This is a genomic window from Kitasatospora mediocidica KCTC 9733 (assembly GCF_000744225.1).
GTDB lineage: Bacteria > Actinomycetota > Actinomycetes > Streptomycetales > Streptomycetaceae > Kitasatospora > Kitasatospora mediocidica.
This window is the reverse complement of record NZ_JQLN01000007.1, coordinates 112,093-227,435: the sequence shown is the minus strand read 5'-3', so window position 1 is coordinate 227,435 and position 115,343 is coordinate 112,093. Positions and strand designations below refer to the sequence as shown.

87 protein-coding genes and 2 pseudogenes (2 of these 89 only partly in view) are annotated in these 115,343 nt (G+C 72.4%); 56 read left to right on the top strand and 33 right to left on the bottom strand.

Translation table 11 applies throughout. The annotated features are described in order from the left end of the window. Positions 1 to 691, bottom strand: the 5' portion of a protein-coding gene (locus BS80_RS31425) for a methionyl-tRNA formyltransferase (RefSeq protein ID WP_232246789.1). The gene continues 149 nt to the left of window position 1, outside the view; 691 of the gene's 840 nt are visible here — the first part of the coding sequence; the start codon lies at positions 689 to 691; the stop codon falls past the left edge of the window. Positions 692 to 1,127: 436 nt separating this feature from the next. Between BS80_RS31425 and BS80_RS31420 the strand changes: the two genes are divergently transcribed. From BS80_RS31420 to BS80_RS31385, 8 genes are read left to right on the top strand one after another with little or no spacing between them, the layout of a single operon-like run. Continuing rightward, positions 1,128 to 2,093 carry a cytochrome P450 gene (locus BS80_RS31420; protein ID WP_051967464.1) on the top strand — a complete coding sequence of 322 codons (966 nt, stop codon included), beginning with the start codon at positions 1,128 to 1,130 and terminating at the stop codon, positions 2,091 to 2,093. Between the two features lie 56 nt (positions 2,094 to 2,149). Then, positions 2,150 to 3,280, top strand: a complete 1,131-nt coding sequence (locus BS80_RS31415; RefSeq protein ID WP_035804609.1) for an acyl-CoA dehydrogenase family protein — start codon at positions 2,150 to 2,152, stop codon at positions 3,278 to 3,280. A gap of 40 nt (positions 3,281 to 3,320) precedes the next feature. Next, positions 3,321 to 4,580, top strand: a complete 1,260-nt coding sequence (locus BS80_RS31410; protein ID WP_063772127.1) for a GNAT family N-acetyltransferase — start codon at positions 3,321 to 3,323, stop codon at positions 4,578 to 4,580. Further along, complete coding sequence (locus BS80_RS31405; protein WP_035804607.1) at positions 4,567 to 5,028, top strand: type II toxin-antitoxin system RatA family toxin; 462 nt, start codon at positions 4,567 to 4,569, stop codon at positions 5,026 to 5,028. The genes BS80_RS31410 and BS80_RS31405 overlap by 14 nt, the downstream gene beginning before the upstream one ends. Beyond that, entirely contained in the window at positions 5,025 to 6,284 is a 1,260-nt protein-coding gene (locus tag BS80_RS31400; protein WP_035804606.1) for an aspartate aminotransferase family protein, read from the top strand. The genes BS80_RS31405 and BS80_RS31400 overlap by 4 nt, the downstream gene beginning before the upstream one ends. Before the next feature lie 56 nt (positions 6,285 to 6,340). Beyond that, positions 6,341 to 6,595, top strand: a complete 255-nt coding sequence (locus BS80_RS31395) for an acyl carrier protein (RefSeq protein WP_083975601.1) — start codon at positions 6,341 to 6,343, stop codon at positions 6,593 to 6,595. 29 nt (positions 6,596 to 6,624) lie between these two features. Next, on the top strand, positions 6,625 to 7,854 hold the full coding sequence (locus tag BS80_RS31390; protein WP_035804605.1) for a beta-ketoacyl-[acyl-carrier-protein] synthase family protein: 1,230 nt from the start codon (positions 6,625 to 6,627) through the stop codon (positions 7,852 to 7,854). 48 nt (positions 7,855 to 7,902) lie between these two features. Further along, a complete protein-coding gene (locus BS80_RS31385) occupies positions 7,903 to 8,940 on the top strand; it encodes an SDR family oxidoreductase (RefSeq protein WP_035806408.1) in 1,038 nt (345 codons plus the stop codon). 7 nt (positions 8,941 to 8,947) lie between these two features. Here the strand turns inward: BS80_RS31385 and BS80_RS31380 are convergent, their stop codons facing one another. The 3 genes from BS80_RS31380 to BS80_RS31370 form a co-directional block, all read right to left on the bottom strand. After that, positions 8,948 to 10,297: a DUF2254 domain-containing protein gene (locus tag BS80_RS31380; protein ID WP_035804604.1), complete on the bottom strand. Its 1,350-nt coding sequence runs from the start codon at positions 10,295 to 10,297 to the stop codon at positions 8,948 to 8,950. Between the two features lie 163 nt (positions 10,298 to 10,460). Next, complete coding sequence (locus tag BS80_RS31375; protein WP_035806407.1) at positions 10,461 to 11,207, bottom strand: AfsR/SARP family transcriptional regulator; 747 nt, start codon at positions 11,205 to 11,207, stop codon at positions 10,461 to 10,463. A gap of 294 nt (positions 11,208 to 11,501) precedes the next feature. Next, positions 11,502 to 13,034: an MDR family MFS transporter gene (locus BS80_RS31370; RefSeq protein ID WP_035804602.1), complete on the bottom strand. Its 1,533-nt coding sequence runs from the start codon at positions 13,032 to 13,034 to the stop codon at positions 11,502 to 11,504. 241 nt (positions 13,035 to 13,275) lie between these two features. On the opposite strand from BS80_RS31370, the gene BS80_RS31365 reads away from it, so the two are divergent. From BS80_RS31365 to BS80_RS31340, 6 genes are all read left to right on the top strand, one after another. After that, positions 13,276 to 14,094: a 2-amino-3,7-dideoxy-D-threo-hept-6-ulosonate synthase gene (locus tag BS80_RS31365; protein WP_051967462.1), complete on the top strand. Its 819-nt coding sequence runs from the start codon at positions 13,276 to 13,278 to the stop codon at positions 14,092 to 14,094. Positions 14,095 to 14,162: 68 nt separating this feature from the next. Continuing rightward, entirely contained in the window at positions 14,163 to 14,441 is a 279-nt protein-coding gene (locus BS80_RS31360; protein ID WP_035804600.1) for an acyl carrier protein, read from the top strand. A 17-nt stretch (positions 14,442 to 14,458) separates the two neighbouring features. Next, complete coding sequence (locus BS80_RS31355) at positions 14,459 to 14,701, top strand: hypothetical protein (protein WP_157536717.1); 243 nt, start codon at positions 14,459 to 14,461, stop codon at positions 14,699 to 14,701. Next, a complete protein-coding gene (locus BS80_RS31350) occupies positions 14,691 to 15,884 on the top strand; it encodes a beta-ketoacyl-[acyl-carrier-protein] synthase family protein (RefSeq protein ID WP_035804596.1) in 1,194 nt (397 codons plus the stop codon). The genes BS80_RS31355 and BS80_RS31350 overlap by 11 nt, the downstream gene beginning before the upstream one ends. Positions 15,885 to 15,913: 29 nt before the next feature. Beyond that, entirely contained in the window at positions 15,914 to 16,624 is a 711-nt protein-coding gene (locus tag BS80_RS31345; RefSeq protein ID WP_035804594.1) for a beta-ketoacyl-[acyl-carrier-protein] synthase family protein, read from the top strand. 10 nt (positions 16,625 to 16,634) lie between these two features. After that, complete coding sequence (locus BS80_RS31340; RefSeq protein WP_035804592.1) at positions 16,635 to 17,744, top strand: LLM class flavin-dependent oxidoreductase; 1,110 nt, start codon at positions 16,635 to 16,637, stop codon at positions 17,742 to 17,744. A 59-nt stretch (positions 17,745 to 17,803) separates the two neighbouring features. Here the strand turns inward: BS80_RS31340 and BS80_RS31335 are convergent, their stop codons facing one another. The 3 genes from BS80_RS31335 to BS80_RS31325 form a co-directional block, all read right to left on the bottom strand. Further along, the gene (locus BS80_RS31335) at positions 17,804 to 19,339 is read right to left on the bottom strand and encodes a long-chain-fatty-acid--CoA ligase (protein WP_035804590.1); all 1,536 of its coding nucleotides are present in this window, start codon (positions 19,337 to 19,339) and stop codon (positions 17,804 to 17,806) included. 115 nt (positions 19,340 to 19,454) lie between these two features. Continuing rightward, entirely contained in the window at positions 19,455 to 20,684 is a 1,230-nt protein-coding gene (gene hemA, locus BS80_RS31330) for a 5-aminolevulinate synthase (RefSeq protein ID WP_035804588.1), read from the bottom strand. Beyond that, the gene (locus tag BS80_RS31325; protein ID WP_051967697.1) at positions 20,681 to 22,282 is read right to left on the bottom strand and encodes a class I adenylate-forming enzyme family protein; all 1,602 of its coding nucleotides are present in this window, start codon (positions 22,280 to 22,282) and stop codon (positions 20,681 to 20,683) included. The genes hemA and BS80_RS31325 overlap by 4 nt, the downstream gene beginning before the upstream one ends. A 223-nt stretch (positions 22,283 to 22,505) precedes the next feature. Between BS80_RS31325 and BS80_RS31320 the strand changes: the two genes are divergently transcribed. From BS80_RS31320 to BS80_RS31300, 5 genes are all read left to right on the top strand, one after another. After that, positions 22,506 to 23,624, top strand: a complete 1,119-nt coding sequence (locus BS80_RS31320) for a 3-dehydroquinate synthase II family protein (protein WP_035804586.1) — start codon at positions 22,506 to 22,508, stop codon at positions 23,622 to 23,624. A gap of 95 nt (positions 23,625 to 23,719) precedes the next feature. After that, on the top strand, positions 23,720 to 25,141 hold the full coding sequence (locus tag BS80_RS31315) for a class I adenylate-forming enzyme family protein (RefSeq protein WP_035804584.1): 1,422 nt from the start codon (positions 23,720 to 23,722) through the stop codon (positions 25,139 to 25,141). Continuing rightward, entirely contained in the window at positions 25,138 to 25,596 is a 459-nt protein-coding gene (locus tag BS80_RS31310; RefSeq protein ID WP_035804582.1) for a MaoC family dehydratase N-terminal domain-containing protein, read from the top strand. Before BS80_RS31315 ends, BS80_RS31310 begins: the two co-directional genes overlap by 4 nt. Further along, complete coding sequence (locus BS80_RS31305) at positions 25,593 to 26,057, top strand: MaoC/PaaZ C-terminal domain-containing protein (protein ID WP_035804581.1); 465 nt, start codon at positions 25,593 to 25,595, stop codon at positions 26,055 to 26,057. The genes BS80_RS31310 and BS80_RS31305 overlap by 4 nt, the downstream gene beginning before the upstream one ends. Further along, positions 26,054 to 26,344, top strand: a complete 291-nt coding sequence (locus tag BS80_RS31300) for a chorismate mutase family protein (RefSeq protein WP_051967461.1) — start codon at positions 26,054 to 26,056, stop codon at positions 26,342 to 26,344. Before BS80_RS31305 ends, BS80_RS31300 begins: the two co-directional genes overlap by 4 nt. 68 nt (positions 26,345 to 26,412) lie before the next feature. Here the strand turns inward: BS80_RS31300 and fabG are convergent, their stop codons facing one another. The 3 genes from fabG to BS80_RS31285 all read right to left on the bottom strand — a co-directional run bounded on the left by fabG (position 26,413) and on the right by BS80_RS31285 (position 28,161). Next, positions 26,413 to 27,117 (bottom strand): 3-oxoacyl-ACP reductase FabG, encoded by a 705-nt coding sequence (fabG, locus tag BS80_RS31295; RefSeq protein ID WP_035804578.1) that lies wholly within the window; start codon positions 27,115 to 27,117, stop codon positions 26,413 to 26,415. A 67-nt stretch (positions 27,118 to 27,184) separates the two neighbouring features. After that, complete coding sequence (locus BS80_RS31290; RefSeq protein ID WP_035804576.1) at positions 27,185 to 27,688, bottom strand: flavin reductase family protein; 504 nt, start codon at positions 27,686 to 27,688, stop codon at positions 27,185 to 27,187. Positions 27,689 to 27,705: 17 nt separating this feature from the next. Then, entirely contained in the window at positions 27,706 to 28,161 is a 456-nt protein-coding gene (locus tag BS80_RS31285; protein ID WP_035804574.1) for a PaaI family thioesterase, read from the bottom strand. Between the two features lie 303 nt (positions 28,162 to 28,464). Between BS80_RS31285 and BS80_RS42135 the strand changes: the two genes are divergently transcribed. From BS80_RS42135 to BS80_RS38290, 11 genes and pseudogenes are all read left to right on the top strand, one after another. Beyond that, positions 28,465 to 29,313 (top strand): arylamine N-acetyltransferase family protein, encoded by an 849-nt coding sequence (locus tag BS80_RS42135; protein ID WP_198045673.1) that lies wholly within the window; start codon positions 28,465 to 28,467, stop codon positions 29,311 to 29,313. Between the two features lie 31 nt (positions 29,314 to 29,344). Continuing rightward, positions 29,345 to 30,400, top strand: coding sequence for a 3-oxoacyl-ACP synthase III family protein (locus BS80_RS31275; RefSeq protein ID WP_051967459.1), 1,056 nt, complete (start codon positions 29,345 to 29,347; stop codon positions 30,398 to 30,400). Beyond that, positions 30,397 to 31,407, top strand: a pseudogene (locus tag BS80_RS31270) (beta-ketoacyl-ACP synthase III); the annotation flags it as partial. The gene BS80_RS31275 and the pseudogene BS80_RS31270, both read left to right, overlap by 4 nt. A gap of 71 nt (positions 31,408 to 31,478) precedes the next feature. Then, positions 31,479 to 31,733: an acyl carrier protein gene (locus BS80_RS31265; protein WP_035804572.1), complete on the top strand. Its 255-nt coding sequence runs from the start codon at positions 31,479 to 31,481 to the stop codon at positions 31,731 to 31,733. 43 nt (positions 31,734 to 31,776) lie between these two features. After that, the gene (gene aroA / locus BS80_RS31260) at positions 31,777 to 34,761 is read left to right on the top strand and encodes a 3-phosphoshikimate 1-carboxyvinyltransferase (RefSeq protein ID WP_035804570.1); all 2,985 of its coding nucleotides are present in this window, start codon (positions 31,777 to 31,779) and stop codon (positions 34,759 to 34,761) included. Then, positions 34,758 to 35,942, top strand: coding sequence for an acyl-CoA dehydrogenase family protein (locus BS80_RS31255; protein WP_051967458.1), 1,185 nt, complete (start codon positions 34,758 to 34,760; stop codon positions 35,940 to 35,942). Before aroA ends, BS80_RS31255 begins: the two co-directional genes overlap by 4 nt. Further along, complete coding sequence (chcA, locus tag BS80_RS31250) at positions 35,939 to 36,772, top strand: 1-cyclohexenylcarbonyl-CoA reductase (protein WP_035804567.1); 834 nt, start codon at positions 35,939 to 35,941, stop codon at positions 36,770 to 36,772. Before BS80_RS31255 ends, chcA begins: the two co-directional genes overlap by 4 nt. A gap of 52 nt (positions 36,773 to 36,824) precedes the next feature. Then, positions 36,825 to 37,817, top strand: coding sequence for a patatin-like phospholipase family protein (locus BS80_RS31245; protein ID WP_051967457.1), 993 nt, complete (start codon positions 36,825 to 36,827; stop codon positions 37,815 to 37,817). A gap of 178 nt (positions 37,818 to 37,995) precedes the next feature. Beyond that, the gene (locus BS80_RS31240; RefSeq protein WP_035804566.1) at positions 37,996 to 40,026 is read left to right on the top strand and encodes a hypothetical protein; all 2,031 of its coding nucleotides are present in this window, start codon (positions 37,996 to 37,998) and stop codon (positions 40,024 to 40,026) included. A 4-nt stretch (positions 40,027 to 40,030) separates the two neighbouring features. Further along, positions 40,031 to 42,139 carry a hypothetical protein gene (locus tag BS80_RS31235; RefSeq protein ID WP_035804564.1) on the top strand — a complete coding sequence of 703 codons (2,109 nt, stop codon included), beginning with the start codon at positions 40,031 to 40,033 and terminating at the stop codon, positions 42,137 to 42,139. Further along, on the top strand, positions 42,136 to 43,038 hold the full coding sequence (locus tag BS80_RS38290) for a caspase family protein (RefSeq protein ID WP_051967456.1): 903 nt from the start codon (positions 42,136 to 42,138) through the stop codon (positions 43,036 to 43,038). The genes BS80_RS31235 and BS80_RS38290 overlap by 4 nt, the downstream gene beginning before the upstream one ends. Before the next feature lie 61 nt (positions 43,039 to 43,099). Here BS80_RS38290 and BS80_RS31225 read toward each other — a convergent pair whose 3' ends face one another. Beyond that, complete coding sequence (locus BS80_RS31225) at positions 43,100 to 44,323, bottom strand: FAD-dependent oxidoreductase (protein WP_035804562.1); 1,224 nt, start codon at positions 44,321 to 44,323, stop codon at positions 43,100 to 43,102. Between the two features lie 390 nt (positions 44,324 to 44,713). Here BS80_RS31225 and BS80_RS38285 point away from each other — a divergent pair, with 390 nt between their 5' ends. The 4 genes from BS80_RS38285 to BS80_RS31205 all read left to right on the top strand — a co-directional run bounded on the left by BS80_RS38285 (position 44,714) and on the right by BS80_RS31205 (position 47,970). After that, positions 44,714 to 45,391: a 4'-phosphopantetheinyl transferase family protein gene (locus tag BS80_RS38285; protein WP_198045672.1), complete on the top strand. Its 678-nt coding sequence runs from the start codon at positions 44,714 to 44,716 to the stop codon at positions 45,389 to 45,391. Between the two features lie 71 nt (positions 45,392 to 45,462). Continuing rightward, positions 45,463 to 46,209, top strand: coding sequence for a helix-turn-helix transcriptional regulator (locus BS80_RS38280; RefSeq protein WP_083975599.1), 747 nt, complete (start codon positions 45,463 to 45,465; stop codon positions 46,207 to 46,209). 18 nt (positions 46,210 to 46,227) lie between these two features. Then, positions 46,228 to 46,848 carry a TetR/AcrR family transcriptional regulator gene (locus BS80_RS31210; RefSeq protein ID WP_083975598.1) on the top strand — a complete coding sequence of 207 codons (621 nt, stop codon included), beginning with the start codon at positions 46,228 to 46,230 and terminating at the stop codon, positions 46,846 to 46,848. Between the two features lie 387 nt (positions 46,849 to 47,235). Continuing rightward, on the top strand, positions 47,236 to 47,970 hold the full coding sequence (locus BS80_RS31205; protein ID WP_051967453.1) for a G1 family glutamic endopeptidase: 735 nt from the start codon (positions 47,236 to 47,238) through the stop codon (positions 47,968 to 47,970). A gap of 62 nt (positions 47,971 to 48,032) precedes the next feature. On the opposite strand, the gene BS80_RS31200 is transcribed toward BS80_RS31205, so the two are convergent. Continuing rightward, positions 48,033 to 48,242 carry a hypothetical protein gene (locus tag BS80_RS31200; RefSeq protein WP_035804558.1) on the bottom strand — a complete coding sequence of 70 codons (210 nt, stop codon included), beginning with the start codon at positions 48,240 to 48,242 and terminating at the stop codon, positions 48,033 to 48,035. 427 nt (positions 48,243 to 48,669) lie between these two features. On the opposite strand from BS80_RS31200, the gene BS80_RS31195 reads away from it, so the two are divergent. Further along, positions 48,670 to 50,187: a hypothetical protein gene (locus tag BS80_RS31195; protein ID WP_157536715.1), complete on the top strand. Its 1,518-nt coding sequence runs from the start codon at positions 48,670 to 48,672 to the stop codon at positions 50,185 to 50,187. Positions 50,188 to 50,449: 262 nt separating this feature from the next. Here BS80_RS31195 and BS80_RS31190 read toward each other — a convergent pair whose 3' ends face one another. Next, entirely contained in the window at positions 50,450 to 51,601 is a 1,152-nt protein-coding gene (locus BS80_RS31190) for an NHL repeat-containing protein (protein WP_232246725.1), read from the bottom strand. 485 nt (positions 51,602 to 52,086) lie between these two features. Between BS80_RS31190 and fusA the strand changes: the two genes are divergently transcribed. From fusA to BS80_RS31140, 10 genes and pseudogenes are all read left to right on the top strand, one after another. After that, positions 52,087 to 54,180 carry an elongation factor G gene (fusA, locus tag BS80_RS31185; protein ID WP_035804553.1) on the top strand — a complete coding sequence of 698 codons (2,094 nt, stop codon included), beginning with the start codon at positions 52,087 to 52,089 and terminating at the stop codon, positions 54,178 to 54,180. 379 nt (positions 54,181 to 54,559) lie between these two features. After that, positions 54,560 to 61,479, top strand: a pseudogene (locus BS80_RS31180) (SDR family NAD(P)-dependent oxidoreductase). Positions 61,480 to 61,487: 8 nt separating this feature from the next. Further along, complete coding sequence (locus BS80_RS31175; protein ID WP_083975596.1) at positions 61,488 to 66,095, top strand: type I polyketide synthase; 4,608 nt, start codon at positions 61,488 to 61,490, stop codon at positions 66,093 to 66,095. An 83-nt stretch (positions 66,096 to 66,178) separates the two neighbouring features. Then, a complete protein-coding gene (locus BS80_RS31170; protein ID WP_051967693.1) occupies positions 66,179 to 66,433 on the top strand; it encodes a phosphopantetheine-binding protein in 255 nt (84 codons plus the stop codon). A gap of 2 nt (positions 66,434 to 66,435) precedes the next feature. Beyond that, on the top strand, positions 66,436 to 67,302 hold the full coding sequence (locus tag BS80_RS31165) for an alpha/beta fold hydrolase (protein WP_063772125.1): 867 nt from the start codon (positions 66,436 to 66,438) through the stop codon (positions 67,300 to 67,302). Continuing rightward, entirely contained in the window at positions 67,299 to 68,495 is a 1,197-nt protein-coding gene (locus tag BS80_RS31160; protein WP_035804552.1) for a glycosyltransferase, read from the top strand. Before BS80_RS31165 ends, BS80_RS31160 begins: the two co-directional genes overlap by 4 nt. After that, positions 68,492 to 69,631: a class I SAM-dependent methyltransferase gene (locus BS80_RS31155; protein WP_083975595.1), complete on the top strand. Its 1,140-nt coding sequence runs from the start codon at positions 68,492 to 68,494 to the stop codon at positions 69,629 to 69,631. The genes BS80_RS31160 and BS80_RS31155 overlap by 4 nt, the downstream gene beginning before the upstream one ends. A 169-nt stretch (positions 69,632 to 69,800) precedes the next feature. Then, complete coding sequence (locus BS80_RS31150; protein WP_035804551.1) at positions 69,801 to 70,667, top strand: LLM class F420-dependent oxidoreductase; 867 nt, start codon at positions 69,801 to 69,803, stop codon at positions 70,665 to 70,667. Positions 70,668 to 70,760: 93 nt separating this feature from the next. After that, complete coding sequence (locus BS80_RS31145) at positions 70,761 to 74,336, top strand: P-loop NTPase family protein (RefSeq protein WP_035804550.1); 3,576 nt, start codon at positions 70,761 to 70,763, stop codon at positions 74,334 to 74,336. A gap of 122 nt (positions 74,337 to 74,458) precedes the next feature. Further along, positions 74,459 to 74,932, top strand: coding sequence for an alpha/beta hydrolase (locus tag BS80_RS31140; RefSeq protein WP_232246724.1), 474 nt, complete (start codon positions 74,459 to 74,461; stop codon positions 74,930 to 74,932). A gap of 41 nt (positions 74,933 to 74,973) precedes the next feature. Here the strand turns inward: BS80_RS31140 and BS80_RS31135 are convergent, their stop codons facing one another. The 11 genes from BS80_RS31135 to BS80_RS31090 all read right to left on the bottom strand — a co-directional run bounded on the left by BS80_RS31135 (position 74,974) and on the right by BS80_RS31090 (position 87,591). Next, positions 74,974 to 75,717: an amino acid ABC transporter ATP-binding protein gene (locus BS80_RS31135; protein WP_035804549.1), complete on the bottom strand. Its 744-nt coding sequence runs from the start codon at positions 75,715 to 75,717 to the stop codon at positions 74,974 to 74,976. Beyond that, the gene (locus BS80_RS31130; protein ID WP_083975594.1) at positions 75,714 to 76,613 is read right to left on the bottom strand and encodes an amino acid ABC transporter permease; all 900 of its coding nucleotides are present in this window, start codon (positions 76,611 to 76,613) and stop codon (positions 75,714 to 75,716) included. Before BS80_RS31130 ends, BS80_RS31135 begins: the two co-directional genes overlap by 4 nt. A 10-nt stretch (positions 76,614 to 76,623) precedes the next feature. Then, positions 76,624 to 77,496: an ABC transporter substrate-binding protein gene (locus BS80_RS31125; RefSeq protein ID WP_051967452.1), complete on the bottom strand. Its 873-nt coding sequence runs from the start codon at positions 77,494 to 77,496 to the stop codon at positions 76,624 to 76,626. A gap of 231 nt (positions 77,497 to 77,727) precedes the next feature. Then, on the bottom strand, positions 77,728 to 78,564 hold the full coding sequence (locus BS80_RS31120) for an SAM hydroxide adenosyltransferase (protein ID WP_035804548.1): 837 nt from the start codon (positions 78,562 to 78,564) through the stop codon (positions 77,728 to 77,730). 343 nt (positions 78,565 to 78,907) lie between these two features. Further along, a complete protein-coding gene (locus BS80_RS31115; RefSeq protein ID WP_035804547.1) occupies positions 78,908 to 80,275 on the bottom strand; it encodes an NtaA/DmoA family FMN-dependent monooxygenase in 1,368 nt (455 codons plus the stop codon). Beyond that, the gene (locus BS80_RS31110; RefSeq protein WP_051967451.1) at positions 80,272 to 81,537 is read right to left on the bottom strand and encodes an LLM class flavin-dependent oxidoreductase; all 1,266 of its coding nucleotides are present in this window, start codon (positions 81,535 to 81,537) and stop codon (positions 80,272 to 80,274) included. Before BS80_RS31110 ends, BS80_RS31115 begins: the two co-directional genes overlap by 4 nt. Positions 81,538 to 81,678: 141 nt before the next feature. Then, the gene (locus tag BS80_RS44195; protein ID WP_408607470.1) at positions 81,679 to 81,759 is read right to left on the bottom strand and encodes a putative leader peptide; all 81 of its coding nucleotides are present in this window, start codon (positions 81,757 to 81,759) and stop codon (positions 81,679 to 81,681) included. 112 nt (positions 81,760 to 81,871) lie between these two features. Next, positions 81,872 to 82,657, bottom strand: coding sequence for a neprosin family prolyl endopeptidase (locus BS80_RS31105; protein WP_051967450.1), 786 nt, complete (start codon positions 82,655 to 82,657; stop codon positions 81,872 to 81,874). A gap of 147 nt (positions 82,658 to 82,804) precedes the next feature. Further along, complete coding sequence (locus BS80_RS31100) at positions 82,805 to 83,518, bottom strand: alpha/beta hydrolase (RefSeq protein WP_051967449.1); 714 nt, start codon at positions 83,516 to 83,518, stop codon at positions 82,805 to 82,807. A 170-nt stretch (positions 83,519 to 83,688) separates the two neighbouring features. After that, on the bottom strand, positions 83,689 to 85,437 hold the full coding sequence (locus tag BS80_RS31095) for a TIGR03767 family metallophosphoesterase (RefSeq protein WP_035804546.1): 1,749 nt from the start codon (positions 85,435 to 85,437) through the stop codon (positions 83,689 to 83,691). 210 nt (positions 85,438 to 85,647) lie between these two features. Beyond that, positions 85,648 to 87,591 (bottom strand): potassium transporter Kup, encoded by a 1,944-nt coding sequence (locus BS80_RS31090; protein WP_035804544.1) that lies wholly within the window; start codon positions 87,589 to 87,591, stop codon positions 85,648 to 85,650. Between the two features lie 175 nt (positions 87,592 to 87,766). Here BS80_RS31090 and BS80_RS31085 point away from each other — a divergent pair, with 175 nt between their 5' ends. Continuing rightward, positions 87,767 to 89,251 (top strand): M1 family metallopeptidase, encoded by a 1,485-nt coding sequence (locus tag BS80_RS31085; protein ID WP_035804542.1) that lies wholly within the window; start codon positions 87,767 to 87,769, stop codon positions 89,249 to 89,251. 199 nt (positions 89,252 to 89,450) lie between these two features. Here the strand turns inward: BS80_RS31085 and BS80_RS31080 are convergent, their stop codons facing one another. Further along, positions 89,451 to 90,764: a cation:proton antiporter gene (locus BS80_RS31080; protein WP_051967448.1), complete on the bottom strand. Its 1,314-nt coding sequence runs from the start codon at positions 90,762 to 90,764 to the stop codon at positions 89,451 to 89,453. Positions 90,765 to 90,773: 9 nt separating this feature from the next. Continuing rightward, the gene (locus BS80_RS31075; RefSeq protein WP_035804540.1) at positions 90,774 to 91,025 is read right to left on the bottom strand and encodes a LapA family protein; all 252 of its coding nucleotides are present in this window, start codon (positions 91,023 to 91,025) and stop codon (positions 90,774 to 90,776) included. Positions 91,026 to 91,343: 318 nt separating this feature from the next. On the opposite strand from BS80_RS31075, the gene BS80_RS31070 reads away from it, so the two are divergent. The 3 genes from BS80_RS31070 to BS80_RS31060 are packed head-to-tail and all read left to right on the top strand — an operon-like array spanning position 91,344 to position 94,445. Continuing rightward, a complete protein-coding gene (locus BS80_RS31070) occupies positions 91,344 to 91,703 on the top strand; it encodes a hypothetical protein (RefSeq protein ID WP_157536714.1) in 360 nt (119 codons plus the stop codon). 1 nt (position 91,704) lies between these two features. Then, positions 91,705 to 92,730, top strand: coding sequence for a hypothetical protein (locus tag BS80_RS31065; RefSeq protein WP_035804536.1), 1,026 nt, complete (start codon positions 91,705 to 91,707; stop codon positions 92,728 to 92,730). Next, positions 92,727 to 94,445, top strand: a complete 1,719-nt coding sequence (locus BS80_RS31060; RefSeq protein WP_035804534.1) for a hypothetical protein — start codon at positions 92,727 to 92,729, stop codon at positions 94,443 to 94,445. The genes BS80_RS31065 and BS80_RS31060 overlap by 4 nt, the downstream gene beginning before the upstream one ends. On the opposite strand, the gene BS80_RS31055 is transcribed toward BS80_RS31060, so the two are convergent. The 4 genes from BS80_RS31055 to BS80_RS31040 all read right to left on the bottom strand — a co-directional run bounded on the left by BS80_RS31055 (position 94,426) and on the right by BS80_RS31040 (position 99,282). Next, complete coding sequence (locus BS80_RS31055) at positions 94,426 to 96,150, bottom strand: APC family permease (RefSeq protein WP_035804532.1); 1,725 nt, start codon at positions 96,148 to 96,150, stop codon at positions 94,426 to 94,428. The genes BS80_RS31060 and BS80_RS31055 overlap by 20 nt on opposite strands. A 170-nt stretch (positions 96,151 to 96,320) precedes the next feature. Then, a complete protein-coding gene (locus tag BS80_RS31050) occupies positions 96,321 to 97,409 on the bottom strand; it encodes an ABC transporter substrate-binding protein (protein WP_035804531.1) in 1,089 nt (362 codons plus the stop codon). Positions 97,410 to 97,471: 62 nt separating this feature from the next. Continuing rightward, complete coding sequence (locus BS80_RS31045) at positions 97,472 to 98,362, bottom strand: ABC transporter permease (protein WP_035804525.1); 891 nt, start codon at positions 98,360 to 98,362, stop codon at positions 97,472 to 97,474. Beyond that, positions 98,359 to 99,282 carry an ABC transporter ATP-binding protein gene (locus BS80_RS31040; protein ID WP_083975592.1) on the bottom strand — a complete coding sequence of 308 codons (924 nt, stop codon included), beginning with the start codon at positions 99,280 to 99,282 and terminating at the stop codon, positions 98,359 to 98,361. The genes BS80_RS31045 and BS80_RS31040 overlap by 4 nt, the downstream gene beginning before the upstream one ends. A 226-nt stretch (positions 99,283 to 99,508) precedes the next feature. Between BS80_RS31040 and BS80_RS31035 the strand changes: the two genes are divergently transcribed. Further along, positions 99,509 to 101,185, top strand: coding sequence for an ATP-binding protein (locus BS80_RS31035; protein ID WP_063772124.1), 1,677 nt, complete (start codon positions 99,509 to 99,511; stop codon positions 101,183 to 101,185). Next, a complete protein-coding gene (locus BS80_RS31030; RefSeq protein WP_035804523.1) occupies positions 101,182 to 101,868 on the top strand; it encodes a response regulator transcription factor in 687 nt (228 codons plus the stop codon). Before BS80_RS31035 ends, BS80_RS31030 begins: the two co-directional genes overlap by 4 nt. 62 nt (positions 101,869 to 101,930) lie before the next feature. Here the strand turns inward: BS80_RS31030 and BS80_RS31025 are convergent, their stop codons facing one another. Further along, complete coding sequence (locus BS80_RS31025) at positions 101,931 to 103,118, bottom strand: sulfotransferase family protein (RefSeq protein ID WP_035804521.1); 1,188 nt, start codon at positions 103,116 to 103,118, stop codon at positions 101,931 to 101,933. A 644-nt stretch (positions 103,119 to 103,762) separates the two neighbouring features. Here BS80_RS31025 and cysC point away from each other — a divergent pair. Genes cysC through BS80_RS31010 form a run of 3 tightly spaced genes read left to right on the top strand, consistent with a single transcriptional unit; the run spans position 103,763 to position 106,595 of the window. Continuing rightward, the gene (gene cysC / locus BS80_RS31020; protein WP_051967691.1) at positions 103,763 to 104,347 is read left to right on the top strand and encodes an adenylyl-sulfate kinase; all 585 of its coding nucleotides are present in this window, start codon (positions 103,763 to 103,765) and stop codon (positions 104,345 to 104,347) included. Beyond that, positions 104,344 to 105,285: a sulfate adenylyltransferase subunit CysD gene (gene cysD, locus BS80_RS31015; RefSeq protein WP_035804519.1), complete on the top strand. Its 942-nt coding sequence runs from the start codon at positions 104,344 to 104,346 to the stop codon at positions 105,283 to 105,285. The genes cysC and cysD overlap by 4 nt, the downstream gene beginning before the upstream one ends. Positions 105,286 to 105,287: 2 nt before the next feature. Beyond that, positions 105,288 to 106,595 (top strand): sulfate adenylyltransferase subunit 1, encoded by a 1,308-nt coding sequence (locus BS80_RS31010; protein ID WP_035804516.1) that lies wholly within the window; start codon positions 105,288 to 105,290, stop codon positions 106,593 to 106,595. A 36-nt stretch (positions 106,596 to 106,631) separates the two neighbouring features. On the opposite strand, the gene BS80_RS31005 is transcribed toward BS80_RS31010, so the two are convergent. Both BS80_RS31005 and BS80_RS31000 read right to left on the bottom strand, forming a co-directional pair. After that, positions 106,632 to 107,216: a GNAT family N-acetyltransferase gene (locus BS80_RS31005; RefSeq protein WP_035804515.1), complete on the bottom strand. Its 585-nt coding sequence runs from the start codon at positions 107,214 to 107,216 to the stop codon at positions 106,632 to 106,634. Between the two features lie 374 nt (positions 107,217 to 107,590). Further along, positions 107,591 to 108,388, bottom strand: coding sequence for a DUF427 domain-containing protein (locus BS80_RS31000; RefSeq protein ID WP_232246723.1), 798 nt, complete (start codon positions 108,386 to 108,388; stop codon positions 107,591 to 107,593). 547 nt (positions 108,389 to 108,935) lie between these two features. On the opposite strand from BS80_RS31000, the gene BS80_RS30995 reads away from it, so the two are divergent. Continuing rightward, the gene (locus tag BS80_RS30995; protein WP_035806347.1) at positions 108,936 to 115,241 is read left to right on the top strand and encodes a type I polyketide synthase; all 6,306 of its coding nucleotides are present in this window, start codon (positions 108,936 to 108,938) and stop codon (positions 115,239 to 115,241) included. 49 nt (positions 115,242 to 115,290) lie between these two features. Beyond that, positions 115,291 to 115,343, top strand: the beginning of a protein-coding gene (locus tag BS80_RS30990) for a LysR family transcriptional regulator (protein WP_035804513.1). 871 nt of this gene lie beyond the right edge of the window; only the first 53 of its 924 coding nucleotides appear in the window; the start codon lies at positions 115,291 to 115,293; its stop codon lies off the right edge, out of view.

The window sequence follows — 115,343 nt, the reverse complement described above, 5'->3', positions numbered from 1 at the left end:
AAGCGGAAGGTGCGGACCTGGTTGTGCACCTCCGCGACGGTCCTGGTGGTGTCGACGGTGAAGAACTCCGGTTCCAGCAGGCCGGCGTGGCTGGCCGAGGCTCGTCCTGCGGCTCGCCGGGGTCTCCGTCGGCGACGCGCTGCAGGGCGTCGGCCAGCAGGCCGCGGATGACCGGTCCGAGGTGTGGCCAGAGCCGGTCCGGGGTGACGTCGTCCTCGATCGGGATGCCGCCCCGGCGGGCGATGACCGGGCCGGTGTCGAAGGTCTCGTCCATCCGGTGGACCGTCACGCCGAGGTGACTGTCGCCGTTGCGGATCGCCCACAGCACCGGCGCCGGGCCGCGGTATTGCGGCAGCAGGGAGCTGTGGATGTTGAGGACGCCGAGCCGGGGGATCCGCAGGACCGAGGGCGGCAGCCGCCAGGAGAATCCGTAGACCACCAGGAGGTCCAGGCGGTATCCGGGGAGGGCGTCCGCCAGTCCTTCGGAGCTGCCGGGGAGCAGTAGGTCGATTCCGGCGGGAATGGCCCGCAGGAGCTGTCCGGCGACGGTCGCGGAATAGGCGTCGGTGGGTGTTCTCGGGCGCATCGAACGGCAGTAGACGTGGACGACGGGATCGTGCCCCTGCTCCGAACAGGTCGTATGGAGGGCCTCGAACTCGCGAGGGCCGAAAGACACCAAGCCGATGCGCATCGCGTTTGCCACGGACGGAACCGTAGCAGCCGCACGGGGGCGGGTGTGGGGCGATGGTGGTACTGGGGGCGGGGGGTCGGTGGCACTGCGCGCAGGGAGATCATGGTCGTATGGAATGAATTTGGGCCCCCAGGAAACGGTGTCGTGTGTATAAGGAATTTCGGGTACGCTGCCTGGCATGGTGGATAGCGAGTCGATTCTCTTTTCGATTTTCACCGCGGAGGGCAGGGAGAATCCTTATCCGTCGTTGGCCGAGCTCCGGCGGGCTGATCCGATTTACTACAATGCGACTGTCGGGACGTATTTTCTGACGAGATATGCCGACTGTCAGGCAGTTCTCACCAGCGCCGACTTCCTGGCGCCCGATCTCGAGTGGTGTGCGCGGGAGGTCGTCGACTGGCGGGAGCATCCGGCGGCGGCGTTCTTCTACGCGTCGATGCTCGGCAGCAACGGGGAGCGGCACGAGCGGTTGCGGCGGTTGGTGGCCGCCGGGTTCAGTGCGCGGCGGGTGGCCGGGCTGCGGGGGGCGGTGGAGAAGGTCAGCGGGGAGTTGCTGGACGGGTTCGCCGATGAGCTCTCGGGTGGGGGGACGGCCGATTTCCAGGAGCTGGTGGGGTCTCCGCTGCCGGTGGCGGTGGTGGGTGAGCTGATCGGGGTGCCGCGCGAGGAGCAGGGACAGTTCCGGGAGCTGGGGAAGGAGGCCAGCCGGTTGCTGGAGCCGGTGCGTTCGGCCGAGGACTGGGCGCGGGCGGACCGGGCGGTGGTGGCGCTGCGGGAGTACTTCGGCGCGCTGCTGCGCGAGCGGCGGGCGCGTCCGGCCGACGACCTCGCCTCGACGCTGCTCCAGATGCGTGACGCCGACGACAGCCGGCTGACCGAGCGGGAGTTGGTCGACACCCTGCTGCTGGTGTTCGTCGCCGGGTTCGAGACCGTGACGGGCATGCTCGGGCTGACGGTCTTCGCGCTGCTGACCCACCCCGGACAGGCGGCGCTGGTACGGGCCGAACCGGCGCTGGTGCCGGCAGCCGTCGAGGAGTCACTGCGCTGGGACGCTCCCGCGCTGATGACGGAGCGGATCACGGCGCGGCCGGTGCGGGTCGGGGGCCTGGCGATCCCGGAGGGGGCGAGCGTGACCACCGTGCTGGGCGCGGCGAACCGCGACCCTGAGCGGCACCCCGAGCCGGACGTGTTCAGCGTGCGGCGGGCGGACGTCAAGCCGCTGAGCTTCAGCGCCGGGGCGCACCACTGCCTCGGCGCCGCGCTGGCCCGGATGGAGGGCGCCGTGCTGATCGGGCAGCTGCTGGAGCGGTTCCCGGATCTCGGGCAGGCCGGGCGGCCGGTGCGGCGCGCCAGCATCACGCTGCGCTCGTTCGACGAACTGCCGCTGGCGCGCACCGGCTAGGGCACGCGGCGAGGTGAGCCGGCGCCACTGTTCTGCTGTTCTTCGAAGGGACTGCCGTGAACTTCCTGCATTGCGAACGGGCCACGCTGGAGGCCCTCATGCCCGGGCTGGACGACGCGCTCGCCCGGTACCCGCTGGAGGAGTTGGAGCGGGCGCCGAGCCCGGCGATCCGCGAGTTCCGCGAGGCCGGCGGCCCCGCGCTGCTGGTGCCCGCGCAGAACGCCGGAGCAGGGGCGACCCCGTTGCAGGCGGTCCGGGTGCAGCGGGCCGTCGGGGCGCGCTGCCCGTCGCTGGCGGTGGCCACCACCATGCACCACTTCTCGATCGCGGGCCTGGTGCAGGCCGCGACGTACGGAAGCGGCCTGGAGGGGATGCTGCTGGAGGCGATCGCGAAGGACGGGATGCTGCTGGCCTCCGGGTTCGCCGAGGGCAACACCGGTCAGAACATCCTGCGCCCGCACATCACCGCCCAGCGGCGCGGCGACCGGATCGTGCTCAACGGCAGCAAGATGCCCTGCAGCCTGGCGCGTTCGATGGACCTGCTGACGGCGTCCGTGGCGCTGACCGACGAGCAGGGCGTGGACCGGCTGGCCGTCGCGCTGGTCCCGGCCAAGGCGCCGGGCGTCGAGGTGCGGCCGTTCTGGCGGACGCCGATCCTGGCCGGCGCGGAGAGCGACGAGGTGGTCCTCACCGACGTCGAGATCGACCCGCAGATGCTGGTGCTCACCGACGTCACCGCCGACGCGGTGCCCGACGCCCTGAACGTGGCCGGGTTCCTCTGGTTCGAACTGCTGCTGACGGCGGGCTACCTGGGGGTGGCCAGCGCGCTCGTCGAGCGGGTGCTGAGCCGGCCGGGCGGCGGTGGTGACGATCCGACGCCGTACACGGTGGACGTCGAGGCCGCGATGCTCGCCGTGGAGGCGGTCGCCCGCGCGATGGAGGGCGAGGAGTGGAGCGACACCCTGCTCGTCGCCGCCCTGACGGCGCGGTACGCGGCGCAGGACGCGATCGCCCGCACCAGCCGGCGCTGTCTGGCCGCGCTCGGCGGCATGGCGTTCATCAGCTCGCCGGAGGGCAGTTACCTGGCCGCGGCGGCCGCCGGCCTCACCTTCCACCCGCCGTCCCGCAACCGGATGGCCGGTCCGCTGCGGGACTTCCTGGACGGCCGTCCGCTGCGGATCGGCTGAGCCCGGTGACCCCGACGACGATGGTGAGGAGGTGGCACCCGTGACGCCCGTGGCCCCCGTGAGCTCCGGGTACCGCGTCGAGGTGCTGCCCGGCGTCGAGTCGCTGCCCGCCGCGCTGTGGGAGCGCCTGGTGCCCCGCGACGACCCGATGTGGTCGCGCGCGCTCTTCCGCGCGATGGAGCGCGGCCGGATCGGGCCGGACGGCTTCGCCTACCTGCTGCTGTGGCACGGCGCCGAGGCGGTGGCGGTGCTGCCGCTCTGCCTGTTCCGGCGGCTGCGGCTGGACGAGATCGTCGGCCCGCGTGAGCGGCGGCTGCTGGCGCCGGTGCGCCGGCTGTTCCCGCGCCTGCTGCGGGTGCCGATGCTGTTCTGCGGGAACCTGCTGGGCCAGGGCCATCTGGCGGCCGCCGGGCCGCTCCCGGCGCAGGCCGCCCGCCTGCTGGTCGCGGAGGTCGTCGCCTTCGCGCGCCGGGAACGGCTGGGCACGGTGGTGTTCAAGGACTTCGCCCCCGCCGAGCTGGACCCGCTGCGCGCGGCCCTGGAGGGCGCCGGTTTCTTCCTCCTGCGGAGCCTGCCCGACACCGAACTGCGGCTCGGGCAGGCCTCGTTCGAGGAGTACCTGGCCGCGCTCCCGGCCAAGGCGCGGCGCAACGCGCGGAGCAAGATCCGCACGTTCGAGGCGTGGCCCGGGCTGCGGACCGAGGTGCTCGACGACTTCGGGCACCTGCTGCCGCAGGTCCTGGACCTCTACCGGCAGGTGATGGACCGCGCCGACCAGCGGCTGGACGTGCTCGACGCCTCGTTCCTGGACGCCGTGCACGGCGAGGCCGGCGCGCACCGGCGCCTCGTCGGCTGCTTCGAGGGCGACCGGCTGGTCGCGTTCCTGCTCTGCTTCTTCGCCGGGCAGGGCGCCACCGGAGCCCGGATCGGCCTGGACTACCGGATCGCCCACGAGGCCCGGCTCTACCACAACGTGCACTACGCGGCGATCCGGCTGGCCATCGCCTCCGGCTGCCGCCACATCCGCTTCGCCCAGACCGCCTACCAACCGAAGCTGGAACTCGGCTGCGAACTGGTCGAGCAGTGGCACGCGATGACGCACCTGCGTCCGCTGCCCCGCGCGCTGCTGCGGCGACTGCTCCCGCCGGCCCTGGCGACGGCGCTGGCCGCCGCCCTGGGCCCGCACGCTCCGGCGTCCGCCGCCGCGGCGCCGTCGTCCGTACCCTCCGCCGACGCGGCGCCCCCGCCCGGACCGTCCGTCGGACCCGATGACGAAAGGCTCACCCGTGCCACGCGTTGAAGTGGATCTGCCCATCGCCGTCCCGCCCGACGTCGCCTGGGCGGCGGTGGTGGACGTGGAGAGCTACCAGCGGTGCATGGAGAGCGTCGACTCGGTCGTGATCACCGACCGGGCCGACGACCGGCACCGCACCACCGCGTGGTCGGTGCGGCTCAAGGGCTCGGTCCTGTGCTGGACCGAGGACGAGGTGATCGACCCGGCGGCCCGGCGGTTCGACTTCTGCCAGACCAGCGGCGACCTCGGCGAGTTCCTCGGCCACTGGGCGGTCGTCCCGACGGCGGACGGCGGTTGCGTCGTCTCGCTGCACGTCGACTTCGACATCGGCATCCCGCTGCTCGCGGAGATGCTCAACTCGGTGGCCGCGGACGCCCTGCGGGAGAACGCCGAGCAGATGCTCCAGGCGCTCCAGGCGCGGCTGACGGCCGTGCCGCAGGGAGTCGCCCGGTGACCGCCGGGCCCGTGACGGCGGTGGACGACGCCGCCGAGGCCTTCGAGCGGCTGCGGCGCCACCTCTCGCCGAAGCTCGCGCTGACCGGCAGCTTCGCCGGACGCGGAGCCGTCGAGGCGTCCGGCGAGGGCTGCCGGGTGATGCTGTCCGACGGTCGTTCGGTGCTGGACTTCGGCTCGTACGCCGTCACGCTGCTCGGCCACCGCCACCCGGAGGTAGTGGCGGCGGTCCGCCACCAGCTCGACACCATGCCCACCTCCACCCGCAGCCTGGCCAACCCGGTGGCCGCCCGGGCCGCCGCCCGCCTCGCCGGGTACCTGGGCGACGTGCTGCCGAAGGTCTACTTCGGGCTCAACGGCGCCGACGTGGTGGAGGTGGCGGTCAAGCTGGCCCGGCTCGCCAGTGGGCGCCCCCGGGTGATCGCCGTGCGCGGCGGCTTCCACGGCAAGTCCCTGGGCGCCCTCGCGCTGACCCACAGTCCGCTCTACCGGGTGGGGCTGCGGGGCTGCGCCGTGGACGTCGTCCACGTGGACCCGGCGGACCCTGCGGCGGTGCTGCGCGAGCTGGCCGGCGGGGACGTGGCCGCGCTCGTCTTCGAACCGGTGCAGGGCGAGAACGGTGCCGCCGCGCTGCCCCTGGACGTGCTGCGGCGCTGGAGCGAGGACGCCGCCCGGCAGGGCGCGTTCGTGATCGCCGACGAGATCCAGTGCGGGCTGCGCCGGTGCGGGGAGCGGTCGGTCGCGCTGGCCGAGGGACTGCCGGTCGACGCGGTGCTGCTCGGCAAGCCGCTGGGCGGCGGGGTGGTGCCACTGTCGGCACTGGTCTGCTCCGAGCGGTTGTACGCCCCGCTGGCCGCCGACCCGTTCCTGCACTCCGCCACCTTCGGCGGCCATCCGCTGAGTTGCGCGGCGCTGCCCGCCGCGCTCGACGCGATCGAGCACCTGGCCGGGCACGGGCGGATGCTGAGCGATCAGCTGGCCGCCGAACTGGAGCTGCTCCGGCGGCGGCACCCCGGCGTGGTGGCCGAGCTGCGCGGCCGGGGGCTGCTGCGCGGGATCGACTTCACCAGCCCGCGGGCCGCCGGCGCGGTGGTGGTCGAACTGGCCGCCGCGGGCCTGCTGGTGTCGCCCTGCCTGGGCCGGCCGACCACCGTGCGCCTGCTGCCCCCGCTGGTGAGCACCGAGGCGGACGTCGCCGAGGCGGTCGAGATCCTCGACTCGGCCGTGGCGGTGGCCGAGCGGACCGCCGGCGGTTGACCGCCGCTCCCCGAACCTGCGCAGGCCCCCAGCCACATTCGGAAGGAATGACGGACATGCCCACTCGTGAGGAACTGGCCCTGGTGGTCAGGACGGCCATCTCGGACGTGCTCGGCACCGAGGTCGAGGAGGTCCGGGAGCAGACCAGCCTGCTGGTCGACTACGGCATCGACAGTCTGGAACTGATGGAGATCGGCGCCCGGTTGGAACGGGCCCTGGCGCTGCGGATCGCGGTGGAGGACCTGACCGGCGCGCAGAGCGTCGGCCACGCCATCGACCTGCTCGAAGCCCGTACGGCCGGGCAGCCGTGAGCGGGCCGCACACCCAGGGTGCACACCCCTTGGGCGGCCGGCGGGTCGCGGTCACCGGGATCGGGGTGAAGTCGCCCGCGGGCAACGGGATCGAGGAGGCGTTCACCTCGGTGCTGAAGGCCAGGTCCACCGCCGCCGTGGTAGGACGGCTGGTCGACCAGGACCTGCCGGTGCACATCGCCTGCCTGGTGCCGCCGTTCGACCTCGACGCGTACGTCACCCGCCGCGAGGCGCGCCAGATCGACCGGACCACCGCCCTGTTGCTCTGCGCCGCCGCGGACGCCGTCACCGAGGCGGCGCTGCCGCCCGGCCTGGCGCCGGACCGGGTGGGCGTGCAGATCGGCACGGGCATCGGCGGGCTGCCGAGCATGGAGGCGGTCACCCTGAGCCATGGCGAGCGGCCGAGGGAGATGCCGGTGCACACCGTGCCCCGGACCATGGCCAACTCGGCGGCCTGTCGGCTGGCGATGCGCTACGGGTTCCAGGGCTCCTGCACGACGTACTCCGCGGCCTGCGCCAGCGGGACCACGGCGGTCGGCGAGGCGGCTCGCCGGATCAGGTACGGGCAGCTCGACGCGGCGGTGGCCGGCGGCACCGACTCGGCCGTGAGCACCGTCGTGATGGGCGCGTTCGCCCGGATGCGGGCGATGTCCGCCAGGAACGCCGACCCCGAGCTGGCCAGCCGCCCGTTCGACGCCGACCGGGACGGCTTCGTGATGGGCGAGGGGGCGGCCGTCCTGGTCCTGGAGCGCTGGGACCTGGCGCAGGCCCGCGGCGCGAGGATCTACGGCGAGGTCGCCGGCTACGCCGACACCTGCGACGCCTTCCACATCGTGGCCCCGCAGGAGGAGGGTGAGGTGGCGGCCCGTTGCATGCGCGCCGCCGTCGCCGACGCCGGGCTGACTCCCGCCGACATCGGCCATGTCAACGCGCACGGGACGTCGACGGTGCTCAACGACCGCGCCGAGGCCCGGGCGATCGACCGCTGCTTCGGCGGCCAGCCGCCGCCGGTCACCGCCGTCAAGGGCGTGACCGGCCATCTGATCGGCGGCTCGGGCGCCCTGGAGGCCGCGCTCGCCCTGCTCTGCGGCGCGCGCGGTGTGGTGCCGCCGATCGCCAACCTGGTCTCCAGCCCGGAGGCCGACCTGGTGGACCTGGTGATCGGCACGCCGCGCACCGTTGCTCCCGCCGCCGTGCTGTCCAACTCCTTCGGGTTCGGCGGCCAGAACGCCTGTCTGGTGCTCACCCCGGAGCAGTGACCGGGGACCCGAGGGCCCCTTCGAGTTCGAGTGGAAACGAGGATGGTCATGCGAATCCTTCTGACCGGCGCGACCGGCGTGGTCGGGACCGAGGTCGTGCGCCGGCTGCGGGCCGTCCGGCGGGAGCACGAGCACACCCTCACCCGCGTCGCCCGGCGGCCCGGCGACGATCCGGCGCTCTGCTGGCGGATCGGCTCCGAGGCCGCGCCGGCCGAACTGGCCGGCCACTGGGACGTGATCGTGCACGCCGCGGCCACCACGCGCTGGACCCTCAGCCGCGCGGAGGCGACGAACGCCAACGTCGGCCCGCTGCGGGCGGTCCTGGCGCTGGCGGACCGGGACACCCATCTCGTCCAGGTCTCCACCGCCTACGTCGGCGGGCTGCGCAACCCGCAGGACCTGCGCGGCGCCGAGTTCGAGGGCTACCGCAACGGCTACGAGTGGTCCAAGGCCGTCTGCGAGGAGATCGCCCGCGCGGAGCACCCGGGGCCGCTGACCGTGGTCCGGCCGCCGTTGATCGTCGGCCGCCGGGACAGTGGTGAGATCGGCCGGTTCTCCGGCCCGTACACGCTGTTGCAGGCGCTCGTCTCGGGGCTGGCCGCGGTGGTGGTCGGCGACCCGGGCGGCTTCGCCGAGATCGGACCCGTCGACGAGGTCGCCGCGCTGATCGTCGACGCCGCGCTGGCGCCGCCACCCGCCGCGGTACGCACCGAGGTGCTGGCGGGAGGCCGGGGGAGCCTGACCCTGGGCGGCCTGCTCGACGTGGTCTGCGAGACCCTCAACGAGTGCCGCGCGGCGCACGGCGTGGCGCCGATCGAGCGGCCGCCGATCGTCGCGGGGGAGAGCTGGGACCGGTTCTTCCTGCCGCTGGCCGACCAGTACCTCTCGCCCTTCCAGAGCCAGGCCGTGAAGCTGCTGGCGATGTTCCAGAGCTACACCAGCATGAGCGAACCCTTCGAGCCCACTCGGACGGTCGAGGACCCCGCGGCGGTGATGGCGGCGTCCGTCCGGTACTGGGCCGCGCGCAAGCCGCGGCTGGCGCTGGCGCGTCCCGAGCCGTGGACACTGCTGGCCAAGGCTGCCTGACGGACCGTCACTGCTCCGGGGTCGTGGCGTTGTGGAGTGCGAGCAGGGCCTCGTAGCGGTGCCGCACGTCCTGGCGGTCGGTCTCCTCGGGGACGGAGGCGTCGCAGGAGCGCTGGATCATCGCCGCCTGGTCCAGCAGGACCTGGCGGCGGCCGGGGATCGAGGTCTGCTCCATGATCTTGTAGAGGCCTTCGAGTTGACGGATCATCACGGCCGGCACACCGAGGGCCGATTGGCGGATCTTCTCGAAGGAGCGCTGGACCAGCCGGTCGTAGTCGGGCTGGTAGGCGATGACCCGGATGTGGCCGTGCGGGTCGCGGTGGACGCGCTGCGGGTGCCAGCCGGTGGTGATCCGGCAGAGGCAGTCGGTCAGCCAGTCGATGCAGGTCAGCGCGGTGAAGGTGTCGTTGATCGCGGTGGACAGCGCGCGCAGCGCGATCTCCACCAGTTGGTCGACGCCGAAGGAGATGTCCTGCGCCAGCGTCCGGTACGGACCGGTGACCTGGCCGTGGGCCAGCTGCTGCGCCACCCGGGCGGCCGCCGAGGGCGGCCAGACGACCGCCAGTGGCTGCCCCTGGACCAGGAAGTGGCCCGGACGGTACGGCAGATGGAGTACCGCGTCGGACTCGGCGGCGATCCTGACCAGCCGCTCGTGGCGGATGTACTGCAGGTAGCCGCTGGCCGGGGTGGCGACCGCCGCGCCGGACTCGCCGATCAGCAGGAGCAGTTCGTCGCGGCTGGGGCCGCTGTCGAGGCCGGGCGGCGCGGCGGGGTCCGGGCCGCCCTGCTCCTCGATGGCCCGGGAGAGGTCACCGGCGATGCTCGCGACCACCTGGGGGAGCTGGATCATGGTGGCGATGTGGTTGATGAAGTAGATGAGCATGGCGAGGTCGACCACGGTCAGGGCCAGCGTCACGGTGATCGACAGGTGCGGGACGAAGTCGCCGTGCGGGCCCGGGCTGATCGAGACCAGGGCCAGCACGGTGTAGAAGAAGGTGGCCACGAACGTGCCCAGGGTCAGCTGGGTCCCGCGGTCCCGGATGAAGTTGCGCAGCATCCGGGGGCCGAACTGCGTGGAGGCCAGGGTCAGGGCCACGATGGTGATCGAGAAGACCAGGCCGACGACCGTGATGATCGCCGCGGCCATCGTCGTCAGGATCTGCCGGGCCCCGTCGGCGGTGCCGCTCAGCACCCAGGTCGCCAGGGTGAACCGGCCGTCGTAGGCGGCCCGGTCCAGCGCCAGGGTCAGCGCGAACAGCCCGGCGGCGGCCATCGCCTCCACCGCGGGCACCAGCCAGAGGTTGGTGTGCAGCGTCTCGCGCCGCCAGTCGGCCTCCAGGAACGCCCCGCCGCGCATCACCGAGTACCTCCTGGACGACGTGGGGATCCCGGGTGCCCCCGGCGCCGGCGTCCGTGTCGACCAGACCTCCCGGCTCACCTGATCAGGAGGGTAACCCACCGCGCGCGAAGCATGGCTGACCTGCCGTCAGGCCGTGTCCGAGAGTTCCCGCCGGTCGGTCCTAGTCGTCGGTGAGGATGAGCTGCTGGAGGTCGCGCAGGGCGCTGCCGGGTTCGAGGCCCAGCTCCTCCTGGAGGGTCCGGCGGGCGCGCTGGTAGACCTCCAGGGCGTCGGCCCGGCGGCCGCATTCGAGGAGCGCGATCATCTCCTTCTCCCAGAGGCCCTCCCTGAGCGGGTTGGTGTCGCGCAGCGTGCGCAGCTCGGCCAGCGTCACGGCGTGCCCGCCGGTCCGGTGGCTGGCGTCGATCCGCATCTCGGCGGCGGCAAGCCTGGCCTCCTCCAGACGCTCCGACTCGGCGCGCACGATCGGCGAGGCCGGCACGTCGTCCAGGGCCGCGCCGCGCCACAGGCTCAGCGCGTCGCCGAGCACGGTGAACGCCTGCCGGTAGGAGCCCGCGCCGAACAGCGCCTGCCCCTCGGCGTGCAGGGTGTCGAAGCGCCGCGCGTCCAACCGGGCCGGCTCGAAGAGCAGGCGGTAGCCGGGCGCCTTGGTGACCAGCATGCTGTGGTCGTGGTCGCCGAGTTGGCGCCGCAGCTTCATCACGTACTGCTGCACCAGGTTGCGCTGGTCGCGTTTGCGCTGCGGGCCGTCGTACCAGAGCTCCTCGACCAGCCGTTCCATCGAGATCACTCGGCCCGAAGCGGCCAGCAGCACCGCGAGCACGCTGCGGATCTTCGGCGTTTCGACCGATTTCCAGTGCAGTCCGTCGAAGATCTCCAGTGTTCCCAGCAGCCTGAATTCGATCATCCCTCGACCCCGCTCGCCGCTCGTGGTGTCCGCGGTGGGCGGGCGCCTCGGGGCGGAACGGCTCTCGGAGCCTGTTCGGCAGGGTGGTGTTCGCCGTGTCGTATGTGCAGGATCGTGTCACCGGTCATGCTGTCACTTCCCCCGTTGCGCTCTGCTCACGATCCTCGCAAACAGTTCGCCGCAACGCGAGGCCTGGTGGAAAGTGGCGGGAAGTCGACACCTCGCCTGCACGAGTGGAACGGAAGAGTGCCCGCACGGGTGGACGTGCGGGCACAAACGGGAATTGACGTTCCGTCAGTCGGCCAGTAGGGCCGACGTGTTGTCGTGGGCGGGGGTGGCATCCGGGGCCGGGTCCGGGGTCTGCCGGGGCAGGCGTCCGGGCAGGAAGAACGCGGGCAGCAGGGCGAGCGCGGTGAAGGCCAGCGCCCACCAGAACGGGGCTCCGAAGGAACTCGCCAGGCCGTGGGCGATGTCGCTGTTGGGCTTGACCTCGGCCAGGCTCCGGACGCTCGCGGGCAGGTGGTCCTTCACATGCTGCTGCAGGACCACCGCGAGCACCGCGGTGCCGACCGAGGCGCCGACCCGCTGGAAGACGTTGAAGGCGCTGGTGGCCCTGGGCGCCGCCTCCTTCGGCACGCTGGCGAAGGCGATCGTCATGGTCGGCATCATCGAGGAGCCGAGACCGAAGCCGCGCACCACCAGGGCGGCGCTGAGCAGGAGTTGGTTCGGGTGGGCGGTGATCAGGGCGTAGGGGACGGTGCCGGCCACGGTGAGCACGATGCCCAGGATGGTCAGGTTCCGGATGCCCAGGGTGGTGGTCAGCCGGTTCATCAGCACGACGGCGACCAGATAGCCGAGGCTCTGCGGCAGAAGCAGCAGGGCTGAGGTCAACACGCTGGTACCGCGCACCAGTTGGAAGTAGAAGGGCAGCGGGATCAGCACGCCGTACATCGCCATGCTGAGCAGGAAGCCCGCCGTGGTGCCGGTCCTGAAGTTGTGGACGCCGAAGAGCCGCAGATCGAGCAGCGACTCCATCCGGCTGCGCAGCGCGCGCACGGCGAAGGCCGCCAGCAGGACGACGCCCACCACGAGGCCGGTGATGGTCCGGCCGCCGTCGAACCCGCCGGCCGAGCCGGCCTCGGACAGGCCGTAGATCAGCGCGGTCAGGGCGGGGACCAGCAGGATCAGGCCCACGACGTCCAGCCTGGTGTCGCGCGAGGGGGCCACGACGTTCCTGACCTTGGCCAGAACGAGGGCGATGGTCGCCACGCAGAACGGCACGTTGATGAAGAAGATCCAGCGCCAGCTGAGGTGGTCGACCAGGACACCGCCCAGCGACGGCCCGATCAGCGGGGCGAACAGAGCCGGGATGGTGACGATCGACATCAGGCGGCCGAGCCGCTTGGGTCCGGCCGCCTGGGCCAGCAGGGCCTGTCCGACCGGCACGGCCAGGCCGCCGCCGATGCCCTGGATCACCCGGAAGACGATCAGGCTGGTCGCCGACCAGGCCAGCCCCGAGAGCAGCGAGCCGATCAGGAAGACGGCCTGCGAGAAGATGATCGCCTGCTTCGCGCCGAACCGCGAGGTCGCCCAGCCGCTGAGCGGGATGGTCGCCGAGATCGCCAGCAGATACCCCGTCACCACCCACTGCACGGTGGAGAGTTGTGAGTTGAACACCTTGGCGAGCGGGCCGATCGCGACGTTGATGATGGTGCTGTCGAGCAGGCTGGCGAAGCCGCCCAGCGCCATGATCGCGCTCAGCCACCACAGCTCGGGGGTGACGCGAGCGGATTCGTCCGTCGGGGCCGGCGACTGGTCGGTTTTCACAACTGGTTCCCTCTCGCTACCTCAACACAACAGCCTCATGCTTTCACGACAAGTGTCAAGTGTGCAACAGATGTCGGAAAGATTGACTGGGTCGGGGGCGGGCTGGCCGGTCGGGTACCTCGAACGGCGCGGCCGCGGGCATTCGCAGGGGCAGTCCGTTCGAGGGGGGTGGCACCCCGTCCACGGGGCGAGACTCGACCGGCGAACCCTGCTTCGGGGGACGGCTGACGAGGGGTGGAACATGACTGCAAGGTCCGGAGGTATGGCGGTTCGCCTGGCGAGGCTCTCCCGACACCGTGACGACCGATTTCTCTTCGTCCCCCTGGACCATTCGGTGGCCGACGGTCCCATCGTCGCCGCGGGACGCTTCGACGGGCTGGTCCGCACCGCGGTGCAGGGCGGCGCCGACGCGATCGTGGTGCACAAGGGACGGGCCGCGACCATCGACGCGAGCCTGCTGCGTGACTGCTCGTTGATCGTCCACCTGAGCGCCAGTACGGCGCACGCCCGGGACGTCGACGCCAAGGTGCTGGTCGGGGACGTCGAGGAGGCGATCCGGCTGGGTGCGGACGCGGTCAGCGTCCAGGTCAACATCGGCTCCGACACCGAGTCCCGGCAGCTGGCGGACCTCGGCTCGGTGGCCGACGCATGTCGGCGCTGGAACATGCCCTTGCTGGCCATGGTGTACCCGCGCGGCCCGCGGATCAGCGACCCGCACGACCCCGTGCTGCTCTCGCACGTCGTCAACGTGGCCGCGGACCTGGGGGCTTCGCTGGTGAAGACCACCTGGGCGATGCCGCTGGAGCGGATGGCGGAGGTGGTGGAGAGCTGCCCGATCCCGGTGCTGGCGGCCGGCGGCCCCAGCGATCGCGGGGTGGACCCGGCTGTCTTCGCCGCAGGGGTGATGGCAGCGGGCTGCGCCGGGCTGGCGGTGGGGCGCGGCTTCTTCGAGAGCAGCGCACCGGCCGTCGTCATCCGCGCGCTCTCGGCCGTGGTGCACGAGGCCCCGGCCTACCAAGCCCAGGTGCAACCGTCGGCGCGTCCGGTCCCGGTGCGCTGAGCCGGAGCCCGGGACGCCCCCCACCCTGCCCGGCCCGCGAGCCGGACGACCACTTACGGAGAAACCCCATGCGTGAAGAGACCCGAGAGTTCGTGCTGACCGTGATCAGGGACGTGATCAACCTCCCGCTGCCCGACCGGATCGGCGACGACCTGCCGCTCGGCGAGGAGGGTCTTGGGCTGGAGTCGCTCGCCATGATCGAGCTGGTGCTCCAGCTGGAGGGGCAGTACGGCATCCAACTGCCGGAGGAGGAGCTGGATCCGCTGCTGGTCCGCGACCTCGGCGCGTTCGTGGACGTCGTGGTCGGCCGGCGGTCGGCGGCGGCGGTGGGCGGCGTGGCCCAGTGATCACGGAGCACGAGGTCGTGCGGCTCCTCGTCGACGGCGGGCTGCCGCTCGGCGAATGGGACAGCGACACCGAACTCGTCCTGGACTCCCTGACGTTCGTCTGGCTGGTCCACCTGCTGGAGGAGCGGCACGGGATCGTCGTCCACCCGGAGGCGGAGGAGGAGATCGCCGCCAGCGACTCCGTCGGCTCGCTGCACCGCAACCTCGTCCGGCTGCTGCCGGGCGGCCCCGACCGTGAGGAGTGCCGGCATGCCTCCTGAGGTGGCGATCACCGGATACGGCGTCCTGACCGCCTTCGGGTTCGGCGCGGACGCCCTGCGGGAGGGCGTCTTCGCGGGCCGGCCCGGATTCGTGCCGGTCACCCGCTTCGACCCCGCCCCCTTCCACGCCAAGCGCGCCGCCACCTACGAGGGGGTGGGCCCGGAGATCCCCGGTGTCCCGGTCAAGCCGGGGTACACGCCGAGCCAGGCCGAGGTGCTGTACGCCTGCACCGCCGAGGCGCTGCGGATGGCCGGCACCGACGCGGCCGGCGCGCCGGTGCTGCTGGGCACCAACGGCGACTACGCGGCGGCCCGTTCGTTCTGGAGCGACCTGGCGCAGGACCGCGACCCGGCGGACCGGCGGAGCCTGGACAGCCTGCCGGCCGCACTGCCGCACCGCCTCGGTGCGGCCTTCGGGCTGGGCGAGCTGCGGCTCGCCTTCGTCAACGCCTGCGTCGCCTCCACCAACGCCATCGGGTACGGCGCCGAGCTGATCCGGCGCGGGGTGGCCGACACGGTGGTGTGCGGCGGCGCGTACCTGGTCACCGAGGACGTGTTCGCGAAGTTCGACTCCGGTAAGGCGCTGAGCCGGGAGGGGGTGGTCCGGCCGTTCGCGGCGGGCCGGGCCGGTCTGTTGCAGGGGGACGGCGCGGCGGTGCTCGTGCTGGAGTCGGCCGACCGCGCGCGGGCGCGCGGGGCCGAGGTGCTCGCCGAGCTGGCCGGCTGGGGCATGGCCGCCGACTCCTACCACGTGATCAAGCCGCATCCGCAGGGCGCGGGGCTGGCCCGGGCCGCCGGAACAGCGCTGCGCCGAGCGGGACTTGAACCCGAGCAGATCGGCTATGTGAACGCCCACGGCACCGGCACCCCGCTGAACGACGTCGCGGAGACGGCGGCGCTCCACCGGATCTTCGGCGCGCACGCGCCGGCCGTCCCGGTGAGCTCGACCAAGAGCAGCACCGGCCACATGCTGGAGGCCACCGGTGCGGTCGAGGCGGTGATCACCCTGATCGCGCTGCGCGACGGCGTCCTGCCGCCCACCATCGGCTACCAACAGCCCGATCCGGCCTGCGATCTGGACTACCTGCCGAACCGGGCCCGGCGAGCCGCGGTCACCCATGCGCTCTCGCTGAACGCCGCCTTCGGCGGGGCCAACGCCGCACTCGTGCTGAAGCGGGTGTGAGAGCGATGACGGAACCGGAGGGGAACCGTATGCCGACCCTGCTCGAACCGTCGTACGCCGTCGTGGCGGCAGCCTGCCGGGCGCCCTGGGGGGCCGCCGCCGAGGGTCTGCCGGGCGCCGCACCGGTCGAACTGCCCAACGTGGCAGGGTTCGTGACCTCGCGGTTCAGCCCGCTGGTCGTCGCGGTCGCCGAAGCCTGCCTCGGTGAGCCGGGGTCCGGGCGGGATCTCGTGGCCGGCCGTGGTGAGCGGACCGCGATGGTGCTCGCCACCGCGGGCGGCGACCACACCACGACCGACGTCGCGACCCAGCGGATGGTGGCGGGCCAGGTGCACAGCCCGCTGCTCTTCTTCCAGTCGGTGACCACCTCGGTCCTCGGCCATCTCGCCAAGCGCTACGGCATCACCGGGCCGATCAGCTGCGTGTCGGCCGGTGCCGGGCTGGCCCCCGAGGCACTGCGGGTGGCCGACATCCTGCTCGACGACGAGGAGTTGGACCAGGTCCTGCTGGTCGGCGTCGAGCTCGCGGCCAACGAACGCGTCGACTGGGTCCAGGGCCGCCTGGACGGGGCGTACCCGCTCGGGCCGCTGCCGCGCGGCGACGCCGCGGTGGCGCTGCTGCTGCGCCGTGCGGAGGCCGGTGACACCACGCCGTCCAGCGTGGGCGACTGGCCCGAGTACGGCTGGCTGGCCCCGCTGGTCGGTCTCTGTGCGCTGTCGACGAACCCAACCACCCCCTGAGGAGCCTTTCGTGGAAAGAATCGGATTCGGCGCGTTCCTCTCGCCGTTGCACCCGCTCGGTGAGGATCCGGCCCTGCTGCTCTGGCGGGACCTCGAACTGGCCCAGTGGCTCGACCAGTTGGGCTACGACGAACTCTGGGTCGGCGAGCACCACTCGGCCGGATGGGGCACAGTCGCCTCACCGGAACTGTTCATCGCCACCGCGGCCGAGCGGACCCGGCACATCCGGCTCGGCACCGGCGTCGTCAGCCTCCCGTACCACCACCCGTTCATGGTCGCCTCGCGGGCCGTGCAGCTCGACCAGCTGACCCGGGGGCGGTTCACCCTGGGCGTGGGCGCCGGCTCGATCCCCTCCGACATGCACATCCTCGGGATCGACCCGGCGGACACCCGGCGCCGCACCGCGGAGTCGCTGGAGGTGATCCGTCAGCTGCTGACCAGTGAGGAGCCGGTCAGCGCGCGTACCGACTGGTTCGAACTGCGGGACGCCAGGCTCCAGTTGCGGCCGCACGCGGCGACCGGTCTGCCGATGGCGGTCTCCAGCGCCACCTCCCCGTTCGGCATGCGACTGGCCGGGCAGTACGGGATCAGCCCGCTCTCCTTCGGCATCCCGCCCCGGCCGGGCAGCCAGATCGGCGACCTGGTGGCGCAGTGGCGCCATGCCGAGGAGTCGGCCGCCGAGCACGGGCGCGTGATCGACCGCGCCGACTGGCGGGTGGCGCTCTCCGTGCACGTCTCGGAGAGCCGTGACCGGGCGCTCGACGAGATCGTCGACGGCTGGATGCGCTACCGCAACCAGTACTGGTCGCTGGTCGGTTCACCGCCGGTCGACTCCCGCAGGCAGGCGCGCAAGGTGCTGGAGGAGCTGATTGAGCGGCGCAGCGTGATCGTCGGCTCGGTGGACGAGTGCGTGCAGGCCGTCCGGGACATCCAGGAGGCGACCGGCGGCTTCGGCCGCCTGCTGGTCACCGTCCAGGACTGGGCCGAGCGCGAGCCGATGAAGCGCAGCTTCGAGCTGCTGGCGCGGTTCGTGGCACCCCGGTTCAACGGGTCGGTCAAGGGGCTCACCGCGTCCTACGAGTGGACGGCCGCGGCGGCCAGGGCGTACGCCAACCGGTGACCGGCAGGCTCCAAGTGGTATGCCCCGCCCGCGTGTTCCTGCGGGCGGGGCATCTCGTCTCAGTGCGCGAAGCGGGCCACCAGCTCGCGCTTGAGGACCTTGCCTCCGGGGCCGAGCGGGAGGCTCTCGACGAACTCCACCCGGCGCGGGTACTTGTACGCGGCCAGCCGCTCGCGGCTCCAGGCCACGATCTCCTCGCCGAGCGCCGTCCCGGGCCGCAGGCCGGGCCGTGCGAGCACGACCGCGCAGACCTCCTCGCCGAGCCGGTCGTCCGGGAGCCCGATGACGGCGACCTGGGCGACCGCCGGGTGGTGTACCAACACCTCCTCGATCTCCCGGGGGTACACGTTGTAACCGCCGCGCAGCACCATGTCCTTCTTGCGGTCCACCACGGACAGATAGCCGTCCGCGTCCTTCACCCCGAGGTCGCCCGAGCGGAACCAGCCGTCGACCATCACCTCGGCGGTCGCCTCCGGCCGGTCGAGATACCCGGCCATCACGTTGTGGCCGCGGACGACGATCTCGCCGACCTCGCCGGCCGGCAGCAGCTCGATCCGGCCCTCCAGCTCGGCCCGGGCGATCTCCACGTCCACCCCCCAGACCGGCCGCCCCACGGTGCCCGGACGGCGTGGCCAGGCCCGCTGGTTGTAGGCGACCACGGGGGAGGTCTCGGTCAGGCCGTAGCCCTCGTAGATCGGGCAGCCGAAGGTCCGCTCGAAGTCCTGGAGGATCTTCACCGGCAGCGCGGAGCCGCCGGAGAACGCGCGGTCCAGGACCGGCCGGCGCGGGTCGCGCGCGGCGGCGTCCAGCAGCGCGATGTACATCGTCGGCACGCCCATGAACACCGTGCACCGGTGGGCCACCATCAGGTCGAGCGCGCGTGGGGCGTCGAAGGACGGCATCAGCACCAGGGTGGCGCCGGCCCGGAAGCAGACGCCCATCCCGCAGATCTGGCCGAAGGTGTGGAACAGCGGCAGCACCCCGAGCAGGACGTCGTCGGCCCGGAAGTCGAAGGGGGAGAGCATCGAAACGCCGATGTTCATGGTCAGGTTGAGCTGGGTGAGCATCGCGCCCTTGGGCTGCCCGGTGGTGCCGGAGGTGTAGAGGATCACCGCGATGTCGTCGGGCTCGCGCGGCACGTACCGCTCCAGCGGGAGGCCCTGTGCGTCGGGTGCGTCCAGGCGCGGCCCGGCCTCCTCGCCGCCCGCCATCACGGTCAGCAGCGCGACGCCGGCCGCCTCGGCGCCCTTGCGGCCCTCGCCGAGCAGCGGCGCGGCGCAGATCAGCACCTTGGCGCCGGAGTCACGCAGCAGGTAGGCGATCTCGTCCGCCTTGAGCAGCGTGTTCACCGGCACCACGACCGCGCCGATCGCCAGCGCGCCGTAGTAGGCCCGCGGGAACTCCAGCGCGTTCGGCACCAGGAGCGCGATCCGGTCGCCGGGCCCGAGCCCGTGGCCGGCCAGCGCTGCCGCGTACTGGCGGGCCTGGAACCACAGTTGGGCGTACGTCAGCTGCTGGTCGCCGAGCACGACGGCCGGATGGTCCGGGCGCCGGGCGGCGGATTCTGCGAGTACGGCCGCCACCGAGAGAGACATGGGGACTCCGTTCATCGTTCTGCGTCGACGGTCGTCGACGACGGTGAACCGCCGGCGCCGGCCGGACGGGAGCAAACCCCTCCGGCCGGCGCCGCCTACCATGGGCCGGCCGGTCCTAGTTGGCGACCCGGTCACGGGTCCGCGGGATGTCGAGCTCCTGCCAGACGCCCTCCAGCGCCTCGGCGAACTTCTCGACGTCGCTCGACGTGTGGGTGGCCGACGGCGCGACCCGCAGGATCTCCTCACCGGCCCGCACGCTGGGTGCGTTGATCGGCTGGACGTAGATCCCGTGCCGCTGCAGGAGCAGCTCGGAGGCCCGGCGGCAGAGCTCGTCGTCGCCGACGAAGACCGAGACGATGTGCGAGTCGGTGGAGATGAACGGGATGCCGTGCGCGGTGAGCAGCCGGTGCAGCAGCTGGGCGTTGCCCGCGAGCCGGGTGCGCTCCTCGTCGGAGGACCGCAGGTGCACGACCGCGGCCAGGGCTCCCGCGGCGGTGGCGGGCGGGAGGGAGGTGGTGAAGATGAAGGAGCGGGAGAAGCTGCGGATCGCGTCGATCAGCGGGGCGGGCCCGGCGACGTAGCCGCCGGCGGTGCCGAAGCCCTTGGCCAGCGTGCCCATGATCACGGTGAACTCGTCGGCGAGCCCTTCGCGGGCGGCGATGCCGGCGCCCTGCGGGCCGTACATGCCGACCGCGTGCACCTCGTCGACGAAGGTGGTGGCGTGGTACCGCTTGGCGAGGGCGGCGACCTCGGCCAGCGGCGCGACGTCGCCGGACATCGAGTACACCGACTCCAGGACGATCATCTTGGGCCGCTCGGGGTCCGCGGCGGCGAGCAGTTCCGCCAGGTGGGCGGTGTCGTTGTGGCGGAAGATGTGCTTCCGGGCGCCGCTGTGCCGCAGTCCGTCGATGATCGAGGCGTGGTTCAACTCGTCGGAGAACACCAGGGTGTCGGGCATCCGTCCGGCCAGGACGGAGAGCGATCCGTCGTTCGCGGTGTAGCCGGAGGCGAAGATCAGCGCGTCCTCCTTGCCGTGCAGCTCGGCGAGTTCGCGCTCCAGCCGGACGTGGTAGTGGTTGGTCCCGCCGATGTTGCGGGAGCCGCCCGAGCCCGCGCCGAAGGCGTCGACGGCGCACTTGATCGCCTGGAGGACGAAGGGGTTCTGCCCCATGCCGAGGTAGTCGTTGCTGCACCAGACGCTGATCTCCACGTCGGCGCCGTCCTGTCCCTGCCGGGCGACGGCGCTGGGGAAGCGGCCTGCACGCCGGCCGATCTCCAGGAACTCCCGCTTCTGGGAGGCGAATTCCTGCATCTCGCGGGAGAAGAACTCCAAGTGCTGGTTCATTGCGTCAACTCACTCTCTGGGTGCGGTCGTTCGTCCTGCCGCTCGCGGCGCAGCCGGTGCTTGTCCGGCTTGCCCGAGTCGTTCAACGGCAACTCGTCGAGCAGCACGACCTCCTCGGGGACGTGCAGGGGGGACAGTGCGGTGCGGATGCGGGAGCGGACCTCGCCGACGCGGATCCGTGCTCCCGGCCGCGGCACCAGCGCGGCATGCAGGTGTTCGATGTTGTCCGCGTCGCGCACGCCGTAGACCGCGGCCTGCGCGACCCCGTCCACGGCCAGCAACTCGCGTTCCAGCACGGCCGGATAGACCTTGACGCCGCGGGTCTTGACGACGTCGGCGACCCGGTCCAGCAGGTGCAGGTACCCGCGTTCGTCGAGCCGTCCGATGTCGCCGGTGCGGTACCAGCCCGCGCGCAGCACCCGTGCGGTCAGCTCGGGGTCCGCCCAGTAGCCCTCCATCAGGTGCGGCGAGCGCACCCATACCTCGCCGGTCGCGCCGGCTGCCAACTCCCGTTCGGAGTCCGGGTCGCAGACCCTGATCTCGACCTCGGGGAACGGCCGCCCGACGGTGCCGAGCAGTTCCGGACGCTGGTGGTCGCCGGGGTCGAGGAAGCTGATCCGGCCGCCCTCGCTGGTCCCGTAGCCCTGGACCAGAACCGGCCCGAGGAGGCGCGAGGCCTCCGCGATCCGGGCGGGCGCCGCGGCGCAGCCGCTGTAGATCAGCTGCCGCAGCGAGGAGAGGTCGGTAGTCGCGGCCCGGCCGTGGTCGAGGACCTTGTACAACTGCGGGGTGGCCAGGAACGTCCGGGTGATCCGGTGCTCCTGCACCGCCCGCAGGATCTCGCCCGCGTCCGCCTCCCCGTGCAGGAAGACGGCTCCGCCGGCGGCGAGCACCGCGTCGGCCATCGGCCCGACCGTGTGGCTCAGCGGGGTGGTGACAAGGATCCTTGCCTGCCGGGACTCGGTGATCGACGCCCCGGTGGCGGACACCACGCTCTCCCAGGCCCGGGCCGGCAGGCGGATTCCCTTGGGCCGTCCGGTACTTCCGCTGGTGAACGCGATCACCGCGAGGGCCGGCGGATCCCAGCGGGCGGACCCACCGGGCCCGGGGTCGTCGGCCGGGGTGACGGGCATGGCCTCGGCGATCGGCAGGTCGAAGCCGGTCAGCGCGAGGCGGCCGGGCGTTCCCTTCACCAACGCCTGCGCGCGCCGCGCGTTGTCGGCGTCGGTGAACAGGACGTCGGCGCGGGTGTCGCACAGGATGCGCAGCTGCTCGTCGAGCGACAGCACCGGGACGGTCGAGCCCGGATTGGTCGAGCGCAGGTGGCAGACGGCGGCGCCGAGCAGGTGCGCGGCGTAGCGGGCGCGGAGCATGTCGGGGCTGTTGGGGGCCACCAGGATGCCCAGCACGCTGCCCGGCCCGACCCCCAGACCCCGCAGGGCGCGCACCGTCCCGGTCACGGACCGGGCGAACTCACCTGCGGGAATGGGCTGTTCCCGCCAGTGCACGGCGATCCGGTCCGGGTCGGCTACCAGCGCCGACATGATCCTGGCGGCGTAGCCGCCGTGTCCTGTCCACCAGGTGTCGGGGACAGCCATGGTCACCTCGATTCAACGCGCAACGGCGTCCGGGAGATGCGCCGCCGGACTGCGGCGACGCAGGGTCAGCCTCGTGGCGGACGGCGGGGGCCGGAAGGCGCGGACGGTGTACCTGATCGAGCGGCTGACCAGCCGCACCAACGAGCCTGTTGGCGCCCGGGGCGCACTGGGAGAGTGCTGGCTGGGAAAGCAAGCCACACTCAGCGCAGTAGGGATGATCTCTTTGAAATTCGCCTGGGTTGACCTCCGTTCCATCGCCGCAGAACAGCGTGAGGCCGTCGTGGACGCCGCGATCCACGCCCGGCTGGCCGGCGTGCTCGACGACCGTCTCGACACGCTCGCCACCCTGCCGCCCACCGTGCAGAAGATCCTCCTCACCGAGCCCGGCGCGATGCTGCCCCCGGAGGCCGCCGACGTCGCCGACGTGCTGCTCAGCCGGGTCGCGACGACCGCGGAGCTGGACAAGCTGCGGCTGACCGCGGCGGAACGCGCCGACCGCACGGGGGCGTTCGTCGAGGTGATCGACGACGCCACCCTGCAGGTGGCCTGCGCCGCGGCCCAGGCCCTGGAGTACACCGTGGTCAGGTTCCGCGACCCCACCAAGATCCCGCTGGAGATCGTGATCGCGGCGGCGGACAAGAGCCCCGGGCGGCTCGTCTGCGAGGCGGCCGACCTCCAGGAGGCGGGCATCATCGTGGACGTCCTGGAGAAGGGTTCGGACGGTCTGCTGCTGGCGCCGAGGGACGCCAACGACGTCTTCGGCCTCACCGCCAAGCTCGGCTCCACCACCCCGGACCTCGCGCTGACCACCCTCACGGTTCAGTCGATCGAGCACAACGGCCTGGGCGACCGGGTCTGCGTCGACACCTGCACGCACTTCGAGAAGGACGAGGGCATCCTGGTGGGCTCCTACGCGCACGGGTTCGTGCTGTGCGTGAGCGAGACCCATCCGCTGCCCTACATGCCGACCCGCCCGTTCCGGGTCAACGCCGGTGCGCTGCACTCCTACGTACTCGGCGCCGACAACCGCACCAACTACCTGAGCGAGCTCAAGGCCGGCAGCACCGTGCTCGGGGTGGCCGCCGACGGGCGCACCCGCCGGATCGTGGTCGGCCGCGTGAAGCTCGAGTCGCGTCCGCTGCTGACCGTCCGGGCCACCTCCGAGGACGGCGTCGACGTCAGCCTCACCCTCCAGGACGACTGGCACGTGCGGGTGCTCGGCCCCGGGGCCGCCGTGCTCAACTGCACCGAGCTGAAGCCCGGTGACAAGCTGCTCGGCTACGTCGCCACCGACAAGCGCCATGTCGGCTGGCCCGTCGGCGAGTTCTGCATCGAGAAGTAGACCGGACCGAGAAGAAGGCAGGCCGGGCCGGACCCCGGCCTCCCCGGGCCGCTCAGAGGAGCACCGGGTCCGGCCCGCCAGAGGAAGGGAAGGCCATGGCCGACGACACGGACTTCGACACGTGGCTCGGCGCTCTGCTCTCCACCGCGGACCGTAGGGACGAGGACGACGGGGTGTGGGCGACCCACGCCGGGACCACGGTGACGCGGGCGACGATGCGGGCGGAGGTGGCGCGGGCCCGGGAGACCCTGGCCGCGCACGGGATCACCAGAGGCAGCACGGTGGCGGTGCAGATCCTGCCGAGCTTCACCCTGCTCTGGTCGGTCTTCGCCCTGTGGTGCGGCGGCGCGCAGGTGATGCTGTTCGACCCCCGGCTGACGCCGGCCGAGACCACCCGGCTGCTGGAGCTGTGCGACCCGCAGTTCCACCTCACCTCCGGCGCCGCCGCCCAGGTCTTCACCCCGTTCCGCGAGGAGTGCGAGGTGGTGGTGGTACGGCGCAAGGCGGGCCTGCCCGCCCAGGGCGACCACCGGCTGATCCAGTTCAGCTCCGGCTCCACCGGCCTGCCCAAGGTGATCGGCCGCACCGGCTCCTCGCTGCTGGCCGAGGTGGAGCGCTTCGGCAACCTCGCCGACATGCCCGGGCGCGGCGAACAGGTGCTGCTGCTCAGCTCGTTGGCGCACTCCTTCGGCCTGATCGGTGGTGTGCTGCACGCCCTGGCCGTGGGCGCCACGCTGCACTTCTCCGCCCGCCTGCGGCCGCACGACCTGCTGCGGGTGATGGCCGAGCGCCAGGTGGACGCGGTGTTCGGGGTGCCGGTGCACTACGACCTGCTGAGCCGGGTCGCCGCGCCGCCCCCGCTGCCGCGCCTTCGACTCGCGGTCTGTGGTGGGGAGATGCTCGCCCCGGAGATCTTCGAGCGCTTCGAGGAGCGCTACCGGCTCCGGATCGGGCAGGCGTACGGCATGACCGAGGTCGGCATCATCGCCACCGACCTGACCGGCCGGGACGCACCGCCCGCCGTCGGCCTGCCCGCCCCCGGCATCCTGACCGCGGTGGTCGACGGCACCCTGAGGGTGCGGCTGGCGGATGACCCGTACCTGCACGCCGACCTCGACGGGCGGTATGTGGACCGCTGGTTGAACACCCGGGACCGCTGCGTGGTGCGGCCCGGCTCGGGCGTCCTGGAGATCACCGGCCGGGCCGACTCGATGGTGGCGATCGGCGGTCTCAAGGTGGACCTGACGGAGGTGGAGACGGCGCTCGCCGAGCACCCGGCCGTCACCGAGGTCGTGGTGGTCTACGGCGAGGCCATCGAGGCCCACCTCGTGGTCGAACGCCAGGTGCCGAGGGCGGAGTTGCTGAACTGGTGCCGGGAGCGGCTGAGCCCGTACAAGATCCCCAAGGTCTTCCACTTCCGGGCGGCGCTGCCGCGCACCGCCAACGGCAAGCTGGTCCGCAACCGCGAACTGCTGCACACGGCAAGGGAACGGAGTACTCCGGTGGTGGTCCGGTGATCGATCCGAGCTGGGTGGGAGCCGGACCGAAGCCGTTCACGGTGGAGGTGGAGGCCGGCCGGCTGCGCCTGTTCAACCAGGTCCTTGGGGTGCGCGAGGCGGTGTTCACCGACCCGGCCGCCGCGCGGGCGGCCGGGCACCCGGACCTGCCGGTACCGCCCACCTTCCTGTTCGGTCTCGAACTGGAGCACCCCTCGGGACAGTTGGCCGAGCTGGGCATCGACCTCGGTCAGGTCCTGCACGTGGAACAGGGATTCGTCTACCACCGGACGGCGCACGCGGGTGAGCGGCTGACCTTCGCGCCGGTCGTCACCGACATCTACACCCGCCAGGGCGGGGCACTGGAGTTCGTCGTCCGCGACACCGCCGTCACCGGCGCCGGCGGCGAGCCGGTGGCCGACCTGCACCAGGTGATCGCGGTCCGCCACGGCGTCCGCGACGAGGAGGGGGCATGACCGTCCTGCCGGCCGACCTGGACGTCGGCTTCGAGCTGCCGGAGCTGTCCGAGCAGCACATCACCCGGACGCTGCTGGTCCGGTTCGCCGGTGCCTCCGGCGACCACAACCCGATCCACCTCGACCCCGGCGCGGCCCGTTCCGTGGGGCTCGACGACGTGATCGCGCACGGGATGCTCTCGATGGGCCTGCTCGGACGGCTGCTCACCGCCTGGGTGCCGGTCGGGGACCTGCTCTCCTTCCGGGTGCGCTTCTCGGCCCCCACCCCGGTGCACGCACGGCTGCGCTGCACCGCCCGGGTGCGGGCGATCGAGCCGCACGGCGCCGGGCGCCGGGCGCGCCTGTCGCTGGCCGTACGGATCGTGGACGGGCCGCTGACCGTGCGCGGCGAGGCGCTGATCCGCCTCCCCGAGCCGCCCCCGGCGCCCGTCCGGGCCGACCGCGAGGGGGCCCGGGCATGAACGGGACCCAGGGACTCGACGCCCGCATCGCGCAGCAGCACGAACGCCTCGGGGAGCTCGACCGGTCCATCATCAGCCTGATCGAGCGCCGGTCCAGGGTGGCGCAGGACCTGGACGGCCTGTGCCGGGGCGCCCACGTGCCCGGCGTCGACCTCTCCAAGGAGAACGAGATGCTGCGGCGCTACCACGCGGTGCTCGGCCGGCCCGGCACCTCGATCGCCCTGCTGATGCTCGAACTGGGCCGGCCGGACGTCCGGTTGACACCGGCACCGACGCAGGCCGAGTAGCCCCACGCGGAACGCGGTTGACCGGCCGACGAGTTGCGTCGGCCGGTCAACCGCGTTCCGCGCGAGGGTCAGTGGCCCATGCCGAGCCCGCCGTCCACCGGCAGCACGGCGCCGGTGACATAGCCGGCCTGCGCCGAGGCCAGCCAGAAGACGGCCTCGGCGACCTCCTGCGGGTCGGCGCTGCGCCCGAGCGGCACCTCGCCGACGATCCGGGCCCGGCGCTGCTCGCTGAGCTGCTCGGTCATGTCGGTGTCCACCAGCCCGGGGGCCACCACGTTCACGGTGATGCCGCGCGGGCCGAACTCGCGGGCGAGCGAGCGGGCCATGCCGACCAGACCGGCCTTGCTGGCCGCGTAGTTGGCCTGGCCCGCCGATCCGTGCAGCCCCGCCACCGAGGAGAGGAAGACCATCCGCCCGCGCCGCAGCCGCACCATGTCGGCGGCCGCCTGCCGGGCGGTCCGGAAGGCACCGCCGAGGTTGGTGTCCAGGACACCGAGGAACTGTTCGTCGCTCATCCGCATCAGCAGTCCGTCCTGGGTGATGCCGGCGTTGGCCACCAGGACCTCGACCGGCCCGTGCGCGGTCTCGGCCTCGGCGAAGGCCCTGGCCACCGCGGCGCTGTCCGTCACGTCGCAGGTGACGCCGAGCAGGCCGTCGGGGGCGCCGGAACCCCGATGGGTGATGGCCACCGAGTCCCCGTTCGCGGCGAACCGGCGGGCCACGGCCAGGCCGATGCCCCGGTTGCCTCCGGTGACCAGTACGGAACGTCCCATGAGTGCTCCTTCGTCGAGCTTCGTCGAGGTTCGTCGAGACCGCGCGTTCGTCGCGTTCGTCGCGGGGTCAGTGCGGGAGCGCGGTGTACGCGCCCCGGTGGTGGACCAGGGGCGAGCGGGCCGGCTCGGCGGTGTGCAGCGCGCCGACCCGGCCGAGGAACAGCACGTGGTCGCCGCCCGGGTAGCGGTGCTCGGTGCGGCACTCCAGGGAGAACACGGCGCCGGGGACCAGCAGATGCCCGCTCGGGGCGACCACGCCGCCCAGCTGCTGCTGCGCGAGGAGGCCGCGCGGGCGCTCGTGCGCCGCGAAGAGGTCGGACAGCGCCCGCTGTTCGGCGGACAGCACATTCACTGCGAAGCCCGCGGCGCTGTCGATCGCCTCGCAGAGCCGGCCGGTGGCCTTGATGCTCACCAGGACGAGCAGCGGGTCCAGCGAGACCGAGGTCAGCGAGCTCGCGGTCACCGCCTCGGTCCGTTCGCCGCTCCCGGCCGAGACCACCGCGACACCGGTCGGGAACAGGCCCATCGCCCGGCGGAAGTCCTCGGTGAACGAGGCTAGTTGGGTGGACATGGCATCCGCCTCTCTCGTCAGCGCCTGCTCACCAGGCAGGTCAGCCGGGCGGTGCAGGTGAGCCGCCCGTGGCCGTCGCGGATGGTGACCTCGTAGCTGGCCACCTGGTCGCCGCGGTGCAGCGGGGTGCAGATCCCGGTCACGACGCCGCTGCGCGCCGGCCGGTGGTGGGTGCAGGACAGTTCGAGCCCGGCCACGGCGCCCCGGGGGGCCACGTGCATCCCGGCCGCCAGGGAGCCGAGGGTCTCGGCGAGCACGGCGTTGGCGCCGCCGTGCAGCCAGCCGAACGGCTGCTGGTTGCCCTGGACGGGCATCGTGGCGACCATCCGGTCCGGGTCCCACGAGGTGATCTCGATGCCCATCCGGGTGATCAGCTGCTGGTCGGCCAGTTCGGCCGGGACGGACAGGATGCTGCGGTTCGGCGCACCCGGGGCCGGCCCGCTCTCGTCGGCCGTCACGGCGTTGCTGTTCATCGGTCACATCTCCTGGGTCGTTGGGTGTCTGCGGGCGATGTCTGCGGGCGATCGCGCGCACCGGTCGGCCTGCCTCCGTACTGTCACCCGTCCGGCCGCAGCCGCCTAGACCTGATCAGGTACCCGAACCTCGGCGCGGGCGCGGGCATCGGGCTAGACCTTCGAGCAGGGCGGTCGGGCCTTACAGCCGCGAATCCGCTCCCGGAGGATTCATCACATCACCGCCGAGCGGGCCGATTCGGGCAGCCGCCGTATCCACAGCCATCGGAGAGTTCCTTGGAATCCGTCGCCCCCCGTTCCGCCGTGCCTGCGGGTTCGCGGTCGCTTCCGTGGGAGGACTATCTGCGCCGACTGGGGTACACCGGTCCGCTGGAGCCGACCGTCGCGTGCCTGCACGCCCTGGTCTCGGCCCATCTGCTCGCGGTCCCCTACGAGATGCTCGAATCCCTGGACGGGGTGCTGCCTGCGCTGGAGCATCCGGAGATCTTCGACAAGGTGGTGCGGCGCGGGCGCGGCGGGACCTGTATGGAGACGACCCCGCTGTTCGGCCGGTTCCTGCGCGAACTCGGCTTCGAAGTACGGCTGGTGGCCGGCCAGATGTGGCGGGTCAGCGGTGAGTGGTGGCCGCACTGGGACCACCTGGTCCTGGTGGTGGAGGCCGAGGGTGAGAGCTGGCTGGTGGACGTCGGGTTCCTGATGCTCTCCCCGCTGGCGCCGCTGCGGATCTCCGGGACGACCCTGGAGCAGGGCGGCTGGCGGTTCCGGGTGGTCGTCGAGGACGGCCTGCGGACGGTGCTGTGCGCGGGCGCCGACGGGGTCTGGGCGCCGGTCTACCGCTTCGCCGACCAGCCGTTGGAGATCGCCGACTACGCCTGGATCATCGACTACCACCTGACCGCCGAGGACTCCCCGCTGGCCGGGGCCGTTCTCTGCTCGCGCACCCTGGCCGACGGAAAACTCGTCCTGCTGGGGGAGAACTTCGTCCGGGCCCGCGGCGGCCGGCGGGAGGTCGAGTTCCTCGCCGATTCCGCGGCGGCCGGGAAGGCCCTCGGTGAGGTGCTGCACGGCCATCCGCAGCTGCTGGCGGGCGCGGTCGGCGCGTGGGAGAAGGCCCGGGCGAACCGCCGCGCCGGCCAGCGCAAAATCATCTGACCGCCTCACGGAAGCCAACGGTGGAACCATCATGGCGAAAATCGGCGCCGTACCGACAACGTCCCAGGGCGTGGGAATCCGGGCGATCGGCCGGTATCTCCCCGAGAAGGTCGTCAGCAATGCCGACCTGGAGGAGATCCTGCTCACCCGGGACGACTGGATCAGAGCGAACATCGGCGTCGAGACCCGCCATATGGCCGCCGAGGGGGAGTGGACCTCGGACCTGGGGACCGCCGCGCTGCTGGACGCCTGCGAGCGGGCCGGAATCAGCCCCGCCGAGCTGGATTTGGTGATCTGCGGCACCTACACGCCCGACAACATGACGCCGCCCACCGCGATGCTGGTGATCCGCAAGTCCGGCGCGCTGGGCGCGACCGGGTTCGACGTCAACAGCGGCGCCTGCCCCGGCGGAGTCTTCGCGCTCGACATCGGCGCCAAGTACGTGGCCACCGGCCAGTACCGCCGGGTCGCCGTGGTGATGGCGGACGTCAGCACCCGGACGATGGACTGGAAGGACCCGGCCCCGGCGGTCATCTTCGGTGACGGTGCGGCCTGTTACCTGCTGGAGGCCTGCACGCCGGGCCGGGGCATCGGCCGCACCCTGCTGCGCAGTGACCCGTCGGGCTACGAGTCGGTCTGGGTGCGCCGCGAGAAGCGCACCCGGCGGGACGGCAGCGCGCTGAGCAGCGGCTTCGGCGACAACTTCGGCGCGCTGGACGGCAAGGCGGTGCATGCCTTCGCGGTCGGTGAAGTCCCCTCCTTCATCCGCGAGTTGCTGGACGTCGCCGACCAGGCGACGGCGGACGTCGACCTGTTCGCGCTGCACCAGGCGAACCTCTACATCATCCAGGGCATCCTGCGCGAGCTCGGCGTGCCGCTGGAGCGCACCGTCACCAACATCCAGAAGTACGGCAACACTTCGGGGGCCAGCGTGCCCCTGGTCCTGCGGGAGGCCGAGGACCTCGGCCGGCTGCTGCCCGGCGACCAGGTGCTGCTTGCCGCGTTCGGCTCGGGCTTCAGCATGGGCGCGGCCCTGGTTCGCTGGTGCGGCCCGGAGGACTTCGAGCCGGCCCCGGTGGCCTCGTGAACCGGCCTGCGGCAGAGGAGGGTTCGGCCTTCCGGGGAGCGTCGACCGGCCTGCTGGGGCTCGGCAGCTACCTGCCCTCGCGCCCGGTCACCAACGAGATGATCTGCGAGCGGATCGACAGCTCCGACGAGTGGATCCGCAGCCGGTCCGGCATCCGGCTGCGTTACTGGGCCGATCCGGCGGAGACCGTCGAATTCATGGCCGCCACCGCCGCCGAACGCGCGCTGGAGAACGCCGGGATCAGCGCCGACCAGGTCGACTGCGTGATCGTCGCCACGGTCTCGCACCTGCACCAGTTCCCCTCGCTCGCGGCCGGCGTCGCCCATCGGATCGGTGCCCGGGCCCCCGGGGCCTTCGACATCTCGGCGGGCTGCGCGGGCTTCTGCTACGGCCTGGCACTCGCCTCGGACCTGGTCACCGCCGGGAGTTCGCGTCACGTCCTGGTCATCGCGGTCGAACGGCTCTCGGAACTCACCGACCAGCACGACAAGGGCACCGCCTTCCTCTTCGGCGACGGCGCCGGCGCGGTCGTGGTCGGCCCCAGCGCGCAACCGGGGATCGGCCCGGTGGTCTGGGGGTCCGACGGCTCGCAGAAGGAGACCATCCGGCAGAGCGCCTCCTGGGCCGCACTGCGTGACGCGCCGGGCAGCGCCTGGCCGTCGATCACCATGGACGGCCGCGAGGTGTTCCGCTGGGCTGCCTACCAACTGGGCCCGATCGCCCAACAGGCGCTGGACCGCGCCGGGGTGAGCGTCGAGGACCTCGACTCCTTCTTCCCGCACCAGGCCAACGACCGGATCACCGACCAGCTCGTCAACGAACTGAAGCTGCCCGCCCACGTCGCCGTGGCCCGCAGCATCGAGCACCACGGGAACACCTCGGCGGTGTCGATCCCGCTCGCCATGCAGGAGCTGCTCGCCGCCGGCCGTGCCCGGCCGGGCGGGCTCGCCCTGCTGCTGTCCTTCGGCACCGGCCTGGTCTGGGCCGGCCAGGTGATCCGACTGCCGTCGGCGCCCGTCGAAGCCCCCGTCCCGGCCACCGCGCCGCCCACCGCTCTCACCTCAGGAGAAGACCGATCATGAGCACCGTCCAGAGTGACACCCTGCAGACCCTCAAGGAGATCCTCGACGAGGTCGCGGAGATCCCGGCCGAGCGGATCTCCCTGGAGAGCAGCTACATCGAGGACCTCGAACTCGACTCGCTGGCCATCGTGTCGGTGTTCGTGCTGGTTCAGCGCCGGTTCGGCGTCGAGGTCCCGAACGCCGACTTCGACCGGCTGACCTCGGTGGGCAGCACCGTCGCCTACCTGGAGGACCGCGAGATCCCGGCCTGAGTCGTTCCGTCCAGGCCGACTCCCGGAGCCGGAGAGGAAGTTCATGCATCTCACGCTCAGGCCCAACCGGCAGCCGCTCCGCGGTGAGCTGCTGGTCCCGCCGTCCAAGTACCACGCGCACCGGGCGCTGATCCTCGCCTCGCTGGCCGAGGGCACCAGCCGGATCACCGGTGTCAGCGACGCGCGCCATGTGCGCTACACCGTCCGGCTGTTACGCGACCTCGGCACCCGGATCAGCGTCGAGGGCGACACCTACGTGGTGCGCGGCGGCCCCTACCGGCGGCGCCGCGAGAGCGTCACGGCCGGCAGTTCCGGGACCACGCTGTACTTCATGCTCGGCCTCGCCGCCCTGGCCGACTCCCCGCTGACCGTCACCGGCCAGAAGTACTTCCAACGCCGCCCGGTGGGACCGCTGTTGGACGCGCTGCGCGAGCTGGGCGTCGATCTGGACTCCGCCGACGGCTGTCCGCCGGTGCGGGTGCGGCCCGGGCGTCCGGCCGGTGGCCGGGTGGTGATCCCGGGCACGCTGTCGCAGTGGGTCTCCGGGCTGATCCTGCTCGCGCCCTTCGCGACCGGTCCCACCGTCGTGGAGGTGGCCGGCGAGCTCAACGAACGGCCGTACGTGGAACTCACGGTGGCGATGATGCGCCGGTTCGGCCTGCGGGTGGAGGTCTCGGACGACTGGCGGCGGTTCGACATCGAGCCCGGGCAGCACGCCGTGCCCGCCGAGCTGACGCTCCCGCCCGACCTGGGCTCGGCCGCGTTCGGCATCGCCGCCGCCGCGCTGCACCCTGCCGACGTGCTGCTGCGCGGCGTCACCCGGCTGGACGGCGGCGAACTCGACCATCCCGAGGCCGCGTTCCTGGACGTGGTGCGGCGGATGGGGGTGCCGATGGAGCTCGACGAGCAGGCCGGCGGCCTGCGGATCCGCCACGACGGTGTCCGGCTGCGCGCCACCACGGTGGACTGCCGGGAGATCCCGGACATGCTCCCGGTCCTCAGCGTGCTGGCCGCGGTGGCGCAGGGCGAGACGGTCTTCGAGAACATCCGCCACGTCCGACTGAAGGAGTCCGACCGGGTCGCGGCGATGCTCCAACTCAACGCCATGGGCGGCGATCTGACGGTCGAGGGCGACCGGCTGCGGGTGCGCGGGGTGGCCGCGCTGACGGGAGCCCGGCTCTCCTCCTACAACGACCACCGGGTGCTGATGTCGCTCGCGCTGGCGGGCACCAGGGCCGCCCGCACCGGGACGCTCAGCTACCCGCGCGCCTACCGGATCTCCTACCCGGGGTTCCTCGACGACATGACGGGCCTCGGCCTGCGGATGTCCGTCGACCCCGGCCGCCGCGCGGCCGCCCCCGCCACCGCCGCCCTCACCACCTCCGCCGCGCCGACCGCGCCGTCCGACCTGCTGCGTCACTGGGCCGCCCGGCGACCCGACGACACCGCCCTGGTGGACGTCCGCCCGGCCGGCGACCGCACGGTCAGCTGGCGCGAACTGGACGAGCGGGTGGACCGCGCCGCCACCGCCCTGCTGGCCTTCGGGGTGCGTCCGGGCGAACCGGTGGCCTACCAACTCCCCAACTGGGGCGAGTTCGTGGAGGTCTCGTTGGCCGCGCTGCGGATCGGCGCGATCTGCTGCCCGCTGATGCCGATCTTCCGGCAGCGGGAGCTGGCCTTCGCCCTGCGCCGCTCCGGCGCGCGGGTCCTGCTGGTGGCGGACCGGTTCCGCCACCGCGAGCACGCCAGGGAGACCGCCGCCTGGCTGGCCGAGGACATCGCCGGCCGCAGCCTGCTACGCCGGGTCGCGGTGGTCTCCACCGACCGGCAGCCCGTCGAACTGCCCACCAACGACGACGGATTGGCCTGGTCGGACTGGACCGCCACGGTCGCCGCCGCCGTCCCGGACCCCGCCGCGCTGGCAGCGCTCGCCCCGGCGCCGGACGCGCCTGCGCAGTTGCTCTTCACCTCCGGCACCACCGGCGAGCCCAAGGGAGTGCTGCACCGCGGGGACACCCTCGCCCACGCCGTCCGGCTGCAGATCGACCGGCTCGGCCTCGACGACGGCGACGTGATCCACATCCCGTCCCCGCTGGCCCACCAGACCGGGTTCCTCTACGGGATGTGGCTGGCCGTGACCCTGGGCGTCCCCCAGGTGTTGCAAGCGCGGTGGGACCCCGGCACGGCGCTGCGGGCGCTGCGCGAGCACCGGGCCACCTTCGTCCAGGCGGCCACGCCGTTCCTGGCCGACCTGGTGCAAGAGGTCGAGAGCGGCGGCGGCGCACCGCCGGCGCTGCGCACCTTCGTGGTCGCGGGCGCCGCCGTGCCGCGCAGCCTGGCCGAACGGGCCACCACCGTGCTGGGCGCGGCGGTCTGCGGCGCGTTCGGCACCACCGAGACCTGCCTCGGCTCGCTCTCGGCACCGGACGACCCGCCCGAGAAGGTCTGGGGCACCGACGGCCGGGCGATGGACGGCGTCCGGCTGCGGGTGACCGACGACGCCGGGCAGGTGCTCCCGGCCGGCCGGGAGGGCAACCTGGAGGTCGACTCGCCCACCGGCTTCGTCGGCTACCTGGACCGCCCCGACCTGACCGCCGAGGTGTGGACCGCCGACGGCTGGTACCGCACCGGCGACCTGGCGGTGCTCAACGAGGACGGCTATCTGCGCGTCACCGGCCGGATCAAGGACGTCATCAACCGCGGCGGTGAGAAGGTCCCGGTCGCCGAGATCGAGGAACTCCTGCATCGGCACCCGGCGGTGAGCGAGGTCGCGGTGGTCGGGATGCCGGACGAACGGCTCGGCGAGCGCGCCTGCGCCTTCGTGGTGCCCGTCGAGGGCGCGCACGTCGAACTCGACGCCCTGTGCAAGTACCTGGACCAGTACCAGGTCTCCAAGCACTACTGGCCCGAGCGGTTGCGGCTGGTGCCGCGGCTGCCGCGCAACCCGGCCGGCAAGGTCCAGAAGTTCGTCCTGCGCCGCCAGGCCACGGCCCCCGACCCGACCCCCTTCGAGGAGCACACCGTATGAGCACCGTCGAGGCCGCCGCGCCGGCGACCGCCCCGAGCGCGGCGGAGTTCCACCGCCTGCGGGCCGAGATCGCCGCCTACGTCGCCGGGCCCGCCGAGGAGTGGGCGCGCCGGATCGAAGCCTCGGGCACCGTGCCGCAGGCGCTCTGGACCGAGCTGCGCGAGCACGGCTACCTGTCGCTGGCCGCGCCGCGCGAGTACGGCGGACGCGGTCTCTCCTTCCCGCAGTGGATGGAGCTGATCGAGCTGTTCTCCCGCTCGCACGCCTCGCTGCGGATGATCGTGCACGTGGTCAACGGGACCTGGCGGGCGATCGACCGGTTCGCCACCGCTGAGCAGCGCGAGCGCTTCGTCCTGCCGTCGGTCGCCGGTCGGATCAAGGTCGCCTTCACGCTCACCGAGCCGCAGGCCGGCTCCGGCGCCGACATCCGCTGCACGGTGGTCCGCGAGGGGGACACCTACTACCTGACCGGGGTGAAGCACCTGATCACCTTCGGAGTGCGCTGCGACTACTGGCTGCTGGCGGCGCGGCTGGCGGGCAGCAGCGGCCACCAGGGCACGGTGGCCCTGATGGTGCCGCGCGCCGCCGCCGGGGTGACGGTCGAGGACACCTCGCAGACCATGGGCGTGACCGGGACCGACCACGCGCGGCTGACTTTCGACCGCACGCCCGTCCCCGTCGCGAACCGGCTCGGCGCGGAGGGGGACGGCCTGGCGGTCGCCCTGGGCGGGTTCCTGACGCCGTCCCGGATCTCGGTGGCGATGAGCTGCGTGGGCCTGGCCTCGCGCGCCCAGCAGCTGGCCCTGGAGTACGCCCGAGGTCGGGTGACCTTCGGCAAGCCGCTGACCTCCCGGCAGGCGCTGCAGTTCATGCTCGCCGAGAACGAGAGCGACATCGAGGCGGCCCGGCAGCTGGCCCTGCACGCCGCGCGCCGCTGGGAGGCCGGTGACCCGGACACCGCGATGCTCTCCTCGATGGCCAAGCTGACAGCGGTCGACATGCTCACCCGGGTCACCGACAAGGCCCTTCAGATCCACGGGGGTTCGGGCTACTGGAAGAGCAGCCCGATCGAGCGGGTGTACCGGGACGCCAGGGCGCAGCGCTTCGAGGAGGGCACCAACGAGATCCAGAAGGCCGTGGTCTTCCGGGAGCTCCTGCAGCGGGCGGAGGCGGCCCGATGACCGGGGGCGGCGGGCCGTTCCAGGACCGGATCGCGCTGATCACCGGCGCCTCCCGGGGCATCGGCCGGGCGCTGGCCCTCACCCTGGGCCGGGGCGGCGCCACCGTGGTGGTGAACTACAAGAAGAACGCCGACCTGGCCGAGAAGACCGTGGCCGACCTGGAGGAGGCCGGCGGGCGCGGGCTCGCGGTCCAGGCGGACGTCGAGTCGGTCGACGGGGTGGAGGCCCTCTTCACCACCGTGCAGGAGCAGTTCGGGCGGCTGGACCACTTCGTCTCGAACGCGGCGGCCGGCGCCTTCAAGAACATCATGGACATGAAGCCGCACCACCTGGACCGCTCCTACGCGATGAACCTGCGGCCCTTCGTGCTCGGCTCGCAGCACGCCGTGCGGCTGATGGACGACGGCGGGCGGATCGTGGCGCTGTCGAGCTACGGCAGCATCCGCGCCTATCCGACCTATGCCGCGCTCGGTTCGATGAAGGCCGCGATCGAGTCCTGGGTGCGGTACATGGCCCTGGAGTTCGCCCCGTACGGCATCAACGTCAACGCCGTGAACGGCGGTCTGATCGACTCCGACTCGCTGGAGTTCTTCTACGGGGTGCCGGGCATGGCCGACCAGGCCACGGTGCTCGACCGCATCCCGAAGGGCCGCGCCGCCGACGTCCAGGAGGTGGCGGACACCATCGCCTTCCTGCTCTCGGCCGGTTCCGAGTACATCACCGGGCAGACCCTGGTGGTGGACGGCGGGCTGAGCGTCGTCGCGCCGCCGTTCTTCGCCGACGCCCGCGCGCCGCTGAGCCTGCCCCCGCGCCCGACCTGGGACTCCTAGGCCGTGCGGGCTCGGGCTCAAGGAGCAGCAGCGGCACGCCGATGAAGGCGGTATGTCTGATGACGCATCCGGCACGGCCGGTCAGGAGCTGAAGGTCGACCTCGTCCTGGAGGGCGGCGGAGTCAAGGGCATCGGCCTGTTGGGCGCCGTCCTCACCCTGTCGGAAGCCGGCTACAGCTTCCCGCGGGTGGCCGGAACCAGCGCCGGCGCCATCGTCGCCTCGCTCGTGGCCGCCTATCAGAAGGCCGGCCGGGACCTGCACGAACTGCGCGAGGTGATGGACACCGTCGACTACTCCCAGTTCGCCCGGTCCCCGACGCTCGAGCGGATGACCGGACGGCTGGGCCAGAGCGTCGAGCTGCTGCTGCACGAGGGGGCGCACTCCGGCGACTACCTGGCCGGATGGCTCGGGCCCGTGCTGGCGCAGGTGGGTGTGGTGACCTTCGGTGATCTCGCCATCGCCCCGGAGGCCGACCCCGGCAGCTCGCTCGCCCCCTATCAGCGCTACTCGCTCGTGGTGCACACGAGCGACGTGTCCCGGCACGCGCTGGTGCGGCTGCCGTGGGACTACCCGCAGTACAGCAGGAAGCCGGACGAGCAGCGGGTGGCGGACGCGGTCCGGGCTTCGATGTCCATCCCCTTCTACTTCCAACCGGTGCATATGGAGACCGGTGCCGGCAAGGTCACCTGGGTGGACGGCGGACTGCTGTCCAACTTCCCGATCACCGTCTTCGACCGCACCGACGGCCTCGATCCGCGCTGGCCGACCTGGGGGGTGAAACTCTCCGCTCTCCCGCAGCCGAAACCCGACGTCCCGGTGAAGTCGGCCCTCGGCATCGCCGTCAACTCCCTGGAGACCCTCACCGGTGACTGGAACCGCTACCACCTACAGGAGGAGGGGGTGAGTCAGCGCACGATCTACGTCGACACCGCCGGAATGTCGGCCACCGACTTCCACCTCGGTCCGCAGGATCGCAGTCGGCTGTTCAGCAGTGGACAGGAGGCCGCCCGGCAGTTCCTCGCGCGCGTTCACCACACGCCGTAGCCGGCCGTGCAGTCGGGCCCCCGGACGTTCGCAGCCGGTCGTTGCTCCCTGTAGGTGGTCCGGTGGCCGTTCGGGCGTGGCAGACGGGCAGGCAAGGATCGGGCACGAAACGATGGCGAGCGACCCAGACCCGCCGTCCCCCGCGGGCCTGCTGCGACTCCCCCTTCCTGGAGGGAACATGTCCAACTTCCTGTCCGCGGCCGGCCCGTTGTTCGGTCCCGACTTCGTGGTGGTCACCGTCAACGACGAGACCGGGACCGCCTACAGCGTGGAGGTGTACCCGGACGCGAGCAACGAGGACCTGCGCGCGGCCGGGCTGCCTCCCCAGTACTACTGGCAGCCGTCGCGGGTGTACCTGGCCAAGAAGCAGGACAGCCCGCAGGACTTCGCCTTCGGCATGACGGTCTTCAAGGGGCTCATGACCGAGGAGACCTCCGTCGGCGTGAGCGCCGCGCAGACGTCCGGCGGCGATGTCGAGACGGGCGGCGGTTTCGCCACCTTCACCACCACCTTCGCGGTCCCCGACAGCGTGATCGCCAACGCCGTCAAGGTGCTCAGAGCGGGATCGCACCCCGCACCGGCGCCGCGTCTGGCCAAGCTGTTCTTCAACTACGGTGCCCAGGAGCCTGATCCGCTGCTCGGCATCGTGCCGATCATCGAGAACAACGTCACCATCGAGGTGCCCGACCTGGTGGCGGCGTCCGCCGGGACCAAGTCTCCGATGTTCATCAGCGCCCAGGGATCCGGTAAGGGCAGCATCGAGGCACACGGCGACAGCAGCTTCCTCGTCACCTGCAACGAGCTGGCCGCCGGGGCCATCGCGGGCAGCCTCAAGGCCGGCGTGTCCCCGTTCACCGTGCACTGCAACCTCAAGGAGCAGATGTACATCCACGCCTGTCAGATCACCGTCCACGCCGACGCCGACAAGTCGTACGAGCAGTTCTCGGCGGCCCTGTCCGTCGGCGGCTTCCTGGGAATCGACAGCGCGACCCTCGACTACGCGTACTCCAACATGCTCACGAGCGGTGCGATCACCACCGAGATGCAGATGGACGAGGCCGACATCTCGCCCGAGCTGAAGCAGTGGATCGAGAAGAACGTCGACGACATGCGCAAGGCGGCCTTCGACGCGATCAAGAGCGAGATCTTCGACTGGAAACCGGCCGACCAGGCCCCGGCCACCGCCGACCGGAGCCTCTTCAGCAGCATCTTCGGCGGCGCGGCCGTCACCCTCAAGCAGAACTACCAGCACCGCGGCCTGAGTTTCCCCCAGACGCTGAAGCTGGACACCAGCATCGCGGTCAACAGCACGGTCTCCGGGACGCTCGACGACCTGCTCCCCGCGGTCAAGGCGAACCCGGACCGCTACCTGGCGATCGTGGACGTCGGCGAGTTCTTCAAGAAGATCCAGGTCGTCGGGTCGAGTGCGGTCAACTTCGACGAGAAGCTGGCCGACGGCACCGCGCTGCACGATCCGATCCAGTCCATCCAACTGGAGGTCAGCTACCCGGACTTCGACAACCCGGAGGCGAACGGCCAGGTCAACCTGGTCACCGACGCCCAGGGCTTCCACTACACCGTGGCCAAGACCGACCCGAACGCGGGCGCCGAGCTCGCCATGTGGACCAAGGACAACCCGGCGGACCTCGTCAACATCGCCTTCCTGCGGCTCGCGGCGGACTCCAAGGAGTGGCCGGCCGACCAGGTCAAGCTCACCAAGACCCTGGTCTACGACGGAGACGATCCACGCGTCGAGTTGTCCAACGGCGGCACCACGATGGTGATCGAGCAGACCGGCCCGTTCCACGCGCCCAGAATGACGGTGGACGAGGTCGGCTACGTCTTCGTGCGGTTCATGCTCGACATCAATCCGCCCAAGGACAACGTCACCATGACGCTGACCACGACCCTCGGCTCACGGACCGACACGCTCACCATCACCAGGGAGAACCAGAAGAACATCCTCTGGGAGATCTTCTCGGACAAGTACATCAACGAGACCTCCTTCACCTACACCCTGCAGGTCGAGGTGACCGGACCGAACTTCACCGATCCGCCGGTGACCTGGCAGACCGATGCCCCCGTCACGGTCGCGCTGCCCACCGGGCGGGTGAAGTACGTGAACCCCCTGAAGATCACCCTGCCACCGGCCCCCGCGGACAAGGTCGACACGATCAACAACTACATCAAGGCCTTCCAGGCGAGCTGACGCGATGTCCTCACCGATCCCTCCCGCGCCCGCCGTCACCACGGACTCCGAGCGGGTGTCGCTCTCCCCGGGACTGCTGGCCATGCTCGTACCCGCCGACGCGCCCGTCCCGGGGAGCGGCGAGCCCGGCGGCCCCAACGACGGCTCCCGCCAGGGCAGCATCTTCAGCGACAACGCCGATTCCACGCTGTTCTGGTACCTGCCCGACTTCGGGCCGGCCCCCGATCCCGACCTGCTCTTCGCCTTCCGGGCCGTGCAGAACGGGCTCGACGCGTTCGGCCACCCGTCCGACAGCGCCACGCTCACCTTCGGGCTGCACACGGCGGAGCCCGCCGACGTGACGGCCGCGCGCCAGGCCAACCCGGCCGGCCGGTACGAGCAGCTCACGCCGACCGGCCTGGCCGGCACGCTGCACATCCCCTTCAAGGGGTCCGACGGTTCGGACCAGCAGCGCTCGGTCCCCGCCCAGGTCACGGCGGACGACGACGGCGCCTACCTGGTGAGGGTGACCGGCCTGGTCGGCAGCGACGTGCCGTTGGCGTACTCCGAGCTGACCGGGCCGGGCGGCTGCACCCTGGAGCTGACGTACTCGTACAGCGTCGTCCGCCATCTCGTCACGCGGCACCTCCTGCAGCCCGACCCGACGCCGGCCGACGCCGGTTCCCAGGACGAGCTCTTCCCGGGCGAGATCCCGCACCGCAGCACCACCGGCCGCCCGGTCACGCACCCCGTCCACCCGCCGCTCCTCGGGCCGGCGGTGACGGTGACGGTGGTCTGCTCCGACTTCGGCTCGGCAGCGGTTGCCCTCGGCACCCGGTACGCCGTGTCCCCCTACCGCCCGCTCTACACCCTCACGGCCGCCGGCACGACCACGGCGATCATCGACTCCTCCGCCTTCGAGGGCTTCGACACCACCCGCTCCGAGTACACCGAACTGACCGCGCTGGGGAGCGTGGCCGACCGCTACCCCTCCTTCCGCTCGCTGTACCTCGGGCAGGTGAGCGGGACGGTCGTCGCGGTGCCCGCGACCTACGGCATCGTCAGGTCCCCCGACGGCTGCGCCGCCGACTGCGACGCGCTGATCGACAGTACGCCGACCACGTCCAGCGGCTGCCGCTTCCACCTGGCGTTCGGGCTGGCTCCCGCCATCGACCCGGCGGACCTCGCGCAGCTCGCGCTCGACCTCGCCGCCGAACCGACGCTGCGCAGCCTGACGCTGCGGGTGACCCTACCGTCCGACCTGGACCCGCGGACCCCGTCCTCCCTGCCCACTCCCTTCGCGAGCAGCGTCGCGTACGGGGTCGGCGGGCGGCCGCACGAGTTCACCCTCACCGTCGAGGTGGTCGACGACACCAGTCCGGCGCTGGTCAAGGGCAATCTCCTGCTGCGCGAACTCGCCTCCGACGGGCTGGCGCCGTTGCAGGGGCGGATCGCCTTCCGGCTGGACGACGCGTTCGCCGATCCCGTCGAGTCGCAGGTGATCCTCAACCTGCACACCACCAGCGGCCGGGACGACCTGGCGGTCGCGCTGGCGGACCCCACGGCCCCGACCGTCACCAACCTCTCGCCGTTCCCGCTGGAGCTCACCGGCTACGCCCTGCACGCGAGCGGGGGGCTCACCAGGAAGGCCCTCACCCAGCAGCTCCCCGTCCAGGGCTCGGTCACGCTCGCCGGCACGGCCGGCGCCGACCAGGCGCTGGTCGACGCGGCCCTGGCCCTGGCCGATCCCTTCCCGCTCGGCACGCTGGGGACGTACGTGACGATGAGGACCGCCGACGTGCAGCGCGTCCAGCATCTGATCGCCGTCGACGCGACCGGCCTCGACTTCACCGCACGGGCCATCACGCAGGTCCAGGTGGCCGCCGTCGTCGAGCAGGCGGCCGACCTCGCGGTGCCCCTCCTGACGCTCAGCCCCTCCCAGCCGGTGGCCCGGGCCACCCTGCTCGTCCCGGTCGGCTTCGCGCTGACCGGCCTGGCCACGACCCTGACCATCACCGCGACCGGCGGCGACCCGGCCAAAGCGCCCGCCCCGGTCACCGCCCACCACGACTTCCTGGTGGACCCGGTGTTCCACCTGACCGACGCCCTGCTTACCGGAGGTTCCCCGTCATGACCAAACGAGCCGTCATCGTCGGCATCAACGACTACAGCGGACAGAACAACCCCAACTTCACCGTCGGCAACCTGAGCGGCTGCGTCGCCGACGCCAACTCGATGAAGGACATGCTCACCAGCACCTTCGGCTTCGACCAGATCAGCTCCTTCCTCACCGACGGCGCGGCCACCAGCGCCGCGATCAAGAGCGCGGTGGGGGACATGCTGAGCGCCTCCAGCGCGGGTGACGTGGCTGTCCTGTGCTACGCGGGCCACGGCGGGCGGCTGCCCCAGGACATGACCAACCCCGGCGGCCGCTTCTACGAGTGCATCATCCCCGCCAGCGGGGACCTGATCACCGACCGGGACTTCTACTCGATGGCCGACAACCTCGACCAGTCGACCGTCAACTTCACTCTCATCATGGATAGTTGTAACTCCGGTGGGCTGCACGAGGGAACCCCGGACTCCCTCGTCCGCTCGGGTGACTACTCGTCCGCGCTGGTCCAGGCCTGCGTCGGCAGCATGACCACCGTCATCCCGTGCGGTGTGACGCTGCCGCCGGACAGCACCGCGATGGACGGCAACGTCAGCAACGTCACCGGCCAGGGCAACGGCGTCGTCTGCAGCGTCGACGACAACAAGAGCTTCGTCCCGCTCTCCAAGTCCACCGTTCTCGCCGCCTGCCGCTACGACGAGAGCGACGCCGACAACGCCGGGGGCAACGGCCACGGCGGCCTGACCCAGGGCCTGCTGGACGTCTTCAACCAGTCCGACCCGCAGGTCACCTACCGCCAAGTGGTCGACCGCCTGCGCACCGACATGCAGGGGATCGGCCTGACCCAGACGGCCACCCTGCTCGGCCAGCAGAACCGGATGGACGAGAACTTCCTCGCCCCCTGGACCACCTCCGCGTGACGTCCGCGGGATCCGCCCGGGCGGGGTCGGTGCCGACCCACGCCCGGGCACCGCGCGGGGCTCAGGACCCCGACGGGGCTGCGCCGCCCGCGAGTTGGGCGACCAGCTCGGGGTGCAGCCGGGTCATCACGTCGATGAAGTCCTCGTGCGCGCCGCGTTCGGCCGGGGCCGTGCTGTAGCCGAGCGCCTGAAGGTTCCACTGGAGATCCTGCAGCCGCTCCACATGCGGCCGCCGAACGCTCTCGTAGGCACCGATCCGGGCGGCATCGCCCGAGGCGAGCGCCTCGTGGACCGCCCGGCTCAGCGAAGCCGCGCTCTGCAGCGACTGGTTGAGCCCCTGCCCGCCGAGCGTGTGCAGGCCGTGCGCGCTCTCGCCGAGCAGCAGCACCCGGCCGGCCCGCCAGGCCGAGGCCCGCCAGAGCGTGAAGCCGAGCCGCATCAGCGGGGAGGTCCGGCCGTCGACCTCGCCCAACCAGGCGGACAACTCCGGGTCGACCGACTTCAGTTGCCCGGCCAGGGCGGCCGGCCCGCCCTCCTCCAGCGCCTGTTCCTCGCCGCGGTCGGGCGACCAGACCAGGGCGATCGACGGTCCCGGGGTGGGGATGGTGAAGAGCGCGCGCGGCGCCTGGTGGTGCACCAGGAGCACCGGTTCGCGGCCCGGGACGGCCGGGGCGACCAGCAGCCAGGCGGGCCGGTCGAAGACCGACTCCTCGACGGTGATCCCGACCAACTCCCTTAGCCCGGAATGTCGTCCGTCGGCGGCGACGGCGTACCGGGCCCGGATCCGGCCGGGCGCTGAGCCGTCGGCCTCGCCGCTGCGGGCCGTCGTGAGCAGGACCCCCTCGTCGTCCTGCTCGACGGCGACGACGCTCTCGCCGGTCCGCACCCGCGCGCCCGGCTCGGCGCGCAGCCGGGTCAGCAGCGCCTGGACGAGGGTGCCGGTCGGCACGGTCAGGCCGTGCGGGCGGGCGATGCCGGGGTGGTCGGCGTAGCGCCAGCTGGAGAGCAGGCCGGCGCTCCCGTGGTCGTCCACCCCCAGGACCCGCTGTCCGGCCCGCGTCAGCTCGTCGTCGATGCCCTCGGCGGCCAGCAGACCCAGCGTCGGCGGGGCCAGCAGTGGGGAGATCCCCGCCCCCGCCTGCTCGAACTCGGCCTTGGGGGAGAGCAGGACTACTGACTGGCCAGAGCGCGCGCTGAGCAGCGCCGCGAAGAGCGCGCCGGCGCCGCCGCCGACCACGCACACGTCCGCCTCGATGTCGGGCCCGGCCGGGTCGTCTGTGGTCATCGTTGTTCCTCCGTGCTAGCGGGGACAGAGTCCTCAGCAGTCTGGTGACGCCCGCGGATCGGCAGAAGGCCCGCTCGACCGGCCCTTAGGGAGGCGGCCCCGGATCCGTTCGAGCACGCCGATCGGGTAGGGCGGCGGTAGCGCGGCCGGTAACAGGGCGGTTACCGCCGATGGATCACGGAACGTAGTCGAACGATCGTCATCTGTGGCGGTCGTTCTTACAGGGAAAGTACAGCGCGGACGTGTTGCATTGAGGCAGCAGCCGACGGGTCCGGGGAACCCGCGGTGCGGATCCGATGCAGGGATTCGCCGCGAACAACGGGGAAGGAAGTCAGTTCATTGACTGTTCAACACGTCATCGAGGGGGAAACCGGAAGGCCCGTGCGGCACTTGGCGCACGGCAGGGTAATCGTCCGGTTCGGACGGTCCACGGCGCAGCTGGTCTCCGGTGATCTCGACATCCTTTCGGCCGAGGAGCGGGAGCGGTTCTCGGCCTTTCGCAACCTGGTCCGCGCTGTCCACTTCGCCGGCGCGCACGCCGGGGTCCGACGTTTCCTGGCCCGGGAGCTGGGCTGCCGGCCGGCCGAGATCCGGTTCGACCGGCACCCCTGCGCGGGCTGCGGCCGGGTCGGCCACGGCCGTCCGTACATCCGGTACCCGCGCACCGGCTGGGAGTTGAGCCTGTCGAGGTCGGGCCCGTACTGGCTCTGCGCGGCCGCCGACGGGGTGCGGGTGGGCGTCGATCTCGAACCCGCACGGCGGACGGGCTTCGCCCCGCTCGCCCCCGCCGTGCTGAGCGCGAGCGAGCGTGGCTACCTCGCCGCCCTCCCGGAGCACCGCCGGGCCGCCGGCTTCGTCCGCTGCTGGACCAGGAAGGAAGCGGTGCTGAAGGCCGGCGGGATCGGGGTCGAAGCCGCGCTGGCGGGGGTGGACGTGGCGCCCGGGGAGCGCCGGGCGAGGGTCCGCCTCGCGGTTCCCGGGTGCGAGGTCGACAGCTGGCTGGTCGAGGACCTCCGGGTCGGGCCGGACCATGTCGCGGCGCTCGCGGTCGCGGAGCCGGGCGTCTGACGGTTCCGGCCTGCCCTGCCGCGTCCGGCCGTCCATTGCAAGATCGCACGCATACGTCAAGGGGGATTCACATGTCCATTCGATCGAATGAGGCCGACCTGAAAGTCGCGCTGATTCTGGGGAACGAGGTCCGCAGGTACGGCGTGGAGGGAATGCTCCGTCACCTCGGACGCGTTGGCAGCGTCCAGTGCTTCCGCACCGGCGAGGAGGCGATCCGGTCGGGGGCCACCGCCTGCGACCTGGTCGTGATGTCGGCGGCCGAGCTCGCGGCGGCGGAGAACCTCGCCACCGCGGACGGCCTGGGCGCGCACGCGGTACGGCTGTTGCTGCTGGTCGACGGCGCCGACGGGGTGGGGGTGCCGCACGCGACGCACTCCTGCGTCCATGCGCTGGTCGACTGGTCCGGGCTGACGCCCAAGATCTTCGACGACGCCATCTGCGACATCGTGGCGGGCAAGTTCTACGTGTCCGCCACCCTCGCCCGGCGGGTGCTGCGGCAGGCGGGCCGGCCGGCGCCGCAGGCCCAGCCCTGGGGGCCGCCGGGGACCGGGCTCACCCCGCGCGAGCTCCAGGTGCTGCGCCTGGTGGCCGAGGGGCTCAGCAACAAGCAGGCGGCCCGGCGGCTGCAGATCTCGGAGCACGGCGTGAAGCGGCTGGTGGGCAACGTGCTGGCCAAGCTCAACTGCCCGAACCGGACGCTGGCGGTGGTCCGGGCCATCGAGCACGGCCTGCTGACCGACCCGAACCGGGAGCCGGTCCCGGTCCTCGCGGGGTCCGGTGCTTTCGCCCCCTGGCACTCCACGACATCTGTCGATTAACCGGTGTACAGTGGCCAGATGTCCACATCGACGACAGACGACGCGACCACAGGCGCCGGGGCGGCAGAGGCGGGCGCCAAGCGCGTCGACCCCCGCGTGCGCCGGACCCGCGCGTTGTTGCGGGCTGCCGTCCTGGAACTCGCCACCGAGCGGGACCCCGACACCATCACCATCGCGCACGTCGCCGAACGGGCCACGGTCAACCGTGCGACGGTCTACCAGCACTACCGCGACCGCGACGAACTGCTGCTGGACGCGATGGAGGACGAGCTGACCAGCCTGGTCGCGCTGGTCGCCCGCTGCCCGCTGGTGGTGCTGCCGGAGGCGATGCCGCAGGCGTTCGCCGACGCGTTCCGCCACGTCGAGTCGAACGTCGTGCTCTACCGGCGGATGCTCGGGCCGTGCGGGTCGGCCCGCTTCAACGACCGGCTGCACCAGCTGGTCGCTGAGCAGGTCGCGCTGCACCTGGTCGACGCCGGCCTCGGCCCGCGCGAGGCGCCGGGCGTCCAGTTGCGGGCCCAGTGCGCAGCCGGCTCCTTCATCGCCCTGCTGAGCTACTGGCTGCGCGGCGCGGACCCGCTGCCCGCCGACGAGGCCGCCGCCGAGGCCTGGCGGGCGCTCCAGCCGGTCGCCGGCTGAACCTGCCGCCGGGAGCGCGGACAATCTGATCTGATTCTCCGAACTGTTCCGGATATCCGGGCACTTCGTGCACGACCGCGCGCCGCCGTAACCCGGCGGCGCGCGGTCGTATCCGCCTTCGCCGGGTCCGCCTTCGCGCCCCCGGCCGCCCGATGCCCCGAAGATCTCCGCGGCGCGCTCTTGTAGCGTCGCGGCCGGGTCCCTAGCCTTCGATGCGTGCATGACAGCACATTGTCAGCACGCCACTCCCGTACGGGAATTGGTACCTCGTCATGCCCCGGAACGCCCGGCTCCGGCCGGGCCGGGTCCGGGACGGCACCGCACTGTCACCGGCGCGGGCACCCCCGCATGGTCAGCGCCGGCACTTCGACCAGACAGAGGACCCCCATGACTCTCCACCGGCACCGCGTGACGACCTTCCTGGCCACCGCCGTCCCGGCGCTGCTCACCGCAGCGCTGGTCGCCGCAGCCCCGGCCTCCGCCGCGACCTCCGCCCCGGCCTTCCCGCACTACGACCATGGCGCCCGGCACGCCGACAACATCTGGGCCGGCTACGCCGCCACCGGCGAGACCTACACCTCGGTGACCGGCTCCTGGACCGTTCCGTCGCTCAACTGCTCGGCGACCCCGAACAGTTCGGTCTCACCGTGGATCGGTCTCGACGGCTGGAGCTCGCAGACCGTCGAACAGATCGGCTTCGACCAGGACTGCACCAACGGCGTCGCCGGCTACTACCCGTGGGTCGAGATGTACCCGGCCGACTCGATCTACTTCACCGAGCCCGTCGCGGCCGGTGACCGGGTCACCGCCTCGGTCTCGGTGAGCGGTACCTCCTTCACGCTCACCGAGACCGACACCACCCAGGGCTGGACCAAGACCTACCACGAGACCGGTAGTTACCAGCTCTCCTCCGCCGAGGCGATACTCGAGGACCTCGGCAACCGGATGCCCGCCGTCGCCAACTTCGGGACGGTGACCTTCAGCAACGTGACCGCCAACGGCGTCCCGCTCTCGGGTGCGGGCACCATGAACTCCACCAGCCTGGAGCGCAGGACCACCATGCTGACGAAGAACTCCGCCCTCAGCGGCGGAAACTTCAGCATCTCCTGGTTGCACGCCTGATCCTCGGGCACGCCGATCCCCCCACGCGCAGCCGCGTGGGGGGATCGGCGCGCCTGCCGCCGTCAGCGCCGCGTCGGCTCGGCCGCCCCGTGGGCGGCGCGCGGGGGCCGGATCCACGCGGCGTACAGGGCGCCCTGGGCGACCGCGACGGCGGTCAGGGCCTCGGGGGAGAGGTGGCCCACGCAGATCAGCACCACTCCGGTGACCAGGACGGCGAGGAAGGCGAGCAGGTCGGCGGAGGGCGTGCGGCGGGTGGGCATGTCGTGCGTCATGGTGATCAGGTCCCTCGGGGGCAGAAGGTCAGAGGCCCGGCAGGCGCGCTGGGCGACTCGCGAGGCCGACCGCCCCAACTGGTCGAAAGGGCAGCGGAACAGACGATGTCTCTGATCTGATGACCTGGTCCAGGCGGTCTCGCCGTCCGGTGGACGTCGGTGGACAACCCGGACGGCGGACCCGGCGCGGAGCAGAGGGGGTTCGGGGTTGCGCGCAGCACAGCCGGGAGGCGTGGGCGGCCGGCCCTGGGGGCCGTTGCACGGCACGAACGAGGGGATCAACGCGCTCGCCGCGCATCTGCGCCGGTGCGTCGAGGAGGCCGGGCTGACGCTCGACGAACTGATGAGCGGATTCACCGAGGAGCACTTCAGCGGGGCGTCCGTGCCCAGCCGGGCCACCGTGAGTGCCCGGCTCAGCGGCAGGCGGTTGGATCTGGTCTTCGCGGAGGCGGTGGTCGACGTCTGCTCCAGTGACCACCGGACGGCCGCGCCGCGCCTCGCCAGGGCTCGCGAACTCTGGTCCGCGGTCGAGGCGGCCCAACTGCTCGGGGGCGGCACGGCGTCCGCCGACGGACGCGCCGAGCAGGCGCAGTTGGTGCGCCGTCAGCAGCACACCATCGCCGTCCAGGACCAGCTGGTCCGCACCCTCGAAGCCAAGGCGCGCAGTGACCAGGCGCTCGCCACCAGCAGTCAGTTGGTGGTGCTGCTGCTGAACATGATCAACCAGCTGCAGGTGAAGATCTCCGATCTGCAGCGCCACCTGGACACGCATCCCGTCGGCGTGCGTCCCACGCCGGATCACGAGCGGGTACGCAACCGGTTGCGGTCGGCTCTCGGCCATCTGCGGCGGGCCGAGGAGGAGAAGTCCCGGGCCGAGGCCGAGCGGCAGGAGGCCCTTACCCTGCGCGATCTGGCCCAACGCCGGGCGGACGTGCTGCAACGGGAACTCGACGACCTGCGCAGGACGGTGGCCGTCGAGGAGGAGGCGGCGGACGCGGCGCTTCCCGTCCCGTTCGGTGCCGCCGATGCCGACGACGTCTTCCTCGACGACATCGCCGAGGCGCTGGACAAGGTGCACGCCGCGAACGACGCGAGCGAGCAGCTGACCCGTGAGGCCCGCGAGGACCTGGACGAAAGCCCGGTGCCTGTAGCCGAGTTCTCCATCCCGACGGTGGAGAACTCGGACAACGCAGACAACTCGCCGAAGCCCGGTCGGTTCCGGGCGGCACCGGGGAGGGTCGGTGCCACGGTGGTCCGCCTGCGGGAGACGGATGCCGCCACGGCGGATCTGCTGTTGCGGGGGATCGGCAGGAACTGGCCGCCCGCCGATGTGGCGAAGGCCGTGGAATCGCTGGCGGAGGAAGGCCTGGTTCTGGACGCTGCGCAGGTGGCCAGAAGTGTCGGGCGCACACGTCCACTGGGCGGGGCCATCGCGGTGGCCGCCGCCCTGGAGGGGATCCAGCAGCGGAATCGTGCGATGGACACCCTGGAGGCGTTCTTCAGTTCCTGTACCGTGCCGGACGTTGCAGCGGGCATGGTCATGCTGCGTGACGTCACGCGGAGCGTGTTGATCGGGCGGGTCGCGCTGGTCCTCTTCAATCACCGATCGTCTCCGGAAGCAGCGGAGCTGCTGACCGCGGTCCGTGTGGCAGGCTTCTCCGACGAGATTCAGAGCGGTCTGAGGTATCTGGCTCATATGGGCGCAGCACACCGGGTGGTGGTGGTCCTGGCAGGGTTGCGCGGGGCCGGCAACCACGAGGATGCCGACTACCTCCTGAGCACCGTGACGAGTCTGCGCCGGCCGGTCGGTGTCGCGAAGGTGGTGGTCGCGCTGCATGACGCCGACGCCATCGACGACGCGACGAAGCTGCTGGCCGGCCTCACCGACGTTCGGCCGGCGGGTGAGGTGGCAGAGATCCTCGCCGCGCTGCGCGCGGCAGGTTGACCGGCGCCGCCGACGGTCCGCAGCGGCGCCGGGCGGTGGTTATGATCATGCCCTCGCGCCACTGTGACCAGGGGGAATGGCCATGATCGATCTGTCGGACGAGCCGATGACCTGGGTGATGACGGGTGACAGCATCACCCAGGCCGTCCTGCACACCCTGGGCCTGGGCGAGCTGACCGAGCTTTAGCGTGCCGCCGCCGCACGAGGGCAGCCGCCTCGGGGGTGAGGCGGCTGCCCTGGTGGGACGGCGGGTGCTGCTACCTCACGGTGCCGTGAGGAGGTTGAGGCTGTTCGTCGCGTCGTCCACGAAGTAGACGGCGCGGTCCTCGGGCCTGGTGTCGCGGTCCTGGGGGCGGACGGCGAGGCCGAAGAGCGCGCCGGCGCCGGGCGGGTTGCCGGAGGAGTCGAGCCGGCGCACCTCGACCTGGTCGCCGTGCGGGGTGCTCTCCACGAGGTTGCCGTCGCCGGCGTTGACCGTGAGGATGTCGCCGCCGGGGGCCACCACCAGGCCGAGCGGGCCGTTCAGGCTCCCGCCGCAGCTGACGGTCCGCCCGGTGCCGGCGGAGTCGCGGCGGCCCAGCGCGTCGGGGATCGCCGTGATCTGGTTACCGACCGTGTCCGCGACGTAGAGCGTCCCCTCGGGCGAGAGGCCGACTCCGGTCGGTCCGACCACCAGGGCGGCCGGGTCGGTGCGCTCGCCGAAGCCCGAGCCGATCTCGGTGGTGGACACCAGACGCGGCGGCTGGTCGTCCCGCTCCTGCTGCAGGGTGAGCCGCAGGACGGTGCCCTCGTTCACGGTCGCACCACCGGCGGCGACCGTCCCGTTGAGCACGTTGGTGACGAAGAGGTCGCTGCGCCGCCCGTTGCTCACCGAGGTCATGTCCCAGGGCCCGTTGATGCCGTTGCCGGACAGCGTCTCGCGCACGGTGCCGTGGCTGTCGAGCACCAGCAGGCAGCCCGCCTGCGCGGTGTCGGACATCCCGTCGGTGGTCGGCAGGCTGCCGACCACCACCCAGCCGCCGGGCAGGACGGTGAGCGCGGTGGTCAGCCCGACGCCGCCGGGGCAGGGGCCGGGCAGGTTGGCCGGGTCGATCTGGGCGAACTGCCGCACGTCACCGCGGGGGCTGATCTGCACCAGCGTGGTGCCGGTCCCCTGCAGGTTCCCGCCGTTGTTGAAGTTGCTGACCAGGACGTGACCCCGGTGCAGTTCCCCGACGCTCTGCGGGACCACCACGGTGCCGTAGGGGTTCACGTCCCCGTTGGCGGGGACGGTCGACGCGAGCGTCGACACCGTGTGCAGGGGCCCCGTGAACGAGTCACGGGCATCGGCGGTGGGGGCCGCGACGGCTGTCGCCGCGGACCCGAGCAACAGGGACGCGGCGGCCGCCAGCCCTGTTCTCACACGTGCTCTCACGTACTTGTCTCCTCGTCTGGATCACCGGCCGGGACCCGGACGGGCCCCGGCACCGCCCGTCGGGCACCGGGCCGCCGGCCGCGGCCTGCTTCGTCACGGGCAGTACTCATTCGAACCGCGCGCACCCGGCGCCGCCACTCCTCGTAGGCTGAACGCTGCGTAGTCGGCGCCCGGCGATAAATCCGGTGTCCTTGGCCGCCCCTTCCCCTACGCTCACCGAGTACCGAGCGCCGCCGCCATTGGGCCGAGCGGCGTGGACCGTTGACGAGTGAGGGGAGACCGGCCGTGCGTGACCGCATCGCTGTCGTCGTTCCCCGTTCGCGGTATGAGGTGATCCTGGTGTCTCCGTCCGCCCGGTTCCGGCTGCGCGGCCGGTACCGGATGCCCGTGACGAGCATCTAGATCTCTGACGAATCGTCAGAGAGTCATCCCGTCAGGGGAATCGCGCACGTCCAGCTTCGGATCAGCCGGAAGGGCCACGGGCCGTGCACGCCAACCTCCACCATCACCTCGCCGTCCGCAATCTGGGCATCCTTGCCCACGTGGACGCCGGCAAGACCACCGTCACCGAGCGGATCCTCTACCTCACCGGCGCCAGCCACAAGCGCGGCGAGGTCCACGACGGCACGACCGTCACCGACTTCGACTCCCAGGAGCGCGACCGTGGGATCACCATCTTTGCCGCCGCCGTCAGTTGTGCGTGGGACGGCTGCCGGATCAACCTGATCGACACGCCGGGGCATGTGGACTTCGCCGACGAGGTGGAGCGCTCGCTGCGGGTGCTCGACGGCGCGGTCGCGGTGTTCGACGCCGTCGCGGGGGTCGAGCCGCAGAGCGAGTCGGTGTGGCGGCAGGCCGATCGGCACGGGGTGCCGCGCATCGCGTTCGTCAACAAGCTGGACCGGGCCGGGGCGGACCTCGACGGTGCGGTGGCCTCGATCCGGGAGCGGCTGCATCCGGTGCCGCTGGCGGTGCAGCTGCCGATCGGCCGGGAGGACGGGTTCACCGGTGTGGTGGACCTGCTGCGGATGCGGTCGCTGGTGTGGGCCGACGGGCGGGACGCGTTCGACGAGGGCCCGGTGCCCGAGGACCTGCGGGAGGAGGCGCAGGCGCGCCGGCGACTGCTGGAGGAGACGGTGGCCGAACTCCACCCGGCGGCGCTGGAGGAGTTCTGCGCACAGTCGACGCTCTCCGCGGCGACCCTGGCCGCCGCGCTGCGCGACCTCACCCGCACCGGCGAGGCCGTGGTGGTGCTCTGCGGTTCGGCCTACCGCAACCGCGGGATCGAACCGCTGCTGGACGCCGTCGTGGCCTATCTGCCCTCGCCGCTGGACGTGCCCGCCGTGCGCGGCACATTGGACGGCGCGGTGCAGGAGCGGGCCGCCGACCCGGCGGCGCCGTTCGCGGCGCTGGTGTTCAAGGTCAACTCGACCGCCACCGGGCGGCTGACCTACCTGCGGGTGTACGCGGGAACGATCCGGAAGGGGGACGTGGTGCTGGACGCGGGTGCGGGACGCAGCGAGCGGATCGGCCGGATCCTGCGGGTGCAGGCCGACCGGCACGCCGAGGTGGACCAGGCGGCGGCCGGGGACATCGTCGCCGTGGTCGGGCTGAAGGCGGCCCGCGCCGGCGCCACCCTCTGCGCGCCCGCCGCACCGCTGGTGCTGGAACCGCCGACGGTGGCGGACCCGGTGGTCTCGGTGGCCGTGGAGGCGCGCAGGCGCGTCGACGCCGAGCGGTTGACGTCGGCGCTGGTACGGCTGGTCGAGGAGGACCCCTCGCTGGCGGTCCGGACCGATCCGGAGACCGGTCAGGTGCTGCTCTCGGGCATGGGGGAGTTGCACCTGGAGGTCGCGGTGGAGAACATCCGCCGGGCCCAGGGCCTGGAGGTCACCGTCGGCCGACCGCAGGTGGCCTATCGGGAGGCGCTCACCCGCGGGGTCCGCGGGCTGGTTTACCGGCACGTCAAACAGGACGGCGGCGCCGGCCAGTTCGCGCACCTCGTGCTCGACGTGGAGCCACTTGAGCCCCTGGAGGCGGACGGCGGTGCGGACGGCGCCGCCGTGGAGGGCTTCGCGTTCCGCTCGACGGTCGTCGGCGGGCGGGTGCCGAAGGAGTACGTCCAGGCGGTCGAGGCCGGCTGCCGGGACGCGCTCGCCGAGGGCCCGCTCGGTGGCCACCCGGTCACCGGACTGCGGGTCACCCTGACCGACGGGTCCACCCATGCCGTCGACTCCTCGGAGTTGGCGTTCCGTACGGCCGCCCGGCTCGCCCTGCGCGAGGCCTTGCGCGAGGCGTCGCGCACCGGCGCGATGGTGCTGCTGGAGCCGGTGGCCGAGGTCACCGCCACGGTGCCCGACGACAACGTCGGCGGCGTGCTCGGTGACCTGGCCGCCCGCCGTGGCCGCGTCACGGGCTCGACCGCCGCCCGGGGCGCCACGGCGGTGGTCACCGCCACCGTGCCGCTGGCCGAACTGTTCGGCTACGCGACCCGGTTGCGCAGCCGGACCCAGGGCCGCGGCACCTTCACCACCCGGGCCGCCGGGTACGCGTCGGCGCCGGCCGCCCTGGTCCGGTAGCGCCCGACCGTCAGGACCCCGCCCGCATCCGGGCGGGGTCCTGCACGCCGTGGAGGCCCGGCGGGGCCGCCTGCGCCGGTCCGGGCCTGCGGAGGTTCCCGGGGGGTTCTGTGCGGATGCGCAGGCCCCTTTCAGGGAACGCGACTTCGGCCCGCCGTGCTCTCGTGCCCGACGACAACCCGGGGTCGCCGAGAGGTTGACATGTACGCGCAACGTGGGTTTAACCTGACGGGCCCTACTACTCGGTAGCCTCGATGGTGAACCGGATCGCGGGGTGGCGCAATGGCGCCCTCGTGCCCCACGAGGGGGTTGCCTGTCGCGTCCTGCTTCGGAAGTCGCTCATGCCCCCGCCTGCGCCATGATGCATACCGGAGAGTCCATGGGACCCACATTGTCGCTGACCGACGTCGTCATCGGGATTACCCCGTTCCACGATCCGGACGCCGCGCTGGCCGAGGCCGTGTGCCGCGCGGGCGTCCTGGGCGTGCTGGACCTCGGGGCCGGTGATCGCCGGTCACGGGAGGAACTCGCCCGGCTCCGGGAGAGATGTCCGGGCGTCTTCGGCGTCCGGGTGGCCCCCGGCTGCCGGATGGATCCCGCGGACCTGCGCCCGGGCGAGGGCGGCGGCCCGGCGGTCCTCGTGCTGGCCGTCGACACCCCCGGCTGGGAGATCGCGGCGCTGCGCGAGGAGTACCGCCTGCTGGTGGACGTGACGGACCTGGACCAGGCCCTGGCCGCCGTCCGCGCGGGGGCGCACGGCCTGATCGCGCGCGGCTGCGAGAGCGGCGGCCGGGTCGGGGAGTTGAGCACGTTCGTGCTGCTCCAGCAACTGCTGGCCGCCCCCGAGGTCGAGGTGCCGGTCTGGGCCTGGGGCGGGATCGGCCCGCGCACGGCGGCGGCGGCGGTGGCCGGCGGGGCGGCGGGGGTGGTGCTGGACAGCCAACTCGCGCTGCTGGCCGAGTCCTCGGTGCCGGAGGAGGTTGCGGCGGCCGTGCGCGGCCTGGACGGATCCGAGACCGTCCTCGTCGACGGGCGCCGCGTGCTGCGGCGCGGCCGGCCGGGTGGAGTCGTCCAGGCTGAGCTGACGATCGGTCAGGATGGTTTCCTGGCCGCGCGGTTCGCGGACCGCTGGGGGACGGCGCAGCAGGCCGTGCGCGCCGTCCGGGAGGCCGTGTTGGACGGCCTGCGGGCGTCGGCGGCGCCGGGAGCGGCGACGGAGCTGCTCGGGTCGGGGGCGCCGCTGAGCCGGGCGCTGGGCACCCGACTGCCCGTGGTCCAGGGGCCGATGACCAGGGTCAGCGACCAGCCGGGCTTCGCCGCCGCGGTGGCCGCGGCCGGCGCGCTGCCCTGCGTGGCACTGGCGCTGGCGGGAGCGGAGCAGACCCGCGACCTGCTCGCCCGGACCGCCGCCGTGGCCGGCGGACTCCCCTGGGCGGTCGGCGTGTTGGGATTCGCCGCGGAGGAGCTCCGCAGCGCGCAGCTGGCGGAGGTGCTCGCGGCGCGACCCAGCCACGCGGTGATCGCCGGCGGCCGTCCCTCGCAGGCGCGGGTGCTGGAGGAGGCGGGGATCCGGACCTTCCTGCACGTGCCCTCGCCGGGGCTGCTGAGGCAGTTCCTGGAGGACGGGGCCCGCAGGTTCGTCTTCGAGGGCGCGGAGTGCGGCGGGCACGTCGGGCCGCGGCACAGCTTCCCGCTCTGGGAGGCGCAGTTGGCGGTGCTGGAGGACTTCCTGGACGCCCGCGAGGGCACCCCGAATGCCCCGGACGCCCCGCAGCTGGAGGTGCTGTTCGCGGGCGGCGTGCACGACGCGCGCTCCGCGGCGATGGTGGCGGCGATGACCGCGCCCCTGGCGGCACGCGGGGTCGCGGCGGGGGTGCTGATGGGCACGGCTTACCTGTTCACCGAGGAGGCGGTGGCCTGCGGGGCCGTGCAGGAGCCCTTCCAGCGCCAGGTGTTGGCCGCACGGGGGACGGAGCTGTTGCAGACCGCGCCCGGACACGCCACCCGGTGTGTGCCGAGCCCCTTCACGGCGGAGTTCGGCGAGACGCGCGAGCGGCTGCGGGCCCAGGGGGTGCCCGACCGGGAGGCCTGGGAGCAGCTGGAGCGGTTGAACGTCGGGCGGTTGCGGATCGCGGCCAAGGGCGTCGACCGGGTCGCGGGGGAGTTGACCGCGGTCGACGCCCAAGGGCAGCTGGAGCGCGGGATGTTCATGGCCGGCCAGGTCGCGGTGCTGCGCTCGGCCACCACGACGCTGGCCGAGCTGCACGCCGCGGTCAGCACCCGGGCGGCCGGCCTGCTGGCCGCCCGGGCGGCGGAGTTGGCCGAGTATCTCGGCCTGCCGCCCACGGTGGCGGCCGAACCGGAGCCCGCGCCGCTGGAGATCGCGGTGATCGGCATGGCGGGGATGTTCCCCCAGGCCCCCGACCTGCCGGCGTTCTGGGCGAATGTGCTGGGCGGCGTGGACGCGGTGACCGAGGTGCCGGCCGAGCGGTGGGACCCGGCGCGGTATCACGCGGCGGACGGCGGACCCGGCACGACGCCGTCCAAGTGGGGCGGTTTCCTGCCGCGGATCCCCTTCGACCCGCTGAGCTACGGCATCCCGCCGTCCGCGCTCGGCAGCATCGAGCCGGTGCAGCTGCTGGCGCTGGAGGCGGCCCGCCGCGCGTTGCGGGACGCCGGGTACGACGGCGGCGGCGCGCAGGGCGGCCGGGCCTTCGACCGCTCGCGCACCAGCGTGGTGTTCGGCGCGGAGGCGGGCAGCGACCTGTCGAACGCGGGCGTGCTGGCGGCCGTGCTGCCCGCCTATCTGGGCACGGTGCCGGAGGCGATCGCCGAGCAGCTGCCCAAGCTCACCGAGGACTCGTTCCCCGGCATGCTGGCCAATGTCATCTCCGGGCGGATCGCCAACCGGCTGGATCTGGGCGGCGCCAACTTCACGGTCGACGCCGCCTGCGCGTCCTCGCTGGCGGCGCTGGACGTGGCGTGCAAGGAACTGGTCGCGGGCACCAGCGACCTGGCGCTCTGCGGCGGCGCGGACCTGCACAACGGGATCAACGACTTCCTGCTGTTCGCCTCGGTCCACGCGCTCTCGCCGACCGGCCGCTCCCGCCCCTTCGACGCGTCGGCGGACGGCATCGCGCTCGGCGAGGGGGTGGGCTGCCTGGTGCTGAAGCGGCTCGCGGACGCTCAGCGCGACGGTGACCGGGTGTACGCGGTGGTCCAGGGCGTCGGCAGTGCGAGCGACGGCCGTTCGCTGGGGCTGACGGCCCCCGGCCCGAGGGGCAGCGGGCGGCACTGGAACGCGCCTACCGCAGTGCCGGGATCGGGCCCGCCGAGGTGGGCCTGCTGGAGGCGCACGGCACCGGCACGGTGGTCGGCGACCGGACCGAACTGGCCACGCTGACCGCGGTGTTCGCCGAAGCCGGTGCGGCGCCGCAGAGTTGTGCGCTGGGATCGGTGAAGTCGCAGATCGGGCACACCAAGTGCGCGGCCGGCCTGGCCGGGCTGATCAAGGCGTCGCTGGCGCTGCACACCGGCGTCAAGCCGCCGACCCTGCACCTGGAGCAGCCGAACTCGGCCTGGCAGGGCGACAGCAGCCCGTTCGCCTTCCACGCCGAGGCCCGGCCGTGGGTCGAGCCGCCGGCCGAACGGGTGGCCGGCGTCAGCGCGTTCGGGTTCGGTGGGACCAACTTCCATGTCGTGCTCCGGGGTTACGACGGTCCGCCGCCGGTGCACGGGCTGCAGGAGTGGCCGGCCGAGCTCTTCACCTTCCGTGGCGTCGACCGGGCGCGGGCGCTGCGCGAGGTGGCGGAGCTGCTGCGGCAGGCGGAGGCGGACGGGTCGCCGTGGCGGCTGCGCGACCTGGCGCTGGCCGCCTGTGGGCGGGCGGAGTCGGTGTCCGCGCCGGTGCGGGTGGCGGTGGTGGCCTCGGACGTCGCCGAGCTGGTCGGACTGCTGCGCCGGGCGCTGGCGGGGGAGTGCGATCCGGCGGCCGGGCTGCACCTGGCCGAGGAGGAGGACCTCGGGGGAGAGCTGGCGTTCCTCTTCCCCGGGCAGGGCAGCCAGCGGCCGGGGATGTTCGCGGAGCTGTTCTCGGCCTTCCCCGCCGTGCAGCGGCATCTGCGGCTCGGGCGGGCCTACGCTGACGCGCTCTACCCGCCGCAGGCGTTCACCCCGCAGGAGCGCGAGCGGCAGCGCGCCGCGCTCACCGACACCCGGGTGGCCCAGCCCGTCCTGGGCATGACCGGTCTCGCGGCGTACGAGCTGCTCGGGCTGGCCGGGGTGCGGCCGCAGCTGGCGGCCGGGCACAGCTACGGCGAACTGGTCGCGCTCTGCGCGGCGGGCGCGCTGGCGGCCGAGGAGCTGCCCGCGATCGGCGCCGACCGGGCCCGCGCGATCCTGGACGCGGTGGGAGAGGGCACCGACCCCGGGGCGATGGCCGCGGTGGCCGCCGGAGCCGAGCAGGTCGAACAGGTGCTGGCGGCGGCCGGGCTCGCGGGGCGCGTGGTGACCGCGAACCGCAACGCGCCGAACCAGACGGTCGTCTCCGGCGGGACGGCGGAGCTGGCGGACGCGATGCGGCTGCTGGCGGAGGCCGGGTACGGGGTGAAACGCCTGCCGGTCGCCGTCGCCTTCCACAGCCCGCTGGTCGCGGGCGCGGGCGAGCGGTTCGCCGCGACACTGGCCGAACGGAGCGTGCGCAGCCCGGAGTTCCCCGTCTGGTCGAACCGGACGGCCGCGCGCTATCCGGTGGACCCGGTGGCGGTGCGCGGCGAGCTGGCCGCGCAGATCGGCGCGCCGGTGCGCTTCACGGAGCAGATCGAGGCGATGTACGCGGCCGGTGCCCGGGTCTTCGTCGAGGCCGGTCCCGGATCGGTGCTGACCCGGCTGGTGGCGTCGGTGCTGGGGGACCGGCCGCACCGGGCGGTCTCCGTCGAGGGCCGGCGCGGCGGTCTGCCCGGGTTCCTCGACGCGCTGGCCGCGCTGGCCGTCGCGGGGGTGCCGGTGCGGACCGGCCGACTGCTGCGCGGCCGTGACGCGGTGGACGCGGGCCGGGCGCGGGCGTCGCGCCGGCCCGGCTGGACGGTGGACGGCCAGCTGGTCCGTACCGCCGCCGGAGAACTGCTGCCCGGTGCGCTGGCACCGGCCCGACCCGTACCGGAGGCGCTCATGACGACGCAGGAACCGCACGCGAACGGCCGGCAGGCTGCCGGGGACGCCCTGGTGTCGGAGTTCCTGAGAAGCAGCCGGGAGCTGATCGCGGCCCAACGGGACGTGCTGCTCAGCTACTTCGGCGGCACGGCGGATGTGGCGGCGCGCATCGCGCCGCCGGTCGCGGCGACGCCGCTGCCCGTGCCCGAACCCCGGGTCACCGCGCCGGAGCAGCCGCAGTACCACCAGCAGCAACCGCCACAGCAGCCGGCGGCCGCCGCCACCCTCGGCGAGGCCGACGTGCTGCGCTCGGTGGTGGAGGTGATCAGCGAACGCACCGGCTACCCGGCCGACATGATCGAACCCGATCTGGACCTGGAAGCCGACCTCAGCATCGACTCCATCAAGCGCACCGAGATCATCGGCCAACTCGCCCGCCGGCTGGCCGCCGGCCCGGGCGGTGACCTGGTCACGCTCGGCGACGAGGAGGTCGAGCAGCTCTCCGGCGCCCGCACCGCCGCCGCCATCACCCGCTGGCTCACCGACAGACTGGACGGCGGCCCCACTCCCGTTCCCGACTCTGCCCCCGCTTCCGTTCCCGCTTCCGTTGCCGCTTCCGTCGCGCAGAGCGCGCCGACCCCGGTGGCCGCCGAGCCGTCGGCCGTCGTCGTCGGTCATGAGCCCGCCCGCCTGGAGTTCACCCCCGTCCCCCGGCCCGCCCCCGCCGTGCCGTCGCAGGCGCTGGCCGGTCGTCGCTTCGCCCTGCTGGGCACCGACGGTGGTAGCGGCCCCGTCGCCGACGCCCTCTCCGCGCGCCTGACCTCGGCCGGAGCGCAGCTGCTGGTCCTGGACGCGGGGCACCGGCTCTCCGAGGCGGACGGCCTGGTGGACGGCGTGCTGCTGCTCGACCCGCTCGCCGAGCACGGCGCGCCGGTGCTCCCGGGCTGCGTACCCGTGCTCCAGAGCGCCCTGGCCGCGGCGCCCCGGTGGCTGCTCGCCGCCCGCACCGCGGCGCCGTCGGGCGCCGGCCGGGCGGACGGACTGCGCGGGCTGCTGCGCACGGTGGCCCGCGAGTATCCGGACATCGCCGCCCGGCTCGTCGAGTTCGACGGCGCGGTGGGCCCGCTGGAGGTGGCGGACGCGCTGGTCGGCGAGTTGCTGCTCGACGACCGCGAGCCGGTGGTGCTGCACGGTCCGGCCGGTCGACAGGGCCTTTCGCTGGTGGAGCGCGGGCTGGGCGTGCTGGGCAGCACGGGGGCCGGTCCGGCCGGCGACGGCGCGGCGGAGGCCGCCGCGCTGGGCCTGGACCGTGATGCCGTGGTGCTGCTGGTCGGCGGCGCGCGTGGGATCACCGCGCGGTTCGCGGCGACGCTCGCGGCGGCCTCGCGATGTCGGCTGGAGTTGCTGGGCCGCACCCCGGCGCCCGAGGGCGTCGAGGCCCCGCTGACAGCGGCCGCCCACGACCGGTCGGCGCTGCGGGCGGTGCTCGCCCGGCAGGGGGTGCCGCTGACCGACGTCGACGGCGCCGCGTCGAGGCTGCTGGCCGGGCGTGAGGTCGCGGCGACGCTCGACGAGCTGGCCGCCCTGGGCTCCCGGGCCCGCTACCAGGTCGCGGACGCGGCCGATCCGGCGGTGCTGCGGCAGGCGGTCAAGGAGGTCTACGCGGAACACGGCCGGCTGGACGGTGTCGTCTTCGCCGCCGGCGTGATCGAGGACAAGGTGCTCGCGGAGAAGGACCCGGAGTCCTTCCAGCGGGTCTTCGCCACCAAGGCGGACGGCGCGCGAGCCCTGCTCGACGCGCTGGGTGAGCTGCCGGGCGGGCCGGGGTTCACGGTGCTCTTCGGCAGCATCGCCGCCGCCCTGGGCAACCGAGGCCAGGCCGACTACGCGGCGGCCAACGACGCGCTGGAGGAGCTGGGCGCCCGCTGGTCGGACCGCACCGGGCACCGGGCGCTGACCGTCCACTGGGGACCGTGGGCGCCCTCCGGCCGGCACGGCGGCATGGTCTCGCCGGAGCTGGCCAGGGACTACGAGCGGCGGGGCGTGCGGCTGATCGACCCGGCCGCCGGCACGCTCGCGCTGCTGCGCGAACTCGCCTGGGGAGACCAGGCGTTGCGTTCCGTGGTCTACACCGCCTCGGGCTGGTGAGCGGCGCGGTGACACCCACCCGGCCGCCGGTGGCCGTGGTGGGTATGGCGGTCCTGCTGCCCGGCGCCCCGGACCTGGCGACGTACTGGCGCAACCTGGTGGACGGCGTCGACGCGATCACCGACGTCCCCGAGGACCGCTGGGACGCCGGCTACTACGACCCGGCGGCGGCGTCCGGACCCGCGGCGCCGGACCGCCTCTACTGCAAGCGCGGCGGTTTCGTGGACGGCTCGGCCGAGGTGCAGCCGACCCGGTTCGGCATCATGCCGAGTTCGGTGCCCGGCACCGAACCGGACCAGCTGATCGCGTTGCAGGTCGCCGCCGCCGCGATCGCGGACGCGGGCGGCCCGGACCGGCTGCCCGATCGCGACCGGGTCGGCGTGGTGCTGGGCCGTGGCGGCTACCTCACGCCGGGCCTGGTCCGGCTCGACCAGCGGGTCCGCAGTGCGCACCAACTGGTGCGCACCCTCGGCGAGTTGCTGCCCGATCTGACGGCCGGTCAACTCGACCGGGTGCGCACCGCCTTCACCGGTCAACTCGGCCCCGACCGGCCGGAGTCGGCGATCGGCCTGGTGCCCAACCTGGCGGCCTCCCGGGTCGCCAACCGGCTCGACCTGCGCGGCCCCGCGTACACGGTGGACGCGGCCTGCGCGTCGTCGCTGGTCGCGGTGGACCAGGCGGTGGGCGAGTTGGCGACCGGGCGGTGCGACGTCATGCTGGCGGGCGGCGTGCACCACTGCCACGACGTCACGCTGTGGAGCGTGTTCACGCAGTTGCGGGCGCTCTCCCCGAGCCAGCGGATCCGCCCGTTCCACCGGGGCGCCGACGGACTGCTGATCGGCGAGGGCACCGGCGTGGTGGTGCTCAAGCGCCTCGCCGACGCGCAGCGCGACGGCGACCGGGTGTACGCGGTGGTGCGCGGCACCGGCGTGGCGAGCGACGGCCGTACGGCGGGCCTGGCCACCCCCGACCCCGGCGGGCAGACCCGCGCGGTGCGGGCGGCCTGGCGGGCGGCCGGGCTGGACCCGACGGCGCGCGGCGCCGTCGGCCTGCTGGAGGCCCACGGCACCGCGACCCCGGCCGGTGACGCGGCCGAACTGGACACCCTGGCCGAGGTGTTCGGCCCGGCCCCGGCAGGGGAGGAACGGGCGGTGCTCGGTTCCGTGAAGTCGATGATCGGCCACACCATGCCGGCCGCCGGCATCGCCGGGCTGGTCAAGGCGGCGCTGGCCGTGCACCACGGAGTGCTGCTCCCCACCCTGCACTGCGACGATCCGCACCCGGCGCTGGCCCGTACCCGGTTCCGCACGGTCGGCGTCGCGCAGCCCTGGGAGGCCGCCGACGGTGGACCGCGCCGGGCCGGGGTGAACGCCTTCGGCTTCGGCGGGATCAACGCCCATGTGGTGCTGGAGCAGGCCCCGGGCGACGCCGGTCCGGCCCGGCCGCGCCTCGCGGTGACCGAGCCCGAACGGGTGCTGCGGCTGGCCGCCGACGGGCCCGAGCAGCTCGCCGCGCTGCTCGCGGCCGACGACCGCGCCCTGCTGGCCGCCGAGCCGCCGGAGCGGGGCCGTCCCGCGCCGCGCCACCGGGTGGCGATCGCCGACCCGACCGCCAAGCGGCTGGCGCTGGCCCGTCGCGCGGTCGCCAGGGGACGAGCCTGGCGCGGCCGGGGCGACGTCTGGTTCGCGCCGGAGCCGTTGCTCGACGCGGCGGGCGAAACTGGCCGGGTGGCGTTCCTCTTCCCCGGCCTGGAAAGCGAGTTCACCCCACGGGTGGACGACGTCGCGGACCACTTCGGCCTGCCCCGCCCCGCCCTGTCGGGCGCGGTCGGCGACGTCGGGCGGCACGGCGCCGGGGTGGTGGCCGTCGGCCGCCTGCTCGACGCGGCGCTGCGCCGGATCGGCGTGCGGCCGGACGCCGTGGCCGGGCACAGCGTCGGCGAGTGGACCGCGATGGCCGCCGGCGGCCTGTACTCGGGCGCCTCGGTGGACGCCTTCCTGGAGAGCTTCGACCCGGACACGCTGCGCGTCCCCGGACTTGCCTTCGGCGCGCTGGGCGCCCCGGCCGCACGGGTGCTCGACGCGCTGGCGACGGTCGACGGCATGGCGGAGGTCGTGCTGTCGCACGACAACGCACCGCAGCAGTCGATCGTCTGCGGACCCGAGCAGCCCGTCGCGGAGCTGGTGCGCTGGTTCCGGGCGCACGGCGTGCTGGGCCAGCTGCTGCCGTTCCGCTCCGGCTTCCACACGCCGATGCTGGCCCCCTACCTGGGGCCGATCCAGCGGGCGGCCGAGAGCTTCGAACTCCACCGGCCGACCGTGCCCGTCTGGTCCGGGACGACGGCCGCGCCCTTCCCGTCGGCCGAGGCCGAGGTGCGCGCGCTGTTCCTGCGCCATCTGGTGGAGCCGGTGCGGTTCCGGCCGCTGGTCGAGGCCCTGTACGCGGCCGGCTTCCGGGCGTTCCTCCAGCTGGGCACCGGGCAGTTGGGCTCGCTGGTGGGCGACACCCTGGGCGACCGGGAGCACCTGCTGGTCGCGGCGAACTCCCCGCACCGCGACGGCATGGCGCAGCTTCGCCGGGTCGCCGCCGCGCTCTGGGCGGACGGCGCCGAACCGGACACGGCCGCGTTGCTACCCGCAGCGCTGCCCGCGTCGCCGCCCGTGTCGCCGCCCGGGGACCGGGCGCACCCGTCGGTTCGGCTCGACCTGGGCGGAGCGCTGGTCTCGCTGGACCCGGCCGTCCTCGGCCCGCTGCGCGCCGACCTGTCGGCCGGCCCGACCGCTGCGCCGCCGCCCGCCCCGAGAGCGCTCTCCGCCCTGGCCGACCGCTTCCCGTTGGCCGCCGAACTCGAAGCGCTGCTGCGGGACACCGAGCGGACCGCCGCCGAACTGATCGGCGTCCGCCCGGACTTCGTGCACAGTGCCGTCGAACCGGTCGGCGTCCGCCCGGATTTCGTGCGCACCGCCGCCGAACCGATCAGCGCACGCCCCGACCCCGTGCGCACCGCCACCCTGCGCATCTCGCCCGACGCCATGCCGTACCTGCGCGACCACTGCTTCTTCCGGCAGCGCCCCGACTGGCCCGATCTGACGGACCGCTGGCCCGTCGTCCCGGCCACCACGATCGTGCAGCACCTGATGGACGCGGCCGAGCGCGCCGCACCCGGCCAACTGGCGACCGGTGTACGGGAGATGCGGTTCGGACAGTGGGTGCCGGCCGCCACCCCGCTGGACGTCGAGCTCACCCTCCAGGCCGCTGGGCCCGGTCGCCTGGCCGCCTCCTTCGGCGGATACGCGCAGGGAACCGTCGAACTGACGGACCGTCACAGAACTCCGCCGAGCCCGTGGCCGGTGGAGCCGGGCAGCGAGCGGCCGCCGGGGCTGACGGCCGCCGCGCTCTACGCGGAGCGCTGGATGTTCCACGGCCCGGCGTTCCAGGGGCTGACCGAGCTGACCGCGCTCGGGGAGCGGCACGTGCGCGGCGTGATCACCGCGCCGTCCGCCCCAGGCGCGCTGCTGGACAACGTCGGCCAGCTGCTCGGCTACTGGATCATGGCCACCCGCACCGAGCGCACCGTGGTCTTCCCCGTCGGCCTGCGGCACCTGCGCCTCTTCGGCCCGGCGCCACTGCCCGGCACCGATCTGCACTGCCACATCCGGATCACCGAACTCTCCGAAACCAGCCTCGAAGCCGACGTCCAACTGCTGTCGGGCGGCACGGTCTGGGCGGAGGTGCGCGGCTGGCAGGACCGCCGTTTCGACAGCCACCCCGCCACCCGACCGGTCGAACGCTTCGTCGAGCGCAACACCCTCTCCGTGCCGCAGTACGGCGGTTGGGTCCTGCTGCACGAGCGCTGGCCGGACCTCGCCTCGCGCGACCTGATCATGCGCAACCACCTCGGCTCCGCCGAGCGGACCCGGTACGAGCAGCAGCCGCCACGCGGCCGCCGGGCGTGGCTGCTGGGCCGGATCGCGGTGAAGGACGCGGTCCGGCGGTGGCTCTGGGAGCACGGCGACGGCCCGGTGTTCCCCGCCGAGATCGACGTGCGCAACGACCCGGACGGCCGGCCCCGGGTGTCCGGACTGCACGGCCGCGTGCTCCCCGAGCTGGACGTGACGCTGGCGCACCGGGCGGAGGCGGCGGTCGCCCTCGTCCGGCCGGCCCGTCCCGGCGGCGGGCCCGGGCTCGGCATCGACCTGGAGGAGGTGATGGAGCGTCCGGCCGAGACCCTGTCCGTCGCCCTCGGCCCGGCGGAGCTGGACCTGCTGGCGGCCTGCCGGGCGGCCCACGGCGGCACCGAGGCGCTCTGGTTCACCCGGTTCTGGGCCGCCAAGGAGGCGGCGGCCAAGGCCGAGGGCACCGGACTGCGGGGCCGGCCACGCGACTTCGCGGTGGTCCGCGCCGACCCGTCCGCCCTGCTGGTCACGGTTCCCGGGTCGGGCGGCCCGCGCGCCCACCAGGTGCACTGCACGCTGGTCGACAACCCGCCCGGCCTCCCTGACCGCCGCTACGTCGTCGCCTGGACCACCGACGACGCCGACCACCACAGCACCGATCACGAGAGCACCGATCACGAGAGCACCGATCACCGCCAGGAAAGGGCAGCAGCCAAGTGACCGTCAGCGAGCAGACCACTGAGCCGACCACCGAGCGGCACCACCCGCCCACCGAGCAGGAGGTCCTGGGCGTGATCGCCGGCATGCTGGCCGCCGTGCTCGACGAGTACGGCCTCGACGACTCCGAGGTCACCATGGACGCCCGCTTCACCGAGGACCTCGAACTGGAGAGCATCGACCTGGTGACTCTCGCCGGCCAGCTCCGGGAGCGCTGGGGCGACCGGATCAACTTCGCCGAGTTCATCGCGGGCATGGAACTCGACGAGATCATCGCTCTCACGGTGGGCCGCCTGGTCGGCTACGTGGTGGACCGGCTGCAGAGCGCCGAGCGGAGCTGACCATGGCCTTCCTCGACCTCGACGGACTCCGCTTCCACGTGCAGCGGCTCGCTCCGCAGGACGCGGGCCCGCCCGCCGCGACCGTCGTCCTGCTGCACGGGCTGCTCACCGACAGTCTCGCCAGCTACTACTTCACGCTGGCGCCCGTGCTCGCCGCAGCAGGGGCGGAGGTGCTGATGTACGACCAGCGTGGCCACGGCCGCACCGGGCGCCCGCCGACCGGCTACCGGCTGGAGGACTTCGCCGACGACCTGGAAGCCCTGCTGGACCGGCTGGAGGTGACCGGGCCCGTCCAGCTGCTGGGCAACTCCTTCGGCGGCACGGTGGCGTTCGCACTGGCCGCCCGGCGCCCGGAACAGGTGGCCGGCATCCTGGCGATCGAGTCCGAGCCGGCCTCGCCGGCCTGGGCCGTCAAGCTGGACGGCATCCTGCGGCGGGCCGAGACCGAACTGGTCAAGAAGTCCACGCTGGCCTGGGTCGCGGCGAAGCGCGGCCGGCACACCGCCCGGCTCGCCGGTGCGGCCGGCCGGCTGCTGGCCGAGACCTCGTTGGCCCGGGACATCCCCGCCAGCCGGCTGCCCGACGAGGCCGAACTACGCGCGATCCGCTGCCCGGTGCTCACCGTCTACGGCACCCGCTCCGACTTGGCCCCCCAGGCCGGATGGCTGGACGGGCTGCTGCACGACTGCCGGAGCGTCTTCGTCCCGGGGCAGGAGCACTCCGTCCTGGTCGAAACCCCGGACGTGGTCCGCGAACTCGCGCTGTCCTGGCTGCGCGAGCGCGGCGTTCAGCTGCGTGGCCCGGGCGTCGACGCGGTCCTGACGCCGGGCGTCGACGCGGTGCTGACGCCAGCCGGACCCGTCCGGTGAGCCGCTTCCTCTTCGTCGTCCCGCCGCTGGTCGGCCACGTGAACCCGGCGGTGGGCGTCGCGGCCGAGCTGGCCGCCCGTGGACACACGACGGCCTGGGCCGGGCTGTCGGAGCTGGTCGGCGCGCTCGCCGGCCCGGACGCCGAGGTCTACCCGTGCGCCGTCCCCCAGGGTGCGCAGTCACTGCGCCCGCCGGAGCTGCGCGGCCCGGCGGCGCTGAAGTTCCTGTGGCAGGACTTCCTCGTCCCGCTCGCGGAGGAGATGGCCCCCGGCGTCACGGCGGCGGTGCGCGACTTTCGCCCCGACGTGGTTGTGGCGGACCAGCAGGCGGTGGCCGGCGCGCTGGTCGCCGAGCGGTTCGGCCTGCCCTGGGCCACCTCCGCGACGACCTCGGCCGAGTTCGCCGGCGCGCTGGACGGCATGCCGCTGGTGGAGGCCTGGATCTCCGGCCTCCTCGCCGACCTGCGCGCGAGCCTCGGCAGGCCGGACGGCAGCGCCGACCCGCGGTTCTCCCCGCACCTGATCCTGGCCTTCACCACGCCGGAACTGGCCGGGCCGATCGCCCTGTCGGCGGGTCCGATCCGGTTCGTCGGCCCGTCGATCGCCGCCCGTCCCACCACCGGGTCGTTCCCCTGGGAGTGGCTGGCCCCGGACCGCGCGACCGTGCTGGTCACCCTCGGTACGGCCAACACCGACACCGGCGCCGCCTTCCTGACGGCCTGCCGACAGGCGCTGCGGGCCCGCTCCGCGCGGGTGCAGGCGGTGATCGTCGACCCCGGCGGCGCCCTGCGCGGCCAGCGGAGCGACCCCGATGTCCTGGTCGTGCCCTCCGTGCCGCAGCTGGACCTGCTGGCCCGCACTGCCGCGGTGGTCTGCCACGGCGGTCACAACACGGTCTGCGAGGCGCTGTGGCACGGCGTGCCGCTGGTGGTCGCGCCGATCCGCGACGACCAACCGGTGGTGGCCTCCCAGGTGGTGGCGTCCGGCGCCGGCGTCCGGGTGCGCTTCGGCCGGATCGACCCGGCGCGGCTGGGCCAGGCGGTGGACGCGGCGCTCGACGATCCCGCCCACCGGGCCGCCGCCCGGCGCATCGGCGCCTCCTTCCGGACGGCGGGCGGCGCGGCCGCGGCGGCCGACCACCTCGAACGACTGCTCCCCGCAGACCCGACGCAGACGGACCGGGAGACCCCATGACCACCACAGCGCCAGGCTCAACCCCGGCAGGCTCAACTCCTGTAGGCACCACGGCAGCAGGCTCCAAGGCGGCGGTCCGGGCCCGGGCGGTCGCCGGCCTGCGCCCCGGCTACCAGGCCGAACTGGCCGACGGCACCGACCGGTTCTTCGCGCCGCGCCGCGCCGACTGCCCGTGGTGCGGCTCCGCCCGGCTGCACGTGCGCCTGCGGACGCGTGACCTGATGCAGCACAAGCCCGGACGGTTCCTGCTGGACGAGTGCGGCGACTGTGGGCACGTCTTCCAGAACCCGCAACTGACCCTCACCGGGCTGGAGTTCTACTACCGGGACTTCTACGACGGCCTGGGCGAGCAGCGGCTCGGCTCGGTGTTCGGGACCCGCTCCAAGGTCTACCGCAGCCGCGCCCGGTCGGTGCTCGCGTTCGACGCCGGGCCGGCCGCCTGGCTGGACGTCGGGACCGGGCACGGACACTTCTGCGAGACCGCCCGCGAACTCTTCCCCGAGACCCGCTTCGACGGCCTGGACCTCAGCGAAGGCGTTCAGTTGGCCGAGCGGCACGGCCGGCTGGCGCACGGCTTCCGCGGCTCGTTCCCCGAGCTGGCGCCGACGCTGGCCGGCCAGTACGACGTGCTGAGCATGTTCCACTACCTGGAGCACAGCACCGACCCGGCAAGGGAGTTGGCAGCCGCGCGAGCGGCGCTGCGCCCCGGCGGGCTGCTGCTGATCGAGGTCCCCGATCCGCAGTGCCGCTCCGCCCGGCTGCTGGGGCGGTGGTGGCTGCCCTGGTTGCAACCGCAGCACCTGAACCTGATGCCCGTGGCCAACCTGCGGCGCCGGCTGGGCGAGTTGGGGTTCGAGGTGCTCCTGGAACAGCACGACGAGCCGCACGACCCGGTGGACCTGCTGGCCGCCTGCTGGCTGCTGCTGGACGCCGTCGCACCGCGCGAGGACGCACCCTGGCTCCCGGGCAAGCCGCCGGGCCGGCTGCGCCGCCTGCTGCGCGGCGCGGTCGTCCTGGCCGGGGCGCCGGCGCTGCTGCTGGCGACCCTGCTCGACCGCCTGCTCGCTCCGTTCGCCGCCCGCGCCGGCCTGTCCAACGCCTACCGCCTGCTCGCCCGCCGCGACGCCCAGCCCTGACCGCCCAGCCCTGACCAGTCGGTGAGGGCGGCCGGCGCCCCCGACCAGGGCGGCGGGATCGTTCCCGTGGCCGTCCGTCCGAGGCCCGCATACGATCGTTCCGTGGGCCTGTGCCGCCCCCGCCCGTGGGCTGGGCGGCGCGGTGGTGCGGCCTCGGGAGGTGGGACGGATGCGGATCGGCCTGCACGCGTTGGGCATCGGGGACGGCGCTCGGCCGGAGGTGATCCGGACGGTGGCGGCGGCCGCCGAGGCCCACGGGTTCGCGCGGCTGTGGGTGGGCGAGCACGTGGTGATGGTCGACGAACCGGCCTCCCGCTACCCGTACTCCGCCGAGGGCACCATCCCCGTCCCCGCCGCGGCCGACTGGCTGGACCCGCTGCTCACGCTGAGTTTCGCCGCCGCGGTGACCAGCCGGATCGGCCTGGCCACCGGGGTGCTGCTGCTGCCCGAGCACAACCCGGTCGTGGTGGCGAAGCAGGCCGCGACGCTGGACGTGCTCAGCGCGGGACGGGCCACACTCGGCGTCGGGATCGGCTGGTCCGCGGAGGAGTTCGCCGCGCTCGGGGTCCCGTTCGCCGGCCGCGGTCGGCGAACGGCCGAGTACGTCGCCGCGATGCGGACGCTCTGGTCGCACGACGTCGCCTCGTTCGACGGCGAGTTCGTGCGCTTCGAGGCGATCCGGGTCAACCCCAAGCCCGTGCGGGGCGGCCGGCTGCCGATCGTCCTCGGCGGCAACAGCGACGCGGCCCTGGGCCGGGCCGCCGCGCTCGGAGACGGCTGGTACGGATTCAACCTCCCGGCCGCCGCCGTCGCGGAGCACGTCCGCGCCCTGGCCGGTCACTGCGCCAGCCAGGGCCGCGACCCCGGGGAACTCACCGTCGCCGTCGCGCTGACCGACGGTACGCCGGAGCTGCTCCCCGCGCTGGCCGAAGCCGGAGTGACCGAACTGGTCGTGGTCGGCGCACCCCCGCCGACCCCCGACGCCGCCGCCCACTGGGTCGCGGGCCTTGCGGACCGGTGGATCGTCCCCTCCTGAGCTGCCGTCAGACCCTCCGACGCCAGGGATGACGCCAGGGATACTGTGAGGATCGACGCAGCATCCGGTGGGGCGGGAAGGAGCAGGGCGGCGGTGGACGTGTGGGACGGCTCGCAGGCGCGCGAGGACAGCCGGCGAGGCGGCCCGGCCGTCGGCAACCGGATAGCCGGCGGGACCTTCCACGACGTGGTGGTGCAGGCCGGGACCGCTCACCTGGGGGGTACGTACCACTCCTCCGCCCAGCCGGCCCGCTCGGGCTACCTGCACCAGGTGCGCAGGCTCGGGGCACAGCATCTGGTCGGCCGGGAGCAGGAGTTGGCGGACCTGGCCGCGTTCTGCACGGCTGAGCGGGGTCCCGCCTACCTGCGCTGGCAGGCGCCCGCGTGGGCGGGGAAAACGGCGCTGATGGCCTGGTTCGTGCTTCATCCACCGCCCGGGGTACGGGTGGTGGCCTTCTTCGTCACCGCGCGCCTGGCGCGGCAGAACGACCGTCCCGCGTTCTGCGAGGTGGTCCAACGCCAGTTGTACGAGATCCTCGGCGAGCAGGAGCCGGCGGTCACCGAGTACACCCAGGACGAGCAGCTGTTGCACGCCCTCGAACTGGCCGCCCGGGTGTGCGAGGAGCGCGGCGAACGCCTGGTGCTCCTGGTGGACGGGCTCGACGAGGACCGCGGCGTCACGGCTGGGCCGGACAGCCACAGCATCGCCGCGCTCCTGCCGGCCGTGCCGCTCGCGGGACTGCGCGTCGTGGTCGCCGGACGCCCCAGCCCACCGGTGCCGGACGACGTCCCCGGCCACCACCCGCTCCGCCGCCCGGGCGATGCGCGCGTCCTGTCCGTCTCCTCGTTCGCCACGGCCGTACGCCACGACATGGAACGGGAGTTGCTGCGCCTGCTGGAGGCGGACGGAGTCGAACGGGACCTGCTCGGCCTGCTGACCGCCGCCGGCGGCGGCCTGACCGTCGACGATCTCGGCAGCCTGACGGGCAGTGCGGCCTGGCGGGTGCACCGGCAGCTGGACTCCGTGGCGGGTCGGACCTTCCGTACCAGCAACTCGCACTGGGGCGACGACGGCGCGGAGGTGTACCTCCTGGGGCATGAGGAGCTCCAGCGGACCGCTGTCCGGATGCTCGGGCCCGAACTGGCCGGCTACCGCAGCCGACTGCACGCCTGGGGCGACTCCTACCAGGCGCAGGGCTGGCCGCCGGGCACCCCGCACTACCTGCTGCGCGGCTACACCCAGTTGCTCCGCGAGACCGGTGACGCCGCGCGTCTGGTGCGCCTCGCGGTGGACGAGGGCCGGCAGAGGCGTCTGTGGGGGGTCTCGGGTGGTGACCTGGAGGCATTGACCGCGATCGGCGGCGCCCAGGACCTGCTGCTGTCGGGTACGGACGCGGACGTGGACCTCGACGCGATGCTGGTGCTGGCGGTGCACCGCGAGGTCCTGCACGGGAGAAGCGGCGGCCTTCCCCGCCAACTCCTGTCGATGTTGGGACGGTTGGGACGCAGTGAGCAGGCGGCGAACTTCGCCAGGTCGGCGGCTTCCGTGGATGCCCAGGTGTCCGCCCTGTGCGCGGTGATCCACGGGATGCACGATCGGCCCGGAACCGACGGGGAGAGCGACCCTCGGGTCACCGACCTGCTGGAGGAGGCCACCGGCCTCACCGCGACCATCGCGGACCCGGGTGGCCGGGAGACGGCCATGGCCGAGATCGGCTGGGCGCTGCTGGGCCTGGGGAGGACCGCGCAGGCGCTGGATGTCGCGGCGCGGATCGCCCATCCCGTCCACCGCGTCGACGTCCTGGTCGGAGTCGCCACCAGCTGTGCGGAGAAGGGGCAGAGCGGTCAGGCACTCGCACTGGCCGACGAGGCTCTGGGGCTCCTCCACAGCGTTACCAACCCGTTGAGGCGGGTCGCGACGATGGGCCGGCTTGCCGCAGTCATCGCCGGCGCGGGAGAGGCCGAGCGGGCGCGCGCTGTCCTGGAAGAGGCCACCGTTCTGGCGCGCGGCATCGCCGACCTCGGCTATCGGGCCAGCGCCTTTCCCGACCTGGTGACGGCCCATATGGTGACGGGTCAGTCCGGAAGCGCTGCGGCGCTTACACGTGAGGCCGTCGGTCTCGCGCGCGCGACCGCCGACATCGTCCAACGGGCCCGAGCGCTGGCCAGGATAGCGGCCGCGCTCGCAGCCGGGGGTGAGGTCGGGGGAGCAGTCTCCCTCGCGCACGAGGTCGTGGGTCTCGCCCGTACCGTCACCGATCCGGACGACCAGATGCAGGTCCTGGCCGATGTCGTTTCGGTTCTTGCCACCGCGGGTGAGACGCGTCAGGCACGTGAACTGGCCGGTACCCTCAGCTTGCCCGACCACGGTGCGTGGGCACTGGTCGAGGTGGCCGGTACCCTCGTGGAGGAGGCGGGTGGGTGCGGGGAAGCGGTGGTTCTCGCCCACGAGGCGCTGCAGCTCGCCCCCGCGAGCGTGGACCCCTTCAGGCGGACTCGACTCCTGACCTTCGTCGCCATGATCCTCTTCGAGGCGGGGCAGCCGAGCCAGGCGGCCGACCTGGTCGACGAGGCGCTTGAGCTGGCCCACACCGCGACGAACCCCGCATACGAGGCATCGATGTTCGGCAGGCTCGCGGGCGCCTTCCGCGCGGCGGGAGAGGCCGGGGAAGCCGTCGAAGCCGCTCAGGAGGCCGTCACCCACGCCCGGGCTGTCATCGAACTCCGACGGGCCCAGTTTCTGGCCCTCGCTGCCGATGCCCTGGCAGCGGCGGGTCGATTCGACGAGGCAGTCGCGCTCGCCCGTTCCATCAGCGATCACGGCCAGGAGGTGCGGTCGCTGGTCAGTGTGGCCCGTGCCCTGGCCGGAGCGGGCCAGGTCGAGCGAGCACTCGGTCTCGCCCGGGGTTTGACCGCGCACCCACGGGTTCGGGCTTTGACCGACATAGCCGTGGAGCTGGCCGCAGCGGGTGCGAACGACACAGCGGTGACGCTCGGTCAAGAGGCCGAAGACGCTGCCCGTGGCATCGACGACCCCGAGCAGCGGGCCGGGCTCCTGGCGGAGATCGCCGACGTGCTCATTGTGGCGGGCAGGCACGGCGAAGCGGCCGCTCTGGCCCGCGAGGTCGTGGCGATCGCCCGAGTCGTCAACGACCCCGCGCGACAGGGGTGGCCGCTGTCTGCGGCCGCCGGAGCCCTGGCCAGAGCCGGAGAGGTCCAGGAAGCCCGCGACCTCGCCCGCACCATCACCGACCGTCACTCGCACGACATGGCGCTGGCCTACGTCTGCGCGGCTCTCGCCGCAGCTGGACACATCCCGGACGCGCTCGACCTCGCCCGCACCATCACCGACCACCACTGCCGAGCACAGGCGCTGGCCACGGTCGTGACAGCACTCGCCGAAGCGGGGAGAACCGCGGAGGCGCCCGATCTCATCCCTGCCGTCACCAGCCAGCACTACCAGGTCCAGGCCCTGCTCGACACGGCGAAGAACGCCGGCCCGGACGCCACCCGCCGACGGCTGTGCGCGCAGGCGCTCCGCCTGGGCACGCCCGGCCAGGTGATCCCCGCGCTGCCCGACATCGCGCCGCAGTCGCTGGGGGTCCTGGCGCGCACCCTGCGCACGCTGGGCCACACGGTTCGTCCGGGCGACGGGTCGTGTTCGTCGTAGGCCAGGACGAGGGTGGCGCTCGACGATGCCGACGAAGGGAACCGCGCACCGCACGACATACTCCCGGCGGGTGACTCCGGTACCTCGCGGGGGTTACGGACGACAGCGGAATGCTTACATCCATGGGCCGATTCGATACCAAGCACGAGATCGGCATGGCCGGACACTCCCTCGGCGGAGCGGCGGCCGCCGCCACGATGATCGCCGACCCGCGAGTACGGGCCGGAATGAACATGGACGGCTCCTTCCACCCGGCCCCGATGCCCGGTCAGATCAACCGGCCGTTCCTCATGCTGGGCAGGGACGACGTCCACTCGGTCGGCGGCGACGACACCACGTGGGGGCAGACCTGGGCCGCTCTCGGCGGCTACAGGAAGTGGCTGACGGTCGCCGGCGCCGACCACACCAGCTTCACCGACCTCGACCTGCTTCTGGAGGAGGCCGGGTTCCCGACACCGCCGCTGCCCCCGGAACGCGGGGTGGTGATCACTCGCGCGTACGTGACAGCGTTCTTCGACCAGACGCTGAAGGGGATCCACAGTCCGTTGCTGGACGGCCCCTCGCCGAACAATCCGGAAGTACTCTTCCAGCCCTAGTCCGGCGCCGCGTTGATCCGAAAGATCAACGCGGCGCCGCCCTAGGCGTGGTCCAGGACCCGGGAGAGGAAGCGCCGGGTGGCCGGCTGCCGCGGGTCGGTGAGCACCTGCTCCGCGGTGCCCTGCTCCACGATCACGCCGTCCTCCAGGAAGCAGACCTGGTCGGCGACGTGCCGGGCGAAGCCCATCTCGTGGGTGGCCATCAGGATGGTCAGGCCGCGCTGCTTGAGGTCGGTGACCACGTCGAGGACCTCGCCGACCAGTTCGGGGTCGAGCGCGGAGGTGATCTCGTCGAAGAGCAGCAGTTCCGGTTCGGTGGCCAGCGCGCGGGCGATCGCCGCACGCTGCTGCTGGCCGCCGGAGAGCCGGTCGGGGTGCTCCTGCGCCTTGTCCGCGAGCCCGAACCGGTCCAGCAGTTCGCGGGCCGACTGCTCGGCCTGCTTGCGGGACACGCCGTGCACGCGGCGCGGGGCGAGGGTGATGTTGTCCAGCACGCTCAGGTGCGGGAACAGGTTGTAGGCCTGGAAGACGATGCCGATCCGCCGGCGGGCGAGGTTGGCGTCCAGGCGGGGGTCGGTGAGTTCGCCGGTCCCCAGGTGGATGGTGCCGTCATCGACGGTCTCCAGCAGGTCCACGCAGCGCAGCAGGGTCGACTTGCCCGAGCCCGAACCGCCGATCAGGCAGACCACTTGGTGTTCGGCGACATCCAGGTCGATCGAGCGCAGCACCAGGCGGGAACCGTACTCCTTGCGAACGCCGCGGATCCGCAGCAGTGGCTCGGTCATCGTCCGGTCTCCGCCCAGGTGCGCTGTGCCGCTCGTCGTTGGAGCCGGTCGGCGAACCGGGTCAACGGTATGGTCACCGCGATGAACAACAGTGCCGCTCCCAGGTACGGGGTGTAGTTGAAGTCGTAGTCCGCCTTGATCTGCGCGGCCCGCAGGGCTTCCAGCGGACCGAGGACGGCGACCAGCGCGGTGTCCTTCTGCAGGGCGATGAAGTCGTTGAGCAGCGGTGGCAGGACGTTGCGCACGGCCTGCGGCAGCACCACGTGCCGCAGGGTCTGACGCTCGTTCAGGCCCAGCGCCCGCGCGGCGTTCCGCTGCGCCGGGTGCACCGAGTTCAGTCCCGCGCGCAGCACCTCGGCCACGTAGGCGGCGTAGGACAGCACCAGGGCGATCACCCCGAGCACCCAGGGCTGGGTGGGGGTGCCCTGGAGCCGCAGGGCGGGCAGTCCGAAGCCGACCAGGAAGACCAGCAGCAGGGTCGGCACGCCGCGGAAGACGTCCACGTAGACGGTCGCGGCCAGCCGCAGCGGCTGAAGTCCGGGGGACCGGGTCACCCGGACCAGGGCGATCAGCAGCCCCAGGCCGAGGATCAGCACCTCGGCGATCAGGAACATCTGGATGTTGAGCCAGAAGCCCCGCAGGATCCCGGGGAGCGAGCTCCGGAACTCCGCGCTGTCCAGGAACAGGCTGTGTACGCGCTCCCAGCCGGGGGAGGCGACCGCGCCCGCCCCCAGCGCGACCAGGCAGAGCACGGTACACAGGGCGGCGATCCAGGTGTTGCGCCGCTTGCGGGAACGGCGGAACCGCTGCCGTTCCCTCTCCCGGTCGCTCGGTCGGTAGTTCTCGTCCGGCGGTGTGGCCTGCTGGTTCAGCGCGGCCGTGGTCCCGTGGTCCACTGTCGGCCCGTTACGGCTTCAGCTCGGGGACGTTCGCCGAGGCGGACAGCCACTGGGAGGTGATCTTGGCGAGCGAGCCGTCGGCCTTGAGCGCGGTCAGCGCCTGGTTGACGCAGGAGGTCAGCGCGCTGCCCTTCTGCAGGAGCAGCCCGAACTCCTCGGGGGTGCCGCCGGCGTAGCCGAACTGACCGAGGATCTTGCCGTTGTTCAGCTCCGAGCCGGCCAGGTAGAACACGGTCGGCATGTCGGTGACGATCGCGTCGATCTGACCGTTCTGCAGCGCGTTGACCTCGTCGTTGGTGGTGTTGAAGACGCTCGGCTGGTGCGAGGGCTTCAGCTCGTCGAGTACCGCCTGGTAGCTGGTGGTGGCCACCTGCACGCCGATCCTGGCGTCCTTCAGCGCGCCCAGCGACGTGGCGTTCGCGTACGGGGAGCCGGCCAGCGTGAGGACGCCCTGGTCGGCCGTGTAGTAGCTGGTGGAGAAGTCCACCGCCTGGGCGCGCTGCGGGGTGTCGGAGATCTCGTTGATGTCGAAGTCGAAGTTCTTCGCCCCCGGGGCATAGGAGTTGTCGAACGGTTCGACGACCCACTTCACCTGGCTCTGGCCGAAGCCGAGCTTGCCCGCCACCGCGTAGGCCACCGCGCTCTCGAAGCCCTTCCCGTTGGCGGGGGCGTTGCTGTCGAACCAGGGCGCGTAGGCCGGGGAGTCGGTCGCGACGGTCAACTGCCCGCTCTTGAACAGGCCGGGGCTGGTCGTCGTGCAGTTCGCGCCACCGGAACCGGCCGCCGTCGCCGTGCTCTGGGTCTGGGGGGCGCAGGCGGCGGCCGACAGGGCGACGGCGGCTGCGAGGGAGGCCGTGAGGGCTATGCGGGTACGGAACATGGGGGGATCCTTCGCAGGAGAGTCCGAAAGGAGGGTACGGAGGGTACGGAGACGGGCCGGCGCGGTGCGCTCAGCGGCGCGTCAGCGACACAGATCAGCGGCGCAGCGCACGTGGTCCACGTGGCGGCGGCGTACCAGCGGGAGAGTTCCGGACATGCGTTTCAGCATTCCGGGTGGTGGAGCGCGGTGTCAATTTCGTCGGCCACCATCGGGTAACGCCCGGACAACATGTCAGCTGGTGAGATGAAGGACCCGGTCGCCCTCGCGCAGACCGAAAAGTTCGGCTGCGGAGCCACCGCGCACCACCAGTTCGGCGAAGCCGACACCGGAACTCCCGACGGTGATTCCCGGCTCGCCGAGCGGAACGTCGGGCAGCCGGTCGTAACAGCGCACCTGGACGTTCCGGCCGTCGTGCCGGCTGCGGACGGCCAGCGTCGCCGCACCGCCGTAGCCGGGCAGCGCGGTGGCCGGCCGGTCCAGCTTGCAGTTGCCGAAGTTGTCCACCACGGCGACCCGGACGGCCTCGGGCGCGCTGTGGCGCACCGGCAGCGCCTCGGCGGGGACCGGGCGGCCGTCCGCCAGCCAGCGGGCCAGCAGCGGCACGTACCAGAGGCTGCGGAACTGGGTCCGGACGATCTCCTCGACCTCGGCCTCGGCCAGCTCGGCCCATTGGCCGGCCGCGGCCTCCAGCACCTCGCGCACGTCGGTGACCTGCACCTCCACCAGGCCGAGGTAGCCGGCCAGCGGTGCCAGGACCCGGTGGTTCACCGTGCTGATCACCAGGTGGTCCCCGTGGCGGAAGTAGCAGAACGGCGCGCCGTTGGGCCAGTGCCCGTCCCGGGGCGCGATGTTGACCAGGACCACGACCGGGTGGGTCGGTCCGCCGGTCAGGCCCGTGGAGCGCAGCAGGTCGAGCAGGGTGAGGGCGGCGGCGCCCTCCGGGTCCGGTCCGCTCAGCGGCAGGACGGTCGGTGTGGCGCCGAAGAGCGCGGCGATCCGGGCGGACTGCCGGGCCAGTGCGTTGGGGTCGGCGCAGTCGGTGAGCGAGATGACCGGGGGATGCGTCATGGCGGGTTCTTCGCCTTCTGCTGGGGAGGGCCTGGGGGAATGGGGAGGTGATGATTCAGGGCAAACGGGAATTCGGGACAACAAAAAACGGACCCCCCGTTTCCGGAGGGTCCGTCGCGTCATTCGCGCACACGGCTTCGCTAGCGAAGTACCTCCGAGGTCGGGGGCATCATTCGCATCATGGCGAGTGCGGTGGTGTGCAGCATGGGCCGGACTGTAGCACCGCGCGGGCGCCACTCGCGCGATCCGTCCACCCAGTGAACACACCGGCCGGTTCGCGGCCCGCCCGGCGCCCGCGAGCCCGCTGAGCGGTGGGTGCGGTGGGTGCGGTGGGTGCGGTACGTCACGACGCCGCCCGCCGGGTCGTGCGCGCGGGGCCGAGCCCGAGGTGGTCGCGCAGCGTGGCCCCCGCGTACTCGGTACGGAAGACCCCGCGCTCCTGGAGCAGCGGGACCACGCTGTCGGCGAAGTCGTCGATCCCGCCCGGGGTCAGGTGCGGCGCCAGGATGAACCCGTCACCGGCGTCCGTCTGGACGAACTCGTTCATGGCCTCGGCGACCTGGGAGGGTGTGCCGATGAAGGACTGCTGCCCGGTCACCTCGATGATCAGCTCCCGGACGGAGAGCTTCTTCGCCTCGGCCAGCTCGCGCCAGCGCGCGGCGATCGCCAGCGGGTCGCGGTGCGAGCGCACGTCGGCCCGGCCGCGCGCGATGGTGTTCTCGCCGACCAGCGGGTCGACGGCGGGCAGCGGCCCGTCCGGGTCGAGGTCGCTCAGGTCGCGGTTCCACACCTGTTCCAGGAACCTGATCGCGCTCTGGCCACTCACCTGCTGACGGCGGATCAGCGTGGCTTTCTCGTGCGCCTCGGCGTCGGTGTCGCCGAGCACGAAGGTCACCCCGGGCAGCACCTTCAGCTCGTCGGGGGAGCGGCCGTAGCGGGCCAGGCGTCCCTTGACGTCGGCGTAGAAGGCGCGGCCGGCCTCCAGCGTGCCGTGCCGGGTGAAGATGGCGTCGGCGGAAGCGGCGGCGAACTCGCGGCCCTCCTCGGAGTCGCCGGCCTGGAAGACCACCGGCCGGCCCTGCGGGCTGCGTGGCGTGCTGAACCGTCCGGTGATGTCGAACTGGCTGTCGTGGTGGTCGAATCGACCCGCGTCCGGGTCGCCGAGGAAGACCCCGGACTCCTGGTCCGCGAGGATCTCGTCGCCCCGCCAGGAGTCGAACAGCACATGCGCGGCGTCCAGGAACTGCCTGGCCCGCTCGTAGCGGTCCTCCTGGGCCAGGAATCCGCCGCGCCGGAAGTTCTGCCCGGTGAACTCGTCCCAGGAGGTGACGACGTTCCAGGCGGCCCGGCCGGCCGACAGGTGGTCCAGCGAGGCGAACTGGCGGGCCACCTCGTAGGGCTCGTTGAAGGTGGAGTTGATCGTGCCGGCCAGCCCGAGCCGGTCGGTGACCGCGGCCAGCGCGGCCAGCACGGTGAAGGTGTCCGGGCGGCCGACCACGTCCAAGTCGTAGATCTTCCCGCCCTGTTCGCGCAGCCGCAGGCCCTCGGCGAGGAAGAGGAAGTCGAACTTGGCGCGTTCGGCGGTCCGGGCCAGGTGCACGAAGGAGCTGAAGTCGACCTGGCTGCCGGCGGCCGGGTCGCTCCACACGGTGGTGTTGTTCACGCCGGGGAAGTGCGCGGCGAGATGGATCTGCTTGACGGGCTTGCTCATGCGACGGGCGTCCTTGAGGTCTCTGTGCGGCGCGCCGGGACGGCGGCGGTGTCGGCGTAGCGGCTGGCGGGACGGGAGAGGCCGAGCAGTCCGCGCAGGGTGTCCGCCTCGTACGCGGTGCGGAAGACGCCCCGGCGCTGGAGCTCCGGGACGAGGGCGCGGGTGATCTGCTCCAGGTCGTGCGGGAGGGTGCCCGGGCGCAGCCGGAAGCCGGTCAGGCCCGCCTGTCGCCAGTCCTCCAGCAGGTCGGCCAGCTGCCCGGGCGTTCCGGTGAACACCTGGGCGTCGCTGGTGAGTTCGGCCCCGGCCCGGTTGTCCAGACGGCTGCGGCGGGCGGCTGCCGCGCCCGGCTCCGGGTCCAGGAAGACCACCAGGTCGCCGAAGACGTGCACGGTCTGCTCGGCCCGGCCCGCGGCGGCCTGCTCGTGGCGGAGCTCGTCGACGATCCCGGCGGCGTGCGAGCGGTCCCGCGGCGTGACGAACCCGATGTCGGCCGCCCGGGCCACCAGGCGGAACGGGAGGGTGTTGTGGGCCAGCGCGGCCACGATCGGCTGGCCCTGCGGCGGCCGGGGCGTGATGGACGGGCCCTTGACGCTGAACCTCGGTCCCTCGAAGTCGATGTAGTGCAGCTTGGCCCGGTCGACGAAGCGCCCGGTGGCCGTGTCGCGGATCTCCGCGTCGTCCTCCCAGCTGTCCCACAGCCGCCGCACGACCTCGACGTGGTCGGCCGCCTCGTCGAACAACTCGGCGATCTGCGCCAGGATTTCGGGTCGGGACCGGTCGGGGTGGCGGAAGTCGTCCAGCCCGTACGACGCGACGGTCCGGCGGCCGAAGAGCTCGGCCTCGAACGGACGCGAGACCTGCACCCGCACGCCGGCCCGGCCGCCGCTGACGTAGTCCAGGGTGGCGATCGCCTTGGAGAGGTGGAACGGCTCGCCGTGGGTGACCGCCGCGGTCGGTATCAGCCCGATGGTGCGGGTCAGCGGTGCGATCCGGGAGGCGATCAGTACGGCGTCCAGCCGGCCGCGGACCTGGTCGACGCGGTCGTCGGGGGCGAAGGGCAGGGACGATTGGAGGCCGGGGGAGTCCTCGATGGTGACGAAGTCCAGCAGGCCGCGCTCGGCCTCGGCGACGAGGTCGGCCCAGTAACCGGCCGTCAGAAGGTCCTTGGGCCGGGCGTCGGGCTCGCGCCAGGCGGCGGGGTGCCAGCCGGCTCCGTCGAGGGCGACGGCCAGGTGGAGGGCGGGGTGTGGTCGGGGCATGGGGACGTCGCTTCCTGCTCGGATGGGCTCTCCACAGCCGCGCGGGCAGGCCGAACGCGGCGGGCGCCGGAGCGCGGTGCAGAGCGGTGTCCGGGGCAACGTCGCGGCGGCGGCGGGGTGGAGAGCGGGGAGGGGAGGAGCTCAGGCCGTCGGACAGAGGGCGCTGGCCATGCGCTGGAGGTCGATGTGGCGTCGCGAGTACGTGTTCGTGGATCGCCGCACTGCCGTCACCTCCGCCTTCGATCGCGCCTGCGGGGACCGCTGCGGGTCCCACCCGGTCGTCACCGTAACGCCGGAACGGATCGAGCACAATCGCCCCCTGCCCGGGCCGCCCTCAGCAGCCTCCGCTGCCGGACCCGCCGAGGTGGAACGAAGTAGCGGTGGCGCTACCGGAGTTGTACGAGCCGGGATCGGTCGAACGGACCGTGAAATCCGGTTGGTCCGCGGAGCCGTAGAGCTGGTAGCCCGAGATGGTGGAGGAGGCGGACGAGCTGCCGCACGAGCCGTCACCCATCCAGCTGCGGCTGGCCTGGCCGGGATCGGCCACCTCGCCGAAGGCGCTGACGAGTTGCGCGCTGGTGAAGGTGTCGGCCCGGGTCGCCGGGTCCTGCCAGAGCGCGTCGGGGAAGTCGCCGACGGCGCGCCCGTTGTAGTAGATCCACCAGGCCCGGGTGCCGGTGTCGTGGCTGATCTGAAACGTGCCCGCCACTCCCGAGGTGACGGGCATGCCGGGCCACACGCCGCTGCCGGTGGCCGGGACGAAGCCGCAGCCGTTGTAGCAGGAGACCTGGCCGTCGACCCAGTGGAAGACGAACAGGTGGGGCAGGTAGTCGCCGTTGACCTGCGGGTCGACGGTCCAGCCCACCTCGATGGTGGACTGCTGGTTCGCGTCCTGGAGGGACAGTTCCTGCAACGAGTGGCCCTGCGCGCTCGCCACGTAGGGGGTGGCCTGCATCATGGTGACGCCGGCGCCGGTGGCGCTGGTGATCTGCTGGCCGGAGACGTAGCTGAACCACGCGCCGTTGCGGTACGTCGCGGCGTCCGCGCTCTGCACGGGCGTCAGGAGCGGGAGCCCCAGGGCTATCGCGCCGAGGGTGGTGAGTGTTCTTCGGACGGACATGGTCGACCTTCTTCCCGCGAACAGCCCAAGTGCTGTCAGTCGCGATGTAACTCGACTTACTTGGCTGGTTAAATTAGGCCGAAGTGACGACTCCCACAAGCCCTGCCGCCTGGTTGGTTTCGAACAGGATCCGGCGTCAGGGTTGCTTCAGGGCGCGGTGAGTGCGTCGGCGAAGCGGGCGCAGGCGTCCGGGTTGGCCTGGAAGTAGCGCCCGAGGTGGTGGTCGGCGTCGGGGAAGACCAGGTGGGTGAAGTCGGCGCGGACGGACAGCGCCTGGACGAGGGCCTCGTTCACGGCCGGCGGGATGACGTGATCCCGTCCGGGGACGGCCAGGACGGCGCGCCCGGTGTAGTGCGCGTAGGTGTCCAGCGCGGCGGAGTCGCGCCAGGCCTGCGGGACTCGAATGGCCTGCGTGAAGCCGGAGTCGAACCGCAGCGGCCAGGCCCGGCGCGGATAGACCGCGGGGGCCAGCAGGCCGACCGCCGCCACCCGGCCGCCGTAGTGCGCGGCGAGGTCGGCCACCGTCTGCCCGCTCATGCTCGCGCCGACGAGCACGAGGTGGTCCTCGCCCGGGGCGAGGGAGTCGATCACGGCCCGCGCCTGGTCGAAGCGGTCGCTGAGGCTGAGCTCCTGAAGGAGGCCCGAGCTGGCGCCGTGGCCGGTGAAGTCGAAGGCGAGGGTGCGGCAGCCGCGCTCGGCCAACTGCCGGACCAGCTGCCCGTGCACGCTCTGGTCGGCGGCGCCCGCGCCGTGCATGACGACCGCGGTGCGACGCCTCGCGGGGCCGCCGGCCGGCTCCCACACCGTGCAGGCCACCTTCTCGCCGCCCCAGGCCAGCAGGTGCTCTGTCGAATCGGACATGCGTACTCCACTCCCCCGCACTTCATGTCATGAACCCGTCGTCGCCGCAGCCTAGCCGACAAGATCGATTCACGGCCCCGATCGACGGCACACCACAGGCCGCGGGGAGGAGCGGGGGGCGCGGCCGCCTCCCGCGGGCGAGCGGTCGCCCGCCCGCGGGGACGGCGCGGTCAGCGGCCGGGCTTGGCCAGCAGCAGTTCGGTGTTGTGGTCCAGCGGGGTGCCGAGCTTGGCGCCCGGGGTGGCGTACGGGTCGTTGAAGGAGAGTTCGCGGTAGAGCGAGGCCAGTGCCGCGTCCGAGGTGTCGTCGAAGGCGGTGCCGTAGGGGGCGGCGGACTCGATCAGGGTGGTGAAGAGCGAGAGGGTGCCGTCGCCGTTGTCGGTGACCTCGATGATCCGCGCGTGCTGCGGGAAGTCGATGTGCGAGGCGGTGTTGATCTCCCAGAACGCCCGCTCGGGCACCGCGTGGCCGTGCGCGGTGATCTGGTTCTGGTGAGTGTGGCCGTTCACCCAGGCCAGCACGTTCGGGTAGCGCTGGAGCAGCGCGACCAGTGCGTTGCCGTCGTGCCGCAGCTCGAAGAAGTGCCGCGGGTCGAGCAGCAGGTTGCCCATGGTGGTGCTGGTGTGGTGGCTGAACAGCACCACCAGGCGGTTGCTGGAGCCGCCGCGCACCAGGGTCCCGTTGGTGTCGTACCAGTGGTCGCTGTTGGCCCGCAGCTGCTGCTCCAGCCAGTTCAGCTGCGCGGTGCCGATCGAGCCGTCGGCGAAGCCGGCCGCGTTGGTGGTGTCCAGGCTGATGCCGAGCACGCCCTCGGAGATCTCGAAGGTGTAGTAGAGGTTGCCGCTGTGGGCCGCGTCGGAGGTGAAGCCGTGGCCGTAGGGGCCGGCGCCGGTGTAGGCCGGGTTGAGGTGCGCCTGGGCGAACTGCTGGGTGGTGAACGGCTGGCGGCGGGCGTCCGGGGTGATCTCGCGCACCGCGTCGGCGTCCTGCAGCAGCTTGCCGAGCAGCAGCACGGCGGAGGCCGGGTCGCTCTTCAGCAGGCCGGCCAGCTTCGCCGCGTCGGCGTCGTCGCAGCCCTCGATCTTGCGGTTGCCGGTGTAGAGCGAGTTCAGCAGGCCGAGGTCGGGCAGCGTGCCCTCGATGCTGTCGTCGTGGTTGCCGACCGTGGTGTACCAGGGCGTCTTCAGGCCGGGGGCCTGGAACGAGCTGCCGGCCGCGCTCAGGAAGCCGGGGACCTGGGGGAAGCCCAGCGCCTTGTAGGTGTCCTGGTAGGCGCTCTCGGGGTTCCAGTACGCGGCGCTGCCGGAGTTCTGCACGCCCTCGTAGCGGTTCGGGTCGCCGCTGTTGGGCGTCACCCGGCCGCCGCTCATCACCGTCAGGTACCAGTCGAGTTCGAGCTGCTCGTGGTTGTCGGTGTTGTCACCGGTGGCCATCACCAGGCTGAACGGCAGGCCGGTGTACGGTCCGGCGGCCACCTCGTTCACCCGCTCGACCAGCGAGGAGGCGCCCCGCACGGTGAGCGTCTCCTGCGGGCGGTGCGCGGCGTCGTTCCAGCGCGCCAGGTACTCGAAGCGCATCGGCGACTCGGTGTCGCACAGGTGCAGGTCGGTGAACTGGACGAAGCTCGCCAGCCCGGTGCGCCGTCCGTCCCTGCCGCTCTGCGCGGCGGCCAGCTCACCGCGGACCACCAGCGGCCAGCCCGGGCCGGAGAGCAGCCGCCGGTAGCCGGTGCTGCCGAGCGGGGTGGCGACCTGCTCCAGCGTCGTGCCGCCGATCGCGACGGCGCGCGCCGCGCCGGCCGCCAGTGCGCTGTCCCGGGCGGCGGCCGACGCGAACGTCCCTCCGGCCAGCGAGAGCGCTGCACCGGCGGCCGTGGCCGAAGCGCCGCCGATGAAGCGGCGGCGACTGAACGCGGACATGGGTGTCCCCCTTGTGACACACCGCCAGAGGCCCTGACGGCGCCGGCGGTGAACGGTGTACGACGGGTGGCCGGCGCCGAGCAACGGCAGGCCGGGAGCGCACGTTACCGGTCGGTAGTCGTGATCGGGAGTCCCGCGGAGGGGAACGGTCGGCGAACACTTCGGGACGGACCGCCGACCGCGCCCCACCACCCGGCCCTACTTACCGCGTCACACCGAGACCTGGGCGCCCATGATGACGCACCGGTCGCTGGGGAGCCCGAAGTACACGACCGGGCTGCTCGCGTTGTTGGAGATCGCGAGGAAGAGCTTCTTGCGCCACCTGCGCATGCCCGGGGTGTCGGTCCTGATGATGGTCATCCGGGACAGGAAGTAGGACACCTCGTCCACCCGCAGCCCGTGGATCTCGCCCGCGTCGGGATGCTGTGCGGCGAGCCGCAGCACCTGCGGGATGTTGGGCTCGTCCTGGAAGCCGAACCGCGCGGTGAGGTGCGTGATGCCGTCGTCGCTGTGGCCGAGGTCGTCGAAGGCGCACCGCTCGGACTCGGGGACGGTGGGCACCCGTTCCACGACGACCGACAGGATGACCACGTTCTTGTGCAGTGTGTGGTTGTGCTCGACGTTGGCCCGCAGCGCGAGCGGAGTGGTCTCGATGTTGGCGTTGAGAAAGACCGCGGTGCCGTCGACCCGGTGCACCGGCGGGTCCATCGCGTCGACCTCGTCGACGAACGCGCGCAGCGGGCCTTCCAGCGCGGTCCGGTTCGGGGTGACGATCTGTCGGCCGCGCTGCCAGGTGATCAGGATCGTGAAGATCGTGAACGCGACCAGCAGCGGCAGCCAGCCGCCGTGGACGACCTTGGTCAGGTTCGCCGCGAAGAACGCGATCTCGGTCGTCAGGAACACCACGGCCCCGAGCGCGACCAGCCAGATCGGCTTGCGCATCAGGTTGCGTGCCACGGCCAGGAAGAGCACGGTGTTGAGCACGAAGGTCGCGGTGACCGCGACGCCGTACGCCGAGGCGAGTGCGGCGGAGGAGCCGAAGCCCACCACCAGCGCGACGACCGCACCGAACAGACCCCAGTTGATCACCGGTGCGTACACCTGGCCGACCTCGTGCTCCGAGGTGTGGCGAATCGTCAGGTGGGGCAGGAACCCGAGCTGCACCGCCTGGCGGGTGACGCTGAACGCGCCGGAGATGACCGCCTGCGAGGCGATGACGGTGGCGATGGTCGCCAGCACCACCATCGGGATCTGCGCCCAGCCGGGCAGCATCAGGAAGAACGGGTTCGCCACCGCCGACGGCGAGCGCAGGATGAGCGAGCCCTGGCCCAGGTAGTTGAGCGTCAGCGCCGGGAAGACCATGAAGAACCAGGCCCGGTGGATCGGCGACCTGCCGAAGTGGCCCATGTCCGCGTAGAGCGCCTCCGCACCGGTCACGGCCAGGACGACGGACGCCAGTGCCACGAAGGCGATCATCCCGTGGTCCACGATGAAGCGCAGGCCGTACAGGGGTGACAGGGCCTGGAAGATCGCGGGGTGGTTCGCGACCTCGAACCCGCCGGCGGTGGCCAGGATCAGGAACCACACCGCCATGACCGGGCCGAACAGATTGCCCACCAGCGTGGTGCCGTAGCGCTGGATCGCGAAGAGCAGCACCAGCACCGCGATCGTCGCCGGGACCACGAGGGAGCTCAGACCCGGAGCCGCGACCTTCAGACCCTCGACGGCCGACAGCACCGAGATCGCCGGGGTGATCATCCCGTCGCCGTAGAAGAGCGACGCCCCGAAGATCCCGAGCGCCACCAGGATCACCTTGGTGCGCGCGGACTTGAAGGACAGCTTCTGCACGAGGGCGGTCAGTGCCATGATGCCGCCCTCGCCGCCGTTGTCGGCGCGCAGGATGAACGTCACGTACTTGACCGAGACGATCAGGGTGATCGCCCAGAACACCAGGGAGATGACCCCGTAGACCTCGTCCGGGCTCGTCCCGACCGCGTGCCCGTCGGCGGTGAAGACGGTCTGGATCGCGTACAGGGGACTCGTCCCGATGTCGCCGAAGACGACGCCCAGCGCGCCGAGTGTCAGGGCTGCCAGGCCCGGTCGGTGGCTGGGTCTGTGGCTTTCGGGCGCGCTCTTAGCGGCTTCTATACTCATGATGGACGAAGATCATACGCATGGCCTCCGGCCGCCCGGCACCCCCCGGCCCCCCTCACCCGGTCGCCCTCGGGACGTTTCTGGGCATGAACACCTCATAAATCGCGCGTACCCGGCCTGCCGGCGGGACATGAATCCGAGACGGCGTCACCAACGACCGATCCGGAGGATTCCCGTGCGCAAGAAGCTGCTCGTCCCGGCCGTGGCCGCGGCCACCCTGCTCCTGGCCGTCCCGGCCTCGGCGGTGACCCCGACCCCGGGTGCGCCGGGTGCCGGCGACCCCTACTACCCGACCTACGGGAACGGCGGCTACCGGGTCTCGCACTACGACCTGCGGCTGAAGTACCAGCCCGCCACCGACCGGCTGGAGGGCACCGCGACGCTCCTAGCCACCGCCACCCAGGACCTCTCCCGCTTCGACCTGGACTTCGCGCTCGACGTCAGCCAGGTGCTGGTCGACGGCCACCCGGCGAAGTTCGCCGAGACCGGGGTCCAGGAGCTGGAGATCACGCCCGCCACCCCGCTCGCCAAGGGCAGTCAGACCACCATCGTGGTCCGGTACGCCGGTCTGCCCTCCACGGTCTCCCGCTACGGCTTCACGGCCTGGCAGCGCACGTCCGACGGCGCGGTGATCGCCGACGAGCCGGAGGCCGCCTGGTGGTGGTTCCCCAGTAACGACCACCCGTCGGACAAGGCCACCTTCGACGTCTCGGTCCTCGTCCCCGACGGCACCCAGGCGATCAGCAACGGCGTGCTCACCTCGCAGCGCTCCCAGCTGGGCTGGACCCGCTACGACTGGCGCGAGAACAAGCCGCAGGCGACCTACCTCACGACCCTGGCGATCGGCAGGTTCGACCTCACCACCGGCACCAGCCCCGCCGGCGTCCCCGTCGTCAACGCCTACAGCCAGAACCTCGGCGACAACGCCGACGCCGCCCGCGCCAGCGTCGAGCGCACCGGCGAACTGGTCGACTGGCTGAGCGGGTACTTCGGCCCGTACCCGTTCAGTTCGGCCGGCGGCTACGTCCCCGCCGTCCCCACCCACTACGCCCTGGAGACCCAGACCCGGGTCTTCTACAGCCCGGCGCAGTTCGCGGGCGGCGCCAACACCTCGGTCGTCGTCCACGAGCTGGCACACCAGTGGTACGGCGACAGCGTCTCGCTGGAGCGCTGGAGCGACATCTGGCTCAACGAGGGCTTCGCCACCTACGCGCAGTGGCTCTGGTCGGAGCACGAGGACGAGGGCACCACCCAGCAACTCGCCGACTACGTCTACACCTCGCACCCGGCGGACGACGCCTTCTGGACCGTGAAGCCCGGCGACCCCGGCGCGGACAACCAGTTCGCCGACGCGGTCTACGACCGGGGCGCCCTCGCCATCCAGGTGCTGCGCACCACCATCGGCGACGACGCCTTCTTCAAGCTGCTCAAGGCGTGGCCCACCGAGCACCGCTACGGCAACGGCACCATCGCCCAGTTCCAGGCACTCGCCGAACGCCTCTCCGGCAAGAACCTCGACGGCCTCTTCCAGACCTGGCTCTACACCCCGTCCAAGCCGACCGCCCTCCCCGCCACCGCCAGGCCCCACCTCGCCGCCCCCAGCACGCCGACGGCCGAACCCCGCTCCTGGCAGCAGATCAAGGCCGCCCAGCAGCACTGACCGGGGCGGCTGCGAGCCGGGCGGTGTCGCCGCGCCAGGTGGGCCGGCCGAGCAGGTGGGGTCGTTCGGTGACCCAGGCGCGGTCGTCGGCGCCGACCTCGGCGTCGATGAGGGACTCCAGGCGCGTGGCGCAGTCGGCCACCAGGACCCGGAAGGCCGGGTCGGCCGGGGCGGCCGGGTCGGGCCGTGTCTGACACGCCTACGCGGAGTCCCGCCCGCCCCGGGGCGTTGCCACGGCCGCCTCGGGCACGTGGCTGCTCTCCGTCAGGCCCGGGGACGAGCGCACCGTCCGCGCGTACCAGTCGCCGTAGCGCGATCCCAGCCAGGCGGCGGAGGCGCCGTGCAGGCAGACGCTCAGGCCCACGGTCAGGGCCACGACTGCGCTCAACACGCCCACCCCGGGCAGGTGGTCCTCCAGGGCGAGCAGGCCGAACACCAGCGAGGCGAGCCCGCGCGGCCCGAACCAGCCGAGATAGCCGACGGTCGCCGGACGCAGTCCGGTCCCGGTCAGCGCGAGGGCCACCGGAGCCATCCGTACGACCGTGAGGCTGAGCACCGCATAGAGCAGCGTCCGCCAGGTGAGGTGCTCCAGCGTGGGTCCCAGGATCACCGCGCCGAAGAACAGGAAGCTCAGCAGGGCCAGCAGCAGGCCCAGACGCTCCGTCAGCTCGACGCTCTGGCCGGTCCGTTCCTCAGCGGACCCCGACGGCTCGTCGCCGGCCCGGGCCCGCAGGCCGTTCCCGAACGCCAGGCCCGCCACCCACACCGCGATGAAGCCGCTGCCCTGCGCCTCGACGGCCAGCGCGTAGGCGATCGCGGGCAGCGCGACGGCCAGCAGCTGACGCCAGCCCGGCGTGATCCAGCCGCGTGCGAGCGACCACCGCAGCACCCTCGCACCGAGCCCGCCCACGACCGCCCCGATGGCGCCACTGAGCAGCAAGGCCCGCAGGAAGGTCTCGCCGACTCCCGGCTGGCCACCGTGCCCGCCACCCGCGGCCGCCAGCGCCAACAGGAAGAACGGCAGCGCCAGACCGTCGTTCAGCCCCGACTCCACGCCCAGGCCATGGCGCACCAGCGCCGGCACCCGCCGGTCGGCGACGGCCTGCTGGCCCAGCGCGGCGTCCGTCGGCGCCAGGATGACGCCCAACAGCGCCAGCTCCCACCCGCCCAGGCCCGGCAGCAGGGGCCAGGCGAGCAGCCACCCCAGCGCCATGGTCAACGGCAGCCCGACCGTCAGCAGCCGCAGTGGCAGGAAGCCCTCGCGACGCAGCTCCCGGCCCCGGATCGCCGCCGCGTCGGTGAACAGCACCAGGGCCAAGGCGCCCTCCAGCAGCGCCCGGACCCGCTCCAGATCGGTGTCCTGGGAGACCAGGTCCAGGCCGAGGGGCCCGAGCGCCAGGCCGGCCGCGACGAACACCAACGGCCCGGAGACCACCGTCGTGGCCAGCCGCCGGGAGAGCGCCGCATAGGCCACGACCAGCACGCCCGCCGCCGACATCGCCCACGGGTTCATCGGAGCGCCCTACTGACCGGTCCGCCGGTTCGCCCGTCGCCGTGCGATGAACAGACCGGTGAGCGCGCCGACGACCCAGATGCCCAGCAGGGCCGCCCACAGCGGCATCGTGACCGTCGGGATGATCAGCCGGATCTCCGTGCTCGCCCTGTTCTCCACGATGAAGATCACGGAGAGCACCGCCAGCACGGTCGGTAGGAACCACCCGGCGCGCCACCACTTCTTGCCCCGCGGTGGCGTCTGCGTGCTGTGCTCTGTCATCGCCGTGCTCCTTCCGCCTCGCGCGGGCGACCTCGCGGGCCGCCGCGGTCCCCGTCCAGCGCGCCAGGGAGGTCCGGCCCTCGCCGGCCCCGGGTGATCGCCGGTTCAGTCAATCCGCTCGGAGCGCCGGTCCGGCTCTGACACGCCGTCGGCGCGCCGCACACCGCCTGGCCCTTCGCCCGCGCGGGCGCCCGGACCGCCGTGCCGTCGATCTGCCAGGTGATCAGTTCAACTGACGTATCATCAGCATTCAGTGGATGAAGCCCTGTTGGGGTGGGTAGGCTGGGCGAGACGGCTGGCAGCGAGCTGGGGGCGGGCGTGGGGACCAGGATTTCGGTGTCGCTCAAGGGGTCGCTGGGGCTGGACGACGCGTCGCGGCTGCTCGACGAGCTGGCGGCGGAGACGGGTCTGCGATGGCACGAGGAGCCGGTTGACGAGGGCAAGGTCCTCAGTGGTGGCCTCGTCGAGATCCTCTTGGTGGCAGTGGCGAGCAAGACGGCCGAGATGGCGTACGAGGCGGCGGTCGAGCGCGCGAAGCGGGTCGTCGAGCGCTGGCGCGAGGAGCGGCTCGACAAGCCGGAGGCGTCGGTCCGCGCGGAGCCCGTACCCGATGCGGAGGCGGCCGGTGCCGGGGCGACCGCCGCCGAGGCGTCGGGTGCGGAGGGGGTGGACGGCTGAGATGGCGTCCAGGGCGTTGGTGATCGGACCAGGTGAGTACGCCGAGGACTCGGGCATTCCCGGGCATCCCACGATCCGGCCGAGTGCCCTGATGTACGGAGAGGCCCTGGCCGGCGACCCGATGTGGGGCCCCGAGAGCTACCGGGTGCTGGTCGGCGAGGAGGTGCGGACCGCGGACGGCGTCATGCGGGCGCTGCAGGAGGCCGCGGACGCGACCGGGCCGGAGGACATCCTGTTGGTGGTCTACGTCGGCCACGGCCAGTACTGGAGTGACGTTCCAGGTGGTCAGGTCCACTTCTCGGTGGGTTCCTCGTACAAGGACAAGCCGTGGACCTGGCTGTCCAGCTGGTACCTCTACCGCGCCATGCGCAAGGCCGAAGCACGGCTGAAGGTGCTGATAGCCGACTGCTGCTACTCGAACATGCTGCCGGTCCTGAGCGGTGAGGGCGATGCGGGGGTCCTCCCCGGGGTGCTCGGCGGGCGGGACGAGGGCAGTTGCGTCTTCACGGCCGTCCGGAACGTCAGGGCCGCCGACGCCGAGGGCTGCTCGGCCCTGCCCGCGCCGCTGGACCGCTGCACGCCCTTCAGCGGACATCTGCTCCGCGTCCTGGCGGGCGGCACCAAGAACCACCTGGACAGGCTCACCATCGGCCTGCTGCGCGAGGCGGTGAGGCGGGAGATGGAGGGCTGCGCGCACCATGCGCCGGGCATGTTGCTGAACGACGCCCGTGACGGCACCCCCCTCTTCACCAACCAGATGGAGCGCAGGTTGCGGGACCAGAGCCGGATCCCGGTGAGCGCCGAGGAGTGGATCAGGCACCTGATGCTGGACCAGGACCACCACCTCGACGAGCTGCTCGCGGACGAGCGGATGCTCGGAGACATCGTCGGCTCCCTCAACAAGCGGTCGGACGACGCCAGTCGGTCCCTCGCGCACCACCTCGACGAGAAGGCGAACGCGAGGTTCCAGGAGGCCGAGACCTTCGCCCGTTACTGGAACCGGGTGGAGCGGGCGCTGCGTACATGAGTGACGGTCGGACGACCGAAGGCTCCGGGGACGGCCACGAGCGCCCCGCGGCCCCCGGCTACGCGTGGGTGACCACCTGCTCGATCGAGACCTTCGTGCGACGCATGCAGGCCATCCGGCTGGGCACCGCGGACCATGACGGGCCCCAGCCGGCCACCGCGCTGCGCCTGCTGCACGTCTTCGCCGTCAGCCGCTCCATCGACGACCTGCTCACGGCGGCGTCGGCGTCGACGCCCGCCTCCCGGTCCGGCTCCCCACCGAGGGACCGCCTCAACTACTGGGACTCCGTCAACATGCTGGCGACCGCGGCCCTGTGCCGGAGCGCCGAACACGCGGCGGAGCTGGCCTGCAAGCAGTGGGAGGCCGAGGGCGGGACGTGGCAGGGCACGCCGCTGACCGACGGCATCGTCCACGACGTCGCCTGCCAGCGGACCGCACCGGACGTCGCCGTCTTCGTCCGGGAGTGCCGGCGGGCGGAGGACCTGGTGGACAAGACGCTGCGCGTCTTCACCCGGCCGAGCTCCGGACGGACCAATCTCGACAAGGTCCTGCTCTACATCCTGCTGCGGGACCAGGGTTGCGACGCGGAAGCCACCAAGCTGCTCTTCCAGACCCTGTCCGCGATCGACCGGCACGGCTCGACGCAGGCGGCGGACACCGATCCGGCGGAGTTCCACGACCTGGTCGGGGCGCTGTACCAGCTCAGCCCCGCCGAGCAGATCATGGAGAACTGGGTCGACGCCCAGCTCGGTGACCCGGAGCAGGTGATCACGACCAGGCGCATCGTGGCCCGGTTGATCGCCGGTGAGACGGGCAGACCCGACACCCTCGTCGAACACGTCGGCGCCCGGTTGTCCCGGCACGACATCGTCGAGATCTGCGGCCAGTTGGCGACGACGCGGCCCGAGAAGTGCGACGAGATCCGCCGGCACGCCGCGGCCCGGCGGAGCAACGACGAGTTGGCCGAGATCGTCATCGCCTGGCACCGCTCGCAGGCCCTCACCAGGAGCACCAGGGACCTCCTCGCCGACATCGTCGCCATCGGGGCCGACGGAGCGAGCGGGCCCCGGCCGCGAGCCAGGGTGGCCGACCTGGACAAGGTCCTGGTGAACTTCAACGCCGAGGCGGAGTGCCGGCGACTGCTGTGGATCGCCGCGGCCGAGCACGTCGACGGCCGCTCGGGGAACGAACTCGCCGAGCTGCTCGGCAGGGTCGAGCGCGCGAGCGACCGCTACCGGGTGGCGCGGTCGACCGCGCGCAAGCTCACCGCGAAGGTCCTGCGCAACGGCGCCGACCCCGCGCTGTTCGTCGACTACGTCACGAGGCTGCGGGCCGACGGCCGGTCGGACGCCGTCTTCCTCGCCCTCAAGGAGTTGGCCGACCCCTCCGACCCGCTGGCCTGGCCCGAGGGGTCCGCCCAGGTCGTCGCGGAGATCGCGGTCCGCCTGTACGCCCGGGACGCGGCGCGTGACAGCTGGGATCTGCTGGAGCGCTGCCTGGAGAACGAGCAGCGGATCAGCCACCACGACGTGGCGGCCGTCGTCACCCGGCTGCGCGAGCCCGACAGCACGCTGCCGGACGCCAGGAGGCTCTTTCTGCTGCGCGCGACGGTGGGCCGCTGGGCCGACACCCACGCCCGGGAGGACGCGGTCGAGTTGCTGCGGGTGCACGGCTACGACGAGGAGGCGGCGGAGGTCATCCGCTCGCTTCGGTAGTGCGCGCGGCGGGGGCGGGCGTCGGCGCCGGCAGCAGGGGGGCCTCCTGCCCCACGTGCTGTCGCGACGTCCTGACCAGCGCCTCGAAGGCCCCGAGCGCCACGCCGGCCACCAGCACGCCCACCGCGAACTCCTGGTGCGTCCCGACCGAGGAGTTGCCCAGTAGCGTCAGCACCATCAGCACGCCCAGGTAGGCGGTCAGCCAGATCGCCGCCTGGGCCGCCGCACTGGTGCGCCAGTGGCGCAGGAGCGTCACGTGCTCCTTGGCGTCGTAGACCCGTCCGAGGAGCGGGAGCCGCCGGGAGAGGACGGGGAACACCAGCAGCAGGATGCTGCCCGCGGCGAGGGACGTCATGGCACGCCACATGCTCGCCCAGCCCGCGCCGTAGAGGATCAGGGCGATCAGCGTGAAACTCACCCGTGCCAGCGCCTCGTGGACGGTGCGCCGTCGCGGGGAGTAGAGCCCCAGTTTGCTGCGCAGCGACACCAGGACCACGGCCGGGAAGGCGTAGATGATCAGGGTCAGGATCCCGGTGACCGCGGTCAGCGGGGCCCGGTTCCCGCCGGCGAGCCACAACACGACCGCCCCGATGAAGAAGTCGACCAGCAGGATCAGCCAGTAGACGTCGTAGCGCTGCCGCAGCGAGGCCTTCCGGGCGCTCTGGAGGCCCCGGTGGGTGAGGTGCGCACGGCTGAGCGCGGCGACCTCGCGGGTCACCGACTGTCCGAAGACGAGGCCGGCACCGAACGGCGAGGCCACGGCGTCGATCCTGAGCAGCCAACCCAGGAGGTTCAGGTTGGCGGCGAAGGCGAAGTCGACGAACGGCGAGTCGGACCTCCCCGTGGTCTGGGACGCGCCCGGCGCCGGTGGTTGCCGGAGTGTCTGGTACTTGCTGAAGACCACCTGGAGCGCGATGTACAGGGCGGTCGAGGCGGCTATCGTCCCGAAGACCGCCCAGCGCAGCCGGGCCGCCTCGCCGATGCCGCGCCGCTTGATGTTCCCGGCGAACTCAAGTGGTGCCTGGAAGCCCACGTAGGCGTAGATGACACCGCTGTCGACCACGGCGGCCAGCACGGCGGCGTAGCCGTGTCCGCCGGCGGTCGACTGAACGATGCCGTGGTGCAGGACGCTCGTCAGCAGCAGCGGGACGGCGACGACGGGAATGGCGACCTTCGCGAAGGTCAGTCCGGTGGAGAACCGGAAGAGGAGCCGCGGCGCGATCAGGTTGACCGCGCTGATCACCATCATGAAGGCCAGCGCGTACACCCAGCCCATGTGCGTGAGGCTGTGGCCGGCGAGCAGCCAGGGTAACTTCCAGGAGAGCCCCTGGGTCATCGCCAGGGCCTCGCTGGCCGAGTTGATCGCGTAGAAGATCCACAGCCCCGCGGCGATCACGGTCGCCACCAGGGGGCCGCTGCTCTGCAGGGGCAGGAAGATCAGCCCGCCGGTCTTGGGCGCGGCGGTGCTCAGTTCGACCATCACCCAGGCCACCACCAGCATCAGCCCGCCGCCGACCAGCCAGGCCAGCCAGGCGATGGAACCGGCCTGCTGGTACGCCTCCTGCGCGCCCACCAGCCAGCCCGAGCCGAAAACGCCCCCGGCCGCCAAGCCGACGAGATGGTAGACGGATAACCGCCGCTGCTCGTCCTCGTCCTCGATCCGCACCGCCCGTCTGCTGCCGCGCCGCGCCTCCTGGACGCTCACTCGTACCTCCCCCCGCGTTCGCGTTGACAGCTCCCCCCACGCACAGGATCGAAAGAGTACAGAACACGACACGGCATGGATGACGGTTCGTCAGGAATAGCCGCCGAGCCGGCCGGCCCGTGGTCGGGGCGGCCGGCTCGGCGGCTCGGCGGTACGTCGCGGGGCGGGGGTCAGCCGTTGCTGTCGGCGGGAGTGGTGGTGGGGGTGAAGCCCTCGGCCTTGTTGGCGGCGATGGCGAAGGTGTTGGTGAAGGTGGGGCCGAGCTTCACCGCATCGGTCTTCACCCCGACCAGCTTCTCCGTGGCCAGCACGGTCTTCGGGCCGTTCGCCGGCATGATGCCGTCGGGCAGGAACTGGCCCTTGTCCTGGGTCAGTGCGGCGATGTAGTCGTCCTTGGAGACCGTGCTGTTGGAGACGTAGGACGGCGGCAGGGCGTTGGCGATGTCGGCGGCGCTGTGGGTGTCGATCCAGTGCATGGTGGCGACCAGTGCGTCGACCACCTTCTGTGCGGCGTCCTGGTGGGACTTGACCCAGTCGGCCCGGGCCAGCACGCCCGCGGACGGCCAGGTGCCGCCCATCGCCTGCTGGGCGCCGGTGGTGGTGGCCAAGTCGACGGCCGAGTAGCCGATGTTCTTCTTCTGGATGGCGACCACGGTGGGCTGGGTGGTCATCACGCAGGCGGTCTTGCCGTTCTGCAGGGCCGCGACCGCGGTCGCACCGGCGCCGACGCCGACCCGGGTGTACTGGGTGGTCTTCAGGTTGCTCTGGCCCGCCAGGAACTGGGTGAGGGTGTCGGTGCCCGAGCCGAGGTCGGTCACGCCGACCGTCTTGCCCGACCAGTCGGCGGGCGAGTGGACGCCGCTGCCGTTGGCGCACATCTCGCGTTCGCCGGGGGCGCCGGAGAGGTTGACGATGTCCTCGACCGCCTTGCCCTTCACCTGGAAGTCGATGGTGTGGACGTACCACGCACCGGCCATGTCCACCTGGCCGGAGGCCATCGCGTCCTCGGCGCCGACGCCACCGTCGGTCTCGGTGCTGAGCACCATCTTGACGCCGTACTTCTGGTAGAAGCCGAGCTGCTGGGCGAGTTGGTACGGCAGGTAGATCTGCTTGTCGATGCCGCCGACCATGAGTCTGACGGTCGGCAGGGAGCCGCCGGCGCTGGAGCCGCCGCTCGATCCGGAGCAGGCGGTCAGGCCGAAGCCGAGGCCCAGAGCGAGCGCGCCGGCCAGGGTGGTGGTGAGGCTGCGCTTGAACATGGCTGCCACGTTCCTTTCAGGGTGGGGGTGGAGACGGTGAAGCGGGTGGGGCGGGGTGGGGCTCAGATGGCCGCGGCCTCGGACGGCGACGGCGGGCGCCAGGAGAGCAGCCGGTGCTCCAGCTTGGTGATCAGCCACTCGGCGCTGAGCGCGATGACGGCGATCACGAACATGGCCGCGAACACCCCGTTGGGATCGAAACTGTTCTGGGCGGTCTTGATGACCAGCCCCAGCCCGTTCTGGGCGCCGAGCACCTCGCCGACCAGCGCGCCGACGATCGCGAAGCCGAAGGCGGTGTGCAGGCTGGCGATGATCCAGGTGAGCGCCGAGGGCACCACCACATGGCGGACGATCTGCAGGGGGGAGGCGCCCAGCACCCTGGCGTTGGCGAGGATGTTGCGGTCGACCTCGCGCACGCCCTGGAAGGCGTTGAAGAAGACCACGAAGAACACCAGCACGGCGGCGAGCAGGATCTTGGGTGTCTCGCCGATGCCGAAGGCGACGACGAAGATCGAGCCGAGCACGATCCGCGGGATGGCGTTGACGATCTTCAGGTAGGGCCCGAACACGTCGGCCAGGAACTGGTTCTGGCCCAGTGCGACGCCGAAGACCACCCCGGTCACCGCGCCGAGGGCGAAGCCGAGCACCGCCTCCTTGAGCGTCGTCTCGATCTGCAACCAGAACGAGCCGAACTCGGTGGCCTGTTGGCCCTGCGAGAAGAACTCGACCAGCCGCCTGGCGATCCCACTCGGCTGCCCGAAGAAGAACGGGTCGAGCCAGCCCACGGTGGTGGCCAGCTGCCAGCCGCCGAGGACCACCACGGCCACGCCGAGGCGGGCCGTCAGGACCAGGAGCCTGCGCCGCCGCACGGCGCGGACCCCGGCACCGGTGGCTCGGGTATCGGCTGTGGCGGTCCCGGTCGTGTCGGCCGCATGGGTGGTGTCAGTGGTCACGACGTCTCTCCTGTCGTCCGGGCGTAGGCGCGCTGGACCTCCTCGCGCAGCGACTCCCAGATCTGGTGGTGGAGTTCGAGGAAGCGCGGCTCGAAGCGGATGGACTGCACCGAGCCGCGCGGGCGGGGCAGGTCGATGTCGTAGACCGCCTTGACCGAGCCGGGCCCGGAGGTCATCACCACGACCCGGTCGGCGAGTGCGACGGCCTCCTCCAGGTCGTGCGTGATGAAGATGACCGACGGCCTCAACTGCTCCCACAGGCCGAGCAGTTCGTTCGACATGATGGCCTTGGTCTGTACGTCCAGGGCGCCGAACGGCTCGTCCATCAGCAGGATCGACGGCTCGTTGATCAGGGCCGCGGCCATCGCCACCCGCTTGCGCATGCCGCCGGAGAGCTGGTGCGGATGGTGGTCCTCGAAGCCGGTCAGGCCCACCCGGCGCAGCCAGTCCCGGGCCGAGGCGAGGGCCTGCTTCTTGCCGACGCCGCGGAACATCGGGCCCATCGCCACGTTGCCGAGCACGGTCTTCCAGGGCAGCAGCGCGTCCGCCTGGAACATGAAGCTGATGCCCTCGGTGATGCCGTCCACCTCGCGGCCGCCGACCCGGACGCTGCCTTCGCTCGGCCGGTCCAGGCCGGACACCAGGCTCAGCGTGGTCGACTTGCCGCAGCCGGTGGGGCCCACCACGGCGCAGAACTGGCCGGGCTCGACGCTGAAGCTGACGTCCCGGGTCGCCGTGAACGCCTCGCCGCTGGGGGTCAGGAAGCGTTTGGTCACTCCGGACAGCTCGATCCGGGCGTCAGCGCGATCAGCGTGATCGGCGCGGCCGGCGCGGCCGGCGCGGCCGGCGTGGTTGGCGTGATCGGCGCGGCCCGGGCGACCCGCGCCCGGCCCGGTCACGGTGGCATCTCGTACCGCCATCGAATCCGTCTCCTTCTTCTGCCCCGCATCGACTGGTGACGAGGACGGTAGGACCGCGCCCGGAGCGGCGGGAGTCTTGCGAGCGTTGCGCGGCTTCCCCGCGTTCCGCGTGGTTCTGCTCGTTCTGCGCACGGCCGCGGGGGTGGGCAGAACCGGATTCACCAGGCACAATCGCCCGGACACGACAGTGCGGGCAGGGGGCAGCGACGGTACGGAGGTGCGCCGGATGGCGATACGCGGCAGACGGGGCCGGAAGCTCTCGGCGCGGATCCTGGTCAGCCAGCTGGTCATCCTGGCCATCACGAGCGCGATCGGGTTCGTCCTGCTCGCCTACGCCCAGCGGGCCGAGCTCGACCGGGAGTACGAGCAGCGGGCGCTAGCCATCGCGAACACCACCGCCGTCGACCCGGAGATCCGGCAGGCCATGGAGTCGGGCAGGGACGACGGCATCGTGCAGCGCGCGGCCGACCGGATCCAGCGCGCCTCGGGCGCGCGCTACGTGGTGGTCATCGACCTGAACGCGATCCGGCACTCGCACCCGGACCCGGCACTGATCGGCAAGCCGGTCTCCGAGCCGGTCGTGGTGCGCGGCGGCGGCTCGTACACCGGTATCGACAACGGTTCCACCGGACGGTCGGCGAACGCCAAGGCGCCGCTGCGCGGGGCGGACGGGACGGTGATCGGCGAGGTCTCCGTGGGCATCCCCGAGCACGCCGTACTCGGCCAGCTCGGCCGCGAGCTCTCCACCTTCGGGCTCTACGCGGCGATCGCGCTGGCGGTCGGCTCGGGCGCCTCCTATGTGCTCGCCCAGCGGCTCAAGCGCAGCACCTTCGGCCTGGAGCTGGAGGAGATCGCCGTCCTGCTGCAGGACCGCGAGGCGATGCTGCACGGCATCAAGGAGGGCGTGATCGCCTTCGACCCGCGCGGGCGGATCAGCGTGGTCAACGACGAGGCCCGCCGCCTGCTGGGCCTGGGCACCGCGTTGGGCTGCACGCTGGACGGGCTGCTGCCGGACGGCCGGCTGCGCCGGGCCCTGGACGGCCGGCTCGCCGGCACCGACCTGACGGTCCTGACCGACAGCCACTGCCTGGCGGTGAACCGGATGCCGGTGGTGCTGCACGGGCGCCGGCTGGGCGCCGTGGTGACCGTGCGGGACCGCACCGAGCTGGTCGGTCTGCTGCGCGAACTCGACGCCGTCCGGGGCCTGACCGATGCGCTGCGGGCCCAGCAGCACGAGTTCGCCAACCGGATGCACACCCTGGCCGGCCTGCTCGAACTGGGCGAGCACCAGGCGGCGTTGGACTACGTGGTCGAGCTGGGCCAGACCGAGCCGTCGCTGGCCGCGGCGGTCCGCGACCGGATCGACAACCCGCTGATGGTCGGGTTGATCGTGGCCAAGACCACGGTCGCCGCCGAGCGCGGGGTGCGCATCGTGCTGAGCGAGGACTCCCGGCTCGGTGAGCAGCCCGGGCAGTTGCCGCGGCTGCTGACCATCGTGGGCAACCTGCTGGACAACGCCATCGAGGCGGCCGGTGGCGCGGGCAGTGGGCCCGGCGCAGGGGGCGGCGGCCCCGCCGAGGTGCGGCTGCGGCTGGTCGAGACGGCCGGCGCGATCGACCTGCGGGTCGCCGACACCGGACCGGGCATCCCGCCGCAGGCCGTCGAGTCGATCTTCGAGGACGGCTGGTCGACCCGGCCCGGGCGGGGGACCGCCCGGCGCGGCCTCGGGCTGGCGCTGGTCCACCGGCTGGTGCAGCGCCACGGCGGCACGATCACCGTGCGCACCGGGCCGGGCGCGGTCTTCACCGTGCACCTCCCGGCACCCGACGACGATCCCCTGCCGGCGGGTGCGTCGGTGGGTGCGTCGGCGGGTGTGCCGACGCTGCTGGAGGTTGCACGATGATCCGCACGCTGGTGGTGGACGACGACTTCCGGGTGAGCGCGATCCACGCGGCCTACGTCTCCCGGGTGCCGGAGTTCGCGGTGGTCGGCCAGGCCACCACGGTCGGCGCCGCGATCGAGGCGGTCGGCACGCTGCGGCCCGATCTGCTGCTGCTCGACGTCTACCTGCCCGACGGCAGCGGGCTCGACCTGCTGCGCCGGCTCGCCGCCCAGACGGCGGTGGCCAGACCGGACGCGCTGATGATCACCGCGGCGCGCGACGTGGCCTCGGTCCGGGCGGCGATGCAACTGGGTGCCACCGGCTACCTGGTGAAGCCGTTCGGCTTCGCCGCGCTGCAGGAGCGGCTGGCGGGCTACCGCGAACTGCGCGAGCGGGTCGCCGCGTTGGACCCGACGGCGGAGACCGGTCAGGAGGAGGTCGACGCCCTCTTCAGCGTCGGCCGCCGCGGCCCGCTGCCCGCCGTCCCGGCCAAGGGCCACTCCGCGCTGACCCTGACGCTGATCCTTCGCGCCGTCCAGGAGGCCCGCTGCGACCTGTCGGCCAGTCAGGTGGCCGAGCAGACCGGCGTCTCGCGGGCCACCGCACAGCGCTACCTCTCCTACCTGGTACGCCAGGACCGGGTCCGCCTGGACCTGCGCTACGGCGCCACCGGTCGCCCCGAGCACCGCTACCGGCTGGCCTGAGCCGTGCCATCGCCTTGCGCTGCCCCGGTCGCCGGACGTCGGCCCGGACGTGAGCCCGGACGTCAGCTCTGATCGACGTTGGCGCGCACGGTGTTGTAGTCGGCGAACGCCGCCTCGACACCGGCCCGGGTCAGGCCGTAACGCGCCAGGTCGTAGCTGTGCGGGCGGGTGCCCTTGGGACGAGCGGTGATCTCGGGAAGCCGGGCGGCGGTGGCGCTCGTCCAGCGGGCGCCGATGGATTCGTACAGCTTGGGGGCGCCGCTGGCGGGGTCGGACCCGAGCCAGGAGTAGGGGACGTCCACCAGCGCCTCGGGGGGTATCGAGGCCCGCGCCGCCAGGCCCCGGGTCATGGCGCGGCTCAGCACGTCGAGCCAGGTGGCGCCGATGCCGTGCAGGTCGAGGGGGCGGACGGTGATCGCCATACCGTGCTCGACCAGGCTGCAGAAGGACGCCACGACGGTGACCGGGTCGCGGTGTGTCCACACGACGGTGGCATCCGGGAAGACGGTGCGCAGTGCGTCGAGGTTCTCCAGGTGCATGGGGGACTTCAGCACCCAGCGGCGCCGCGGGCGACCGTACTGGAGGACCTGGAAAACCTGCTTGAGGTAGCGGTAGTCGGGGACGAAGTCCCGTGCGTAGTGCCGGTCCGTGTAGTCGGGGATGCGGGCCTGGGACAGGGGCATGGCGGTGTGCGGGAGGGCGAAGGTGCACTCGTCGGGGCCCTCGGCCTCAAGCGGGTGGATGTCGCGGAACCGCGGGGCGAAAAGGTCGATCGCGCCGACCAGCCGACGCGCGGCGGTGATCGCCCTCCTGCGCTGGTCAGGCGTCGGCTCCAGATCGGGGGTGAGCAGTTCCCACAGCAGAGGGCAGCGGTGCTCGGCCGCGAGGGACAGGACGCTGTGGGTCAGTGTGGTGGCGGTGCGCGGCAGGCCCACCACGAACACCGGCCGCTCGATGGGCTCGCGCTCGATCGCGGGGTGCTCGGCGATCAGGCGGCGGATCCGGGCCCGGTTGCCGAGTTGCCTGCGGACGTGGGCCTGGGCGGATGCCCAGCCGACCGGGGTGAGGGTGTCGTCCATCGACCAGTCGCGCAGCAGCAGCCGGAAGTCGTCGGCGAACGGCTGGTCGCCGTCGGCCTGCGTGGTGGCGGCGATGAGCCGGTCGAAGACCTGGTCGGGGTTGTGACGAGTGCCGAAGCCCGGCCGGAGCAGCAGATTGGCCAGGGTGAGGACGAACGGGGTGGCAGGCAAGGGATGTGTTCCTTCGGCAGCGGGGTGGAAGGGGAACACGGGCCGCGTCGCAGTCGGGGTGGTGCCGGCGCTCGACGATCACCCGCGCAGCGAGCGAGCAGCCGTCATTGCGCCATCCCGCGATCCGGTCCAACCTGAGACTACTGAGCGGTAACGCCGCTAGGTTTAGTGCATATGGCGAGTCCATGTCAATGGATTCACGCAGTAGATCACTCGGATTCCCACCGTGCCGGCAGCCGGCCGACGGCTGGCCGACAGCGCCTGCGGAGGGCCGCTCCGGCCGCGCACGACCCTCTTGGCCCCGATCGTGCGATCAGGTAGCGTGCGCTTCTGGCACAGGAGGAGAGCTGGTCGCCACCGACCCACTCGCAGGAGTGAACTGGCAGTGCAGCGGCGATGGTTCACCTTGACTCGGCGTCGTAGTCGCGCTTGACCGCCCCCACCACGAACTCTGAACCCCGGCGTCCGAACCCTCACAGACCGGACCAGGGCAACCGCAGCCTCAGGAGTCGGTGCGTGCGGACGTTCGCGGTGGTCACGGCTGCGGACGCCCGGCGCAGCCCCCGCACGCTGTCCGGAGCCGGCTCGCCGCTGGACCCCAAGGAAGCTCTCCCGCTTTGGAGTTGATCGTGATCACAGTCGACATCCCGGTCGCCGGGGGAGCCGCAGAGGCGGTCCCCACGGCCGACGTCTGCGGGCGCGGCGCCACCGTGTGGCTGACCGGGCTGCCCAGCGCCGGCAAGACCACCCTCGCCCTCGCCCTGGCCGACCGGCTGCGGGCGGAGGGTCACCGGGTGGAGGTCCTGGACGGTGACGAGATCCGCGAGTTCCTCTCCAAGGGACTGGGTTTCAGCAAGGAGGACCGGCACACCAACGTGACCCGGATCGGCTTCGTCGCCGAGAAGCTGGCCGCGCACGGTGTGAAGGTCCTCGCCCCGGTGATCGCCCCCTACGCCGACTCCCGGGCCGCGGTCCGCGAGCGGCACGCCGTCGAGGGCACCGAGTTCCTTGAAGTACACGTCGCCACCCCCGTCGAGCTCTGCTCCGAGCGGGACGTCAAGGGCCTCTACGCCAAGCAGGCGGCCGGCGAGATCTCCCACCTGACCGGTGTGGACGACCCGTACGAGGCTCCCGAGAACCCCGACCTGCGGATCCTGACGCACACCCAGTCGGTCGCCGAGTCCGCCGCCGACCTGCACGCCCTTCTGACGAACAGGGGTCTGGCATGACGACCGCAACCACGCCGAGCCTGCGCGAGGAGAGCGGCAACGCTTTCACGCTGTCCCATCTGGACGCGCTGGAGGCGGAGTCGGTGCACATCTTCCGCGAGGTGGCGGGGGAGTTCGAGCGTCCGGTGATCCTCTTCTCGGGCGGCAAGGACTCCATCGTCATGCTGCACCTGGCACTCAAGGCCTTCTGGCCCGCGCCGGTGCCGTTCTCGCTGCTGCACGTCGACACCGGGCACAACTTCCCCGAGGTCATCGACTACCGCGACCGCACCGTCGCCCGGCACTCCTTGCGCCTGCACGTCGCCCACGTCCAGGACTTCATCGACGACGGCCGGCTGCGCGAACGCCCCGACGGCACCCGCAACCCCCTGCAGACCGTCCCGCTGCTGGACGCCATCGAAACCGGCAAGTTCGACGCCGTCTTCGGCGGCGGCCGCCGCGACGAGGAGAAGGCCCGCGCCAAGGAACGCGTCTTCTCCCTGCGCGACGAATTCGGCGCCTGGGACCCCCGCCGCCAACGCCCCGAACTCTGGTCCCTCTACAACGGCAAGCACGCCGTCGGCGAACACGTCCGCGTCTTCCCGCTCTCCAACTGGACCGAACTCGACGTCTGGCAGTACATCGAACGCGAGAACATCGAACTCCCGCAGATCTACTACGCCCACGAACGCGACGTCTTCGCCCGCGACGGCATGTGGCTCACCGCCGGCGACTGGGGCGGCCCCAAGGACACCGAAACCGTCCAACGCCGCACCATCCGCTACCGCACGGTCGGCGACATGTCCTGCACCGGAGCCGTCGACTCCCACGCCGCCACCATCGCCGACGTGATCACCGAGATCGCCGCCAGCCGCCTCACCGAACGCGGCGCCACCCGCGCCGACGACAAGATGTCCGAGGCCGCCATGGAAGACCGCAAGCGCGAGGGGTACTTCTAACCATGAGCACCACCACCGAGACCACCTCGCTGCTGCGCTTCGCCACCGCCGGCTCCGTCGACGACGGCAAATCCACCCTCGTCGGACGCCTCCTGCACGACTCCAAATCCGTCCTGTCCGACCAGCTGGAAGCCGTCGAACACGCCTCCCGCAAACGCGGCCAGGACGTCCCCGACCTCGCCCTGCTCACCGACGGCCTGCGCGCCGAGCGCGAACAGGGCATCACCATCGACGTCGCCTACCGCTACTTCGCCACCCCCAACCGCCGCTTCATCCTCGCCGACACCCCCGGCCACGTGCAGTACACCCGCAACATGGTCACCGGCGCCTCCACCGCCGAACTCGCCGTCGTCCTCGTCGACGCCCGCAACGGCGTCGTCGAACAGACCCGCCGCCACGCCGCCGTCGCCGCCCTCCTGCGCGTCCCGCACGTCGTCCTGGCCGTCAACAAGATGGACCTCGTCGACTACGCGGAGCCCGTCTTCGCCACCATCGCCGCCGAGTTCACCGCCTACGCCACCTCCCTCGGCATCAACGACATCACCACCATCCCCATCAGCGCACTGGCCGGCGACAACGTCGTCGAACCCTCCGCCCACATGGACTGGTACGGCGGACCCACCCTCCTCGAACACCTGGAAACCGTGCAGGTGGCCGGCGCCTCCGGCGACGAACCCGCCCGCTTCCCCGTCCAGTACGTCATCCGCCCCCAGACCGGCGAGCACCGCGACTACCGCGGCTACGCAGGCCAGCTGGCCTCCGGCGTCCTGCGCACCGGCGACACCGTCACCGTCCAGCCCTCCGGACGCACCACCACCGTCGCCGGCATCGACGTCCTCGGCACCGACACCGGCATCGCCTTCGCCCCCCAGTCCATCACCGTCCGCCTCACCGACGACATCGACATCTCCCGCGGCGACCTCATCGCCGCCGGAACAACTCCCCTCCCCACCAAGGACGTCGAAGCCACCGTCTGCCACCTGCACGAACGGCCACTGCGCGCCGGCGACAAGGTACTGCTCAAGCACACCACCCGCACCGTCCGCGCCATCGTCAAGGAAATCTCCTACCGCATCGACATCGACACCCTCGAACAACGCACCAGCGCCCAGGAGTTGAACGTCAACGACATCGGCCACGCCATCCTGCGCACCGCCGAACCGCTGGCCCTGGACGACTACACCGACAACCGCCGCACCGGATCCTTCCTCCTGATCGACCCGGCCGACGGCACCACCCTCACCGCCGGCATGACCGGCGGAACCCTGGGCACCGCCGCACCGGCACCCGTTCCGGCTGAGGAGACCTAACCGCCACCGCGAGCGGCTCCCTCGTCGCGTTTCCGTTCATCCTTCAGACCGCAGACGCGCATGGACGTGAACGTCATGCCGGCCGTCCGCCTGGAGCCATGCACTGCGCCGTACACCCTCCACAGCGAAGCCGGTCTTCTCGGCGACGCGGCAGGACGCCGTATTGCCCATGGCGTGTTCGAGATCAAGACGGTGAAAGCCGGCCACCCCGAAGGCCCACGATGCCATCGCTTCGACTGCCCGCGGACAGACGCCCTTTCCCCGGGCCGCCGGGACGGTCCAGTAGGCGACGCCAGCGGTGCCGTCCGCGAACTTCAGTCCCTTCAATGCAGCGCGAGCCAGCAGCACATCGGTCTCGGAGTCGACCACGGCCCAGTGCGCGCCGGTCTCGGCTGCCCAGCCGCCCTGCCAGCCTGCGATCCACCCCTGAGCCTCGGCAACGGAGTCCGCGCGCTGCACATGCCAGCGCTGGATCTCCCGGTCCTGATAAGCGTCCATCACGGCCTGCGCATCGCCGAGAGTCCAGGGCCGCAGCAGCACGCCGTCGCCGGCCGCCAAAGTCGGTTGGGCCTGCCCTGCGAGGGAGCCCACCGGAACCGTTGAGCGGACGAGAGAAGGCATGGCTGGATTATTCAAGATCGCCAGCCGGGTCGTCCAGCGCCGGACCGGTTGCGCGCGCGGATCGTCCTCTCGGCAGCCCGCGGCATCAGAAGAAACCCTCGCTTCGGCTCGCCGCGTGATCAACCCCCGAAGGACTTCCGGAGCCGACCACTAAGACCGACCGGCAAATGGTGGGTGGAGGAAGAAGGGGGTCTCCCCGGCCGAAGGCTGGGGGAGGGTCGAGGGCCGAGTCTGGGCGGTGCCGACGAGGGAGCAGCAGCGGAGCTGCGGTGACTGAGGAGAAGCCGTCAGGGGGCACCTCCCGGCCGAAGGCTGGGGGAGAGAGCCATCGGGCCGCGACGCCGCCCACCATTTGCCGGTCGGTCTAAGGCTGGTCAACTGCCCGAGCGGGCCGTCGGGTTCCTGGGGCGGTCGAGGCGATGGCCGTCGATGGAGAGGTCGACCCGCTCGTTGTAGAAGGCGATCATTCCGGCGATGGGCAGGAGCGGGGCGGTGGGGAAGTCGTAGCACCAGGCGAGGTCCGGGTGGAGCCGCTCGCCGATCCGGGCGCTCCAGTAGCCACTGGTCGTCCCCTTGTACGGACATGCGGTGACGGTGTCGCTGGGCACCAGCCGGTGGAAGTCGACGTCGGTGCGATTGAGGTAGTAGCGGGTCGGCAGACCGGTCTCGAAGACCATGACGGGCGACGAGGACTCGGCGAGAACCACACCGTCGCGCTCGACGCGGACCGTCCGGGTCGAGCGCAGCGCGTCGACCCGGACATACGGGCTGCGCGGATGCACGAAGACCTGCTCGTCCTCCTCGTACCAGGCGTCGAGGGCGCCCCACTCGAAGCACGCCGTCCCGCTGAGCCCGGCAATCGACGACTCCCGCAGCACCGTGGCAGCGCCCGGCCGCTCGGCATCGCCGACCCGCAAGCCGTGCCGCTGGATCCGGCCCCGGGGACCGTCCTGCGGCGCGCTCCCGTCCGTCACCAGCAGGTCGCCGCGGATGTCGTCCAGCGGAATGTAGTACCGCGGGTAGTAGGGCACCTCCCAGACGTAGCGTGCTCGTGTCGTGTCCAGGACGGTCTCTCCCGCCAGCACGGCACGAATCCGCCGTGGCACCGGCTCGACATGGTTGACCTGCATGTTCACCGCCGGATATGGCGGTCGCTCCACATACTCGCTCACCGCACGCTCCCTCGCTGGGACAGTCGACCCCGCCATTCCAGAGTAGGGCGCCGCAGCCCGGCCGGGGGAGCCCGGTCGGTGACCGCGTGGATCACCGGTGCTGAAGGGCAGGTGCGAAGCTGGCGCGCGTTCGGGGCCGGTCCGCAGGTCCCGCCAGGACGATGCGAGCGATCATCTCCGCCAAGACAGAGCCGAGGCCGGAGTGAAATCCGGGGACACCCCCGACGTCCATGGAGCAGGATGACGCGGTGTGAGTCCCGCACCGCCCGGCCTCGCCGTGAACCCCGCGCTCCCGTCTCACCTGCTCGACCGGCCGATCGCCGCGGCGGACGAGGAGCTCGCCTGTGAGCTGGCGCTGCCGACTCGACCTACGAGGCCACGACCGTCTCGGCGGGGTGATCACAAGTCAGGTCACCTGACCCTCGCGGGAGTTCGTTTCCGGCGCTCGCCGGGGGTGTGAAGAGTTCGCAGGCGACCGAGGGTGGGACCCTGGTGGCTCGGCGTCAGTTGGCGTCGTGAGTGACTACGGAGGTGCAAGGTGCATGAGTTGATTCTCCGTCACGCGGCCGAGCGCGGGGACAAGACCGCCTTTGCGGACGCCGATGGCGTGGTGAGCTACGGTGAACTCGCCCGTCGCACCGCCCGGGTGGCCGGCAACCTCCGCGTCGACCGCGGCAGCCGGGTGGCGCTGTACCTGGGCAACGGGGTGCCCGCCGTCACGGCCACGCTCGGCGTCTGCCGCGCGGCCGCGGTCGGTGTCCCACTCGACGCGCGAAGCGTTGACGACGACCTCCGATCCCGGTTGGCGGACAGCGGCGCCGAGTTGGTGGTCACCGACCGCGAACACCTGGCGCAGGCACGGCGGGTGGCCGGTGTCCGGGTGGTGACCGTGGACGACCTGCTCGTGCCCACCCCCGCGCCGCCGCGCGACGACCTCGATCCGGACTCGCCCGCCTGGCTGCACTACACGTCCGGGACCAGCGGGGAGCCGAAGGGCGTGCTGTCGACCCAGCGGGACTGGCTCTGGTCGGCGGACCGCGCCTACCGGGACCTGCTGGGCATGTCCGGCGACGACCACCTGCTCTGGCCGCTGCCGCTGTTCCACGCCTTCGGGCATTCGATGTGCGTGGTGGGCGTGCTGGCCCTGGGCGCGAGCGCCTATGTGATGGATCGCTTCAGCGCGGACGGGGCTGCCGCCCTGCTGCGCCGGGAGCCGTTCACGGCACTGGGCGGCGTGCCGACGGTCTTCACCCAACTGCTGGACGCGGGAGCTCCGTTGCCGTTGCGGTGCCTGTCGGCGGGGGCCCCGCTGCCGGAGGAGCTGCGAGACCGGTTCCGCCGAGCCTTCGACGGTGAGCTGCACGACGGATACGGCAGCACGGAGACGTCTGGGAAGGTCGCCGTCGACGGTGTCGTCCTGCCCGGAATCGAGACCCGGTTCGTGGACGGGGAGATCCAGCTGAAGATGCCCGGTGCCGGCCGGTGGCATGCCACCGGGGACCTGGGCCGCGAGGAGAACGGCCGTCTGGTGGTGACCGGGCGGGCCGGTGAAATGATCATCCGGGGCGGGGAGAACATCCACCCGGCGGAGATCGAGCAGGTGCTCGCCCGCCATCCGGACGTCCGGGCCGTGGCTGTGGTGGGTGAGCCCGACGCGGTGTTCGGTGAGGTACCGGTCGCCTATGTCGTGGGCGAGGTGGATCCGGCGGCGCTGCTCGCCTTCTGCCGCCGCCTGCTGCCGCCCCATCGGGTGCCGGCGGGAATCCGTCCGATCAGCGGGATTCCGCTGACATCCTCGGGCAAGCCGGCGCGGCAGCGGCTCCGGTTCCAGTACGTGCTTGACGTGGTCCTGCGGGAGACCGCGGGGATCACCGGCCTGCCGCCCGAGCCGGACCGGTCGTTCGTCGAAGCCGGCCTGGACTCACTCGGCACCGTGCGGCTGCGGGACCGGCTTGGCGCGGAGCTCGGTCTCGCGCTGCCGCCGTCCCTGGTGTTCGACCACCCCACGCCCCGCCTGGCGGCCACGTTCCTCACCGGCGGGGCCGCCGGCCCGCCGCCGCCCGCCCGCACGGCCACCGAGCCGATCGCGATCGTGGGGATGGCCTGTCGCTATCCCGGTGGGATCAGCAGCCCGGAGGACCTCTGGCGGGTGCTCGCCGCCGGCCAGGACACGATCACGGGATTCCCCACGGACCGGGGCTGGCCCCTGGACGAGCTGTTCCATCCCGACCCTGACCACGTGGGCACCAGCTATGTCTCACGCGGGGGCTTCCTGGCGGACGCGGCCGACTTCGACGCCGCGTTCTTCCGCATGTCGCCGCGCGAGGCCTTGGCCACCGACCCGCAGCAGCGGCTGCTGCTGGAGACGGCGTGGGAGGCGGTCGAGCGGGCAGGCATCGCCCCCGAGTCCCTGCGGGGCAGCAACACCGGTGTGTTCGTCGGCCTGATGTACAACGACTATGGCAGCCGGTTCCGGGGCAGCGCGCACGATCTCCAGTCCCAGATCGCCCTGGGCTCGGCGGGGAGCGTGGCGTCCGGGCGGATCGCGCACAGCCTGGGGCTGCACGGGCCGGCGCTCACCCTGGACACCGCCTGTTCCTCGTCGTTGGTCGGCATGCACCTCGCGGCGGACTCCCTGCGGGCCGGCCAGTGCGACCTGGCCCTGGCGGGCGGGGCGACGGTGATGGCCACGCCGGACTCCTTCGTGGTGTTCAGCCGGCAGCGCGGCCTCGCCCCGGACGGACGGGTGAAGCCCTTCTCCGCGGCTGCCGACGGCACCGCCTGGTCGGAGGGGGTGGGGCTGCTGGTCCTTGAGCGGGTGAGCGACGCGGTGCGCAACGGCCACCCGATCCTGGCCCTGTTGCGCGGCTCCGCGGTCAACCAGGACGGGGCGTCGAACGGCCTCACGGCACCCAGCGGGCCCGCCCAGGCGGCTGTGATCCAGCAGGCGCTGGCCGATGCCGGGCTGACCGGCGCCGACGTGGACGTGGTCGAGGCCCACGGAACCGGCACCGCCCTGGGCGACCCGATCGAGGCGGCCGCGCTGCTCGCCACCTACGGTCAGGACCGGTCGGATCCGGTCCTGGTCGGCACCGTCAAGTCCAACCTCGGGCACACCCAGGCAGCCGCCGGGGTCGCGGGCGTGATCAAGGCGGTGATGGCGATCCGGCACCGCACCGTGCCCGCCACGCTGAACGTCGACGAGCCCACGCTCCACGTCGACTGGACCGCCGGTGCGCTTCGCCTGGTCACCGAGCCGACGCCCTGGCTGACGCCCCGGCTGACGCCCCGGCCGGCGTCCTCGCCGGCGCAGAACCGTCCGCGCCGGGCCGCCGTGTCGGCCTTCGGGATCTCGGGGACCAATGCGCATGTGATCGTCGAGGAGTACGAGCAGCTGCGGGTGGCGTTCCTGTTCCCGGGCCAGGGGGCGCAGAAGCGCGGGATGGGACGGGAGCTGGCCGCCCGGTACCCGGTGTTCGCCGCGGCCTTCGAGGAGGCCTGCGCCCACCTGGACCCGGCGCTGCGCGAGGCGATCGACACCGACCTGGTGCACCGTACGGACATCGCCCAGGCGGCCCTGTTCGCCTATGAGGTGGCACTGTTCCGTCTGTTGGAGTCCCGGGGATACCTCCCGGACGCGCTGATCGGGCACTCCGCCGGGCAGATCGCGGCGGCTCATGTGGCGGGCGTGCTGTCCCTGCCCGACGCGGCGAGGCTGATCACCGTCCGCGGGCGACTCATGCGCGAACTGCCGGCCGGCGGCGCCATGGTGGCCGTCCGGGCTGCCGAGAGCGAGATCCGACTCACCCCGCGCACCGCGATCGCGGCCGTCAACGGGCCGGACTCGGTGGTCGTGTCCGGCGCGGAGGAGGAGGTGTCGGCCATCGCCGCCGGTTTCGAGCGGGTCACCCCGCTCACCGTCAGCCACGCCTTCCACTCGCCGCTGATGGACCCCATCCTGGCGGAGTTCGCCGAGGTGGCCAGGAGCCTGACGTATCACCCGCCGCTCATTCCGGTCATCGGCGCCCGCCCGGACGACCCGGACTACTGGGTGCGGCACGTGCGCGAGACGGTCCGCTTCGCCGACCATCTGGCCATGGTCGACGGTGCCGCCCTCGTCGAACTGGGTCCGGGGAGCACGCTGGCCGCGCTCACCGAGGGCGTCATCTCCGCCACCGACCCCGAGCAGGCGGGGAAGCGGCTGCGGGGCACCAGCACCTTCAACCGTCGGCGCTACTGGCTCGACCGCGGCGCCGAACACCCGCTGATCGAGTCGACCGTCGTCGTGCCCGGTTCCGGGGAGGTGGTGTGCATCGCCGACCTCAGCCCCGTGTGGCTGCTGGACCACATCGTCGGCGGAACGGCGATCGTGCCCGCCACGGCGATCCTGGAGCTGGTCCTGTACGCGGGGGAGCGGGCCGGCTGCACCGGCGTCGACGAACTGGTCCTGCACACGCCGATGCCGCTGCCGCAGACGCGGCGGGCCGAGATCGTCGTACGCCCCGGGGTCGACGGCACGCGGGCGTTCGAGGTGCACGCGAACGGCGTCTGCTGCGCCAGCGGCAGGCTCGCTCTGCACGTCGGTGAGGGCCGCCCCGCGCCGCCGGTGGACATCGGTGCCTGGCCCCCGCCGGACGCCGAGGAACTGGAGGTCGAGCACGCCGACTACGGACCCGCGTTCCGCGGGCTGAGCCGGTTGTGGCGCCGCGGCGACGAGCTCTTCGGCGAGGTGCGCGGTGAGTTCCCGGACGCGGGCCGGTTCGCGCTGCACCCCGCCCTGTTCGACGCGGCGTTGCACCCGGCCCGGCTGCTCGGCGACGGCGTGCCGTTCGCCCTGCGCGGCGTGCACCTGCTGGCGCGGGGCGCCACGGGGTTGCGGGTGCGCATCCACGAGGGGCGGATCGCCGTCGCCGACCAGAGCGGCCGGCCGGTGGCGTCCGTCGAATCGATCACCGTGCGGGGGAGCGCGACGGGCCGGGGCACGTTGTTCCGCCCGGAGTGGCAGCGGGTTCCGGGCCAGCCGCAGGGCCGGGTCGTCCAGGTGCCGGCGGGCGACGCGCCCGACGCGCTGGCGCTCGTGCTGCGGGAGTCGCAGGCCGGTCACGAGCATCTGAGCGTGCTGGTGCAGCCCGGAGACCTGGCCGGAGCGGCGGTGGCCGGCCTGGTCCGGGTCGCGCAGACGGAGCACCCCGGCCGGTTCACCCTGGCCGAACTCGGCGACGGGCGGACGGAGATCGTGTCCGAGCGCGCGAACCTGGTCCCGGTGCCGGGTGGCGCCTTCACCTGGCGCGGGACCGTCCTGGTCACCGGTGGCGGCGCGCTGGGGCAGGCGGTCGCCGACCATCTGCGGGAGCGGGGAGTGCGCGTCGTCGTCGCCAGCCGCAGCGGTGAGACGCGTCTGGATGTCACCGACCGGGCGGCCCTGGCCGCGTTGGTCGACTCGATCGAGGACCTGCGGGTCGTCGTGCACACCGCAGGCGTGCTGGACGACGGGATCCTGACGTCGATGACCCCGGCGCGGATGGCGACGGTCTGGCGCCCCAAGGCCGAAGCGGCCTGGCATCTGCACGAGTTGACCGCGGATCGGGAGCTGGACGCCTTTGTGCTGTTCTCCTCGGCGTCCGGTGTGCTCGGTCACGCCGGACAGGCCAACTACGCGGCGGCCAACAGCTATCTGGACGAGCTCGCCCGCCACCGGCGGCAATTGGGGCTTCCCGCGCACTCGTTGGCCTGGGGCCCGTGGACGGTCGGCATGATGGCCGACCGGAGCGTTGCTCCCGGCCTGGTGCCGCTCACACCCGCCGAGGGGGTGGCCCTGCTGGAGGCGGCGCTGGGCACCGACGAGCCGGTGCTCGTGCCGATCGCGTTCGACCCTTCCCGGACATCGGCCGCCAGGGTCCCCCCTGCCCGGCCGAAGACCCGGGCCACGCCGGAACCGACCCCTCAGACCGGCGTGCTGGAGCTGGTGTGCGCCGAGGTCGCCGCCGTGCTGAGCTACCCGGACGTTCATCCGGACACGCCGATCAGCGACCTCGGTTTCGACTCGCTGACCTCGATCGAGCTGCGCAACCGGCTGGAGGAGCGGACCGGCCTGCGCCTCCCCGCCACGTTGGTGTTCGAGTCTCCCACCCCCAGGGCTCTGGCCGACCAGTTGCGTCCGCCGCCGCCCCCGGGGACGCTCGGCTTCCTGTACCGCAAGCTGTGCGAGCTGGGCAGGTCGCGGGAGGCCATGCACCTGCTCGTCTCCGCGTCGTGGGCGCTGCCCTCGGCGGCGACGCTCCCCTCCGTCGCCCCGCAAAGGCTCAGCGACGGCGACGAGGGCCCGGCGATCGTCTGCTTCCCCGCCTTCACCTCGCCCCCTGGGGAGTACGGTCTGCTGGCCCGGCACCTGCCGGGCCTGTGGCTGCTCCCGCACCCGGGGTACGACGGCGGCCCCGTCCCGCAGGATGTGGAGGCCCTGGTCCGGACCCATGCCGCCTCGATCGAGCAACTCGACCGGCCCGTGGTGCTGTTGGGCCGCTCCACCGGCGGCCTGGTCGCGCAGGCCGTCGCGGAGCGGGTCGGCGCCGAGGCGGTGGTGCTGGTGGACACCCACCCCGTCCGGGACGAGGAGTGGCTCACCGAACTCGCGGTCCGCACCGCGATCAGGCTCGACGAGCCCGCTCTCGCGGCGATGGGCGCGTACTCACGTCTCTTCCTGGACCGGCAGGGGGAGACGACCGTCCCGACCCTGCGCCTGCGGGCCGGCGACGTGCCGGGTGACCACCACTCGGTCCTGGAGCAGCATGTGGCCACGACGGCGGAGGCCATCCACGGGTGGCTCTCCCGGACGCTGTCGCCCGAGCCGCGATGAGCGACGGCGGCGGCCCCGGGGACAGCCGGGGCCGCCGCCGGGCTTTAGCATGAGCGGCATGGAGCTGCGCCAACTCCGCTACTTCGTCGCGGTAGCCGCGGA

Coding starts and splice junctions, on each gene's coding strand:
- BS80_RS31395 (WP_083975601.1), top strand. CDS start 6,341: ATGCCCACTCGTGAGGAACTGGCCCTGGTGGTCAGGACGGCCATCTCG.
- BS80_RS31245 (WP_051967457.1), top strand. CDS start 36,825: ATGTCTGATGACGCATCCGGCACGGCCGGTCAGGAGCTGAAGGTCGAC.
- BS80_RS31100 (WP_051967449.1), bottom strand. CDS start 83,518: ATGTCCGATTCGACAGAGCACCTGCTGGCCTGGGGCGGCGAGAAGGTG.
- BS80_RS31285 (WP_035804574.1), bottom strand. CDS start 28,161: ATGAACAGCAACGCCGTGACGGCCGACGAGAGCGGGCCGGCCCCGGGT.
- BS80_RS38290 (WP_051967456.1), top strand. CDS start 42,136: ATGACCAAACGAGCCGTCATCGTCGGCATCAACGACTACAGCGGACAG.
- BS80_RS31030 (WP_035804523.1), top strand. CDS start 101,182: ATGATCCGCACGCTGGTGGTGGACGACGACTTCCGGGTGAGCGCGATC.
- BS80_RS31005 (WP_035804515.1), bottom strand. CDS start 107,216: ATGCCTTCTCTCGTCCGCTCAACGGTTCCGGTGGGCTCCCTCGCAGGG.
- BS80_RS31315 (WP_035804584.1), top strand. CDS start 23,720: ATGGCCGACGACACGGACTTCGACACGTGGCTCGGCGCTCTGCTCTCC.
- BS80_RS31050 (WP_035804531.1), bottom strand. CDS start 97,409: ATGTTCAAGCGCAGCCTCACCACCACCCTGGCCGGCGCGCTCGCTCTG.
- BS80_RS31105 (WP_051967450.1), bottom strand. CDS start 82,657: ATGTCCGTCCGAAGAACACTCACCACCCTCGGCGCGATAGCCCTGGGG.
- BS80_RS31155 (WP_083975595.1), top strand. CDS start 68,492: ATGACCACCACAGCGCCAGGCTCAACCCCGGCAGGCTCAACTCCTGTA.
- BS80_RS31110 (WP_051967451.1), bottom strand. CDS start 81,537: ATGCCCCGACCACACCCCGCCCTCCACCTGGCCGTCGCCCTCGACGGA.
- BS80_RS31350 (WP_035804596.1), top strand. CDS start 14,691: ATGCCTCCTGAGGTGGCGATCACCGGATACGGCGTCCTGACCGCCTTC.
- BS80_RS31325 (WP_051967697.1), bottom strand. CDS start 22,282: ATGGCTGTCCCCGACACCTGGTGGACAGGACACGGCGGCTACGCCGCC.
- BS80_RS31150 (WP_035804551.1), top strand. CDS start 69,801: ATGCGGATCGGCCTGCACGCGTTGGGCATCGGGGACGGCGCTCGGCCG.
- BS80_RS31300 (WP_051967461.1), top strand. CDS start 26,054: ATGAACGGGACCCAGGGACTCGACGCCCGCATCGCGCAGCAGCACGAA.
- BS80_RS31235 (WP_035804564.1), top strand. CDS start 40,031: ATGTCCTCACCGATCCCTCCCGCGCCCGCCGTCACCACGGACTCCGAG.
- BS80_RS31065 (WP_035804536.1), top strand. CDS start 91,705: ATGGCGTCCAGGGCGTTGGTGATCGGACCAGGTGAGTACGCCGAGGAC.
- BS80_RS31365 (WP_051967462.1), top strand. CDS start 13,276: ATGACTGCAAGGTCCGGAGGTATGGCGGTTCGCCTGGCGAGGCTCTCC.
- BS80_RS31035 (WP_063772124.1), top strand. CDS start 99,509: ATGGCGATACGCGGCAGACGGGGCCGGAAGCTCTCGGCGCGGATCCTG.
- BS80_RS31115 (WP_035804547.1), bottom strand. CDS start 80,275: ATGAGCAAGCCCGTCAAGCAGATCCATCTCGCCGCGCACTTCCCCGGC.
- BS80_RS31040 (WP_083975592.1), bottom strand. CDS start 99,282: ATGGCGGTACGAGATGCCACCGTGACCGGGCCGGGCGCGGGTCGCCCG.
- BS80_RS31165 (WP_063772125.1), top strand. CDS start 66,436: ATGGCCTTCCTCGACCTCGACGGACTCCGCTTCCACGTGCAGCGGCTC.
- BS80_RS31305 (WP_035804581.1), top strand. CDS start 25,593: ATGACCGTCCTGCCGGCCGACCTGGACGTCGGCTTCGAGCTGCCGGAG.
- BS80_RS31140 (WP_232246724.1), top strand. CDS start 74,459: ATGGGCCGATTCGATACCAAGCACGAGATCGGCATGGCCGGACACTCC.
- BS80_RS31090 (WP_035804544.1), bottom strand. CDS start 87,591: ATGAGTATAGAAGCCGCTAAGAGCGCGCCCGAAAGCCACAGACCCAGC.
- BS80_RS31275 (WP_051967459.1), top strand. CDS start 29,345: ATGGCGAAAATCGGCGCCGTACCGACAACGTCCCAGGGCGTGGGAATC.
- BS80_RS31095 (WP_035804546.1), bottom strand. CDS start 85,437: ATGTCCGCGTTCAGTCGCCGCCGCTTCATCGGCGGCGCTTCGGCCACG.
- BS80_RS31265 (WP_035804572.1), top strand. CDS start 31,479: ATGAGCACCGTCCAGAGTGACACCCTGCAGACCCTCAAGGAGATCCTC.
- BS80_RS31125 (WP_051967452.1), bottom strand. CDS start 77,496: ATGTTCCGTACCCGCATAGCCCTCACGGCCTCCCTCGCAGCCGCCGTC.
- BS80_RS31385 (WP_035806408.1), top strand. CDS start 7,903: ATGCGAATCCTTCTGACCGGCGCGACCGGCGTGGTCGGGACCGAGGTC.
- BS80_RS31010 (WP_035804516.1), top strand. CDS start 105,288: ATGAGCACCACCACCGAGACCACCTCGCTGCTGCGCTTCGCCACCGCC.
- cysD (WP_035804519.1), top strand. CDS start 104,344: ATGACGACCGCAACCACGCCGAGCCTGCGCGAGGAGAGCGGCAACGCT.
- BS80_RS31240 (WP_035804566.1), top strand. CDS start 37,996: ATGTCCAACTTCCTGTCCGCGGCCGGCCCGTTGTTCGGTCCCGACTTC.
- BS80_RS31335 (WP_035804590.1), bottom strand. CDS start 19,339: ATGTCTCTCTCGGTGGCGGCCGTACTCGCAGAATCCGCCGCCCGGCGC.
- BS80_RS31345 (WP_035804594.1), top strand. CDS start 15,914: ATGCCGACCCTGCTCGAACCGTCGTACGCCGTCGTGGCGGCAGCCTGC.
- BS80_RS31420 (WP_051967464.1), top strand. CDS start 1,128: ATGCTCGGCAGCAACGGGGAGCGGCACGAGCGGTTGCGGCGGTTGGTG.
- BS80_RS31205 (WP_051967453.1), top strand. CDS start 47,236: ATGACTCTCCACCGGCACCGCGTGACGACCTTCCTGGCCACCGCCGTC.
- BS80_RS31060 (WP_035804534.1), top strand. CDS start 92,727: ATGAGTGACGGTCGGACGACCGAAGGCTCCGGGGACGGCCACGAGCGC.
- BS80_RS31210 (WP_083975598.1), top strand. CDS start 46,228: ATGTCCACATCGACGACAGACGACGCGACCACAGGCGCCGGGGCGGCA.
- BS80_RS31290 (WP_035804576.1), bottom strand. CDS start 27,688: ATGTCCACCCAACTAGCCTCGTTCACCGAGGACTTCCGCCGGGCGATG.
- BS80_RS31225 (WP_035804562.1), bottom strand. CDS start 44,323: ATGACCACAGACGACCCGGCCGGGCCCGACATCGAGGCGGACGTGTGC.
- chcA (WP_035804567.1), top strand. CDS start 35,939: ATGACCGGGGGCGGCGGGCCGTTCCAGGACCGGATCGCGCTGATCACC.
- BS80_RS31360 (WP_035804600.1), top strand. CDS start 14,163: ATGCGTGAAGAGACCCGAGAGTTCGTGCTGACCGTGATCAGGGACGTG.
- BS80_RS31135 (WP_035804549.1), bottom strand. CDS start 75,717: ATGACCGAGCCACTGCTGCGGATCCGCGGCGTTCGCAAGGAGTACGGT.
- BS80_RS31200 (WP_035804558.1), bottom strand. CDS start 48,242: ATGACGCACGACATGCCCACCCGCCGCACGCCCTCCGCCGACCTGCTC.
- BS80_RS31080 (WP_051967448.1), bottom strand. CDS start 90,764: ATGAACCCGTGGGCGATGTCGGCGGCGGGCGTGCTGGTCGTGGCCTAT.
- BS80_RS31375 (WP_035806407.1), bottom strand. CDS start 11,207: ATGATCGAATTCAGGCTGCTGGGAACACTGGAGATCTTCGACGGACTG.
- BS80_RS38280 (WP_083975599.1), top strand. CDS start 45,463: ATGTCCATTCGATCGAATGAGGCCGACCTGAAAGTCGCGCTGATTCTG.
- BS80_RS31380 (WP_035804604.1), bottom strand. CDS start 10,297: ATGCGCGGCGGGGCGTTCCTGGAGGCCGACTGGCGGCGCGAGACGCTG.
- hemA (WP_035804588.1), bottom strand. CDS start 20,684: ATGAACCAGCACTTGGAGTTCTTCTCCCGCGAGATGCAGGAATTCGCC.
- BS80_RS31170 (WP_051967693.1), top strand. CDS start 66,179: ATGCTGGCCGCCGTGCTCGACGAGTACGGCCTCGACGACTCCGAGGTC.
- BS80_RS31075 (WP_035804540.1), bottom strand. CDS start 91,025: ATGACAGAGCACAGCACGCAGACGCCACCGCGGGGCAAGAAGTGGTGG.
- BS80_RS31120 (WP_035804548.1), bottom strand. CDS start 78,564: ATGACGCATCCCCCGGTCATCTCGCTCACCGACTGCGCCGACCCCAAC.
- fabG (WP_035804578.1), bottom strand. CDS start 27,117: ATGGGACGTTCCGTACTGGTCACCGGAGGCAACCGGGGCATCGGCCTG.
- BS80_RS31255 (WP_051967458.1), top strand. CDS start 34,758: ATGAGCACCGTCGAGGCCGCCGCGCCGGCGACCGCCCCGAGCGCGGCG.
- aroA (WP_035804570.1), top strand. CDS start 31,777: ATGCATCTCACGCTCAGGCCCAACCGGCAGCCGCTCCGCGGTGAGCTG.